The sequence below is a fragment of the Luteibacter sp. OK325 genome, from assembly GCF_003050935.1.
Taxonomy (GTDB): Bacteria; Pseudomonadota; Gammaproteobacteria; order Xanthomonadales; family Rhodanobacteraceae; genus Luteibacter.
This window is the reverse complement of record NZ_QAOX01000008.1, coordinates 1-113,765: the sequence shown is the minus strand read 5'-3', so window position 1 is coordinate 113,765 and position 113,765 is coordinate 1. Positions and strand designations below refer to the sequence as shown.

Here is a 113,765-nt window from a genome sequence, read left to right as displayed (position 1 = left end):
GTCATGGCGGGTGTCGACGATTTCAACGTGAGCCTGGACGCGATCGACCCGGCGACGTTCCAACGCCTCACCCTGCGCGACATCGCCCCGGTGTTCGACGGCATCGACGCGCTGGTCGACGCCGGGGCCAACGTCAAACTCAATGCGGTGGTCGTTCGCGGCGACAACGAGAAGGACATCGTGCCGCTGCTGGAATGGGCCATGGCCAGGAAGCTTCCCCTGCGCTACATCGAATACATGCCCCTGGATGCGCCCGGTCACTGGAAACGCGACGCCGTGGTGTCCGAGGCGGACATGCTCGCGGCGATCCGCGAGCGCCACGAGGTGGTGGGGCAGCCGCGCGGACATGATCCCGCCACACCCTATCTTGTCGACGGGCATTACCCGCTCGGCATCATCTCCACGGTGTCCAATCCTTTCTGCTCCACCTGCGACCGCCTGCGGATCACGGCGACGGGCGAACTGTTTACCTGTCTGTTCTCGCCGATCGGTACGCCGCTCGGTGCACGCATGCGCGAGGGCATCGGTGACGACGTGCTCGCCGAACAGGTGCGCCGCGCGGTCTGGCTGAAGGATGCGGGCTATGCATCGCGCCCGGGTCCCGTGGACAGGCCATTGACCATGCATGCGATGGGTGGATGAGTCCCTTCGCCGGATATCCCATGAAACAGATCGTTTTCGAACTATTCGCCAACCTCGAACGGCTGGCCGGCAGCGGCACCTGCTCCGTGCAGGCGCATGACGAGGTCGGCACGGTGGCCGAAGCGCTCGCCCTGCTGGCGCGCGAGCGCCCCGAGCTGGCCGCCTCCCTCGACCGCTGTGCCTGCGTCGCCGGCGATACCATCGTGCGGCGCGCCGATCCCGTGCCTGCGGACGGCCGTATCGCGCTTCTGCCACCCGTGGCCGGAGGTTGAGCATGGAACATGCAGTGCTTTCCCATGACACAGTGACGGTCGAGCCCCTTCTCGAGCTGAACGCCCATCCGGAATGCGGCGGCCTTGCGCTGTTCGTCGGCACGGTGCGCGACCACCACGAAGGAAGGTCGGTGCGGCACCTCACGTACACGGCACATGAGCCGCTCGCGGCGAAGATCATTCGCGAGGTGGAGGCGGCCACGCGAGAGAAATATGGCGTGCCTTACGTGCGAATCATGCATCGCCTGGGAGACCTGTCGATCGGCGATATCGCCATCGTCTGCGTGGTGCGTGCGCCGCACAGGGCAGAAGCCTTCGATGCGTGCCGCTATGCCGTGGACGCCGTGAAGCACGGTGCTCCGATCTGGAAGGAAGAGTTCTATAACGATGGCAGCAGCGCATTCGTCGAAGGATGCTGCATCCGTGACGACATGGATGACGCCACGGCACGCCCCCATCGCCATCACTCACATACGAGCCACGGATGAAAGACGTCAGCCAGAAGCCGGATTCCCTGCGCGTTGCCCGCGCGACCGCCACCTTGCACGCGCCAGCCCACTGCATCGAGTTGCTGCGCAGCGGCGATACCGAAAAGGGCGATCCGCTGAAGACGGCACGCGTCGCCGGTATCCTCGCCGCCAAACGCACGGATGAACTCATTCCGCTCTGCCATCCCTTGCCGATCCATCGCGCCGAGGTGACCTACGAGCTGGCAGACGCCTCGGTAAGAGTCATCGCGGAAGTGCAGACCATCGGCCCCACGGGCGTGGAGATGGAAGCACTGACGGCGGCCAGCCTGGCCGCGCTCACGCTCTACGACATGCTCAAGCCGTATGCCGAGCCGGACGAGTTGCATATCGAAGACTGTCGTCTCGAGCGCAAGACCGGCGGCAAGTCGCACTACAGGCGGACGCTGTCGACACCGCGCAGCGCCGCGGTCGTTGTGCTGTCCGACACGGTGGCCAGCGGGGCCAAGCAGGACACGGCGGGTACCTGGGTGCGCGATGCCCTGACCGCAGCCAACTTTGGCCCGGTCGGGTACACCGTGATCGCGGATGACGCCGCCATGCTGGGCGATCTGTTAGGAACCCTGATCGATGCCGACACCGCCATGATCATCACCGTCGGAGGCACGGGACTGGGCCCGCGCGACATCACCGTCGATACAGTCAAGCCCATGCTGGACGTCGAAATTCCGGGAATCATGGAAGCCGCGCGCGCCTTCGGGCAACAGCGCATGCCCTTCGCCATGCTCTCGCGCGGCGTGGCCGGCTACGTTCGCGACAGTTTGCTGGTCACCTTTCCGGGCAGCCGCGGTGGTGCGAGCGAATCGCTCGCCGCTACCTTGCCGGGACTTATCCATCTCCTGGAAACCGGCCGTGCGGGTGGGCATCATCCCGGCGGTTACGGCGAGGGGCACTGAATGGCCTTGCTGCCGCTACAGGAAACCTTCGGGCTCTACCGTAAGTGGGTAGGCCGACTGCCCACGCATCGCCTGCCGGTGGAACTCGCCCTCGGTTCGGTGCTGGCCGAGGCGGCCACCGCGCGCATCGCGCTGCCGCGATTCACCCAGAGTGCGGTGGATGGCTATGCCCTGCGCGCCGCCGAAGGGGAGGCGCCGCGCACGCTCATCGGCACGGCGGCGGCCGGCGAGCCGGCGGGTGTGGTCGTCGGCACAGGGCAGGCGGTACGCATCCTGACCGGAGGCGTGGTTCCCGAGGGTGCGGATGCCGTGGCACGCCAGGAAATCGTCGAACGCACGGGAACGGGCATCGTGCTCACCGAAGCGGTGCGGACCGGTGACGCCATACGTTACGAAGGCGAGGAGCTCGCCGCGGGCAGCATCATCGCGAACGCCGGCCAACGCATAACCGCGGGTCTGGTCGCGGCCTTCGCCATGGCGGGCATCGATACGGTCGAGGTGTACCGTCGTCCGCGCGTCGCCGTGCTCATTACCGGTGACGAAGTGCTTCGCGCGGGTGAGCCACTCGCGCCTGGCATGGTCTATGACGCTAACGGGCCGTTGCTTCGCGCCTGGTTTGTTGAAAACGGATACGGCGAGCCGGTCGTAGCCTACGTGCGGGACGACGAGGCTGCGCTCGAAGAAGCCCTGAGCGCCGCACTCGACAGTGCCGACATCATCGTTACCAGCGGCGGCGTGTCCGTAGGCGATCGCGACTTCGTGCCCTCCGTCGCCGATCGTCTCGGCGTGCGCAAGGTGTTCTGGAAGGTGGCGCAGAAGCCCGGCAAACCCCTGTGGTTCGGCATGCGTGAGGGCAAGGTGTTGCTGGGCATGCCGGGCAACCCGGCCGCCGTGCTGGTTTGTCTGGCCGTTCATGCGCGCGCCGTGCTCGGTCGCCTCGAGGGCGAAACGGCGGATCAGCCCAAGTGGCGCGGGGGTGTCCTCAGCGCTGCGGTCGATGCGGATGCAGAGCGTGACCGGCTGGTTCGCATGCGCCTGCACAACGAGGAAGGCGTGGTCAGGCTGGAAGCGCTGCCTCGCCAGGACTCGCACATGCTGAGCAACCTGGCATCGGCGCATGCACTGGTCTGGCTACCGTCTCGCGCGGAGGCTTTCGCCTCCGGCGAGCGTGTCTCGTGGATCCCGATCTGACCTGTTACCAGGCCTTCACGTCCGTCACGACCACGGTGTAGTCCGACATGTCCGCCGAGTAGCGGAACAGGCGGCCGAGGTCGAAGTCGACGCTCTTGCCCGGTTCGATGTTGGACGTGCCTGCCGGCCAGCCCTGCTTGCTGGCGATGACCTTGCCGGTCGAATCCTTCGCGTCGATACGGATCTGCGCGGCCGCGGCTTCGGGGCACTTGTTAACGAGGTTGCCCTTCATGCTGAAGCGCGGCTGGCCCGAGCCCTGCTGCACCTTGACGGCGAAGCCGTCGATGGTGAAATCCTTGGCGGCGCAGGCGGCGTGGGCGGACAACGGAGCGGCGAGAAACAGCGCGGCGGCGATGGCGATCTTCTTCATGGGTGTTACCTGTCATCGATAGGGAAAGGCTCGCACCTGGTGAGGGCGCGTAGACTTCGTATCGGCAGGTTCAATTCCGACTTTAGGCCGGATTTGTCCGGGAGGGTCAGATGGCGGTGGCGAACAGGTCGCCGGTGGCCTCGAGCCCACCCCCGGCCTCAGGCTCGAACCAGCGCCTGACCGGCGCGAAGCTCCGTCGGTGGGCCGCGCAGGGGCCGAGGCGGCCCAGGGCATCCAGGTGCTCGGGAACGCCGTAGCCCTTGTGCCTGGCGAAGCCATAGCCGGGATGCTCGGCATCCAGGGCATGCATGTGCCGGTCGCGGCTGACCTTGGCGAGGATCGAGGCGGCGCTGATCGCCGGCTCGGTGGCATCGCCGCCGATCACGGCACGCGCCTCGCAGGGCAGTGTGCGTGGAAGTCGGTTGCCGTCGATGAGGGCCATGTGCGGCGCCAGGGAAAGCCCCATCAGCGAGCGCGTCATCCCAATCATCGTCGCCTGGAAGATGTTGATCCGGTCGATTTCCTCGCGCTCAACGAAGATCACCGTCCAGGCCAGGGCGCGCTCGACGATGCGGCCGTAGAGCTTCTCGCGGACGTCTTCGGTCAGTTGCTTGGAGTCGTTGAGGCGGCGGATCGGCCGGGCCGGGTCGAGAATCACCGCAGCCACCACGACGGGCCCGGCGAGCGGACCGCGCCCGGCCTCATCGACGCCGGCGACGATGAGGTCGCGGGAGAGCTGGCAGGTGACATTGCGCTTGCGGGGCATGAGCGCAGCCTAGGCCGGTCGGTTGCCGGCGGGCAAGACGGAAGCGGGCATCAGCTCGGCGATGGCGTCGGCGGCGTGGTCGGCCGCGCGGCCCTCCAGGCCACCACGCAGCTCCTGGTGAAGGTATTCGAACGCAGCCACGACACCGCCACGGCGTTCACTGTCGCCGAGCAGGGCCAGGGTGGCGTCGGCCAGATGTTCCGGGGTGCAGTCGTCCTGCATGAATTCCGGCACGAGCAGGCGCCGGCCGAGGCCGCAGGCACGGGCCAGGATGTTCGGCAGGCTGTACACGTCGGTCTTGAGCATGCGCAGCACTTTGGCGATGCGATAACTGGTGGGCGAGACGCGGTAACCGACCACCATGGGCCGTTTGGCCAGCATCGCCTCGAGGGTGGCCGTGCCGGAGGCGAGCAGGACCACGTCGGCGGCGAGCATGACCTCATGGGCATGGCCGTCGGTCAGCATCGGTGGCGTCCCCGGGAAGTCCGCCAGCAGCGTCTTCAGTCGTGCATGGACGCGCTCGTTCGCGGCCGGAACCACGATGCGCAGGTTGGGCATGGCGGCTGCCACGCGCCTGGCCGCCTCGATGAAGATGGCGCCGACACGATCGATCTCGCTGGGGCGGCTGCCGGGAAGTACGGCAAGAACCGGTGCATCGTGTGGCAGGCCGAGCGCGTCGCGGGGCGCGGCCCGGTCGGACACCATCGGGAACCGGTCGGCAAGGGGATGACCGACGAAGCGCGCGTCGATACCGTGCTTTGCGTAGATGGGCGGCTCCATCGGGAACAGACAGAGCACACGGTCGGCGGACTGGCCGATCTTCTCCGCACGCTTCTCGCGCCAGGCCCAGACGGACGGGCTGACATAGTGGATCGTGCGCAGCCCTGCGGTCTTGAGCTTGCGCTCCACGCCGAGGTTGAAGTCGGGCGCGTCGATCCCGACGGTGATGTCCGGGCGCGCGGCCAATAGCTTGCCGAGCAGCCCCTTGCGCAGGCGAAGCAGGCGCGGCAGGTGTTTGACCACCTCGGCGAAGCCCATGACGGACAGTTCGCGGATGTCGTACCAGGACTCGAAACCCCGGGCCATCATGCGGGGGCCGCCGATGCCGACGAAGCGCGCGGCCGGAAAGCGCTCGCGCAGGGCGTCGATGAGGTCCGCGCCCAGCTGGTCACCGGAGTCCTCGCCGGCAATCAGGGCGATCGTCGGCGAGGCCGGGGAAGGGGGTGTCGACGGCATGGCGTCAGCGGGCCAGCGCGCGCTCGCTACGGTCGAGGAACTCGAGCATCTGGCGCACGTCCTCGCTGGTTTCCGCCTGGGCGAGCAGTTGCTCGCGTGCCTCGGCCAGCGGCAGGCCACCCATGTACAGGGTGCGGTAGGCCCGCTTGATGGCGGCGATGCGCGCGGTATCGAAGCCGCGGCGCTTCAGGCCTTCGCTATTGATCCCACGCGGACGGCCGCGCGTTTCATTGGCCATCATCACGAACGGCGGTACGTCGGAACCGACCAGGCAGCCCATGCCGATAAAGGCGTGCGCGCCGACTTTGCAGAACTGATGCACGCCGGAATAGCCCGACATGATTGTCCAGTCGCCGATGTCGGCGTGCCCGGCAAGGGCCGAGTAATTGGAGAAGACCACATGGTTGCCGACCTGGCAGTCGTGCGCGATATGCACGTAGGCAAGCAGCCAGTTGTCGTTACCGATGCGCGTGATGCCGCCACCATCGCCCGTACCACGATTGATCGTGACGAATTCGCGGATGAGGTTGCGGTCGCCGATGATGACTTCGGTGCGTTCGCCCTGCCACTTCTTGTCCTGCGGCGGACCGCCGATGGACGCGAACTGCGAGATGCGGTTGTCGCGGCCGATGGTGGTCGGCCCTTCGATCACCACGTGCGGACCGACGGTCGTGCCCTCGCCAATGACGACGTTCGCACCGATGACGCTGAACGCGCCGATGCTGACGTTGTCCGCGATGCGCGCGGTGGGATCGATCTGCGCCGTGGGATGGATCATTTATCGTTCCTCGCCGCGCACATCAGCTCGCAACACGCCACGGTCTTGCCGTCGACGAGGGCCCTGGCCTCGAACAGGCCCATGCCGCGCAGGAGGCGCTTGAGCGACACTTCCAGGCGAAGCTGGTCGCCCGGGGCGACGACGGCGGAGAAGCGGGCGTTGTCCACCTTGACCAGGTAGAACAGCGGGCTGCCGCTATGGCCTTCGATCTGGCTGGTCAGCTGGGTGAGAAGGCCGGCGGTCTGTGCCATGGCCTCGACGATCAGCACGCCAGGCATGACCGGGTGACCCGGGAAGTGGCCCTGGAAGAACGGCTCGTTGATGGTGACGTTCTTGATTGCCGCGATGCTCTTGCCCGGATCGAGTTCGATCACACGATCCACCAGCAGGAACGGGTAACGGTGCGGCAGCAGCCGCTGGATGTGCTCCACATCTACCGGGAGCTTCACGGCAGCGTTCGTATCAGTCATTGCCCTTTATCCTTTTCCAGCGCCGACAGCCGGCGCGCGTACTCGTCGAGATGTTTGAAGCGCGCCGCATTGCGCCGCCACTGGCGGTTTTCCTGCAACGGTGTTCCGGACGAATATTCGCCCGGTTCCCTGATCGACGCGGTGACCAGGCTTTTCGCCGTGATGGTAACCCGGTCGGCCAGTTCGAGGTGGCCGAGGACGCCGGCGTTGCCGCCAATCAGACAATAACGGCCGATTCTGGCGCTGCCGGCGACCGCGGAACAGCCAGCCATGGCCGTGTGAGCGCCGATATGCACGTTGTGTGCGATCTGGATCTGGTTGTCGAGGCGGACATCCTCCTCAAGCACGGTATCGTCGAGTGCACCGCGATCGATGGTGGTGTTGGCGCCGATTTCGCAGTCGTCGCCGATACGCACGCCACCCAGTTGAGGGAGCTTGACCCAGTGGTCGCGGTCGAAAGCGAGCCCGAAGCCGTCCGACCCGATGACGGCGCCGGGGTGGACCAGGACCCGCTTACCCAGGGTGACGCGGATAACCAGGGTCACCCGGCCGACCAGGCGCGAGTTGGCGCCGACCACGCAGCCCGGCCCGATGGCGCAGTGTGGGCCGAGGATCACGCCTTCCTCGATTACCGCGCCCTCGTCGATCACGCAGCACGGGCCGACGCTCGCCGTGGGATGCACGCGGGCGGAAGGCGAAACGACCGCGCTCGCATGGATGCCACGCGGTGCGGCGGCCACGCGCTCGAACAATGCGGCGATCTTCGCGTAGGCGACGTAGGGATCCTTCGCCACCAGTGCCGCACCCTTGCGCAGCGCGAGGGCCTCGGCGGCGAGCACCACGATACCGGCCTGCGACTCGGCCAGTTGCGAGGTGTACTTCGAATTGGACAGGAAGGTGAACTGTGAGGCGGTAGCGGCCGACAAGGTGCCGACGCCATCCACGACCGTCGCGGGATCGCCATGGGCTTCGAGGCTGAAACGTTCGGCCAGCTCGGCCAGGGTGTACTGCGGATTTCCGCTCACGGGGCACTCCAGGCAATCCCATAAAAAAGGGGTGGTGGGCCGGAGCCGCACCACCCCTCGATTCTAGCGGCTTGCAAGCCTTAGAGCTGGCTGCCGAAGGTGAACTGGATACGCTCGACAAATCGGCCGTCGTCGGACTGCTTACGGAACGGCACCGCGAAGTTGATGATCAGCGGACCGATCGGCGCCTGCCACTGCAGCGACAGACCCGTCGAAGCGCGCAGGTCGCTGGCATTGAATGCCGAGTAGGAGGAGTAGACGTTACCGACGTCGACGAACCAGGACACGCGGGCCGTGTTCACGTCCTTCAGGAAGGGCAGCGGCAGGAACATCTGCGCCGTGCCGAGCACCTTGAACGCGCCACCGACCGGTTGGCCGTAGCTGTAGTAGCCGCCGGTGCAATTGCCGTGGCTGTCGGGCTTGCCGCCCTGGTTCGTGCTGAGGCCGTCGCAGAGGCGGGGACCCAGGGTGTTGTCCTGGAAACCGCGGACGTCACGCACGCCGCCGGCGTAGTAGTTCTCCCAGAACGGGAACGCGACCTTGTCACCCTTCGAGTAGATCTTGGTCGGGTTGAGCGGATCGTTCGGGTTATAGGCGTAACCGTCGTTGTCGTAACTCTGGCCGTAGGTCTTGCCGTAGCCTACCTGGCCGTCGAGGTAGAGCACGAAGCCCTTGCCGATCGGCCAGTAGTGGTTGGCTTCGCCGAAGATCTTGTAGTACTGCACGGTGGAACCGGGCAGGGCGCCTTCGACCGATGCGGTCAGCTGACCGCCGCGGGTCGGGGCCCAGTAGCTGTTACGCGTGTCATGCGTAAAGCCCAGGCTCGAGGTCCACGAGTGGATCGTCTTGTTGCCGATCGCATCCTGGTACGCCACCAGCTGGCCCGGGGTGTACGTGGAGGTGTTGATCAGGTTCGAGCTGACGCCGAGGCTGGTGGACAGCGAATCGAAGTCGGAGATCGGGAACGACAGCGTCGTCTGGAACGACTTGGTGCTGTACGTGTAGTTAGCCAGGTCGGTGTCGCCGTAGTCGAGCTTGCTGTAGCCGACGTTGTAGCCGATCTGCACACCCGAATCGGTGAGGTACGGATTGGTGTAGCTCGCATTGATGCGCTTGTAATACGTGCTGGTTTCCGCGCCGATGGAGAAGCGGTCACCCGTACCGAGGAAGTTGTTCTGCGAGACCGAGGCCGACAGGATGATGCCGGAGTACTGCGAGTAACCCACGCCGAACATCAGCGAGCCGGCCGACTGTTCCTCGACCTTCGCGGTCAGGTCGACCTGGTCGACCGTGCCCGGCACGAGGGCCTTGTCGATGTCGACGGTCTTGAAGTAACCCAGGCGCTGCAGGCGGGTCTTCGAGCGGTCGATCGCACCCTGCGAGTACCAGGCGCCTTCGAGCTGGCGCATTTCACGACGCAGGACCTCGTCTTCCGTGCGGGTATTTCCCTGGAAGACCACGCGGCGCACATACACGCGCTTGCCCGGCTCGATGAAGAGCGTGAGGTCGGCGGTGCGCTTGTCCTTGTCCAGCTTCGGCACCGGCGTCACCTTGGCGAAGGCGTAACCGATATTGGCGAGGATGGCCTTGATCGCGTCGGTGCTGGCTTCGATGGCCGCACGGTTGAAGGTATCGCCCTTGTGGATGTACACCAGCTTGCGCAGGGTGTCTTCCGGCAGGATCAGTTCACCGAGAAGGTGGACATCGGAGACGGTGTAGACCTCGCCTTCCTTGACGCTCGCGTCGATGTACATCGCGCGTTTGTCCGGGCTGATCGCCACCTGCGTGGAATCGACGCCGAAGTCGGCGTAGCCGCGATTCATGTAGTAGTTGCTGAGCTTTTCCAGATCGCCGGAGAGCTTTTCGCGCGAGTACTGGTCGTCCTTGGAATACCAGGACAGCCAGTTGGACGTGTTCGATTCGAAGCCATCGCGGATGGCCTTGTCGGTGAAGGCCTTGTTGCCGACGACGTTGATCTCCTTGATCTTCGCCGCCTTGCCTTCGCGGATTTCGATGTCGATCGCCACGCGGTTACGGTCCAGCGGCGTGACGTGCGGGATGACCGACACGTTGTACTTGCCGCGGTTGTAATACTGGCGGATGAGTTCCTGCTGGACACGGTCGAGGGAGAGGCGGTCGAAGGTTTCACCTTCGGACAGGCCGATCTCCTTCAGGCCCTTGCGCAGGTCGTCTTCCTTGATGTCCTTGTTACCGCGCAGCGTGAGCTTCGCGATGGCCGGACGCTCGGTGACCTTGATCACCAGGATGTCGCCCTGGCGTTCAATTTCCACGTCGCTGAAGAATTTTGTCTGGTACAGGGCGCGAATCGCGGCCTGGGCTTTCTCGTCGGTCAAGGACTCGCCCTTCTCGATCGGCAGATAGCTCAGTACCGTGCCCTGGGCAATGCGGGTGAGACCGTCGATACGGATATCGGAGACGACGAACGGCTCAAAAGCAAGCGCATTGGCGGACAGGGAGGCGAGCAGGATCAGGGCGGCGATACGCTTCATCGTCGATTCCGTTGAGTTAAGACCAGAAGCCGGCGGACGAGGCCGGCGACCGAATAGGAGCACGCGCAGGGCTCATGCCCGACGTCGTCTGGCCATGGACGCGCGAGCGCCCAGGGCCGGGGTAATACGGATGCCTCGTCACGAGACGATCATTCGCTGGATGTCGTTGAAAAACGCCAGCCCCATCAGCGTGAACAGCAGGGCGAGCCCGACGTACTGGCCGGCGATCATGATGCGTTCGCTGACCGGGCTGCCTTTGACCAACTCGATAAGGTAATACAGCAGGTGTCCACCGTCCAAGACCGGGATGGGCAACAGGTTCAAGATACAGAGGCTCAGCGAGACCAGACCGAGGAAGTTCAGGAACCACCCCAGGCCACGGTTGGCCTGATCGTTGGCGACCTGCGCGATGCCGATGACCCCGGAGAGATTCTTGGTCGAAGCCTGCCCGGAGAGCATCTTGCCGATCAGGTTGAAGGTGGAGACGGTGCCACCCCAGGTCGCGCGCAGCGACTCGCTGAAGGCGCGCACGGGGCCATAGCGCAGCGTGGCAGTTTCCGGCGGGCGAGCGCCGATGCCGATCATCCAGCGGGTGGGCTGGCCGCGCTCGGACTTCATTCGGGCGGTGATGTCGAGGGTTTGCGTCTTGCCGTCGCGTTCGATGACCACGGCGAGCCTGGGCGAGATCACCGCCTGCTCGGGCACCAGCTTCGTGAATGTGTCGAAGTCCGCCACCGGCTTGCCATTGACGCTGACAATGCGATCGCCCGGGCGAATGCCGGCCAGGGCGGCGGGATCGCCGGGCATGACGTCGCCGACAAAGGGCGTGGTCTGTAGGGTCAGGCCAAGCTGGGTGAACTTCTTGCCGATGTCGCCTTCGGCAGAGAGGTTTTGCAGGGGCAGGACCACGTTGCGCTGACCGCCATCGGTGCCCTTGACCTGCACGGGCATCGGCTCGTTGCCGAGCAGGCCGTTGGCGAGCACGTCGAAAGCATCGCTACCGGTAGCGACCGCGTAGCCGTTCATGGCGATCAGGCGGTCACCGGGACGGATGCCCGCCTGCGCGGCGATCGTGCCCGGCGCGGCGTTGACGATGGGCGCCACGTCGGGTTTGCCGATCATGTACATCGCCCAGAACGCGGCGACGGTAAAAATGAGGTTGAACGCAGGACCCGCGGCGACGATGGCGATTCGCTTCCAGACCGACTTGCCGGTGAATTCCTGGCCGCGCTCTGAAGGATCGACTTCGCCTTCGCGGGCATCGAGCATCTTCACGTAGCCGCCCAGCGGAATGGCGGCCACCTGGTACTCGGTGCCGTCCTTTGCGACGCGCCGCCACAGCGGACGGCCAAAGCCGACCGAGAAGCGGAGTACGCGCACGCCGCAGCGGCGCGCGACCCAGTAATGGCCGAATTCGTGGAAGGTCACCAGTACGCCAAGCGTGACCAGCAGCCAGAACACGGAACCTAGGAAGGGGCTCATCGGAGAGGGAGGGTCTCGAAAAAAAGTCGTTGGGTAGAGCGAGTTTAGCAGTAAGCGCGGTGCAGAACGTCCCGCGCCGACCGCCTGGCGGCAGCGTCGCGCTCTACAAGGGTCTGGACATCGACCACGGGTTCGGCCGGCAGTTCCTCAAGAACGCGTTCGACGAGCTCCGCGATGCCCAGGAACGGCAGCGTCCCGGCAAGAAACGCATCCACGGCGATTTCGTTGGCGGCATTCAGGATCGTGGTGGCGTCGCCACCCGCCCGCAGGGCCTGGAAGGCCAGCGCGAGGCAGCGGAAGGTGTCCAGATCGGGCTTTTCGAAGTCGAGGCGGGCGTGGGCAGCCAGGTCGAGCGGGGCGACCCCGGCGTCGATACGCTCGGGCCATGCCAGGGCACAGGAGATCGCCGTGCGCATATCCGGGTTGCCGAGCTGGGCGAGCATCGATCCATCGACGTAGTCGACCATGGAGTGAACCAGGCTCTGCGGATGGACCACGACCTCGATGCGGTCGACCGGCGCGGCGAACAGGTGATGCGCCTCGATGACTTCGAGGCCCTTGTTCATCAGCGTGGCGGAGTCCACCGAGATCTTCCGGCCCATCGACCACTTCGGATGGGCGCAGGCCTCGTCCGGGGTGATCGAGCCGAGCTCGGCGCGCGTGCGGCCGCGGAACGGACCGCCGGAAGCGGTCAGCACCAGTCGACGGACACCTGCGCGGGCGAGTTCCGGGCGCCCACCCGGCAGGCACTGGAAGATCGCATTGTGTTCGGAATCGACCGGGATGAGGTCACCGCCGCCCTGGTGCAGGGCTTCGAGCAGCAGGGCGCCGCCCATGACGATGGATTCCTTGTTCGCCAACAACAGGCGCTTGCCGGCGCGCGCGGCGGCGAACGTGGAGTCCAGGCCGACCGCGCCCACGATGGCGGCAACCACGGTGTCGCAGAGCGGGCCGGCGGCTGCGGCGGTGACTGCTTCGGCGCCGGACGCCACCTCGCAACGCACGCCGGCGGCGGCGAGGCGGCGGGCGAGGTCGGCCTCCATGCCCGGGTCGGCGATGATCGCCAGGTCGGGTCGAAAGCGCTCGCACAGCGCAGCCAATGCTTCGGTGTTCCGGTTTGCGACGAGCACGCTGGCGCGGAAACGGTCCGGATGACGGGCGATGACGTCGAGCGTGCTGCCGCCGATGGAACCGGTGGCACCGAGCACGGCGACCTGTCGGATGGCCATGGCGCTACAGGCCCAGCAGCAGTTTGCCGGCCGCGAAGATGGGCAGGGCGGCGAAAACGCTGTCGAGACGATCGAGCAGGCCGCCGTGGCCCGGGAACAGGCTTCCGGAATCCTTTACGGCCGCGTGACGCTTCATCAGGCTCTCGAAGAGGTCGCCCACCACGGCAAAGCCCACGGTGATCACGCCGAGCACGGCCATGCCGACAAGCTGCGTGGTCCCGCGCACGCCGATCAGGTAGGCGCCGAACACCGTGATCGCCGAGCCGGCGACAATGGCGCCATAGACGCCGGCCCAGGTCTTCCCCGGGCTGATGCGCGGGGCCAGCTTGCGGCGACCGAAGTAGCGGCCGCTGAAATAAGCGCCGGTATCGGCAAACCACACGATGACCAGGCCGAGCAGGGTCCACCAGTGGCCGTGGTCGCTGGCATGCATCGCCATGGCGGCGGCCAGGGTCGGCACGATGACCAGGACGCCCGCGCCGAGCTTGAGCATGCGGTTCTCGGCGTTCGGCGCCGCGGCGAAGGTGAAATGGCGCAGCCAGAAGCAGCAGCCGATCCACCAGGCGACACCGGCGAGAGTCAGCGCCGTGAGCAGGCCTGGTGTCCAGACGAGAAGGAGGGCGAGCAGCATGACGGCGGCGATGGCCGCGACGATGCCACGGCCGACAGCGGTGCGGCTGCCGGCGAGCTGGCTCCATTCCCAGGCGGCGCCCACGAAAACGATGGCGATGAGCGCGGCGAAGAAGCCGGTCGGCGGCAGGAGGATCAGCGCCAGGACGACCGGGATCAGGACGGCGGCGGTGAGGATGCGTTGCTTGAGCATGAGTTTCCGGCGTTAACCCGTGGCTACCTGCTCACCGGTGCGGCCGTAACGGCGCTCGCGGCGGGCATAGTCGTCGATGGCCTCGGCCAGGCAGGCCTGGTCGACATCGGGCCACAGGGTGTCGGTGAAATAGAGCTCGGCATAGGCAAGCTGCCAGAGCAGGAAGTTGCTGACACGGTGTTCGCCGCCGGTGCGGATGAACAGGTCCAGCGGCGGTTGGTCGGCGAGGCAGGTGTAACGGTTGAGTCGGGTTTCGTCCAGATCGGCGGCGGCGAACTCGTCCCGGGCGATCGCTTCCGCGGCGAGGCGCGCGGCGTTGGCGATATCCCAGCGGCCGCCATAATTCACGGCGACGTTCATGTTCAGGGCGGCATTACCGGCCGTGCGGTCCATAGCTCCCAGCATGCGCGCACGCAATTCGGGGGCGAAGGCATCGAGGTCTCCGATGAAGCGGATACGCACACCGTTGCCGTGCAGTTCGTCCACTTCCTTGTCGATGGCCTTGAGGAACAATTCCATCAGCGCCGAGACCTCGGTCGCCGGCCGATTCCAGTTCTCACTGGAAAAGGCGAACAGCGTGAGCGATGCGATGCCCCGGCGCAGGCAGAACTCGACCGCTTCCTTGACCGCCTTCTGTCCGGCATGGTGGCCGAAGCTGCGCGGACGCAGACGCTGTTTCGCCCAGCGGCCGTTGCCGTCCATGACGATGGCCAGGTGACGGGGAACCCGAGCGTCGGGCTTCGCTGCCATGGGCGGGGCGATCCGATGGCGCCTCAGAGCGCCATCAGCTCCTTTTCCTTTTCGCTGACGACGGCATCGACTTCCTTCACGAACTTGTCCGTGAGGGCCTGGATGTCGGTGTCGGCGCGCTTCTGGTCGTCTTCGGTGATGGTCTTGTCCTTGAGCAGCTTGGCCACGTGCTGCACGGCGTCGCGACGGACGTTGCGGATGGCGATCTTGGCAGCCTCGCCTTCCTTGGACACGCTCTTGGCGAGCTCCTTGCGGCGCTCCTCGGTCGGCGGCGGGAAGTTGAGGCGGATGTCCATGCCCATGGTCGTCGGCGTGATGCCGAGGTCGGAGGCCATGATGGCCTTCTCGATCGGGCCGACCATGGCCTTGTCGAACGGCTTCACGGACAGCGAGCGCGCGTCCGGGGTGGACACGTTGGCTACCTGGGCGAGCGGCGTCGGCGTGCCGTAGTAGGGCACGACGATGTTGTCGAGGATGGAGGGATTCGCGCGGCCGGTGCGAATCGTCTTCAGGTCGTGCTTGAGGGAGTCGATGCTCTTGCCCATACGGGTCTCAGCATCTTTCTTGATGTCGTTGATCATGGGCTCGTTTCCGGTCGAACGGGTCAGCAGACGAGTATAGCAGTGCGTGCGCGTACGGCCTTGCCGCGGCGCGCCAGGGTCGCGGGCCAAGGCCCCAAGGGGTGCTCGCCCGAGGGGAGAGGCTTAGCCGGCGTCGACCAGGGTGCCCACCGGCTCGCCCTTCATGATCTTCATGAGGTTGCCCGGCTGGGTCATGTCGTAGATGCGCAGGGGCAGCTTGTTTTCGCGGCAGAGGGCAATCGCGGCGGTATCCATCACTTCGAGGCGACGCTCGATGACCTGGTTGTAGGTGAGATGGTCGTAGCGCGTGGCGGTCGGGTCGCGCTTGGGGTCGGCCGAGTAGATGCCGTCCACCTTGGTGGCCTTGAGCAACAGGTCGGCGCCGACTTCCACGGCTCGCAGGGCGGCGGCGGAGTCGGTAGTGAAGAACGGGTTGCCGATGCCGGCGGCGAACAGGGCGACGCGGCCCTTTTCGAGGTGGCGAATGGCGCGGCGGCGGATGAAGTCCTCGCAGACTTCGTTGATCTTGATGGCGCTCATGGTTCGCGCTTCGCCACCGAGCTTCTCGATGGCGTCCTGCATGGCAAGAGCGTTCATGACGGTGGCGAGCATGCCCATGTGGTCGCCGGTGACGCGATCCATCCCGGCGGCGGCGAGGCCCGCGCCACGGAAGATGTTGCCACCGCCGATGACGACGCCGATCTGCGCGCCCGCGTTGCGCACTTCGAGGATTTCCTTGGCGAGCCCACCGATCACTTTGGGATCGATGCCGTAATCCTCTGCTCCCATGAGGGCTTCACCGGAGAGCTTGAGCAGGATGCGGCGGTTCTTCAGCGGGGTGCTCATGGGGAATCTCCAGTTTGTGTGGGGCAAAACGGGCTTAGTTTAACGCGCACAGCGTTGTTACAGTCATGTGAAAACTGTCGACTGGAACATGTGGGAGCCGATTCATCGGCGAAAAGCCAACGGAGCAAAGAAGTCGCAGCCTTTGTCACTACGGTGCGCTCCAGGGGCAGGCTCGCCTTCGGCCTTGCGTTGGGCTGCTCGCTCTGCGTCGCGAGAGCCGGCGGGTGCCACCCTCGGGGCCACGACTGCGGCGTCCCGCTGGGGAGGGCCGCAAGAGCGGCCATTTGCTTATTGCCCTTCGGGCCGGGCCGGGCTTCGGCTGGGGGTTTTCGACGCGACTCCTGTCGCGCGAAAACGACCGGCCATCCATGGCCGGCCCCCTGCGGGCCTTATCCAGCCGAAGCCCTCGCCTCCGCTACCGGCCCCGAGGGTGGCACCCGCCGACTCTCCCCCAGCGTCGCCGCGGCTCGCAGTTTTTGTGGGAGCCGATTCATCGGCGAACCCTCAGGCCATCGTGTTGGCGAATGAGGCCTTATGGTGATGGGGCGGGCGGTTGAACCACCGGCGAAATGCGACACAAGGCCTCGTTCGCGTTTGCTGTGTTGAGGGTTCGCCGATGAATCGGCTCCTACAAGAGCAGCAGGGACGACCAATGGCGGGCGGTTGCTCGACCTCACGAACCTCAGGGTTGGGAAGAGCTGGCGGGTATCATCCTCGGGGCCGGTGGGTCGCCGGCCCGGCCCGCAGGGCAATAGATAAACGGCCGCTCTTGCGGCCCTCCTTCGCGGGACGCCGCAGCGTGGCCCCGAGGGTGATACCCGCCGGCTCTTGCGACGCAACGCGAGCGCACGCGAGGCCGGAGGCGAGCCCGTTCTAAGTGCCCCGGAGACGGCTTCTTCGCTCCGTTGGCTTTTCGCCGATGAATCGGCTCCTACAGGGGCATAAAAAAAGAGCCGCGATCACTCGCGGCTCTTTCGGGTACTGCCAGCTAGGAAAGGCTTACGCCAGGCCAGCCTGCTTCATGACTTCGGCGGCGAAGTCGTCGACAACCTTCTCGATGCCTTCGCCGACGGCCAGGCGCTGCACCGTGACGATTTCGGCACCGGCCTTCTTCAGGGCTTCGGCGACGGTGATGTCACCGTCCAGCACGTACGGCTGGCCGACCAGGGTCGCTTCGGCGAGGATCTTGTTGATCTTGCCGGTGACGATCTTGTCGAGGATGTCGGCCGGCTTGGCCTTTTCCTTGTCGGACATCTGGCTCAGCGCGATGTCCTTTTCCTTCTCGACGTAGTCGGCCGGAACGTCTTCAACCTTGATGAACTTGGGGTTCATCGCGGCGACGTGCATGGCGATGCCCTTGGCCAGCTCGTCCGAGCCGCCCTTGAGCGCGACGAGCACGCCGATGCGGCCGCTGTGCGAGTACGCGCCGATCGGGCCGTCGTTCTCGACCTTGGCCATGCGGCGGACTTCGAACTTCTCGCCGATGGTCAGGGTGAGCGTCTTGGCGCCTTCCTCGACCGTGACGTCGCCGAGCTTGGCGGCGTTCAGTGCGGCGATGTCGGTCACACCGGACTCGAGGGCGACGTTAGCGACGTCCTTGGTGAACTGGATGAACTGTTCGTTGCGCGAGGAGAAGTCGGTTTCGCTGTTGACTTCGACCAGAACGGCCTTGCCGGCCTTCTGCACGACGGCGATGAGGCCCTCGGCAGCGACGCGGTCGGCCTTCTTGTCGGCCTTGGCGAGGCCATTCTTGCGCAGCCATTCCATCGCCGCTTCGATGTCGCCGTTGTTTTCGACGAGTGCCTTCTTGCACTCCATCATGCCGACGCTGGAACGCTCGCGCAGTTCCTTGACGAGGCTTGCGGTGATCTCAGCCATGGTAATTCCTCAATATTTTGATAAGCGCCGCGGCGGACATGCCGCGGCGCCGGATGAAACGGAAGAGCTCGACAGGGTGGGGCGCTTACGCGCGGCCACGACCACCGTCACGGCCGCCTTCGCGACGCGGAGCACCCTTCTTGTCCGGGGCGCCACGACGATCGCCGCGCGGGGCGTTGTCCTTTGCGACCGGGTTGCCTTCTTCGTCGAGCTCGACGAACTCGTTGGCATCGCCACGAGCAGCGTTCGGCGAAGCGGCCTTGCCTTCGAGGATCGAGTCGGCAGCGGCGCGGGCGTACAGCTGGATCGCGCGGATAGCGTCGTCGTTACCCGGGATGGCGTAGTCGACAAGGGCCGGGTCGTAGTTGGTATCGACGACGGCGACGACCGGAATGCCGAGCTTGCGGGCTTCCTGGACGGCGATGTCTTCGTGACCGATGTCGATGATGAACAGGGCGTCCGGCAGACGATTCATGTCCTTGATGCCACCCAGCGAATTCTGCAGCTTGTCGCGCTCACGGCGACGGGCCAGCACTTCGTGCTTGACCAGCTTCTCGAACGAACCGTCGGTTTCGGCGGCTTCGAGTTCCTTCAGGCGGGCAACCGACTGCTTGACCGTGCGGAAGTTGGTCAGCATGCCGCCGAGCCAGCGGGCGGTGACGAACGGCTGGCCGGCGCGTGCGGCTTCTTCGGCCAGCGACTCACGGGCGGAGCGCTTGGTGCCGACGAAGAGCACGGTGCCGCCCTTCTGGGCCAGGCCCGAGAGGAAATGCATCGCGTCGGTGAAGAGCGGAAGCGTCTTCTCGAGGTTGATGATGTGGATCTTGCCGCGGGCGCCGAAGATGTACGGAGCCATCTTGGGGTTCCAGTAACGGGTCTGGTGGCCGAAATGGACGCCGGCTTCCAGCATCTCGCGCATGGTGACTTGTGCCATGGAATTACTCCTGGGCGAACCGCATCGAGCGGTTCTATGGGGGTTGGGACCTCCACGCATCCCCGGCTTCGACCCGGCCCTGTCGGGCCAGGCACCCCGAAGGCGGTGCCGATGCGTGTGTGGCGTTAAAAGCGATGCTCCCGTGGGGGCCAATGCTGGCGCCATACGGTTACAATCGCGCTTCGTATCGCCGCCGTGGCCACGTAAAAGTGGCTTCGCCGGTCAGCAAAACTCGCTAATTGTAGCCTCTGGACCCGCCTGGCCGCAAGCCGAGGGTGGATTTCCGGCAGGGGCGCCGCCACCTCGGGTGGCAGGCCCAATCCCCTGAGGGCGAAAGGAAAAGAGAGAACCATCATGGCCGTCGTACCGAAGACCCCCGAAGAGATCCAGCTGATGCGCGAGGCCGGCCGCCTGGCCGCCGAGGTGCTGGCGATGCTCGTGCCCCACGTCAAGCCCGGTGTCACCACCGAGGAGCTGGACCGTCTTGCCCACGACCATATCGTGAATGTGCAGAAGGCGATCCCCGCCAACGTGGGTTACCGGGGCTTCCCCAAGACCGTATGCACCTCGGTCAACCATGTGATCTGTCACGGTATTCCGACCGAGACCAAGGTCCTGAAGGACGGCGATATCGTCAATATCGACGTCACCGTGATCAAGGACGGCTGGCACGGCGACACCAGCCGCATGTATTTCGTCGGCACGCCCAGCGTGCTGGCCAGGCGCCTGGTCGACACCACGTTCGAGGCGATGATGCAGGGCATCCGCGCCGTGAAGCCGGGCGCCACGCTGGGCGACGTCGGCGCCGCCATCCAGAAGCACGCCGAAGCCGCTGGCTTCTCGGTGGTTCGCGAGTACTGCGGGCACGGCATCGGCAAGGTCTATCACGATGAGCCCCAGGTACTTCATTACGGTCGTAACGGCACGGGCATGGAGCTGAAGCCGGGGATGACCTTCACCATCGAGCCGATGATCAACGCCGGCAAGCCGCAAACCAAGTCGTTGCCCGATGGCTGGACGGTGGTCACCAAGGACCATTCCCTGTCGGCCCAGTGGGAGCACACCATCGCCGTGACCGACGATGGCTTCGAGATCCTGACCCCCTGGCCGGACGCCGCCTGACGCTTAAAACCACCGCAGAGGGCTCCGACGTGACGCTTCCGCCGCTTCCACGCCTGCCCGCCGTCGTACCGCGTTCGGGCGTATCGCCTGAGGCGCGCCGTTCGCTGCGCCAACTGCTGGGCGACGTCGACCGGTCGCTTACCGTGGCCTTCCGTGAAGGTGAAGACGCCTCGGCGCTCGCCCGTCGCCGATCGGAGATTGTCGACCGCATCGTCGTCCACGCCTGGGGTGCCTGTCTGGGCGATATGGCCGCCGGCGCCCTGTTCGCCGTCGGCGGCTTCGGCCGCGGCATGCTTTTTCCCGCGTCCGACGTGGATCTGCTGGCCCTGGTGGCGGAGACTTCGCCGGCCTTGCATCGTGCGCTGGAGAGCTTCTTCGGTTGCCTGTGGGATATCGGCCTGAAGCCCGGCCATGCTGTACGTACCGTGGAACAGTGTCGTGAGCTGGCCGCCAGCGACGCCAGCGTCTTCACCAGTCTGCTCGACGCGCGACGTCTGGCCGGCTGGCCGATCCTCGCCGAGAGCCTTCGCGGCATCCTCGACGACCCGGCTCTGTGGCCCCCGCGCCAGTACCTGGCCGCGCGGCTTGCCGAGCGCGATGCCCGTCATGCGCGTTATGACGACACGGCGCAGAACCTCGAGCCCAACCTCAAGGACGGCCCAGGCGGGCTGCGCACGCTGGACGCGCTGCGCTGGCTGGGTCGACGGCTGGCCGACGCCCCGGACTTCGACGACATGGTCGCGGAGGGCCTGCTCGAGCCCGTCGAGGCCGCCAAGCTGGCCCGTGCGGAGGAAACCCTTCGTCGCTACCGCTATGCCCTCCACCTGGAAGCGGGCAGGGCGGAAGAGCGCCTCCTGTTCGACTACCAGCGCGGGCTCGCCATGCGGCTGGGCTTCGAGGACGAGCACGCCAAGAATCTCGGCGTCGAACAGTTCATGCAGGGCTACTATCGCGCGGCGACGCAGATCGAACGCTCCGGCACCCAACTGGTCGAGCGTTTCGAGGAAATGCTCGATCCCGCCACCGAGGCGTTGCCGGTGGGTACGGACTATGTGCGCCACGGATCGCGCATCTCGCTGCGCAATCCGCAGCTCTTCGTTCGCCGCCCGGCCTCGCTGGTGGAGATTTTCATTGCGCGCCTCGACGAACCGGGTATCACGGGCTTTACCGCCGAGACCATGCGCCGTATCCAGCACGCCGTTTCGCTGCACGGCGAATCTCTGGCCGACGACGCGCAGGTGCTCAGTGCGTTCCTGGCGCTGCTCAGGCGTGGTGCACCGGCGGTGGAAGCCTTGTGGCGGATGAACCGCCATGGCTTGCTCGCCGCGATCCTGCCGGCGTTCGGCAAGGTGGTCGGTCGCATGCAGTACGACCTGTTCCACGTGTACACGGTGGACGAACACACGCTGCGCGTCCTGCGCAACGTGGCCCGCTTCGCCGATGCTGCCGCGCGGCGCGATTTTCCCATCGCCTGTGAAATCTGGCCGCACGTCGAAAAGCCGGAACTGCTTCTGCTGGCGGCCTTGTTCCATGACATCGCAAAGGGCCGGGGCGGAGATCATTCGAAGCTGGGTGAAGAGGACGCGCGCGCGTTCTGCGCGCGACTCGGCCTGCCCGGGGAGGAGATCGAGCTCGTCGCGTGGCTGGTGCGCCATCACCTGCTCATGAGCACGACGGCGCAGCGCCAGGACATCACCGATCCCGACGTGGTACATCGCTTCGGTGCCACGGTAGGTGACTGGGAGCACCTCGATCATCTCTACCTGCTGACGATCGCCGACATCATCGGTACCAGCCCCAAGCTGTGGAACGCCTGGAAAGACCGGCTGCTTGCCGACCTCTACACATCGACGCGATTCGCCCTGCGCAGTGACCTCACGCCGCCGGCCCATGCGGGCATACGCCTGCGCGAAACGCGTGAGCGGGCACTCGGCATGCTGGTCGCGGAGCACGTGGCCGCCGATGACATCGCCGGCGTCTGGGCGGAATTTCCGGACCTCAGCTTCCTGCGTCATCGCCCCGAACAGATCGCCTGGCAGACCGCGGCGATCCTGCGCGCCCGCGGCGCCATGCCGCTGGTGGAGGTGCATCCGTTCTCCGTGCGCGGAAGCACGGAGCTCTTCATCTACACGCCCGATCGCGACGGCCTGTTCGCCACGGTCACCGCCATGCTCGACCGCCTGCGTTTTTCCGTCGTCGAGGCCCGCATTCTTGTTTCGAGTACCGGAAAGGCGCTGGATACCTTCCTGTTGCTGGAGTCGGACTCGCAGGCGCCGGCGTCGCTGCAAAGGGCCGAGGAACTGCGCACGCGCATGCTGCGGGCGCTGGACCAGCCTGCGGGACAGGGGCCGCCGAAGCGCAGCCTGTCGCGACACCTGCGTCACTTCCAGATGGCGCCGCGCATCGAATTCCTCGATGCCGGCGAACGCACGCAGCTTGCCCTGGTATGCACCGACCGGCCCGGCCTGCTCGCCGCCGTCGCCCAGGCGCTGGCCGAAGCCGAGGTGCGCGTGCATGATGCGCGTATCGCGACGTTCGGCGAGCGTGTCGAAGATTTCTTCCAACTTACCGATCGCAGCAACGCGCCACTGTCTCCGCAACGCCGTGAGATCCTGCGCGAATGCCTGCTTCGTCATATCGGTTTCGAAAACCCCAGGAACAGCTTGAATGCAGATGCAAACGCTTGAGTCCCTCATCGACGACGCCTTCGAACGTCGTGCCGACCTCAATCAGAACGAAATCGAAGGCAGCCTCCGCGAAGCGGTCGACCAGGTGCTCAACCTGCTCGAATCCGGCGAACGCCGTGTCGCCGAACCCGACGGCGAGGGCGGCTGGACCGTCAACGCCTGGCTGAAGAAGGCGGTGTTGCTGTACTTCCGCATGAACGGCAACCGCGTCATGGATGGCGGCCCGTCCAGTGCGTTCGACAAGGTGCCGCTGCGCTTTGCCGATGGCGACGCCACGGAGTACGCCAATCTGGGCGCACGCATCGTGCCGGGCGCGCTGGTGCGCCGTGGCGCCCATATCGCGAAAGACGCGGTGCTGATGCCCAGCTACACCAACATTGGCGCCTACGTCGGCGCGGGCAGCATGGTGGACACCTGGGCGACGGTGGGCTCCTGTGCGCAGATCGGCGCTGGTGTGCACCTCAGTGGCGGTGTCGGTATCGGCGGCGTGCTGGAGCCGCTGCAGGCGAACCCGACCATCATCGAAGACAACTGCTTCATCGGCGCTCGTTCCGAAGTGGTCGAGGGTGTGGTGGTGGAGAAGGGCTCGGTGATCGGCATGGGCGTATTCCTCGGCCAGTCCACCCGCATCTACAACCGCGCCACGGGCGAGGTCAGCTACGGCCGCGTTCCGGCGGGCAGCGTTGTTGTCGCCGGCAGCCTGCCTGCGAAGGACGGAAGCCACAGCCTCTACGCTGCGATCATCGTCAAGCAGGTCGACGAGAAGACCCGCTCGAAGACCGGCATCAACGAACTCCTGCGCAGCGGCGAGTGAGCATGACCGTCACCCTCTACGGCCTTCCCACCTGCGACACCTGCAAGAAAGCGCGCAACTGGCTAACGCGTTTCGACGTGGCCCATGAGTTCATCGATTACAGGGCAGACCCGGTGCCGGCGCCGACACTGATAGTGTGGGCCGGGAAGCTCGGTGGGTGGGAGAAGCTGGTCAATAAGGCGTCGACGACGTGGCGCACGCTACTGCCGCAGCGCAAGGACCCGCGTAGCGATCCCGAGTGGACACTGCTGCTAAAGGAATACCCGGCGCTGATCAAGCGACCGGTGGTGGTCGAGGGCGACGATGTCACCGTCGGCTTCACTGACAACGCGTTCAAGAAGCGCTTCGGCAAGTAAGGCAAGCCAGTCCATGTCCTCAGTCATCGATCTCACCCGCGATCTCATCCGCCGGCGCTCAGTTACGCCGGAGGATGCCGGCTGCCTGCCGCTGATCGCGGATCGTCTTTCCGCCGTGGGTTTTCGTATCGAACACCTGCGCTTTGGCGATGTCGATAACCTCTGGGTAACCCATGGCGCCGGCGGCACGGTGCTCGCTTTCCTCGGCCACACCGATGTTGTGCCGACCGGCCCGGAAGAGCACTGGGCTTCGCCGCCGTTCGAACCGACCGAGCGCGATGGCCTGCTTTACGGCCGCGGCACCGCCGACATGAAAGGCTCGGTGGCGGCCATGGTCGTGGCATTGGAGCGTTTCGTCGTCGACCATCCGGATCATCACGGTACGGTCGGCCTGCTGCTGACCAGCGATGAGGAAGGTGTCGCGCTGCACGGTGTTCGCGAGGTGGTCGATCACTTCGGGAAGACCGGCCAGCGGATCGATGCGTGCGTGGTCGGCGAGCCGTCCGCCATGGAAAGGCTTGGCGACCTCATTCGCGTCGGACGACGTGGCTCTCTCTCGGGCACGTTGACCGTGCATGGTGTCCAGGGTCATGTGGCGTATCCGGAGAAGGCGAAGAATCCGATCCACACCTTCGCGCCGGCGTTGGCCGCGTTGGCGGCGGAACGCTGGGACGAAGGCAATGCCGATTTCCCGCCCACGTCGTTCCAGGTATCCAACATCAACTCGGGTACCGGCGCGAACAACGTCATTCCCGGCGAACTCGTCGCGCTGATCAACTTCCGCTTTTCCACCGCCAGCACGGCCGACGACCTGCGCGACCGCGCCGAGGCGATCCTTCACGCGCACGGCGTGAGTTTTTCGATGGACTGGCATCTGTCGGGACACCCCTTCCTTGCCACGCCCGGTGGACACTTGCGCGAGGTCGTCGTCGGTGTGTGCCGCGACCTTTGCGGAATCGATCCGCAGCAGAGCACCGGCGGCGGCACGTCGGACGGTCGCTTCATCGCTCCCATGGGCGCCGAGGTGATCGAGCTGGGTCCGGTGAACGCGACCATCCACAAGGTGGACGAGTGCGTGTCGATTGCCGATCTCGAGCGCTTGCCTGACCTGTACCAGGCTATCTGCGAGCGCATGCTGGGCTGATCGCCGACAGCCTTCGGTGGGTGCCCCCGATAGGTAGCCGCACGCACAACCGCGAAGCTCTCCGGGCTCGATAACGAGCTGACGTAGGGATACGACCATGAGAGCTTACGCGCGCCCCACGCTCGCGCTGCTGATTGCCGCAGCGGTCTGCCAGCCGGCGCCGGCCATGACCCAGGACGACACCAGTGTCGTCGGCGTGACGATACTGACGGTAGACGATAACGACGACCTCGTCGAAGTCGAGCTTAAGATCGAGGCGTGGCTGGACGAAGGGAGGCGCCTGGCCCTGACCGGTGCTTCGTCTGTGCTTGGTGTGCTCAAGCCTGATGACGTCTACGCATGGCCGACCGCCAACACCATCGTGCTGGACCCCGGTGCGGGAATGGGTGTCTTCGGTTTCGACGCGACGGATGCGTCCCATCGCCTGACCGTCCTGAACGGCTGGACATGGTCCGATCGTGGCGAGGTGGACGATGCGGCGCCCCGCACCGTTCGGTCTACGGAGAATTCGAGCCGCTCCCTCGACGTGAGCTTCGACCTTTCGGCGGCAACGCCATCCTCCGTTTGCCGCGCCTTCCGCCGGAAAATGACCACCACGGTGTTTGGCCAGAGGGTGCCGGGGCGCGATGAATTTCGTGTCTTTTCTCGTGAACTGCGACGATGGTGTCAGTACGGCAATCTATCGGTGCACACCGCCGCGTTACCGCAGTTCACCGTTGCGCCCTTTCGTGCCACCGACGAGCCGCGGTTGAGTCTCGTCACCGAGTGGGCTCTGCTTCGCAACAACGACCCGATCGACGCGCATGGGACGACGTTCGTTTTCTGGGCGAAGACCGTGGGAGAGGGTGGCGGCAGTGGCTTCGGGCGCCGGGACGGCACGGAAGGTTATTACGACACGGCACGGGGTGGGCTTCGACGCTTACTCGACGCGTCCATTCATAGCGGCTGGGGACCGATCGAGTACGACGGCGTCGTGTCGGCGTGGCCCATAAACTCGTCCTTCCCCCGCGCGGAGAAGACGGGACTGTTCGTTTGCGACGAGCCGGAAGGAGATGAGCTCTTCGGTTGTCCCCGGCAGCCCAGGTTGAGGACGCTCTACCCCGTCGACTCTATCGACGGTGTAGTGACGGTATCCCGGGCCGAGCGGTTCATCGTTGGTGGCAATGCACAGGCGGGCGTGTCCATCGACACGATGGGGAAGGCGACACCGAACATGAGCTTCAGCCTCAACCTGGTTCAGGCGACAACGGAGACCGCACAATCGGAAATGCATCTGGTGCAGACGCGGACCAACACCGACGCCAGATTCTACCGGGCCACCCGGTGGACACCCGATGTACCGGCCATCTACCGCTGGATCAACGCACGCGGTCATAACGGCAGCCTCGTGCAGGCGACGCCGCTGGCTGGCACGCTGAATCCTCAATACGAGATCGTCTGGGAGCTGCCGCTTCGCGGCAACGAAGGTCGGAAGCTCTCCTACAACATGATTTACGAAGCGGGATGGAACACCTGCTTCAACGGCCCCAACTGCGCGGGCCACGTGCCGCCGCCTGACAGCACGCTCCAGGCAAAGGGCCGGGTGGGGTGGAAAGATCGCCTGAGACTGGTGATTCCCTACGATTGAGAGGTTTCAGCGCCGTTTCGGAAACACCGCGATCATGCCGGCGTACGGCTTGGTCATGAAGGCCGGCGCGCCCGCGTAGCCATCATCGGGCGTGAAGGCCTGCGAAATCGTGCCGTCAAGGAAGAGGGCATCCCGGCAGCCGATTTCGTCGCGGAACAAGCGCGCGAAACTGTGGAAGTTCACGGGCGCACGGCTGACCACGAAGACCACCTCGTGCGGTGTCTTCGCACAGACGCCGCTGCGCCACTTCATGCTGTCCGAGCCGTTGTCGAACTGCGGGTTGATCTCACCGTCGATGACCAGCATGGGGCCGGACTGGGTTGCCCAGCGTGGCTTGCGGCCGGCGTCGCGAAACCTTTCACTGGTGCGGACCTCGGCACTGCCATCGTCGTAGACGGCGAACACGCCGTTGGGCAGTAGCGAGAAGTTGCCTGACCGTGGGTTGCCGTGAATGAGGTTCAGCGGGACGAGCGCCTTGCCGTTCTCGACATACAGGCCGAGCGGTTTGAATTCGCGGTCGTAGATGCCCGCGTTAGTGGCGAACGATAGCGGCCGACCCTTGCCGATGGTCCAGGTCCTGAGTGCATCGATCGTGCTGAATGGCTGGTCCGTTTCCGGGCTACGCCAGTACAGCTCAATGTCTTCGCGGCGGGTGTCGACCGTAACGGCGAAATAGGACTGGCTGTCGAACACCAGGTCGCGGCTATCGACGGCGTCTGCGGGCGCAACGCAGCCCATGGCGGTAGCCGCCAGGCCGGCTGCGATGGCGATGCGAAGGAGGAAGGGGTGGGTCATGCGGGGAAGCTGCGGGCGGGGCATTCGTCGATGTTCGCCGGGTCTCCGCGGCCACGCAAGGGGCGAAACGCCGCCTTCGCATGGGGAGGGGGTAAACTCCGGGTTTTTTCCCCCTTGTTGCCACCGCCATGCCCTATACACCCATCGTCGCCACGCTCGGCTATGTGATCTCGCCGGACGGTCAGCGCGTCCTCATGATCCACCGCAATGCCCGACAGGACGATCAGCACCTGGGCAAGTACAACGGCCTGGGCGGAAAAATGGAGCCGGGCGAGGACATCGCCGCGTGCATGCGTCGCGAGATCATGGAGGAAGCCGGCATCGAATGCCTCGAGATGCGCCTGCGTGGCACGCTGAACTGGCCCGGCTTCGGCAAGAACGGCGAGGACTGGCTGGGCTTCATCTTCATCGTCGACCGCTACTCGGGAACACCGCTGACGTCCAATCCCGAGGGCGCGCTGGAGTGGGTGCCGGTGAGCGCGCTGGACGCGTTGCCCATGTGGGAAGGCGACCGGCACTTCCTGCCGCTTGTATTCGATACCGACCCGCGACCGTTCCACGGCGTCATGCCGTACAAGGACGGGCGGATGGTCTCGTGGAGCGTGACGCGGCTTTAGCGTATCGCCGCTGAAGCGGCTCCCACATAGAACGGCTGTTGTGGGAGCCGATTCATCGGCGATTCCTTTGACGCTTGGTAGGGGCCGATTCATCGGCGATGGCCCTGGCAGGGGCCACCACGACTTCATCAGCCCGTGGTTTCGATCCGCTCAACGCGACGCAAGCCACGCGGCAGCACGCCGCCACGCGTCGCACGACTACCGCCGTACTCCACGAGGTCGGCCCACTTCAGTGTCAGCTTGCGCTGGCCCGCGTAAAGGGTGACTTCACCCTTGCCCTCGGTGACCACGGCGACGCCGACGACGCGCTCTTCGCCTGAGGCCAGCTTGGCCTTGGGAATCTCGATGAGCTTGTTGCCCTTGCCCTTCTCGAGTTCCGGTAGCTCGGCGACCGAGAACATCAGCAGATGGCCTTCGCCGGTGACCACGACGATGCGGTCACGCGACGGATCGGCGGCGATCGCTGGCGCCAGGACGCGGGCGCCGTCGCTGAGCGAGATGATCTGCTTGCCTGCTTTCTGCCGACCTGTCAGCGCCTCGAAGCGGGTGACGAAGCCGTAGCCGAAGTCGGTTGCCAGCACGATGCGGGTGTCGTTATCCGCCGTGACGACGGCATCGAAACGTGCACCGGCCGGCGGGCTGAAGCGGCCGGTGAGGGGTTCGCCGTTGCCGCGTGCGGAAGGCAGCGTGTGTGCCGGCGTAGCGTAGGCACGGCCAGTGGAATCGATGAAGGCGACCTGTTGCGTGGTGCGTGCGCGGGAGATCGCCAGCAGGCTGTCACCATCGCGATAGGAAAGGGCCTCACCGTCGATCTCGTGACCCTTGCCGGCGCGTACCCAACCCTTGTGCGACAGCACCACGGTCACCGGTTCGGAAGCGACCAGGGCGCTCTCGTCCAGGGCCTGCGCCACGCTGCGCTCGATCAGCGGCGAGCGACGCTCGTCGCCGTACTTCTCGGCATCGCTGCGCAGTTCTTCCTTGATCAGGCTCTTCAGCTTGGCGGGCGACTTCAGCAGCACGCTGATACGCGCGCGCTCTTCCTCGAGCTTGCCGGATTCTTCATTGATTTTCATTTCCTCGAGACGGGCCAGCTGGCGCAGCTTGGTCTCGAGGATGTAATCGGCCTGTTCCTCATCAAGACGGAAACGGGAGATGAGCACCGGTTTCGGCTCTTCCTCGGTACGGACAATGCGGATCACTTCGTCCAGGTTGAGGTAGGCGATGCGCAAGGCATCGAGCAGGTGAAGGCGGCGCTCAACGCGACCCAGTCGGTGATTGAGCCGGCGGGTGACGGTGTCGGTGCGGAAACGCAGCCATTCGGTGAGGACCATCTTGAGGTCCTTCACTTGCGGCCGGCCGTCCAGGCCGATCATGTTCATGTTGACGCGGAAGCTCTTCTCCAGGTCCGTGGTGGCGAAGAGGTGCTGCATCATCTCGTCCGCATCGACGCGGTTCGACCGCGGCACGAGCACCAGGCGGATCGGGTTCTCGTGGTCCGATTCGTCACGCAGGTCTTCGATCATCGGCAGCTTCTTCGCGCGCATCTGCGCGGCGATCTGCTCGAGGATCTTCGAGGGCGACACCTGGTGCGGCAGTGCGGTGATGATGATGTTGCCTTCGTCACGCTCGTAGATGGCACGGGCACGGACGGAGCCGCCACCGTTCTGGTACATGGCCAGCAGCTCACGGCGCGGCGTGATGATCTCGGCGAGCGTGGGGTAATCCGGGCCTTGCACGTGCTCGCAGAGATCGGCGATCGTCGCTTCGGGGTCGTCGAGCAGACGAATGCAGGCGCTCGCGACCTCACGCAGGTTGTGCGGCGGGATGTCGGTAGCCATGCCCACGGCGATGCCCATCGAGCCGTTCAGCAGCACGTGAGGCACACGCGACGGCAGCCAGGAGGGTTCGTCCATGGTGCCGTCGAAGTTTGGCACCCAGTCCACGGTGCCATGCTGGAGCTCGGAGAGCAGCACCTCGGCGATCGGGGTCAGGCGCGACTCCGTATAGCGCATCGCGGCGAAGCTCTTCGGGTCGTCCGGCGAACCGAAGTTGCCGTGGCCGTCGACCAGCGGGTAGCGGTACGAGAAGGGCTGGGCCATCAGCACCATGGCCTCATAGCAGGCCGAGTCGCCGTGCGGATGGAACTTGCCGATCACGTCACCGATGGTGCGCGCCGACTTCTTCGGCTTGGCGCTGGCCGAGAGGGCCAGCTCGCTCATGGCGTAGATGATTCGGCGCTGGACCGGCTTGAGCCCGTCACCCACGAAGGGCAGGGCGCGATCCAGCACCACGTACATGGAGTAGTCGAGGTACGCCCGCTCGGCGTAGTCCTTGAGCGGGATCTGTTCGTAATTGGCTTGCAGATTCATGGGCTTGGCTGTCCGGCTGGCGCGCTAAGGCGCGTCGTTAACCGGGTGATGTTGCCAGAAACCCGTCTCATAGGTGTAGACCGTAGATAAATGTGGGAGCCGGTTCAGCGGCGAAAAGCCAACGAAGCGGTGACGCCGGTCGGCATGTACCTCAGCGCAACGCCTTCCCCGCATCGACATCCTTCAAGAACCCGATCAACCCCGTAAAGTAGGTCGTCTGATCGTCATACATGGCCATGTGCCCGCCCTTCGGGCACAGCAAGAACCGGGCATTCGGCATCTTCTTCGCCATGGCTTCCATGTATTTCGGGTCCATGGTGTCGTACTGCGCACCGATCACCAGCGTGGGAACCTTGATGTTCTTCAGGTCCTTGCTGCGGTCCCAGTGCAGCAGCTTGCCACTGGCGCCCAGTTCGCTCGGGCCCTGCATGGACACGTAAATCTGTTCATTGATATGCGCGAACGCGCGCTGCACCGGCTCCGGCCACTGGTCGGCCGGCATCCGCAAGATGTGCTGCTCGTAGTGCATGGGCATGAGGATCGCCATGTAAGCCGGATCGGCCGTCTTCTTCTCCGCCTCCATGCGCTTGATCTCGGCGAGCTTCTTCTGGTCCATGGCCGGCATCAGCACGTTGGTCGCGTACTGGTTGTAGGCGGGGATGCTGTCGACCATGTTCGAAATGATCAGGCCCTTGAGGTGCTGCGGGTATTTCAGGGCGTACTCGATCGCGAGCACGCCGCCCCACGAGTGGCCGAGCAGGTAGAAGTTGTCCTTGTCCAGGTGCAATGCCTGGCGGACCTGTTCCACCTCGTCCACGAAGCGTGGAATCTCCCACAGGGATTCGTCGGTGGGTTTGTCGCTGAATGCCGAGCCCAACTGGTCGTAGTAGTAATACTCGATGCTGGCACCGGGGAAATAGCTGTCGAAGGCTTCGAAGTACTCATGCGTGGCACCCGGGCCCCCGTGTAGGAGCAGCACCTTGATGGTCGGGTTGTTGCCAACCCGCTTGGTCCAGACGCGGAACTTGCCCTTCGGGGTGTCGATCGTGATCATTTTCACGCCACCGGAGAGGATGTCGTCGTGGCCTGCATGATCGAAATAGGAGGTGGGAGCGGCTGTAGCAGTCCCCGCGGGCGCGGCGAACGCGCAAGCAGTGACGAGCATCAGTGTAACGGCGGCAATCAGACGGCGCATATCGTTGTCCCCCAAGTGATGGCGCTGACTATCGCTGGACGACGCCACGCTGGCAAGCCATCACGTGCCTTCGACGTTCCCGAAGGTTCCCCAACGAGCCGCCCCCGCGTTCACCGCAGAGCCAAGGGCCCCTTGCTTATATGATGATTTTAGGCGGGACACCCGATGCAGAAAGATATCTCCGCAGACGGACTGCGCGGCCTTGCCGCGGTAAACGTGTTGCTCTGCCATCTGTTCCTCGCCTTTCTTCCGGGCGGGTTCGCGTTCATCTATCCCGACACGACGACACCCGGCGCCATGCGCGGCATGGTCGACCACATCATCGGCTTCGCGCCGCTTTCCGTGCTGTGGAACGGCCAATTCGCGGTGTGCATCTTTTTCGTGCTCAGTGGTTACGTGCTGACCAAGGCGTACGTTGAGCGTGGCGATGCCATGATCTTCCGGCAGCGCGCATCGCGGCGGTACCTGCGGCTGTGCGTGCCGATCTTCGGCTCGGTGATGTTCGCCTGGTTCGTCATGAGCATGGGGTGGTCGCACGCCAGGGAAGCCGGCGCCCTTTCGGGGTCGCGCTGGATTGCCGACTTCTGGGGCAAACCGCCGGACTTCCTCGAAGCCTTGCGCGATGGCTTGTACGGCACCGTGCTCGGCGGATGGTCGCGTTTCAATCCCACGTTGTGGACGATGAAGATCGAGTTGCTCGGCTCGATGTTCGTGTTCGCCTATCGTTCGCTGACTCTTCCCGGGCGGGCGGGTGTGCTCAACTTCGGTGTCGCCGTCGCGCTGCTTGCCTGGTTTTTTCCGCATGACTGGCCGTACTACACGGCCTTCCTCGCCGGCAGTCACGTGGGAGAAGCACGCCTCACCAGATCGAAACCATGGCTCACGGTCGCGTTCATCGGGGTTGTTATCTGCGGCGGCTTCGATGTATCGCCGTGGTACGACTGGACACATGTCGTGCCGCTGGCCGACAACGAGCGCAAGGCCCTGTTCGACGTCATCGGTGGCGTGCTGTTGCTATATGTCGTGCGTTGCGGCCTTCTCGACGGTGTTCTGCAAAGCCGGGTCGCGCGGTTCATGGGACGCATTTCGTACGCCTTCTACCTTGTACACCTGCCGATCCTGCTGAGCTTCTCGGCATGGTTCTATGTGGTGATCACCAAGACGCTGGCGCTCGGTGCCGTCCCTGCAGCGCTACTCACGATTCCCGTGACATTCGCCGTTGTGATCGCCGCAGCCGTGATCTTCGACCGGACCTTCGACCGTTGGGGTATCGCATTGTCGCAAGCGATCTTCCCGGTTCCACGTGAGCGGCCCAGGACCGTCGCCGTGCGCAGCGTCGATGGCCTGCGGCGTCGGCTGCGTTACCGTCGCCGCCGCATCGTCGAGCGCGGCGGCGATCTCGATAAGCGCGAACTCAAAGGTTGAAGTTTGCCTCGACAGGAAAGTGGTCGGACGGATAATGGCCATCTTTCGAGGTAATCACCGTCTGCACCGACGTGGCTTCCACACCGCGATACAGAATCCAGTCGATCCGCTTCGTGGGTTTGCCGGTGAAGCCGTGGAACGTATCCTCCGGGCCTTCCCGCTTCGGTGCCGTGGACCACGCGTCCTTCAACGCGGCCGTGAGCGTGGCGTGCGCTTCGCTTTCCGGGCCGGTGTTGAAGTCGCCGGTGATGATGACGGGCACGCCGGCCGGTAGCTTGCCGATCCACGCAGCCATCTCGCGGGCACTGCGCGAACGTGCGCCCTCGTCCTGGTCGCGGTACGGGTAGTGCGTGTCGAGCAGATAAAAGCGCTTGTGGTCGGAGAGTCGCTCGAACAGCGCCCAGTTGACCATGCGCGGAAAAATGTTGCCCCACGATATGCTGGCCACCTTGTCCGGCGTGTCAGAGAGCCAGTAGTCGCCGCTCTCGACGAGCTTGAGACGGTCCTTCCGGTAGAAGATGCCCATGTGCTCGTCGGCATGGCTGCCAAAGCGATCGCGGCCGAACCAGGTGTACTCCGGAAGTCGAACGATGGTGTCGTCGCCTTGTTCCTTCGCCAGTTCCTGTGTGCCGATCACATCCGGATGGAGCTTCCGGATGGTGTCGGCGAACAAGTCCCGACGGGCCTCCCAACGGTCCGGGCCGTCCTTTCCAGTGATGGTTCGGACATTGAAGGACATTACCCTGAGTTCGTCGGCGATGGCGGGCTGGGCGATGGCTGCGGTAAGCGCTGCAAAGAGGGCGAGTCGGGACATCCGGATCATGCGCGGAGGATTCCTTATGACGGGGGAGTCTCACGAATATATCGACGTAACGAGGTCATTTCCGTTACCTGGATCCCGCCTGCGAGCGACACCATGTCGCGCCTCGAACCGGCGACGCCGGCATCCGCCGGTCCCGGCAATCGGTCAGAATGGGCCGATCTTACGCAGCAGCGGAGCGGACATGAACAATCCTGAGCCCGGTTCGCCGCGGTCTGGCGCCAACGGCCGGCGCGTTGCGCTCGTGGTGATCCTGATCGCGTTCGTCGCTTCGGCGACCACCGCCATGCTTGCATTCACCGCCTCCCATCGGGCGCGGACAGCGGATGCCACGGCACAAGCCGCGGATATCGCGGACCTGCGCGCGGTACTTGCCGAGTGGCAGGCACAGGTGACCGAAGCGCAGCGCGCCGGACATGACGAAGCACCGCAGCGCCTTGGCCTACTCAAATCGCGGGCAGCGGTTCTGACGGCGTGGAAGCCGCGGACACCCTGCGGCGAGCAAGCGCGAGAACAGCTTCACGTGGCCATGGATGCGCGGATTCGTCGCATCGATGGCGCGCTCGCCGGAAAGCCCACTGGCCTGGATCGGGTCGATGAGCAGGCGAGCCTGGATGGAGCGCTTCGACAGTGCGAAGTCGAGCCGGGTCGCGATGTGAATATCTGATCGGGGTTCCCGCCTGATCAGGCTCTCGGCGCTTCGAACTAATCGAAGAATCTTGCCAATGTTTTGGCACCGCCTTCGGCGAGCCAGACAAAGAGCCCGCAGCAGCCCGCAGTGACGGTGGCGCTCGTCGTCCCCACGCTCTTCCAGGAAGGAAGCCGCTCAAGTTGCGATTCAAAGCGAATGAGCTGACTGTCGGCTTCGCGCTGGCGGCTTTCTTGCCGGACAAACCGATCCTCGTCGCGATCAAATCGTTCCCTGGTTCGATCGAGACGTTCCTCGACGCCGGTGATGCGTGCACCGATGGCCGCTGTCTGAACCTTCAGCTCGACGATGTCTTCGCTGACCTTGTTCAGACGTATGTCCATGTTGTCCAGGCGCGTGTCCATGTTGTCCAGACGCGTGTCCATGCTGTTTAGACGCGTGTCCATGCTGTCCAGACGTTTGTCCATGCTGTCCAGACGCTTGTCCATGCTGTCCAGACGGCCGTCCATCGTCTGGAGCCTTCCATCGATGCTTCTGAGCAGGGTCTCGATAGTCACCGAGTCATCCTTCGTGATTTCTGCTTTGGGAACGTCAGCGTAGGGGGACAGATAGTCGCCTGAATTGAGAATCGTGACCGGTTTCGGGGTGTCATTCGCCGGGTTGAGGATCGTCATGAGGGCTCTCCGCAGGGGTCGATCAAGGTTGGCCCGGGGAGGGTGGGGTCGTCTGTAGCTCTCGCTCACGCCATGACGTCGGACGTTGCTGTGAAACGTCAGAATGCAAAAAGGCCCGCGTGATAGCGGGCCTTTGATTCAACAACTGCCGGTGACGACTCAGCTATTGCACTGAATCATGATGTCCCGCCTCGCCATGACGCCGCCCGCCGACTTGTACGCGTTGCTGCTGTAATTGACCTGCGCCCCCTGGACGCGGTCGATCACTTCATAAGGCCCGTGGCAAAGACCTGAGGCCTTGTTGTAGCAGTCGCCGATGTCTTGAGAGCCTGTATTACAGGTGACCACGAAGCCTTGGTCGCCGCTGGGAAGGGTGATCCGCCTGGACTCGGTGCATCCGGCCGACAGGCCGGCTACTAATACCCATAGAGCAACTCGCATTCCTGCCATTCGACCCTACCCCTGAATCCATGCGGTTGAGCACACGCGCGAGAACGCTCTGGCGCGACGAAGTACACGACGTTTTTAGCAAGTGGGGAGGTTTTTCGCAACGCTGCTTTCGCGATGGCCTGCGAGCGCTGGTAAATGGTGGCTCGGGACGGAATCGAACCGCCGACACGGGGATTTTCAATCCCCTTTATCGTCGTCCCGCAGAATACTAGATGATCTGCGGTGAAGTGAAGAACCTCATATAAACAGTTAGATAGGTTCCATTAACTTCCGTGTTCGTCCACGTGTATCATGTGAAAAACGGGCACCGAAGGGGCACCAATGTCGGGTACGAAGAAGCCAATGACGGCTCTTAGCATCAAAAACTTAAAGCCGGACGAATCCGCATCGGATCCTTCGCCGCGTGGTGCCGGGGTCCTCCAGGCAAGAAAGCTCTCCAACGGGTCCGTTGCTTTTTACTTCCGATATACCAATTCGAAAGGGGTTAGAGACAGACTCTCCGTTGGCCTCGATAGCACCCTTCAGGAAGCGCGTAAGCGGGCAGCTGTGTTGTCCAGGCGGTATCAGGATGGCGACAGGGACCTCCGAGACGCCCTGGTTGCGGAGGCACTAGAGGTGAAAAGAGAGGCGGAGGCGGCGGAGGCAAGACTGGAGAGCCAAAGGGCGAAGCTGGCCGCGACGCTCGGTGCGCTGGTGCACGCTTACTGTGATTTTCTCGAAGCCCGAAAGAAGGTCAGCGCGCCAAAGGTGCGCCAGGCGCTCTTGAAGCATGTTCGCGATGCTGCGCCGGCTCTTTGGTCGAAGCCGGCAATTGACCTGGATGTCGAAGATTTGGCCTTTCTTATCCGCCCGCTCGTACACAAGGGAAGACTGCGTGAGGCGGCGAAGATACGATCGTACCTGCAGGCCGCGTACGCGTCTGCCGTGTCTGCAAGACAGGGTATCAACGGTTCTCAGTCTCTTCGAGAACTGCAGATCTCACGGAACCCTGCGAAGGATCTTGCAACAGTTGAATCGGCGGGGACAATGCGACAAAGGGCCCTTTCCGAATCGGAGCTACGCGCTTATTGGCAAGTCATTTCAGCTATGCCAGATCCAGGCGGCGCTCTACTTCGGTTTCACCTGCTCACCGGGTGTCAGCGTATCGAGCAGTTAGCTCGCGTGGAAACGACAGACGTAGACGCTGATAGACCCTCAATGAAGATCTATGACGCTAAAGGCCGTCGAAAGGCTCCTCGTTCGCATGAGGTTCCGTTGATACCAGCGGCTATTAAGGCTATGGAAGACATGGATGTGTGCTTGGGGACGTTTGTAGCGAGCGTTGATCATGGAACCTCGGGCGCCGCCTACGCGTCATACCGTCACCGATTGAAGGAAGTCACTCGGATTCTTCTGGAAAAGGGGAAGCTTCCGGGTGGCGTATTTGCCGTCGGCGACCTTCGTCGTACGGTTGAGACAAGGTTGGCAGCGGTTGGAGTAAGCGGAGAGGTGCGTGCCCAGCTGCAGAGTCACGGGTTGGGTGGAGTGCAGGCACGCCACTATGACCGCCACGAATACTTTTCGGAAAAGCTCGGCGCGCTCGAAAAGCTTTTCAGGATCATCGTTGGATGACCTGTTTATCTACGAGTCATAGAAGAAATTCGCTTGGTTGTCGATCGTGTCGAGTGAGGCGACCTACGCTTCCTAAGAATTTACCTCGTCGTCGTCAGGGATAGTTATTAGCGCTTTCGTTGGCAGGGATGAAGCAACAATTTCTTAGGCAATAATGGGTAGTTCGTCTCATTTTCGCCCTCTACCGTAGGCCATTTGTTTTAATTTCAGGCTGTGGATAATCCGTTTTCCGCTCGACGGTGATAGGCACCACGAGCAGCTAACAGGAGTCCAGAATGAACGCTGCAACACAACCCGTACGACTATTACGCCTGCCTGAAGTCCTTCGGACGATCGGCATCTCCAGGTCTCATTTGTACAAGATGATGAGCGAAGGTGTGTTCCCTCTCTCTATTCGTTTGTCTGCACGCGTCGTCGCATGGTCTGCATGCGACGTCGACTCGTGGATCCTAAAGCGAGTCGCCAGTTCACGACAGTGAGCCGAGGTTCGTGCGTCAGCGCGCGTGTAATGCATATCCCTAGCCCGACGCCGTTCCCCTAGTCAGGCAATCGGTGCAGTGAATCTACAGCGCTCTAAATATTAGGCAGGCGTGCGCGAGGCAAGCTTCTCGCGGCACCGCGCTTGCTCAAACATACGTGTCTATCGTGACTTATGGCTTGTTCGAGCCGTCAGGTTCGAGAGACTTTGCCCAAAGAAACTGAAGAGGTAATTTTATGAAGGAGAAGACGGTTACATATAGCCGTGGACGGGTTACGTACGAAGAAGCCACTGCGATAGTCGCGCAGTACGCACCTTTTCGGTTCTTCGTTACGTTGACCTTCCGTAAGCCTACGTCGAAGCGTGAAGGCACTGCCTGCCTAAAGGCTATCGTGAAAAGGCTTCATCGCACGATATTGGGCTCCCGCTGGAGGCAGCGTGTGCGAATCGAGGGTGTGGCATCGTTGGAGACGACCGTCTACCGGCGGCAGGGGTCCAAGATAGTCCAAGGCTGTCACTTCCACCTTCTCGTAAAAGATCATCCGGTATTCGCGGAGGACGAAGTGGCTGCGCGTCGTGCGCTTAAAAAGGCCTTGATGAAGGTCACTCGCGGCATGAAGCATAGTAGCGTTACCGAACTATTTCATAAGAAGAGCGGCGTCAGGGTGGACCCTGTGAGGGATGCCGCGATCTGCGGTTACATCGTAAAGGAAGCTCGAAACGGCGACGCCTGGGACATTTCCGAGAGGCTGTTTCTCATCGAGCGTCTGCCGGAAGACTAGTTATGTACACTGTGATCGAGAAATTCTAGAAAATTTCCGCGCGAGTCCCGATGCGGCCTGGCGGTGACGCAAGTACACAGTTATGTTTGAATAGATCGAGCACCGTAGACCTACTCTGCGACTGAGTGCACTTTCACCACATCAAGCGGTCGGTCCCCGGTTCGTCCGCAGGTAGATGCTTGCTATGAAGAAATCTTACGCGAGACGGTGCGGTTGCCATGGTCGATTCGTCGTCGCCGTAGATATTCGCTGATCCATTCGGTAGGCGTTACTTCAAGGGCTTCGAGTATCTCGATCAGTTCGACTGGATCCAGTCGTCGCTCGCCTCGTTCGACTTTCGAGACAAATGTCTGAGTAACGCCGACTCGCGTGGCCAAATCGCTTTGCGCCACGCCCTCGCGCTCGCGGGTTTCGCGAACCATCTGGATGAGGAGTCGGTAGTCCTCATGATGCGTCGAGGCCATATTGATTGCCTTGCTGGAGACCAGCTAGGCAACCTATAGACCGTTTTGGTATAGTCCAAAACGGACTAGTCTAAAGTAGACTAAAAAGGGGCGCCGGCATAAGACGTTCGTCTTTCTCGCGGGCGAGGCTTACACCAATCAATGGGAAGAGTTCAATGAAAGGACGTTTTCTGCTGACGGCACTGCGTGGAGTACTAGCGGTCACTCTTGTCGCGTCATCCTGCGGCTGTTCGGGCTCTGCGCCTGAAAGTGCCACGGCATCTTGGGTCGGTTCCAGCGATGACTTTCTCGCAAGATGGAACTCAATCGTCGGCAAGCCATATCAGATTGAGAGTCTGCCGAAGGGTACTACCGTCCTGTTTACCAACGGGCGGATGACTTCTGGTGGCGATATGTTCATTGCCGACACGCGCGACCCCTCACTGTTCTTGCCTCTATGCGTTAACACCGTGCGGTCGGCACTCGGTTTGTCGAAGGATGTCGCTACAGCTGTTACGAAGGATGCGTTGTCTCGCGTGAACTCTGACCCAGGCATGCCGGGGTACGGATTGGCATCGTTCCAGGGCTACGTTGTGGCGATATCGGTGGGAACCACTCCAGTCTTCATGTCCTGCACCGTGAACCCTTCGCGTTGAGGAACAGTAGGCAAAGGTGCGGTTCTGGCGGACTTCCGTAAACGTGGAATCACTTTACAAGTTTGGCAAAGAGGCGACCGGTCAATTTCATCGTCGATCGGGGCAGCCTAAAGGGCATTCGATTGAGCGCGTCTGACAAGACCTACGAGAAGTGCCGACACGTCTATACCCTTAAGCTGGACGCTCCAGTGTCGGCTGGTTGGTTTTTTTGCGAGGGAATGCCCCGTAGGCGGCCAGGCAACGATAGGTAAGTCTAAAGAAGGGCGAGAAATGGCAGGAGCATCTGGAGCAATCATCATCCGGCAGGATGGTAAGTCTATCGACTGGACAAAGCATTGCAGCCCTTGCGGATACACCGAGCCTGGGTATCACAAGTCGCAATTGCAGCCACATACAGTGCTTCATGCAGGCACGTTTTCTTGCCCGAAGTGCAGGGCGCAGACGCCAGTGGTCATCTACGGATAGGGAGCTTTCGCAGCATTTCTCACCGTGTTGCGGAGCGTGCCCCCCTAAGCGCACCATAGCCTTACTTCATGGTGGCGCAAGCAGTCATGGCAGATTCGCCGGGCTCCGGTTACTGGACCTGTGTTCGATGCAGCCTCCCGGTGCTACACAGTACCGCCGAGGTCAACGTCGACGACTTCGGCTGCTTCTTTCTCTGTGGCCGGTGCGGTCGTCGGAACAAGCTTAAATGCGTCTCCACGCTTGGTGACGAGACAACTGCCTTCGTGCAAGTAGACGATCGTTCGCACTAATGTGTGCGTTGAGCATCTGTCGGCCGGAGAGGGGCAATGATCCTCGCTCAGCACAGTGTCGAGCGAGCTATCCGTTCACCGGTACGTCCAGCTTAACCCCGAAATGGCCACGGTCGTGGGTACCTCGATCCCAACCTCCTACGATCAGTGCCTTGCAGGAAAATATCCCAGTTGGAAACCCCAGGCGCTTGATCTCGGCCCTATATTCCCGAGCATTGGGGCGGCTGAGGTAGCCGACAGTCTTGCCTTGTATGTCAACCCTAACAGCCATCGGATCATGCGTGTTGTCGTCTTCTGGTACCAGGGTTGCTTCGCAATGGCTTCGAACACCCTCGCTCGTCCGGCCGCCTGCGATCCGCTCAATATTGCTCTGGTACGAGGCTTCCCCAACAACGTCCAGTCCATAAGAGCCGGTGGGCGTCAGTTGGCCAAGGACTGTACGGAGTGAATCCTGGGGGGGAGCGACCTCCTGCCAACTTCCCCCGTAGCGCAGTGATCCCTGCGATCAGGATAAGACCCACGAAAAGAATCAGAATGATCACAATGATGGATTCCGAAGCCTCGAATGTTGTATTGAAGCACGCAAGTTGACGATTCTCTATGCTGGTCTCAACATTCCTGACGAGCCCCTTTGGGGGGCCTTGGTTACCTGAGGTTGCAAATGGAACGTTGCTTTGTGATTCAGCCATTCGACGGCGGCGCATTCGATGCCCGATACGATGACATCTTAGATCCGGCCGTGAGGGCCGCTGGCTTAGAGCCTTACCGCGTTGATCGGGATCCTAAAGCAAGCATTCCAATCCAGGAGATCGAGACTCAGATTCGGGCCTCTAGGATTTGCTTGGCGGACATTACGCTCGACAACCCTAATATATGGTTCGAACTCGGCTTCGCGATTGCCGCCTACAAAGATGTCGTTCTGATTTGTGCTGAGCATCGCCAGGCGAAGTTTCCTTTCGACGTACAGCATCGCAATATCATCTCGTACAAAACCGGATCCCCGAGAGATTTCGAGAAGCTGGCAGACCAGATCAAGGGGCGTCTCGTCGCGCTCTTAGAGAAGGAGCAGACCCTTTATGGAGCGGCAGAGATGTCGAAGCTCCAGAAGATCGAGGGCTTGGAGCAGCACGAAGTCGTCGCTCTGGCTGCTCTGGGAGAAAATATCGATTCCACCGACGGTGCCGCATCTGGGCATAGCATTCGTCGTGACATGGAGCGCTCAGGCTTCACCAAAATGGCGGCGACCATCGCCCTCAAGTCCTTGCTCGACACTGGGTTTGTATCTGAAGAAGAGCAGCAGGACGACGAGGGTTATCATTTTGCCGCATACAAGCTGACAAATAACGGTTGGGCATGGATTCATGCGAATAAGCGTGAGTTCGTCCTGAGAAAGCCAGCGCCTCGCTCGCTTCCCGTTAAGGACGACATACCGTTCTAACCCACGTCAAAGCTATAAGCCGCTACCTCCATTCGGAGCGGCCCGCTTTGATGATCGATAGGGAAGCGTAGACACATGGACGCTCGGGGAGCCTTCATTCTCAGCATAGCGGCGTTGGTACGGCAGTCGGTCGCCTTGAATGAGGCTGCTCTTGGGGGAAACTTCGAGGAAGCACGCGTTTGCGCCGAGTCTATTCTTGCCAGGGCTCAGGCTGCTGGACATGCAGACTTGGTTGAAGTGGTCGCTGATGTGCTCAGTCGACTAGGACCAATCGGTACCAGTCCCAAGGGAGGCTACGGCGAGGGACTGCTCCGAATCGCCCACGAAATAGACGATATCGCGTTCCCATCCGGAAGTTAGATGCGTCGTTGCTTCCCATCGGGTCCGGTCGAACCTTGCGGCTGCAACTAGACATCCGCATCTGTACTACTGACGGATCAGGCGGCGGTTTGCAGTGCTCTATATATGGTTGCGACGCCGACGTTGAAGCGATCGGCGAGCTGCTGGACGGAAAAAGCCTCTTCCTCCCTTAGCATTCGTATGCGTTCACACTGGTCGGCGGTGAGGGCTCGCCTTCTGCCAAAAGAAACACCCTTCTCCTTCGCCTTAGCGATTCCGTCGGTCTGTCGTTCCGCCCGGATATCATTCTCGAACTGGGCAAAAGCTCCGAGCAAACTAAACATGAGGCGGCCTTCGGGTGACCCCGTGTCGATCGCTTGATCGAGCACTCGCAGAGCAATCCCTTTCCTTTGGAGCGTGTCTGCGATCTTGGCTAAATCGAGCACTGATCGGGCCATTCGGTCGAGGCGTGAAATTACCAAGGCATCGCCTTCCCGAAGAAACGCCAGGCACGCCTGAAGTTCGGGACGGTTGTCCGCCTGCTTACCAGAACGTTTTTCCGCGAAGATGCGCGAACAGCCGGCGGCGGCAAGCTTGTCCATTTGCACGTCCAGGCTCTGGCCAGAACTACTCACACGAGCGTACCCGACGATCTCGCTCATATCAAAACTCCTTAGATGTTCTGATAATACACTTCTGACATGAGTTTTGGTAGGTCTCTGGCGATCTACCGAAAGGTATACATTTTGCGATTCCCCGAGGGGGACGTGACGGCTATCCTACAAATGGCTCAGCCGGTGTGCATCCTGCACGCCCTGGGGACGAGCCCGCTAATTTTTGGTTGCAAATGAATCTCTCCAGCATCGAGGAGGCGCTCAAAGGCCTTGTCTCAGCGCCTTTCAACGCTCGCACTTTCGTCTTCGGCCTGCTTGAGGCGTACGACGTTCCTCGCGCGACCCTTGCCAAGCTTGGCAAGCAAGAGTGGCTCGAAAATGCATCGGTCCTCATCTGGAAAGGGAAGCTGCACTTTCTTGAGGCGCCGGTTGGCGAGGCCGAGAGGGCCTACGATGCCCTGGAACTCTCAGAGCAGGCCGAAAAGCGGCCGTGTCGGTTTATTTTGGTGACCGACGGTATCGACTTTTTTGCAAAGGACTTGAAGCAGGATCGTCCGATCCACGGGGCCTACGCGCAGCTCAACGACTCGTTCGAATTTTTCCTGCCAATGGTGGGCATCGAGCGGTTCGAAGATGAGCCAGAGAATATCGCAGACGTCAAGGCAACCGGGCGACTGTCGAAGCTCTACGACGCGATTCTCGACGCGAATCCGACCTGGTTAGATGAGAGGCATACCCATGAACTGAATGTGTTCATGACGCGTCTCCTTTTTTGCTTATTCGCTGAGAGTACGGGGATCTTCCAGAAGAAGATCTTCTCGACGACGGTTTTTACGCTCTCTGGTGATGACGGGGATGGAACGTCTGCGGTTATCGATCAAATTTTCAGGATTTTGGATATCGTCGAAAGCGATAGGGGCGATATTCCCGAATTTTTAGGGCGGTTCCCGTACGTAAATGGTCTGCTGTTTCGCGAGGTAGCCGAGGTTCCAGCGTTCTCTAAGACGGCGAAACGTCTTCTTAAAGAATGCGTCTCCCAGGACTGGGGAACGATCAATCCAGACATCTTTGGATCAATGATTCAGGCGATCGTCCATCCCGAGCTGAGGGGCGACTTGGGGATGCACTACACATCCGTTCCAAACATTCTAAAGACTCTCAAGCCTCTGTTCCTCAGCGACTTGGAGCAAGAGTTTGAATCTCGGATGGACGACGAGGAAGGGCTTCGCCAGCTGCTCAAGAGGATCTACGGTATACGAGTTCTAGATCCGGCCTGCGGGTCAGGCAACTTTCTCATCACCGCATATCGTGAGCTGAGGGAGCTGGAAACGAAGATCTTCCTTCAGTTGCAAAGCGTGGCAAAACAATGGTCGTTGTCCATGAGTGGGATTCGTCTCGACCACTTTTTTGGCATTGAGGTGACGGATTTCGCTGCGGAGACGGCAAAGCTATCCCTCTGGATTGCCGAGTACCAGATGAATCGCCGGTTCGAGGAGGTCTTCAATAAGTCTCCCGCTCCGCTTCCGTTGTCCGATTCTGGCCACATCCTGTGCAGGAATGCGTTACACACCGATTGGTCGTCCGTCTGTCCGAAAGTTTTGGCATCGGAAATCTACGTCGTCGGGAACCCGCCATATCTGGGCAGCGTGTTCCAAACGGCCGAGCAGAAGGAGGATATGAGACATGTTTTTAGCGGGCACCTCAAGACTTATAAGGATCTCGACTACGTTGCTGCGTGGTTTGTGAAGGGCGCGGAGTATGCGCAAAAAACTGGAGCAAAGCTGGCATTGGTCTCGACGAACTCCATCTGTCAGGGCGAGCAGGTCGGAATGCTGTGGCCGATTCTCTTCCGTATGAATCAAGAGATCTTCTTCGCTCATCAGTCCTTCAAATGGCAGAACAGCGCCTCTAAGAACGCAGCCGTGATGTGCGTAGTCGTGGGCCTTCGATCCAGACAAAAAGGAATCAAAACGCTCTTTCAAGGTACGACCGCCCGCACGGTGTCAAATATCGGTCCGTATCTGGTCGAGATGGATGACACAATCGTTTTCAAGCGCACGAAGGCAATTAGCGATTTGCCTCAAATGGATTACGGCAACAAGCCGACAGACGGAAGAAATCTCATCCTTGACGCTCGTCAGCGGGACGAGTTGCTGCAACAGCACCCTGAGGCGGAGAAGTTCGTACGCAAGTACATGGGGTCGAAAGAATTCATAAAGGGAATTGAACGGTGGTGTATCTGGGTCGGCGATGACGTTGTGGAGGAGGCTCGGAATATTCCGGAGCTCAATCATAGGTTCGCCAGAGTTGCTACTCTCCGTCGAGAGAGTAACGGGAAGCAGGCAAACGCAAATGCGGCCACGCCCTACCGATTTGTGTATCGGCCACATCGCCAAGGAGAGGCGATCATCGTTCCGGGTGTCGCGTCCGAACGGCGGCGTTACACCCCCATAGGCTTGCTTTCGGGCGCAACGGTGATCAGCAACCTGGCGTTCGCGATATATGATGCGAGCGACTTTGTCTTTGCATTACTCTCGTCACGCTTACATACGGTATGGCTTGCTGCTGTGGGTGGTCGGATGAAGAGCGACTATCGCTATTCCAATACCCTCGTGTACAACACTTTTCCGGTTCCTTCGCTGTCTTCCGCACAGAAAGATCTACTGGCCGAGCATTCGCTGTCGATCATCGAAGCTCGTGAGGCTCATCCTGGTAGGTCGCTGGCATGGATGTACGACCCCGCGACGATGCCGGAAAACCTTCTTGAGGCCCACGCTGCGGTCGATGCGGCCGTTGAGGAAATCTATATCGGCCGTACGTTCAAAGACGATGCGGAAAGGCTCGAACACTTGATCAAACGCTACTCGTCCGCATTCGCTCGAACCAAGCGAGCGACGGCTGTGAGGAAATCTAAGAATGGCTGACTTCGTTACGGTTCGATATGCGGCGACTGGCGCGAGCCAAGTAGTCGACGAGCAGGGCATGCGAGAGATGCAGGCTCGTGTCTATGACGCACGGAATTCGCAGTATCTGTTAGTGAAAGCACCTCCCGCATCGGGAAAGTCGCGGGCGCTCATGTTTGTCGCCCTCGATAAGCTCGAAAATCAAGGCATAAAGAAGGTTATCGTCGCTGTCCCCGAGCGATCGATCGGCTCTTCTTTTAGGTCAACGCCGCTTACGGTGGGTGGATTTTTTCGGGACTGGAACGTTGATACGAAGTGGAACCTAACCGAGGGAGCCGGTGCTGCGAACAAGGTGAAGGCCATCTCATCTTTCATGGCATCACCTGAAAGTATATTGGTATGCACCCATTCGGCGTTCCGATTTGCCTTTGACGCGCTCGGCGCCGAGGCGTTCGATAACGCGCTGATCGCAGTAGATGAGTTTCATCACGTCTCCGCCGACGATGGAAGTCGACTAGGTGAGGTTGTTCGTGAGCTCTTGGAGCGTGGGCGGGCTCATATCTTGGCCATGACCGGATCGTATTTTAGAGGGGATGCCGTCCCCGTCTTGCGTCCCGAAGACGAAGAGCGTTTCACTAAGGTTATTTATACGTACTACGAACAGCTCAATGGATATAGAGACCTGAAGAGCCTTGGGATTGGTTACCACTTCTATCGGGGCAAATACGTCGAAGCAATCAACGAGGTTCTCGATCCATCACTGAAGACAATTGTTCACATACCCCATGTACGGTCAGCGGAATCGACGACGGACAAGTACACCGAGGTGGACCGGATCTTGGATCATCTCGGTGAGGTCATCGATACCGACGCCCGGACTGGCCTCTATCACGTGAAGACGCCAGATGGTCGCGTCCTAAAGATCGCTGATCTGGTAGACGATTCGAGTGACCGAGAAGCTGTCATGCGGACTCTTCGGTCCATTCAATCTCGAGATGATGTTGACATCATCATCGCTCTGGGAATGGCAAAGGAAGGATTTGACTGGGTGTGGTGCGAGCACGCGCTGACCGTGGGTTATCGAGGGTCTTTGACAGAAGTGATTCAGATCATCGGGCGAGTCACTCGTGATGCGCCTGGGAAAAACCATGCGCAGTTCACAAACCTGATTGCCGAGCCCGACGCTTCAGAAGAGCGGGTCAGTGATGCAGTGAATAATATGTTGAAGGCAATCGCATGCTCGCTGTTGATGGAGCAAGTCTTGGCTCCAAACTTCAATTTCAGGACGCGTGACGATTCCGATGATCTCGACGGCGCTCGGCGGGCGTTGGAAATTACATACGATGCGGTTGAGGACGAGCGGGGCTTCCAGACAATCACAATCCGTGGGTTCGCCGAGCCTGGGACGGATCGTGCTCGTCAGATTCTTCAGTCCGACCTAGACGCGCTCACCGCCGCCATCTTCCAGGATGAGTCCGTGCTTCGCGCGGCGATGACGCCTCATGAATACCCACCCGAAACGGTGAACCAAGTATTCATACCCAGGGTCATCGCACGTCAGTACCCGGATTTAGATCCGGACGAGGTGGAGGCGATCCGTCAGGCGATAGTTGCACAGGGTGTCTTCAAGAGTCCGGCAGTCTCGGTTGAACAGCATCACGATACGCGTTTTGTGCGCTTTGCTGATCGACTCATAAATCTTGATGAGTTGGACATGGATCTTATTGATTCAATCAATCCCTTTCAGCGCGCTTACGAGATCATGTCGAAGGCCGTAACAGCAGATGTGCTCCGTACGATTCATGGAGCGATATCAGCTACCAAGACTGCGATGAGTGAGGAAGAGGCCGTTGCGCTCTTTCCCAGGATCAAGGAATTTCGTGCCGAAAGGGGCGCAGAGCCGAGCCTGGTCAGCCCGAACCCGCTAGAGCGTAGAATGGCTGAAGCCTTGGCGTGGCTTCGAGAGGCTAAGCGACGCCGAATGGCATCTCCCATACCTGCATCATGAAAAGAGTCAGAAAAACGCTGGATGAACTATTTCTCGAGGACGACCCGTTCGGGTTGCTCGATGTGAAACCCGTGCGCGCAGCGGCGGGTGACGATAAGTCGCGTCTTTTCGAGGCTTTCGAGGAAATTTGCCAATTCATCGATGCCCATGGCCACGTTCCGGGTGAGGGTGCCGCGTCCGGCCGTATCTCTCTTTCAGAGCGACGCTTGAAGGAGCGTCTCCGCGTCTATCGTGCTGACCAGGCGATGTTTGAGAGGCTTAGTGCAGTCGATCGACATGGATTGTTAGAGGGTATTCGCGCCCAAACGGTGCCGCAGAGTCTTGATGACCTTTTGGATGAACCGCTGTTGGATTCGCCTGAGCCGGATATCTTTGTTCGGCGGCACGCCGTCTTGCGTGGCGCCCAACCGGACAGGATTTCTGCTCGCATACCCTGCTCTGAGTTCGAGAAGTTCGCACCACTTTTCAAGCAGTGCACGGCGGATTTGATCTCTGGCGTCAGGCAGAGCAAGCGATTTGCTAACGAGCAAGAGATTGACGTTGGGCAATTCTTCATTCTTCGCGGCGTTATGGTGTACGTCGCTGAGGTGAACGAGCCGCATGTTCGGAACGGCAAGCGTAACGCTCGGTTGAGGTTGATCTTCGACAACGGTACGGAGGGGCAGAACCTTCTGAGGTCGCTCGCGACTGAGCTCTATAAAGATCCATCGGGTCGACGAATTTCATCGGCAAGCATTGGCCCTTTGTTCGAGGCCGCAGCGTCTGGCGCAATGGCACCGGATTCTCTGGGTGTCGGGCGTGTTTACGTGGCACGCAGCATGTCACCGGACCCAAAAATCGCCTCCCTCGACGGCAGGCTTTACAAAATAGGTGTTACGACGGGATCCGTCGCAGACCGAGTGCGCGGAGCGGCTTCCGACCCGACTTTTCTATTCGCGCCAGTGCGCGTGATCCGCGAGTTCGAGGTCTTGAATTTCGATCCGATTCGGTTGGAGGCGATATTGCACCGCTTCTTTTCTTCAGCTCGGCTTGCCATCGATATACCGGGTCACTTCGGAAAACCCTTTCATCCGAAAGAATGGTTCCTAATTGATCTTGCAGTGATCGATCAAGTGATTCCGCTTATCGTCAAAGGAGAGCTCTCGGGCTCTTACTACGATCCAGATACCGAGACGATAGTGAGCGCACTAGACGCAGGCGAGTGAGCTGCTTGGCCGCTGGGAAGCCTAGAACGCCGTTTGCGCGTCTCGGCGGCGTCGAAGCTCGCCTGCGTCAGTGCGCGGCCAGCGCAAGCGCCCATGGGCTCAACTGGGACCTTCAAGGACGAGGCCGGCGCGAGGAATTCTGAGCCAGAGACACCGGCGTCGTAAGCGCAGGAGAGACTGCGAAAAAAAACGGGCACGGAACGGACATCCGACACGTCAACGTCGCGATGTCGTTCGACGAGTCTTATGCAAGTACTTGAAAGGAATGGTGGCTCGGGACGGAATCGAACCGCCGACACGGGGATTTTCAATCCCCTGCTCTACCAACTGAGCTACCGAGCCACAGATGCCTGCAACGAATGTTGCGGCGAGTGGAGCCGCGTATTAAATCCGTTGCGGGCGTCGGCGTCAAGCCTCTCGTTCGGGCGGAACGTAGCCGGCGGGCTGCACGACGTCGCCGCCGAAGAAGTACTTTTCCATTTCCCCGCTGAGGAAGCCACGGGTCTTCGGGTCCAGCGGGGACAAGCGCATCTCATTGATAAGCATGGTCTGGTGGCTCAGCCACTGTGCCCACGCCTCCTTGCAAACATTCTCGTAAATGCGCTTACCAAGGTCGCCTGGCCAGGGGGCGAAGTCGAGGCCTTCGGCGTCGTGGCCGAGTTTCACGCAGTGAACCATGCGCTTCATGGGGATATCTCCGGAAGGTTGTCCAGCAGCGTGCGCACCGGGGCAGGCAAGCCGAGTGAGGCGATCTCGCCCCTGTCGCACCAGCGCCGGTCGGGGCGGTCGGCCACGGCGGTAAGTGGGGCGGCATGGTCGAACAGGATGGGGGAAACGTCCAGCCGGTAGTGACTGAAGACGTGGGTGAAGGCGGGCAGGGGATCGGCGTCGCCGACGCGTGCGATGCGGGCCGCTACCGAGCCTGCCGCGGAGGCGTCGTCCGCTTCCGGCAAGCTCCATAGCCCCGACCAGACACCTTGTGCGCCGCGCTTCTCCAGCAGGATGCGACCGCGGGCATCGCGCAGGAGCAGCATCGACAGCGCGCGCGTCGGAATCTTCTTGCCGGGCTTGGCGGTAGGAAGCACGGTGGTCAGGCCATCGCGCAGGGCGACGCAGCTCGCAGCCTGTGGGCATAGCGGACACAAGGGCTTGCTGCGCACGCAGACCGTGGCGCCGAGGTCCATGATCGCCTGCGTGAAGTCCGCCGTGCGCCTGGCCGGCGTGTGCTCGTCCGCAAACAGCCACAACTTTTTTTCCACGGCGCTTTCGCCGGGATGGCCGGCTACCCCGTGATAGCGGGTCAGGACGCGTTTGACATTGCCGTCGAGGATTGGAAAGCGCAGGCCATACGCCTGCGCGAGGATGGCGCCGGCCGTGGAACGGCCGATGCCCGGCAGTGCGAGCAAGGCATCGAGGTCGCGTGGCAATTCACCGCCATGTTGCTCGACGCACAACTGCGCGGCACCGTGCAGGAAGCGCGCCCGGCGGTAGTAACCCAGGCCCGACCACAACGCGAGCACGGTGTCTTCGTCGGCGTTGGCCAGCGCGGCTAGCGTGGGTAGTCGTTCGACGAAGCGCTGGAAGTAACCGATGACGGTAACGACCTGGGTCTGTTGCAGCATGATTTCGGACAGCCAGACGCGATACGCGTCGCGCGGGTGCTGCCAGGGTAGATCCTTGCGACCGTGATGGTCGTACCAGCGAAGAAGTTCGGTAGCGAAGACATTCATGGCAATCGAGCTGGCGTAGTGGCGGTCGAGGTCGGAGCCGGTGAGGCCGCTGCCGCTGCCCCGGACGTCGCGCGGACGCGCAAGCCCTTGATGTGCACGCTGCCGACGTCCACCTGTGTGGATTCGATGCTGCCCTGTACGGGTGGGAGCGTGGGTGAGCGCCCCGCCTGCACACCTGTCCACCAGTCGGCCAGTGCAAGCGGCGGAAGGTGGAGATCCGCATGGTCCTGCTCACCGTCGATCTTCAGCGCGATCGATAGCGGATCCTGTTGGTTGGCTGGCGTGACGCCAAGAACCACGTCATAAGGGGCGGCAGCGGCGCGCGTCACCTGCCCGGCCATCGAGGCGCCGACATCCGCGCCGCCCCGCCACGTGGCATCGCCATGCAGTTTTGCGCTGAAGTGGTCCTTGCTTGCAACATCCAGGTTGAGCTCGCCGAGCGTAAGCACGCCACGTGTGAGCGCGGGCGTGGTTGCGAGATCGAGTGCGTAGGGCGTCTCGTCCGCCGTGCTCGCGTCGATGGACAGGTTGAATCGATGGTTGCTGGCCAATCGGCCGGCGTCGATGTCGACGTTGGAGAGCAGCAGCCGGTTGCCTCGCAGCAGGGTGCTTCGCGACACGCGGAATCCGGCATCGATCTCTGGCAGGATCGCGCCTGCGGTTGAGGGCCGCTGCGGCAGCGTGTCGAGATAGGCAGATACAGCGTCGAGGTCGATGCGCGCGCTTTCTATTTCCAGTCGCGAGATGGTGGCCTCGCCACCCATGAGGGTGCGCCATGGAAGGACGAGTTTCCCGCGCGAGGCGACGATCAGCGGCGCGCCGCCGCCATCTCCGCGCAGCGTGATGCCATCCAGTTCAAGCGACGGTTTGGGCCATAGGCTGGTGCTGGCCGGATTGGCAAGGGTAAGGTCCAGCCCGGCGACACGTGCGCGCGACTGCAGCAGCGCAGTGAAACGCTCCGGCTGGAGCACGACGTACATGGCGACCAGCGCCGCGAAGATGATCGCGGCGAAGAGGCCGACGACGGCGAAGAGGCCGACGCGCAGTCGTCGGTTCATGGCCGCGACGCTTGCCATTGGACACTCACTCAGCCACCGAGACTCGCCGGCAACAGGCCGTCGACGAATGCTTCCGCATCGAAGACCCGCAGGTCGGTGGCTGTCTCGCCGAGCCCGACATAGCGGATCGGCAGTTTGAATTCGCGGGCTAGCGCGAACATCACGCCGCCCTTGGCGGTGCCGTCGAGCTTGGTCACGACCAGGCCGGTGACGCCTGCGGTATCGCGGAACTGGCGAAGCTGGCTGATCGCGTTCTGACCCGTCGTGCCGTCGATCACCATGAGCACTTCGTGTGGCGCGGCGGCATCGAGCTTCTTCATGACACGGCCAATCTTGCCCAGTTCATCCATGAGTCCGCCCTGAGTGTGGAGGCGCCCCGCGGTATCGGCGATCAGCACCTGGGTGCCACGCGAGCGAGCGGCTTGCAGTGCATCGAAGATAACGCTGGCCGAGTCCGCATCCTGCCCCTGGGAAACCACGGGCACCTTGTTACGCTCGCCCCAGGTCTTCAGCTGCTCGACGGCGGCGGCACGGAAGGTGTCGCCGGCGGCCAGCATGACGCTGCGGCCCTCGTCCGAATAGCGCCGGGCCAGCTTGCCGATGGTGGTGGTCTTGCCCACGCCGTTGATGCCGACGGTGAGGATGACGAAGGGCGTGGCCGTGGAGACATCCAATGGTTTCTCCACCGGCTTGAGCAGGGCCACAAGTTCGCGCCGCAGGGCCTTGAGCAGATCCCCCGCGTCGGCGAATTCGCGCTTGTGCATGCGCTTGCGCAGGTCTTCGACCAGGTTGCTGCTGGCCTCGACGCCGACGTCGGCGGTGATCAGGGTTGTTTCCAGTTCGTCGAGCAGGTCGTCGTCGAGCCTGGGGTGACGGACGAAGAGCGTGGTGAGGCTCTTCGCGAAGCCGCTGCCGGAAAGGCGCTCGCGCCAGCTCCGTTTCGACGGCTGCGCCGCCTCGACGATCGAGGCTTCCTCTACATCGGGCTCGACCGCGGGAGCTTCGGGCTCAGGCAGCACGGCTTCGGCGAGGGCCTCGGAGACGGCCGGGCCAGCGTCGATCGAGGCGGCATCAGCGACCTTCTCCACGCGCTCTTCGTGCGTCGAGACGTCGGGCGTCGCGGTGGGTTCGACGGGCTTCTTCTTCCAGAACTTGAGCATTGCGCCAGCGATTCAAAGACAATAGGCGAATGCTAGCACTCCCGCCCTCACTGGCCGCTGAGCGATGAGCGCGTCAGGCCGCGTCCGCATCATTGGCGGAACCCTGCGCAACTCGCGCCTGGATGTCCCTGATCTGCCCGGTCTCCGGCCCACGGCCGATCGCGTCCGCGAGACCCTGTTCAACTGGCTGCAGCCTGTCGTGGGCGGGGCGCGCTGCCTCGATCTCTACGCGGGAACCGGGGCGCTCGGGATCGAGGCATTGTCGCGTGGTGCCGCGGGGGTGACCTTCGTCGAGCGCGAGCCGCGGCTGGCCTCGGCCCTCAAGGCGAACCTGGCCAGGCTCAAGGTAGCCGGCGAGGTGATAGGCGACGACGCGTCGCGATGGCTGCGCGGTTCCGCCCGCCCGTTCGACCTCGTCCTCCTGGACCCGCCGTTCTCCCTCGATGCCTGGGTGGAAACGGCGCGGCAATTGGAGGAGGGGGGCTGGATCGCCGCTCATGGCTGGATTTACGTGGAGGCCCCCCGCAGCGCGGTCTTGGCCCTTCCCAGCAACTGGCTGGTGCACCGTCAGGGCCACGCCGGGGAGGTGTCCTACACCCTCTATCGCCGCACCCCGGCTGATCCGTTAAGCTAGCCCGCGCTTTCCTTCGACCCGCCTTCATGACTCCTCTGCCGGCCAATCCGCGACTTGCCGTTTATCCCGGCACGTTCGATCCGATCACCAACGGTCACGCCGATCTGGTGTCCCGTGCCGCGCCCCTGTTCGACCGCATCGTGGTCGCCGTGGCGGAGAGCCGGAACAAGGGTCCCGGTTTCAGTCTTGGCGAACGGATCGCACTGGCCCGCCTGGCCCTGGCCGACCTGCCCAACGTGGAAGTTCGCGGGTTCGATTGCCTGCTTGCCCACTTCGTTGCCGAGATCGGGGCGGGGGTCATCCTTCGCGGCTTGCGGGCCGTGTCGGACTTCGAATACGAGTTCCAACTGGCCAGCATGAACCGTCACCTGATTCCCCAGGCCGAGACGCTGTTCCTGACCCCGGCCGAGCAGTACAGCTTCATTTCCTCCTCGCTAGTGCGTGAAATCGGTCGCCTGGGTGGCGATATCTCCGGCTTCGTGCATCCGGCGGTGCAGCAGGCCATGCGCCAACGCTGGCGCAACTCTTGAAAACAAAGGTGATCATCATGCGTAAGTTCGTCCTCGCCGCGTCCGTGGCCCTGACCGCCGCCCTGGCCCTCTCTGCCTGCAACAAGTCGGAAGACGCCGATCAGGCTGCCACGACGCAGGAAGCCGCTGTCGCCAAGCCGACCAACCCGACCGATACCAAGGCATGGAGCCAGTACTTCGGCCAGATCGTGCGCAAGAACATGCAGGGCATGACGGCTGACCGTCCGTTCCCGTACTTCGTGCCGGCCGGCGACGACCAGGCTGGGCAGGATGGCCGCGCCCGCCAGCTCGACAACGTCCAGGGCACCGTCGCCCGCGGCGTTACCCCGGGCAACATGCTTGTGTTCGGTGGCCCGGAGTCGGCCAAGACCGCCGACCTGATGGTCGACGCCTTCAAGGGCGCGAACGCCGGTTCGTTCAAGAACGTCATCGTGCTGTTCATCGGCGACCAGGCCGACCAGCAGCGCGTCGCCGATGCGCTGGCCCCGAGCGGCGCCACGTACCGTTTCGTCGCGTACTGATCGAGCCGGTTTCCGGTAGGGAACGAAGGGCGTCGCATTTGCGGCGCCCTTTTTTTGGTTCTTCGCGGATTACCGGGGCCCGGGCGATCGGCTTTCAGGCCGGGCATTCTTTGGCACCTCGTTCCTCGCACCTCGCCCATGGCTCGCCTTCGGCCTCGCGGGGCGGCTCGGCTTCGCCGTCGCTCTCTACACTTGGGCGTCTCGCGGGGGACACCAAGGTCTCTCACGACGATACGGTTCAGTGGAAGCAGAGCCGTTGGGTGGTGCCGTCGTCGGCCCCGATCCCTGCCGGAACACCAGGCGAAGCGGAAGCGGTGGCTGGCACCCGGTTGCCGAACACCTTCCTCGCTCCTGTGCCGCCGTGCCTGCGGACGATGCTGCCGCGCGGCTTTGGCTCGACCCACGCGAGCCTCAGGGTCCGGGAGAGCCTTCGGTGCCCACCCTCGAGGCGAGTTCCGCACAAGTGGAGCGGCCGTAGGCCAGTAGGAACACGGGCCGCGCAGCGGCCTTTCCGGTACGAAACGCGGAGGACTGTCTGAGCAGCGAGGGTGGGCACAGAAGGCTCTGCGTCGCTACGCCCGTGCCTACCGCGGCGTGACCTTGTAGCAGTCAATCACAGCGTGAGTGAACCGACACCTTCGGCGTCCCCGGACTTCCAAAATGAACCTTTTTTTGATTTGTTCACGAGCCCACCCCGGAAATGCGCGAAGAGCTTTAATCCGCAGCGACCCCGACTTCGGGGTAAAATGCCGGCTATGTCCCTGATCATCCTCGACACCTGCGTCAACTGCGACGTCTGCGAACCCGTGTGCCCGAACAAGGCCATCTCGCTCGGCGAGGTGTATTACGAGATCAATCCGGACCTTTGCACCGAGTGCGTCGGTCATTTCGACGTGCCCCAATGCGTCGAGGTCTGTCCGGTCGAGTGCATTCCGAACGACCCGGATCGCGTCGAATCGCGCGAGCAGCTGATGCTCAAGTACGAGCACCTGATGGGAAAAGCCGCGTCGTAAACCCTTGCCCCGGCGTCATCGGTTAATCTCACCGATAGCGATATCTCTCTTTCGGAGCGAAACCCCATGGTCCATGCCTCGTCGTGGCGCGTGCTCGCCGCGAGCCTCTTTCTTGTTGCTGGCGCAGGCGCCGCCGCCGCCCAGAATGCACCTGCGCCGGCCAAAGGCCCCGGTCACGCCGCTATCGCCAGTGCCAACTACCTGGCCACCAACGCGGGCTTCGAAGTGCTGGGCAAGGGTGGTAATGCCTTCGATGCCGCCGTCGCGGTGTCCTCCACGCTGGCCGTCGTCGAACAACAGAGTTCCGGTATCGGCGGTGGTTTCATGGCCCTGTTGCACCGCGCTTCCGACAACCGCGACATCTTCATCGACGCGCGCGAAACCGCGCCGAAGGCTGTCGACATGAAGGTCTACGTCGGCAAGGACGGTCAGCCCAACCGCGACGTATCGACCAACGGTCCACTGTCCGCCGGCATCCCGGGTGAACCGGCTGGCCTGGTCTGGATGGCGGCGCATTACGGCAAGCTACCGCTGTCGGTCTCCCTCGCTCCGGCCATCCGCATCGCCACCGAAGGTTTCCAGCCGGATGCGCGCTTCCTCGGCACGATCGATGACCGCAAGGACGTGCTTGCACGCTATCCGGCATCGGCGGCCGTCTACCTTCCGGGCGGCAAGGTGCCCACCACCGGCTGGACGCTCAGGCAGCCGGACCTGGCGAAGACGCTGCAGCGCCTGGCGGCGAAGGGTCACGACGGTTTCTACAAGGGTGAGACCGCGAAGCTGCTTGTCGACGCATCGCGTAGCGCCGGCGGCAACTGGACGGCCGCCGATCTCGAGGCTTACCAGGCGAAGGAGCGCCAGCCGCTCAGCATCGACTACAAGGGCTATCGCATCGTCACCGCGCCGCCGCCGTCGTCGGGTGGCGTGGCTATCGCCGAAGTGCTCAACATCATGTCGGGCTTCGACCTGTCCAAGCTGGATCTTGCCCATTCGACGCATCTCACGATCGAGGCGATGCGTCGCGCGTTCCGCGATCACAACGAATACCTGGGCGATCCGGACTTCGTGAAGATGCCGCTCGACATGCTGCTCTCGGCGTATTACGCCGACGGCCTGCGCGCGACGATCTCACCGGACAAGGCCACGCCGTCCGATCTCCTGCCGACTTCGATGGCGCCCGAGCCGGGCATGCACACGACACACTTCTCGGTGATCGACGCCGACGGCAACATGGTCGCCTCGACTCTCACCGTGAACCTTGAGTTCGGCTCGGCCTTCATCGCCAAGGGCACAGGCGTGGTACTCAACGACGAGATGGACGACTTCGCCCTCGTGCCCGGCCAGCCGAATGCCTTCGGCTTGCGCGGCGCGCTGGCCAATGCGCCCGAACCCGGCAAGCGCATGCTCTCGTCCATGTCGCCCAGCTTCGTCTTTGGCGCCGATCGCACGGCGGTGATCGGCTCACCCGGCGGCTCAACCATCATCACGCAGGTGCTCGAAGGGATACTCGCCTTCATCGACGGCAAGAGTGCTTCGGAGATCACCGCGCAGAAGCGCTACCACCACCAGTACCTGCCCGACCGCGTCGATGTCGAAGCCGGCGTCTTTGACGACGCGACCGCCAAGGCACTGACGGACATGGGCCACGTGCTGAGGAATCGTTCGCCCTGGGGTTTCATGAACGTAGTGACCTGGGACCACCGTACGAACAAGCTCGACGCCGCCAGCGATCCGCGCCGTCCGTCGGGACTAGGCAAGGTGCAGTAAGGTTGTCGCCATGAAACTCTGGTCACTCATTGGCAATTCCCAGCGACTCGACGGTGGCGCGATGTTCGGCAACGCGCCGCGCGCCATGTGGTCGCGCTGGGTGACGCCGGATGCGGAGAACCGCATACCGCTCGCCTGCCGCTGTCTTCTCGTCACCGGCCTCGATGGCCGGAATGTGTTGTTCGAGACCGGCATCGGCGCCTTCTTCGATCCAGCCATGCGCGAGCGCTTCGGCGTGGTCGAGGGCCACCACGTGTTGCTGGACTCGCTGGCCGAAGCCGGACTTCGTCACGAGGATATCGACGCCGTGGTGCTGTCGCACCTGCACTTCGATCACGCCGGCGGATTGCTCGCACCCTGGGCCGAAGGGCAGCCGGCCACGCTGTTGTTCCCGAACGCTCGCTTCCTGGTCGGTGCCGGGCACTGGGCCCGTGCACGCGCCCCTCACCCACGCGACCGCGCCTCGTTCATTCCCGAACTGGTTGGCTTGCTCGAAGCGAGCGGCCGGCTCGAACTGGTCGAAGACGGGCGCCCGTCGTCTTTGGGCGACGCCGTGCGCTTCGAGTTTTCCGAAGGCCATACGCCGGGGCTCATGCTTGCCGAGGTTGGCGGCGTGGTGTTCTGTGCCGACCTCATTCCGGGTCGCCCCTGGGTGCACCTGCCGGTGACGATGGGTTACGACCGTTGGCCGGAGAAATTGATCGATGAGAAGCGGGTCTTTCTCGATGACAAGATCGCACGTGGCGTAAAGCTCTTTTTTACCCACGACCACGGTTGCGCCATGGCGTCCGTGGAAATGGACGGTAAAGGCCGTTATACGGCTGCCGATACGCATGAACGACTAAACGGCATCGAAGCGTAAGGGCGCAGGTGACGGGCAGGGGGCAGGATGAGATCCAGACACAAGATGAAAGACAGCGGCATGGCCTGGGGCGCGCGCATCGCGGGCGCCGTGTTGCTGCTCGCGGGCCTTGGCCTGATCGCCTGGAATGAGCACCGGGTCATGAATTATGGCGCGGCGATGTCGCGTCATGGCTCGCCCGTGCTCGACCTGGGTACGCAAGGCAGGCCCACGGCCGGACAGTACGGTTCGATGACGCGGGTCAACGGCGTGCCACAGATTCTCGATGCCCCGCGCGATCCGGAATTCAACATTCGCGCGGAGTCGCCGATCCTCATTCGCCACGTCGAAATGTTCCAGTGGCGTGAGATCACCGTCGCCGGCAGCACGCACTACGAACTGGACTGGGTCGATCGTCCCATCGATGCGACCAACTTCGCCAAGCCGGCGGGGCACGTGAATCCGGGGGCGTTTCCGATCCAGGGTCGTCAGTTCGAGGCGGGCGAGGTGAAACTGGGCAACTTCAAGCTGTCCACGCCGATCATCCGCGCGTTTCCCGGGCGGATCGACATCACGCCCGACGAACACACCCTGCCGGCGAACCTGGCAGCCACCTTCCAGCGCGTGGATGACAAGCTCGTAACGAGCAGCAAGCCATCGAATCCACGCCTGGGCGATCTTCGGATCAGTTGGGAAGCGGTTCCGGTGCAATCGATGACGGTGCTGGCGCGGATCGACGGCGATACGCTGGCACCGCGCGAGGCAGCCGACGGCGACCAGGGCTTCGACGTACAGGTAGGCGATCGCAGCCTGCTCGATGTGCTGCCCGCCATGCCCGAGCCGCCGCAGGCCGTGCTACTGGTTCGACTCGTCGCGTTCGTACTGGCCGCCCTGGGTGCCTTCCTGCTTGCCTGCACGAGCCGACTGCGCAGCGATGTACTGTTCGCCGTGGGCATCGGTGCCGTGGCAGTGCCTGCCGTGGCGGGGGTGATGTGGCTGGCTGGCGACGCCATGACGGCCAGCGTATGGTTGCTAGTTGCCGTGCTCGGCGCGGGCCTTGCGATCTGGCGCGTGCAGCAGCGCTCGGCATCGCATTCCGAATAGCCATTCTAAGGAGCGAGACCATGCGCATTACCGGACTCTACGCGGCCCTGCTGACCCTGCTTATCCTCGGCCTGGCGATTCGGGTGATGCTCATTCGCCGGCGCATGAGCATCGGACTGGGCGACGGCGGCGACCGAAGCGTCGCCTGCGCCATCCGTGCGCATGGCAACGCCACCGAGTACGTGCCGCTCGCGTTGATCCTGCTGCTGGTTCTCGAGCTCGACCAGACCCTGCCGCTACTGCTTCACGTGTTCGGCATCGCGCTGCTGACGGCGCGTGTCGTCCATGCGTTCGGCCTGTCGCGTGCCGCCGGAAATTCAGCGGGACGTGCGGTCGGTGCAGGTCTCACCCTGGTGGTGATCGGGCTGATGGCGCTGATGCTGATATGGCAGTACGTGGTGATCCACGTCATCGCCGCGAGCAGCTCTCTGTAGGAGCCGCTTCAGCGGCGATCCCGCGGCAGCGGGCAAGGTCATGGCAAGCACCCTATCGCCGATGAATCGGCTCCTACAACAGCAGGGGTCGAGCTTACGCTTCGACTTCGACTACCGCGGTGCCGTCGGCGAACGCGTAGACGTGGTCGGCCCAGCTGGCCGCCTCGACGTACATCGCGGCCATCGTCTGCAGGTGCTGCGTGCGCAGCGCCGAGTCGGTTTCCAACTCGCCCTGTTCCCAGTGACGGATCTGGTCGAGTAGAGGCGCGAACGGACCCGCGCCTTCGAGCAGCGCCTCGCGAATTTCGATCGCCAATGGAAGGTGTTCGAGCACGTAGGCCATGGACACATTCATCAGTGTATCGAGCAGTGAGAACAGGCCGGCCGTGAAGGCCATTTCCTGCAGCTCGGGCTTGATCGTACGGGCGAGCTTCTCGCACATGTGTGCGCGGATCAGGGCCAGGCGAAGCAGTTCCGGCGGGCGCTCATCCATGCCGGAGACGGCCATGGTGAAGATCCAGTTGCGCATGCGGTTCACGCCGAAGAACACCGCGGCCTGTTCCACCGATTTCAGCTGGCGAGGCAGGGCGAAATAGGCGGAGTTCACGCAGCCGAGCAGCTTGTAGCTGAGCACGGCATCGTCGCGGATGATCTTGCCCAGTTCGACGGGACCGTTTTCCGGATCCTGCAGGGCGCCCATGAGGCGCAGCACGCCGAGCTTGCTCGGGGCGAGGCGCGGCATGTCCACGCGCTCGGGGCGAAGCAGGTACTTGCCCTGGAAGCCGTCCACGTCCTGGTCGACATAGTCGACGAAGGTCTCGTGCGTGTCGATGCCGGTGACGATCACCTTGACGCCGAACGCGTGGACGTAGTCCATATGCGCGCGCGCCGCGACCGGGTGGCGATGATCCACCGCCACCTTGGCGAATTGCACGATGCGCAGCAGTGCATCCACGCCGGCCCGGTGTTCGGGGTCGGCGGGCAGGTTGAAGTCTTCGAGCATGAACAGGCAGCCGTGACCCTTCAGCTCGCGAAGCTTCTCCAGCAACTGCTCGTCGGTGCCGACATCCGCACTGATGCTCGCGCCCAGGCGCGCGTTGTGGCGAAGGATGTCCGCGTGCTCGAGGAGCAGCTGGGAGGACATGTGCAGGAAGGCACGATTGTCGCGAACCAGGCGCTTGAGGCTGCCGTCGGCGATCGCGCTCAGCGTGGCCTGCGTGTGCGCAAGCGCCGCGGCGTCGATATCGCTGCCGATCGGGCGGGGAAACAGAAGCTCATAGGCGAACAGCGCCTGCTTCTTATCCAGAATGGGTACGCGGACGATCGGGAGAATCCCGTCGTCATTCACCGCTGTCGGCTGGGGGGTCACTGCCATTGCTTTGTTGGTGCGCCGTCTGGGTGAGCGTGGGGAATTGTTTGAGTGGGATCAAACCTGCGCGATGGTGGCGGAACGCAGTTTTACCCGTGTCGTGCCGCCGTTCGGACCGTAGGTGGAGCCACCCGGCGAATCGCCCGCGAGCAGCGCAAGCGCCTGGCGCACGTGGCCGATCCGCTGGCCGACAATGCGGCCGTTCACTTCGTTGAGTCTGCGACACTCGACCAGGCGTTCGATCGTGTGCGTCCAGCGTGGATCGTTCAGCGTATCGACGCCGGCGGCATCGCCAAGATGGCGACGCTCCGCGTCCAGCTTCTCAATGCGGTCCAGCTGCTTGCCCTTCAACCGGCTGACCGTGTCGAGCGCATGCGTGTCAGCCTGGTCGAGCGCCATGCGCTCGTCGATCAGGGTGGCGTGCAGCGCGTCGACCTCATGGGCGAGATCGCCCATGACGGCACGAACGGCCGCGTCGAAGTCGGAGCCGAGCGAATCGGTCATGCCTTGCCGCCGATCTGGCCTTCCATCGCAAGAAACTTGCTCGCGATGGCCTGGGAATCAGGCTTGTAGGTGCCGTCGGCGAGCTTGCTGCGGATTTCATCCACACGCTTGCTGTCGATGCCATCACCGCGGCTGGCGGCGTCGAGCGCCTTGGCCGAGTCAGTGATCTTGACGCTGTCGTCGCTCGGGCGCACGGTGCTGGCGCCCTGAGTCGAGGCGGCGGAGCCTGCGGCCTGGTTCTGGGTGCGGAGCTGCACCTGGGGCTGCGGGGCCTGGATACCTGGTTTGATCGTCGTCGTCATGATGTTTCCTCGGAGCTGGTGTCCTTCAAACCCTTTATCGGCGGTCTGTCGGCGAACTTTAACTGGCCCTGGGCCGCGAAGTGTGACCGGGTTTGGATTTTGTTCATGGCAGCACGGCAACGGTCCCGGGGCCGGTAACCACGGCGTCGAGTACCTTTCCGGATGAAGCGTTGCGAACCTTCACGCGGGTGCCGGTGTCGCCGGCGCCCAATGCCACGCCACTGGCATGGATGACCACGCCCTCGACACCGGCTTCCATGCTGACCGAATCGCCGATACGGACGGCCTGGCGACCGGCGAGCATGCCGGGTGTCAGCACCGTACCGGCACTGAGTGGCCGGGCCAGGGAACGGCCGTCGATCTGACCAAGCTCGGCGACATAGCCATAGGCGAGGCTGGTCACGTCGCGCTCCTCGGCGCGCACGTCACCGGCACCGACGCCATCGCCGCGGGCGAGCGGCCGGGTAGTGACGAGCACGTTGGTAAACATCCTGACCCGAACCGGCACACGCACGGTCCAGCCGCCCGGCACCGGGCAGTGCACCACGACGCTCGCCCGTGCGCCGAGTGGCCGGTTGCCGGGAAGCGAGGATTCGAGAGCTTTGGGGCAGTCCGCCAAAAGCAGGCGGCTGTCGAGCGGAGCTGCTTCAGCGGTCATGCGTGCACCGGGAAGGATGCGGTTCTGCTGTAGCCAGGTCACCGCCGCCGTGCGCACCGAGTCCACGCTCTGCGTCGCCGCCACGCCCAGAGGCAGGGCGAGCAGGGTGGTCATGGTGAAGCCTCGGGCGAGGGCGGAAGGATTCACGCGGCGCGTTCCGCCAGCGACGCGGACAGGCCCTGGGTGATCGCGTCCAGTTCCCGGTTCAGGTCGGCCACCATGTGGCTGGCGTCGGCGTGGCGGCCTTCGCCCAACGTGATCGCGTACTGCGAGGCGAGCACCGTGAAACGTTCGCCGGCCGCACGGATACCGTCGGCCGAGCTGTCCGGACGACGCGTGCGGAACTGGTCGATACAGCGCATCAGCGGTGTGGTGTCGAGCCAGCGACGGTCGAGGCCGGCCGGGTCGCGCGAGGCGAGCTCCACGGCGTAGCGCAGGCCCTGGCTGGCTTCACGGATCATCTGGCTGAGGCTGGCAGCGTCGAGATCGCCCTCGGTTTCCAGTCGGCTCAGGCCGAGGCGATGCGCAAGGACCGCCGCTCGTGCAGCGGCGTCGGCCTGGCGGCGGGCTTCGTTGGCCACGCGGCCGAGCGTGGCCTGGGTGGCCTGGATCGCGGCGATACGGCCCTGCAGCGCGCCCATGCCTTCACGCGCCGCGTCGATATTGCCGCGCGCACCGCGTGCGGCTTCGTCGACGCGCCCCATCGAGGCCTGGATGCCGGCGATACCGGACTGGGTCTGGTCGAGGCGGCGCAGGCTGTTCTGCACGGCATCGTCGAGCTGACCGGCGAACTGGCCGACAGCCTCGGTGGTCTGGTCGATTTCGGCGGTGGCCTGGGTGGTCTTTTCAGCGAGCTGCTTCACCTCGTCGGCGACGACCGCGAAGCCTCGGCCCGCTTCACCGGCGCGTGCCGCTTCGATCGCGGCGTTCAGTGCGACCAGGTTGGTCTGGTGGGCGATGTCCTGCACCGTCGCGGTGAGCTTGCGGATCGCGGTGAAGTATTCGGAGAACTGCGCGTGGTTGCGGCTCATGCCCGACAGGGCGCTGCGCAGCAAGCGCAGCTGGCCGTCGAGGTCGCCCGCCGTGGCCTGCCCCTGGCTGCCCGAGTTGCCCATGCCGGTGGCACCGGCGTGGGCCTGGTCGAGCGCCGTCGAAATCCTGGCACTGGCTTCCGTCAAACGACCGGCGGTATCGCGGGCACCTTCGACCACCTTGCCCAGTTCCAGCAAGGTGCCGCCGAGTGCCTGGGCGTTGGTCAAGACCATGCCCTGCTGCTCGATAGCCTGGATAGTCGTCGCCGGGGCGGTGCGCGGTTCGGCGGGCTTGAGCAGCGCGCCGAGGGCGCTGGCCGCGGCCGGATACTGTGCGGAGAGGGCGCGAACGCGCGCCGCATCGCCCTGGGCGGCGGCGTGGGCGAGGAGGCGGACGTGCTGGCTCCAGAGGAGGGTCATGATTTCGCTTTCATCGGATGGTCGCCCCTCTTAATCGGTCGGGAGCCTCAGGACTTGAGTCATGCAATCGGCGTGCCATCGCCGCGCCTACAGAAACGCCCGATCCCGCCGATACGCTCCGCGACACCTTCTGTAGATGCCCCGCACGTCATGGCCCGACCGCTGCTCGACACCGTGGAAACCTTTACCCGCCTGGCGGGCCATAACCGTGTGGCCATGCTGCTGTTCCGCCTGGGCGACCGCCAGGCATTCGGCATCAACGTGTTCAAAGTACGCGAGGTGCTTCGCCGGCCGCGGCTGGAGCGCATGCCGAGCATGCATGCCCTGGTCGCGGGCAGCTTCGACTACCGCGGCAGTACCATCCCGGTGATCGACCTGGCCGCCGCCATGGGCTATCCGCCGCTGGCCAGCGTCGACAGCGCGCATCTGATCGTTACCGAGTTCAATCTGTCGGTGCAGGGTTTCCTGGTCTCCGATGTCGATCGCATCGTCCATGTGGACGGGGCCAACCTGACCGCTCCGCCGGCCGCTCTCGGCTACGGCGCCCGGGTCAACGCCGTGACCCGGCTGGACGGCGAACTGCTCGCTGTCGTGGACGTCGAGCAGGTACTGGCTTCGGTCTCGCCCCCGTTGGTACAGCTTTCCGACCGCGTGCAGCAGGCGGCACACGTGCAGCAGGGCGGCAACCGCCGCGTGCTGGTGGTCGACGATTCGGCCGTGGCCCGCACGCAGCTGGTGGACCTGTTCCGCAAGATGGACCTCGAATGCGTGATCGCCAAGGACGGGCGGGAAGGCCTTGAGCAGTTGCGCAGCATGACCACGGGGCCGGTCCAGGACCGCGTCGACCTGGTCGTTTCCGACATCGAAATGCCCTTGATGGATGGCTACGCGCTGACCCGCGCCATCCGGGAAGACCCCCAGCTGCGCCATACGAAGGTGCTCCTCCATAGCTCGCTGAGCGGCGTCTTCAACGAGGCGATGGTGGCCCGCGTCGGTGCGGACAAGTTCATCGCCAAGTTCCAGCCGGACATCCTCGCCACCGCGGTGCTCGACCTCCTGCCGACCTGATACCGGCCTGGTCGCCGGCGACGGTCATCCGTCGCCGACGCGATGCGGTAAGGCGCCGGAATTCCGGCGCCTTACCCGAAAAACCCCCATCGAACCACCGAGAACGGCGCCACGGCGCCGTTTCGCATGTCTGGTTCGGGCGTGGCACGGCTCTTGCTCAACCCCTCGGGCCAAGCTAACGAGGGGCCAAACCCATGATCGACAAACCAGATCCGCTATTAGGCAATCACGCGCAGGCCCTTGGCCTGTGGCAGCGCCGTGCGGAAGTCATTTCGTCGAACCTGGCCAATGCCGACACGCCGGGCTTTCTCGCGCGCGACCTCGATTTTCGCAAGGTGATGACTGCCGCGAGCGGCACGGGCGACGGCACTGGGTTGCAGATGACGGCGACCGAGGCGGGTCATATCGGCGGCAACCCGGCGTTCGCCGCCGCGGACGCCGACAAGCTCGCTTATCGCGTGCAGACCCAGCCCACGATGGACGGCAACACGGTCGACACCCAGGTTGAACAGGCGCAGTTCGCCGCCAACGCCATCCACTACCAGGCGTCGCTCAGCTTCATCACCTCGTCGATCCATGCCATGCGCATGGCCATTTCAGGAACCAGCTCATGAGCCTGCTCAAGATCTTCGACGTCGCCGGTTCCGGCATGGCGGCGCAGTCGGCCCGACTCAATACCACGGCCAGCAACATGGCCAACGCCGACAGCATCGCCAGCAGCGAGGCCGGTGCGTACCACGCGAAGCAGCCGCTTTTTTCGGCCGTGCAGCAGCAGGTCAACGGGCAGATGGAAAGCGGTGGCGTGCGCACGCTCGGGATTACCGAGAGCCAGGCCCCGATCCAGGCGCGGTACGAGCCCTCCAATCCGCTCGCAGACGCGAACGGCAACGTCTATTCAAGCAACGTCAACACGGTCGACGAGCTGGTCAACATGATCTCTGCGTCGCGCTCCTATCAGAACAACGTCGAAGTCATGAACAGCGCAAAGCAGCTCATGCAGAAGACGCTTGACCTCGGCAAGTAAGGAATTCTCATGGTCGACTCCGTCAGCGGTAGCGGTTCTTCAAGCACGAATACATCGACCGGCCAGCTGCAGCAGCAGACGCTGAGCCAGTCGGATTTCCTCAAGCTCATGGTCACCCAGATGACCAACCAGGATCCGACCAAGCCGATGGACTCCACCCAGATGGTGGCCCAGATGGCGCAGTTCTCACAGGTAGCGGCCACGCAGGAATTGCAGAGCTCCTTCGATACGCTGGCCTCCGGCCTCACCGGTGACCAGTTCGTGCGCGCCGCGGCGCTCGTGGGCCAGGAAGTGCTGGTGCCCTCGACCGCAGGCAAGCTCGAGGATTCCGCACTCAGCGGTGCGGTGAACGTGGGCACCTCCGGTACCTACGTCAACGTGCAGATCAAGGACACCGCGGGCAACGTCGTCCGCACGATCGACCTTGGCCAGCCGGACGCCGGCCTCGCCAAGTTCGACTGGGATGGCAAGTCCGATGACGGCACGCAGCTGCCCGACGGCGTTTACCAGATGTCCGCAACTTCCGGCGGCACGGCGATCGATACCTTCGTTCGCGGAAAGGTGGAAGGCGTCGGTGCTTCGGGTACCGATGGAACCTACGTGCAGGTGGCCGGCTTCGGCGGCGCCCTGCTCAGCCAGATCGCGCAAATCCTGTAACTCCAGCAAGGAACCTCCACCATGCCATTCGACATCGCCCTAAGCGGCATCAATGCGGCGTCTTCCGACCTGGAAGTCACCGCGAACAACATCGCCAACGTCAACACTGTCGGCTTCAAGGGCTCGCGTGCCGAGTTCTCGCAGGTCTACTCGGCGGCAGGGAACAATCTTTCCGCCCAGGTCGCCGGCAGCGGCGTGCGTCTGACCAACATCTCGCAGCAGTTCAGCGACGGTGCCGCGACCCAGACCGGCAACTCCTACGACTTCGCCATCAGCGGTGCGGGCTTCTTCACCCTGCGTGACGGCTCGGGCTACTCCTATAGCCGCGCCGGCAACTTTCACCCCGATGAGAACGGCAACGTCGTCAACGCGACGGGCCAGAACGTGCAGGTCTACCCACCGACCGCCAATGGCGGTTTCGACATCAGCAGCCTGGCCGACCTGAAGCTGACCACCGGTTCCAGCCCGGCCAAGGCGTCGGCGGCGATCGGCCTGACCGCGAACCTGGCGGCGAGCGCCACGGCGCCGACCGGTGGCGCGTTCGATCCGACCGACGACAAGACCTACAACACCCTGTCGACTTTCCAGGCCTTCGATTCCCTCGGCGCTTCGCATACGGTCAACATGTACTACGTGAAGGATGCGACCAATCCGAACACGTGGAATACCCACATGACTGTCGACGGTACCGAAATCGGTACGGCCCAGCAGATGACCTTCAGTGCGGGCGGTGCGATCGTCACCCCGGCCGGCGGCAAGCTCAACTACGGTGCCGTTTCGCCGAACCCCGGTGCCGCGCCGATCAATCTCACCGTCGACATGAGCAAGGTCACCCAGTTTGGCGACTCGTCGTCGACCACGGCGGTCTCGAACGACGGCTACGCCGCCGGCACGTTCTCCAACATCGACGTGGCCAAGGACGGTACGGTCTCGGCGAAGTATTCCAACAACGTAAGCGTGCCGCTCGGCCAGCTGGCCATCGCCACCTTCGCCAACAACCAGGGCCTGCGCCAGCTCAACGACACCAACTGGGCGGCGTCCTCGGACTCGGGCCAGGCGGTCCAGGGCGTGGCGAACTCCGGCGATGTCGGCAGCGTGCAGTCCGGCTCGCTCGAGGCATCGAACACGGCCGACCTGACGGCGCAGCTGGTCAACATGATCAAGGCGCAGCGCAACTACCAGGCCAACGCCCAGGTCATCTCGACCGATAACACGCTGACCCAGACCATCATCAACATCCGCAACTAAGCGTGACCGCCGGCGCGGCCTCCGGGCCGCGCCGGCACACCTTCGCCGTCGAACAGGGATTCCGCCATGGACCGCTCCGTATATGTCGCGATGACCGGCGCCACGCAGATCATGCGCGCGCAGGACGAAGTGGCACACAATCTGGCCAACGCCAACACCACCGGCTTCAAGTCGGAGTTGTCGGCGTTCCAGAGCCTGCCGGTCCAGGGCGACGGCATGCAGACGCGTATCAACGGCGTAGCCCAGGGCACGGGTTGGGATACGACCCCCGGCGCGCAGATGCAGACCGGCAACGATCTTGATATCTCGGTGCAGGGTGACGGCTGGATTGCAGTGCAGGGTGCCGACGGTAACGAGGGGTACACCCGTGCCGGCAACCTGCGCATCGACGCTGACGGTTTGTTGACGGACGCGCGTGGCAATGCCGTCATGGGTGGCGGCGGCCCGATCACCATTCCGCAGGCGTCCAGCGTGAAGATCGGCACCGACGGCACGATCTCCGTCGTTCCACTTGGCGAATCGCCGTCCACGATCGCCACGACCGATCGCATCAAGCTGGTGAACCCCGGTAACGACCAGCTGACCTATGGCAGCGACAGCCTCATGCACATGAAAGACGGCAGCACGCCCCAGGCGGACGCCGATGTCCGGGTGGTTTCCGGCACGATCGAATCGAGCAACGTCAACCCTTCCGACGTGCTGGTGAAGATGATTTCGCTGTCACGCGAATTCGAAATGCAGGTCCGTTCCATCAAGACCGCCGACGACAACGCCCAGTCGGCATCGAAATTGCTACAGGTGGGTTAACCACCGCCACGCGACGCAATTCCGTCGCCGGCATGTAAAGCGCCCAAGCGCAGGAGTCAACGATGTTCTCGTCCCTCTGGATCGCCAAGACCGGCCTCGATGCGCAGCAGACGCGCATGGACGTCGTCTCCAACAACCTGGCCAATACGAACACCACGGGCTTCAAGCGCGCCCGCGCCGAGTTCGAGGATCTGACGTATCAGAACCGCGGCCAGGCCGGTGCACAGACGACGGAGCAGACCCAGTCACCCACCGGCTTCATGATGGGTACCGGCGTGCGCGTGGTCGGCACGCAGAAAATGTTCGACCAGGGCGGCTCGCAGCAGACCGACAACCCGCTCGATGTACGCATCGACGGCCGCGGCTTCCTGCAGGTGACCCTGCCGGATGGCACCGTCGGCTATTCGCGTGACGGTTCGCTCAAGCGCGACCAGGACGGCCAGATCACCACCAACGACGGTTACCCGCTCGAGCCATCCATCACCATCCCGGCCAATGCCAGCACGGTGACGATCGGCAAGGACGGCACCGTGAGTGTCACCACCGCCGCCAACGCGGCCTCGCAGCAGATCGGCACGATCCAGCTCGCCGACTTCGTCAATCCCGCCGGCCTGCAGCCGCGCGGCGACAACCTTTACCTGGAGACCGCTTCCAGCGGCGCTCCGCAGACGGGCACCGCCGGTCTCAACGGCCTCGGCACCCTCGACCAGAATGCCCTCGAAGCGTCGAACGTGAACGTCGTCGAGGAAATGGTGAACATGATCGAGACCCAGCGCGCCTACGAGATGAACTCGAAGGCGATCTCGACGGCCGATCAGATGCTTCAGTTCATCTCCAACAAGACCTGAGACACGTCATGAATCGTCACTTCGCCCGCATCCTGCTCGCTGCGCTGACGTTCGCCGCCCTCACCGGCTGCGCGATCGTACCGCCGACGCCGAAGCCGATGTACACCGCCACGCTGCCGCCCGAACAGACGGCCGCGCCGCAGGCGACCGGCTCGATCTACGCCGACCAGACCTCGCTGGAACTCTTCTCCGATCCGCGTGCGCATCGCGTCGGCGACATCCTCACCATCTCGCTGGTGGAAAGCACGCAGGCCAGCAAGAAGGCGACGACGGCGACCAGCAAGAAGAACGGCAACAACATCACCGCTCCCACGATCCTCGGTCACGGGCTGAAGATCGGTGGCAACACGGCGAACAGTACGCTGGAAAGCGACAACTCATTCGCCGGCGACGGCTCCTCGAGCCAGAGCAACGCGCTGACCGGCCAGATCACGGTAACCGTGGCGCAGCGCCTGTCGAACGGCGCGCTCATCGTACGTGGCGAGAAGTGGCTCACCATCAACCAGGGCGAAGAGCTGGTGCGCATCTCCGGCATCGTCCGTGCGCAGGACATCGGCAACGACAACATCGTGCCGTCGAGCCGAGTGGCGGATGCGCGCATCGAATACGTCGGCAAGGGCACCCTGGCCGATTCGAACACGCGCGGCTGGCTGTCGCGCTTCTTCGACTCGAAGTGGATGCCGTTCTGATGAAGACCTTCGCACTCCGCTTTCGCGGCATCGTCCGCACGGCAGCGGCCGTGCTGGCTCTCGGCGCCATCGTTCCGGCGCAGGCCGACCGCATTCGCGATCTCGTCCAGGTCGGCGGCGTGCGCAGCAACCAGTTGATCGGCTACGGCCTGGTCGTCGGCCTCGACGGCAGCGGCGACCAGACCAGCCAGGCTCCCTTTACCACGCAGAGCCTGGAGAACATGCTCCAGCAGTTCGGCGTGACGGTACCGGCCAACGTACGTCCGCAGCTCAAGAATGCCGCCGCCGTGACGATTACCGCCGAGCTGCCGCCGTTCGCCAAGCCCGGCCAGCGCATCGACGTCACGGTTGCTTCGATCGGCAATGCGAAGAGCATCCGCGGTGGCGAGCTGCTCATGTCCCCCCTCAAAGGTGCCGACGGCAATATCTATGCGATCGCGCAGGGCAGCGTCGTGGTCGGTGGCGTGAGCGCGCAGGGCAAGAGCGGCTCCAGCGTGCAGGTCAATATTTCCGCCAGCGGTCGCATTCCCGGCGGCGCCAGCATCGAGCGCAGCGTGGCATCGTCCTTCGACAAGGGCGGCGACCTCATGCTCAACCTCAATACCGCCGACTTCACCACGGCCGCGCGTATTGCCGAGGCGGTCAACCGTAACTTTGGTTCGGGTACGGCCAACGCCATGGATTCCGGGTCGGTCGCCGTACGTGCGCCGATGGATCCGTCGCAGCGTGTTTCCTGGCTGTCGACCATCCAGGCCCTGGAAGTCACCCCGGGCGATGCGCCGGCGCGGATCATCGTCAATTCGCGTACCGGCACGGTGGTCATCGGCTCCGACGTCAAGGTCGGCGCGGCCGCCGTGGCACACGGTTCGATCCAGGTCACCATCAGCGAGCAGCCGCAGGTCAGTCAGCCGAACGCGTTCTCGCGCGGCCAGACTGCCGTGGTGCCGAGCAGCCAGGTGGCGGTCAGCGAAGACGGTGGCCACATGTTCAAGTTCGGTCCGGGGACCAGCCTCGACGCCATCGTGCGCGCGGTGAACCAGGTCGGCGCCTCGCCCAGCGATCTCATCTCGATCCTGCAGGCGCTGAAGGAATCCGGTGCACTGCATGCCGAGCTGGTGGTGATCTGACATGGCGAGTACGGTCGACGCACAGAAGCTTGGCACTTACTCGGACATGTCCGGGTTTGCCGGCCTGCGTGCGGCCGCGCAGCAGAACTCGAAGTCGGCCCTGCCGACCGTCGCCAAGCAGTTCGAATCGATCTTTACCCAGATGATGCTGAAGTCCATGCGTGACGCCAGTTCGGCGATGGGCGACGACATGATGGGTTCGCAGGCGGCCAACTCTTACCGCGATATGTTCGATCACCAACTTTCGGTCACGCTGTCGCAGGGCAAGGGCATCGGTATTGCCGACATGCTGATGCGCCAGCTCGGCGGTACGCCGTCCACGCTGAGTACGTCGGCGGACAACGGTCTGTTTGCCGGTGTCACCGGCGACGCCAGCACGGCTGATGCCGTGTCGTCCAAGTCCGACCAGGACAGCGGCTTGATGGATTCGCTCGAGCGCATGCTCGGCAAGGCCGGGCAGGCGGTGGGCGACGGTGCGAACGCCGTGGTCAACGCCGTGGGTAAGCTGTCCATCGCCAGTCCGGAAGATTTCGTGCAGAAGCTCGCACCGCATGCGATCGAGGCGGCGAAGAAGCTCGGCGTCTCCGTGCGTGCCTTGCTCGCCCAGGCGGCTCTTGAAACGGGCTGGGGCAAGCACATGCCGGCACAGGGCACGACAGCAAGTAACAACATGTTCGGGATCAAGGCCGGCGGAAGCTGGGACGGAAAGCGCGTCAACGTTCCCACGCTGGAGTACGAGAATGGCGTTGCCGTGCGCAGGAAGGACAGTTTCCGCGCTTACGATTCGCCGTCGGACTCGTTCAAGGATTACGCAAACATGGTCGCCAGCAGTCCGCGCTACGCGAACGCTGTCGGTCGTGGCGACGATATCGCCGGTTTCGCTCATGCACTGACCAGTGGTGGTTATGCCACCGATCCCAGCTATGCACAGAAGCTCACCGATATCGCCAACGGGCCAGTGATGAAGCAAGCGCTCGCAGCGCTGAAGCAAGTCGCCGGCGATCTGTAAGCACGGGCCCATGAAGAGTTAAACGAAGGAATAGACGATGGCCGATCTGCTCTCCACCGGTGTATCCGGACTACTTGCCTCACAAGTGGGCCTGGCCACCGTTGGTCACAACATCAGCAACGTCAACACCGCGGGCTATACGCGGCAGACGACGACATTCAATGCACGTGCGCCCCAGTTCAGCGGCGGCTATTACGTTGGCCAGGGCGCCGACGCGATCAGCGTGCAGCGGGCGTACAGCCAGTTCCTGACCCAGTCGGTATGGTCGGCTAACTCCGGGCAGAGCCGCGCGTTGCAGTACGCCAATCTCACCGCCTCGGTGAACAACGCCGTGAGTGGCTCGGCGAACCTGCAGACCGCTCTCGATGGCTTCTTCGGTTCGGTGAGCGATGTAGCCAACGCGCCGATCGATACCGCCAGCCGGCAGGCCATGATCGGCAAGGCGAACACGCTGGTCGCCACGTTCAAGTCGCTGTCCTCGCAGTTCCAGCAGCTCGACCAGCAGACCAACCAGCAGATCAGCGCCGCCGTGGACAGCATCAATTCGCTGGCCAAGAGCATCGCTGACCTGAACAGCCAGATCGGGAAAGGCTATGCCGGGGGTGCGGTACCGAACGATCTGCTGGACGCGCGTGACCAGGCGGTGGCGCAGCTGTCGCAGATCGTCGGGGTGAACGTCACCCAGAACACCGACCACATGTATACGGTTTCGGTGGGCAATGGCCAGCCGCTGGTCAGCGGTACCAATGCCACCACCTTGAGCACGGCAAACAACCAGTACGACGCCTCGCGCCTGGAAGTGGTCGGCCCCGGCGGCTCGGTGATCAGCAACCAGCTGGGCTCCGGCTCGCTCGGTGCGACCTTCGATTTCCGCACGAACGTGCTGGATCCGGCGCGCAACCAGCTCGGGCGCGCGGCCATCGCGATGACCGACGCCTTCAACAAGCAGAGTGCGCAGGGTATCGATCTGAACGGAGATGCCGGCGGCGACTTCTTCAGCATTTCCGATCCCGCCGTGTTCAACAGTACGACGAACACAGGAACGGGCTCGGTAACGGCCACCGTCGCCGACGTCTCCAAGCTCGACGCTTCCGACTACATCATGCGTTTCGATGGCACCAACTGGTCCGCGACGACGACCGCCGGTGTCAGCGTCCCGATGACCGGCGCCGGCACCGCGGCGAGTCCGTTCGTCATCGGTGGGCTGAGCGTGGTCGTCGGCGCGGGTGCAGCGGCGGGGGACAGCTTCCAGATCCAGCCGACGCGTAACGCGGCGTCGACGATGTCCGTCGCCGTGTCCGATACCAACAAGATCGCCGCCTCCGGCCCGCTTGCGGCGACCAGGGGCGCGAGCAACACCGGCAAGGGCGTGCTCGGCAACCTCACCGTTACCGACGTCACCAATCCTGCGTTCAATACACCGGCCAACATCGTCTTCACCTCGCCGACCAGCTATTCGATCAATGGCGGCGCTCCGCAGACCTATGCGGACGGCGACACCATCACGGGTCCGGGCTGGACGCTAAAGCTGACGGGCTCTCCTGCCGCTAACGATACGTTCTCGGTAAAACCGGCGGGTTCGGCCAGCGGTGACAACGGCAACGCGCTCGCCATGGCGAACGTCGCCACCAAGGGTGTGCTCGACAATGGCGTCACGACGGTGGGCAAGGCCTATAGCCAGCTGATCGCCCAGGTGGGTACGGCCGGTGCGCAGGCCAACACCGCTTTGACGGCACAGCAGAGCATCCTCGACCAGGCGACGGCGTCACAGCAGAGCCTGTCGGGCGTGAACATGGACGAAGAAGCGGCGAATCTCCTGCGCTTCCAGCAGTCGTATGCGGCCGCGGCGCAGGTGATCAATACCGCCAACACAATCTTCAATTCCCTTCTTACCGCAGTGCAGGGCTGATCATGCGTATTTCGACATCCTGGAGCGCGCAGCAATCCGTCAACACGATGCTGGATCGCCAGTACGACCTGTCGCAGACCCAGCTCGCGCTCGGCAATGGCAAGGCCATCCAGACTCCCGCGGACAATCCTGCCGCCGCCGCTCGTGCGGTCGACGTCAGCTCGGCCAGCGCCCAGAACGACCAGTACACGCGCAATATCCAGTCAGCGAACACCAAGCTTTCCGCCGAGGAGAGCACGATTTCCTCCGCCAGTGACATCCTCGATCGCATTCGTACGCTCACGCTGGAAGGCATGAACGGTACGCAGACCGATGAGTCGCGGCAGTCGATCGCCACCGAGTTGCGGCAGACGCTCGGCCAGCTCGTAGCCCTGGGCAATACGAAGGACGGGCAGGGCGAGTACCTCTTCGCCGGCAGCCGTACCTCCACCCAGCCGTTCAGTATCTCCGACCTCAGTGTCAGCTACAGCGGTGACCAGAACCAGCGCATGGTGGCGGCTGCGGCCGGCCTGCAGGTGGCGACCGGTGACAGCGGCTCGGATGTCTTCATGTCGATCCGTGGTGGCAACGGTACCTTCGTCACCTCAGCGGCAGCGACCAATACGGGTACGGCCGTGGTCGGTGCGACCTCGGTGACGGATGCGTCGCAGTGGGATGGCGGTAGCTACACGGTGAACTTCACCTCGCCCACCACCTACGAAATACATGACGCGACGAACCCCACCGGTCCGGCCCTCTCGACAGGCACGTATTCGGGCGACAGCGGCGCGATCAACTTCAAGGGCGCCCAGCTCAATATCACGGGCACGCCGGCGACGGGTGACTCGTTCGCTGTGGCGCCGTCCTCGTCGCAGGATGTGTTCTCGACGGTGGCCGGCATCATCACGGCGTTCGAAACGCCCGGCGGCGGCGCAGGCATGAACAACAAGCTCAATGCGCAGCTGCAGAACCTCGACCAGGCGCAGACGAGCTTCGTCGATACGCGCACCAAGATCGGTGCGCGCATGAATATTCTCGACCAGCAGACGCAGATCAGCGCCGATTCCTCGCTGCAGTATGCGAGCACGTTGTCGGACCTGACCGAGCTTGACGTTGCCAGTGCGGCGAGCAAGTTCTCGCAGCAACAAGCGGCGCTCGATGCCGCACAGCAGTCCTACGTAAAGATGCAGAATCTCTCGCTGTTCAATTACCTGAAGTAACGACAAGCGATGTCGGAGCCGCTTCAGATGTAGGAGCCGCTTCAGCTGTGGGAGCCGCTTCAGCGGCGATTCGTCCGGACAAGAGAGGCGGCCCAAGGTCGCCTTTTTTTTATGAGTGGTGTAGGAGCCGATTCATCGGCGAGCTCTTGCTTCGGTGGGGACTGAGGCCAGCAACCTGAAGGTCGCGGCTGCGCCGCGGGTTTATTTGCCATTCGCCGATGAATCGGCTCCCACCGAAAATAGGGCTAAACCTCGGGCTTGATGTGCCGATAAGGAACCCGACAGAGCCTGGGGCACATTTCTTCCGGACCCTGATCAAGAAAGTTGTTGACAGGCAGAAAAAGTTCTCAAGTTTCTTCCCGGCGTGCCGTAAACCTCTCTGAGGCGGAAGGCTTCCATTACGGAACCCCGCCGGACTACGCCGCACAACCTCCGGCATTTCGGTTCCGCTTACAAAGGATTATTCCCATGGCTCTGACCATCAACACCAACATCATGTCGCTGAACGCTCAGCGTAACCTGGGCACTTCGCAGACGAAGCTGGCCTCGGCTATCGAGCGTCTGTCGTCGGGTAACCGCATCAACAGCGCGAAGGACGACGCCGCCGGCCTCGCCATTTCGACCCGCATGACCACGCAGATCAACGGCCTCAACCGCGCCGTGCAGAACGCCAACGACGGCATCTCGCTGTCGCAGACGACCGAGTCGGCCCTCGACGAAGTCACGAACAATATGCAGCGCATCCGCGAGCTGGCCGTTCAGTCGACCAACGCCTCGAACTCGCCGTCTGACCGCGCCGCGCTCGACGCCGAAGTCCAGCAGCGTCTGGCGGAAGTCACCCGTATCGCCACGCAGACCAACTTCAACGGCATGAAGGTCCTGGACGGCTCCGCCCAGAACCTCAGCTTCCAGGTTGGCGCGAACGTCGGTGAAGTCATCAACGTCGGCCTGAACACCGGCATGAAGGCCAACCAGGTCGGCCAGCTGGCCACCACGTCGGTCGCCGCCACCTTCCCGACCGCAGCTGCCGGCCTTACCCTCGGCGCTGGTCAGCTGACGATCGGCGGCACGGACGTCACCGGTAACTTCACCGATGCCGCCGGCCTTGCTGCCGCCATCAACACTGTGTCGACCGGTCTCGCAACGGTCGTCGGCGGCGAAGTCAAGCTGACCAATACCACGGGTGCCGCCATTGTCGTGGGCGGTTCCAGCGCCGCCGGCCTCGGCTTGGCTGGTTCGATTGCAGCTACCACCGGTACCGCGACGTCCACGGGTGTTGCAACGGCTGTCGCCGCTCCCGCCGGCACCGCTACCACTCCGGTCACGATCGCCTCGGGCGCCCTGTCGATCCAGGTTGGCAGCGGTACGGCCTTCAACATCTCGGGCACGTTCAAGTCCACCCAGGACCTGGCCGACGCAATCAACAGCAAGTCCAGCGAAGGCATCACGGCCTATGTCAGCGCGACCGATGGCAGCCTGAAGCTCTCCTCCGCCCAGGACATCACGATCACCGCGACCGGCGCCGCCGCGACGCTTGGCTTTGCCACCGGCACCACGGCGGTTTCGGCCACCAGCACGCTCGCCGACGCCAGCGTGTCCACGGTGGACGGCGCGAACGATACGATCAACCGTATCGATGCCGCCCTGCAGTCGGTCTCCAGCCTGCGCTCCACCCTCGGCGCGGTGCAGAACCGCTTCGAGTCGACCATCTCCAACCTGCAGAACATCTCGCAGAACCTGACCTCGTCGAAGTCGGCTATCACCGACGCCGACTTCGCCCAGGAAACGGCGAACATGTCCTCGGCTCAGATCCTGCAGCAGGCCGGTGTCTCGGTCCTCGCCCAGGCCAACCAGAGCCAGCAGATCGTCACCAAGCTGCTCCAGTAATAGGCTTGGCAGGGTAATTGCTTAGTTGTCTGCGGCTGGTCCTCGCGAGGGGGCCAGCCGTCGACAAATTGGCGCCCAGGGCAGTGAGGCGTCCCCCAGGAGAGCTTCATGGCCACCAGTCCCATCACACTCGGTTCCAGCTCCATCGACGTCGCGTCCATTGTCAGCAACCTCGTTGCGAACAAACGCGCTGCGACGGACAAGGCCCTGGCCGACCAGGCCACTGCCAATACCACCCAGGTTTCCGCGATCGGCAACTTCACCTCGTCACTGACGAGCTTGCAGGCCGCGATCAAGGCGCTTACCGACGGTTCCGCGTTCACCACGCAGAAGACCTCGATCGGCGACTCCACCATCATCGGCGCAACCGCCGATGCCGACGCCCAGCCCAATACCTACAACATCGTTGTCGGCCAGCTGGCTTCCGTGCAGAAGACCACATCCTCGGGCTTCACCGACGCCACGTCCGCTGCCGGCACCGGCACGCTGACCATCTCGATCGGCGACAAGTCGATGAGCCTGAACGTCGCTTCGGGTTCGAATTCGCTGCAGAACATTCGCGATGCGATCAACAAGTCCTCGGACAACCCCGGCGTCACGGCCAGCATCATTACCGGTACCGATGGGGCGCATCTGGTCCTGACCTCCACGTCCACCGGCGCCGCCAACGCTTTCACGGTCACGACCAGTGGCGGTGACGGCAACCTGTCGAAGCTGAATTTCGATCCGACCACGGACACGGCGACGACCAAGGCGCAGGACGCGACCTTCACGATCGACGGCACCCCGGCGACCAGTACGACCAATTCGGTCGCGGGCGCCATCGACGGCGTGACCCTCAGTCTTTCGAAGATCGGCTCCAGCTCGCTCACTATCGCGAACGACCCGACGGCAGTAAGCACCGCGCTGCAGAGCCTGGTGACTTCGTACAACTCGTTCGTCTCGACATACCAGACGCTGACCAAGTACGACTCGACCAACAATCAGGTCGGCGCGCTGATCGGCGACGCCACGGTCACCTCGCTCAAAAGCCAGGTGAGCAGCCTGCTGGGATCGCAGTTCTCCGGCAACAGCTCGGGTCCGACCTCGCTCAGCAACCTCGGCGTCTCCTTCCAGGTGGACGGCACCCTCAAGTTCGACTCAACCAAGCTCACCGCGGCCCTCGCCAGCAATCCGAAGGAAACGCAGAACCTGCTCAGTAGCGCCAACGGCATCGCACCGAAGCTGGACGCCATGATCACCAGCTGGACCTCGTCCAGCGGCATCCTGACGCAGCGCACCGCCAACCTGAACCAGAAAGCGAAGGACATCGCGCAGCAGCAGAGTGACTATGAGGTCACCATCCAGGACTACACCACGCGGCTGACCACGCAATACACCGCGCTCGACACGATGATGACCAAGCTGAGCAGCACGAGCAGCTTCCTCCAGCAGCAGTTCGACTCGCTGACCGCCTCGAAGAGCTGATCGGAAACCCCAGGACTCACACATGGCACTCGGATATTCCCAGGGCGCAGGCGCCTACCAGCAGGTCCGTACCCACGGCGGCGTCGAAACCGCCGATCCGCACGGTCTGGTCACCATGCTCATGGACGGTGCGCTCGAGCGCATCCGCTTCGCACGCGGCTGCACGGTCAATGGCAACGTTGCCGGCAAGGGCGAGGCAATCTCCAAGTCCATCGAAATCGTCGGCGCCTTGCAGGGCGGCCTGAACCACAACGTGGAGACTCCGCTCATCGGCCAGCTGGACAGCCTCTACGACTACATGAGCCGTCGGCTGCTCCACGCCAACGTGCATAACGACATCAGCGCGCTGGACGAAGTCAGCGCCCTGCTGGGCCAGATCCGCGAAAGCTGGGTGGCCATTCCGGTCGAAGCGCGCCAGGTGGCCGGGACCGGCGCGTGAACGACACCGTCTGGTGCGACCTCGACCGCGTACTCGCCCTTACCGAGTCGATGCATGCGGCTGCGAGCGAAGGGCAGTGGGACGAACTGACCGCGCTGGAAGCCGAGCGCGAGCCGGTCCTGCGTAGCGGCAGCATGCGCGACACCCCGGAATCGATCGAATCGCTCAAGGCGATCATGCTCACCGACGGGCTGATCAAGGACCTGGTATCCGCCGCCCGCGACGAGACCGCCGCGGCATGGGATGCCTCCCGGCGCGTTCGTCGGGCCGTCGCCGCGTATAGTTCGTTCTGATCGACCTATCCTTTGGCAGGGGCGCCACGCATGAGTGACGAAGGCTGGCTGGAATTTTCCGAACGCGTCGCCTGGGACGCCCGCTTCCACGCCACGTGTGAGGCGGGTCCACGCCCCGATGCCGCACTCCTCGCCCTGATCAACGACCGGAACGCCAGCGTCCTGGTCGCGGTCTCCGCCCTGATGGACCGGCGTAGCGATACCAGCGAAGACGACAGCCCGCTCACCCAGGAGGTGGCCCGGCTCGACGCCAAGCTCAACGTGCTCATGGAGATCGTCAACCGGCTGCTCCTGCCGCAGTCGGGCCTGCCGCCTCGCATCGCACTTCGCTTCAACGCGTCCGGGGCGGTCCTGCCCTGGGATGGCCTGCCGCCGGTTGGCCAGACGGCACTGCTGAAGATCCACTTCGATGCCTGCCGGGCGCTGCCCCTCGAATTGCCGTGCAGCCGCCTTGCCGGTCCCACCGATGGCAAGGGGTTTCTCGGTTTCGAGGGGCTCACCGAACCGGTCCGTGACGGCATCGAGCGACTGGTTTTTCGCCAGCACCGGCGCCAGGTGGCCGAGGCGAGGGCGCATTCCCGCCCGCAAGAACCCTCGGAAGGGTGAAGTGACATTTTACGTCACGTGACGTCTGAACGTCGCGTGGCGTCCTGCGTCACATTCTGGACGCGTGTCGTCAGCCTTGACGTCACCGGGCTTCTTCACGCCGCCGCGACCTGCCGAAAAGGTTTTCTTCACCTAGACCGAGCCCGCTACAGAGCGTGAGTTCTTGCCGCGTCGCGCCGGAATTCCGACGTTGGCACGCTCCTTGATTGATACCTTGCAACGAAGCCGACGGGATTCCACCGCGAATCCCGCCCTGGCACTTCGATCACACGCAAACGTGAGGTATTTCAGGTGAAGTCTTCCAACTTTCTCGTCATCGAGTCCGACGCCACCCGCGCAGAGAACATCGTCTCGGCGCTCGCCTTCCTCGGCTACCGGCCGGTGCTGGCGAACCGCACGTCGACCCTGGATGCGAGCGAGAGCTGGCGCGGTGCCTTTGTCGGCACGGTGGAAGACGAGAGCGAGCTGGAAGGCTACCTGGCCGGCCTCGGTCGCCATGCGCGCAACCTGCCGCTGCTGGTAGCCGCCGATTCCCCGCTGGCCACCTCGCTGATCGTCGGCGACGATGCGCGCAGCCAGAACGTCGAACTGATCGACGTGCCCTTGCGCTACGAGCGCCTCTCCGAAGCCCTGCGTGCCCTGCATTCGCGCGTCGAGCCGACCCCGGCCAGCCGCCGCTTCGTCGGCCAGTCCGGTCCGATGCAGCGCGTCAACGCGCTGATCCGCCAGGTGGCCCCGTTCGATTCCAGCGTGCTCGTGCTCGGTGAGTCCGGCAGTGGCAAGGAACTGGTCGCGCGCACCATTCACGACTGCTCGCCGCGCCGCGACAAACCGTTCGTCGCGATCAATTGCGGCGCCATTCCCGCCGAGTTGCTCGAAAGCGAGCTGTTCGGCCACGAGAAGGGTGCCTTCACCGGCGCCATCAGCACCCGCAAGGGCCGTTTCGAGATGGCCGAGGGCGGCACGCTGTTCCTCGACGAAATTGGCGACATGAGCCTGCCGATGCAGGTGAAGCTGCTCCGTGTGCTGCAGGAGCGCGTTTTCGAGCGCGTCGGCGGTAACCGTGCGCAGCGCTGCGACGTGCGCATCATCGCTGCTACGCATCGCGACCTCGAAACCGCGATCGAGCGCGGCGGGTTCCGCGAGGACCTCTTCTACCGTCTGAGTGTGTTCCCCCTCGAGATGCCGTCGCTGAGCCAGCGCCTGGAAGATCTCCCGGCGTTGATCTCCGAGTTCAACCAGCGCCTGGTCCAGCGTGGCCTGTCGTCCGTGCGCTTCTCGCCCAGCGCGATGAACGCGCTGTGCCAGCACCCCTGGCCGGGCAACGTGCGCGAACTGTCGAACCTGGTCGAGCGCATGGCCATCCTCATGCCGCACGGCGATGTACGCGCCGCGGACCTGCCGGAAAAATACCGCGGCGCAGCGCCCGTGGAAGAAGTCTCTGGTGCCGCCCTGATCGCCATGATGGAAGCCGAGCCCGAGCCGGTGACCGAAACGTTCGCCTTCGGTGAGGGCGACCCCGCGGTGCTTCCGCTGGGCGGCCTGGATCTCAAGGATCACCTGGCCGGTATCGAGATCGGTCTGATCCGCCAGGCGCTGAATTCGGCCAACGGCGTAGTCGCCCATGCGGCCAAGCTGCTTCGCGTACAGCGGACCACGCTGGTCGAGAAGCTGCGCAAGTACGGTTTGTCCGAGACCGCGCAGGTGGGCTGACCGCCCGCTGCGTGGATCGCGTTCGGTTGGCATAGCTCGTGCATCGAGTGCCAGTAAGCCGATAACGCGTTGGAAAACCGTCATGACCACCATCGATGTCAACAGCCTCCTGCTCCAGATGCGCCGCATCACCGCGCAGAGCGAGATGCCCGCCATTCGTGGCGTGGGCGAGGCGGCAGGCGCCGGGAAGAGCTCGTTCGGTGACCTGCTCAAGCAATCCATCGACGGCGTGTCCAAGAGCCAGGATAAAGCCGAACAGATGGCGGCAGGTTTTGAACGCGGCGATCCGGGCATCGATCTGGCGCAGGTCATGATCCAGGGTCAAAAAGCCGACCTCTCGTTCCGCGCGATGAATGAAGTGCGCAACAAGATGGTCGATGCCTACAAAGAAATCATGAACATGTCGGTCTAAAGCGGCATGCGTCTCCGGAAAGGACTGAAGTCGAACCATGGCAGATAACGGCGTAGCCACCACGGACAAAAACGACGGCAAGCGCATGGACTCGCTGAAGTCGCTGGCACAGACGCCGGCGGCGCGGCAGCTCTTCATGCTCGCGGGTATCGCAGGCGCGGTCGCCATCGGCATCGCCGCGGTGATGTGGTCGCGTGCGCCGAACTACGGCCTGCTCTACGGTGGCCTTGAACAGAAAGACGCCGCCGCCGTGACCCAGGCGCTGCAGACGAGTAACATTCCGTACACGCTCAGCAACGACGGCAGCTCCATCTTCGTGCCTGCCGCCGACGCGGCCGGCGTCCGCCTCAAGCTTGCCGGTCAGGGCTTGCCGCAGGGCAGCGGCGCGAGCGCCGTGCCGCAGGCGGATTCTCCGTTTGGCATGAGCGACATGGCCGAACGCTCGCGCTACCAGTCCATGCTCGAGAGCGACCTCTCAAGCACCATCGCCGGCCTGCAGTCCATCCGCGCGGCGCGCGTGCATCTTGCCCTGCCCAAGCCTTCCGCCTTCGTTCGCGACAACAAGCCGGCCAGCGCCTCGGTCGTCGTTTCGCTCTATCCGGGCCGTCAGCTCGACCAGGGCCAGGTGGCCGCCATCGTGCATCTGGTGGCCGCCAGCGTGCCGGATCTCGATACGCGCCAGGTCTCGGTGATCGACCAGGGCGGCAACCTGCTCACGGTAAGCGACCCGGACAGCGCCTCGGCTATCGGCGACAGCCGGTTGCGCCTGTCCAATCGCATCGAAGCCACCTATACGCAGCGCGTCGAAGACCTGCTCACGCCGCTGGTCGGCGCCGGCAAGGTGCGCGCCCAGGTCTTCGCCGACCTCGATTTCTCGCAGACCGAGAAGGCCAGCGAAACGTTCAACCACGACAATCCCGCGCTGCGCAGCGAGCAGACCAACAGCGAAACGCGTACAGACGCCGCCAACAACGGTGGCGTGCCGGGTGCACTGAGCAACCAGCCGCCGAACACCGGCGCGAACGCCACCGCCGCCAATCCGGCTGCGGGCGCCGGTGCCAAGCCGGGGCAGGGCCAGAACGCCGCTACCCAGACGGCACAGACCCCGACGCAGCAGACGCAGAGCGCCACGCGCAACTTCGAACTCGATCGCACGGTCAGCCACGTCACCGATCCTGCCGGCAAGGTCGCGCGGCTTTCGGTCGCCGTGGTGGTCGACAACAAGCAGGTGCCGGACAAGGACGGCAAGAACAAGAGCGTGCCGTTCACGGCGGAAGAAATCGCCCGCCTGACCGAACTCACCAAGAACGCGGTCGGCTTCAGCGCCGCGCGTGGCGACAGCGTCAGCGTCATCAACGAAGCGTTCCACGGCGCGATCGCCGACGAGGAACCGCAATCGACACCGTTCTGGGAACGCCCGGGCATGCTCGATCTCATCAAGCAGGGCCTTGGCGTGATGATCGCCCTGGTGGTCGGCTTCTTCGTCCTGCGCCCCATCCTCAAGGGCCTGCTCAAGCCGGCGCCCATGAACATGAACGTGGCGCTCGCTGGCCCGATGCCGACGGTGTCGGTGATGGTCGACGATGACGACATGACCCCGGACCGTGTGAGCACCTCGCCGCAGCTGGGTTCACCCGCGCTGCTGGCTTACGAACAGAAGGTCGGTCTGGCCAAGCGCATGGCTGCCGAGAATCCCAAACAGGTTGCGCAGGTCGTGAAGAGCTGGGTGTCCGACGATGGCGCTTGAACCGAAAGATTCCCTGACCGGCGCGCAGCGCGCGGCGATCCTGCTGCTCACCCTGGGTGAGGAGGACGCCGCGTCGATCCTCAAGCACCTCGGCGCACGCGACGTGCAGGCGGTCGGCACGGCCATGGCCGCGCTGAAGAATGTTTCCAAGGAGCAGGTCGAAACCGTCCTGACCAAGTTGCAGGAAGACGTCGGCCAGCACACCTCGATCGGTGTCGGCACCGAGGAATACATCCGCCGCATCCTGGTCAACGCGCTCGGCGAGAACAAGGCCGGCGGCCTGATCGACCGCATCCTCCTGGGCCGCAGCAGCAAGGGCCTGGAATCGCTGAAATGGATGGAGAGCCGCGCCATCGCCGAGATGATCGGGCAGGAGCATCCGCAGATCATTGCGCTGGTGATGGCTCACCTCGAGGCAGACCAGGCCGCCGAAGTCATCGGTTACCTGCCTGCGCGTACACGCAGCGACGTGGTCATGCGCATCGCCACGCTGGACGGCGTGCAGCCGCACGCCCTGAACGAGCTCGACGAAATCATGGAGCGCCAGTTCTCCGGTAACTCCAACAAACTGAAGTCGGCCAGCGTCGGCGGCCTGAAGGCCGCGGCGGACATCCTCAACGCGATGGAAACCGCGCGCGAGGCCGAGCTGATGGCATCCATTCGCGGCATCGACACGGGCCTGGGCGAGCGCATCGAAGAACTCATGTTCGTCTTCGACGACCTCGCCGAGCTCGACGATCGCAGCATGCAGACGCTGCTGCGCGAAGTGCCGTCGGCACGCCTCATCACTGCCCTCAAGGGTGCGGAGACGGCCATCCGCGAGAAGATTTTCGCCAACATGTCCAAGCGCGCCGCGGACATGCTGCGCGACGATCTCGAGGTCAAGGGTCCCGTTCGCCTCTCCGAGGTGGATGCGGCACAGAAGGAAGTACTGGCCACGGCGCGTCGTCTCGCTGACGCGGGCCAGATCAATCTCGCCGGTGGCGGGGAAGAATTCGTCTGATGAGTCTTACCTCGATCCTCGCCCGGGAACGCGTCGACCAGTTCGAACGCTGGGAGCTGCCGATCGTAGGTGGGCCGGATCCGCATGTCGCCCGCCCGGAAGTCGAGGACGAAGGTCCGTTTCGGCCCACGGTGGCTGAGATCGAAGCGATCGAGCGGCAGGCGCGCGAGGAAGGCTTCAACGCAGGGCTCAATGAAGGCCGCGCCATGGCCAAGCGAGAGCTTGCCGAGCAGGTGGCGCGACTGGAGGCCCTTTTTGCCGCTGTCGAACGTCCCTTTGCCGAACTCGACCATGATGTTGCCGGTGACCTCGCCGTCCTCGCGACCGTGATCGCCGAGCGCGTCCTCGGCTATGAAATCGCCACCCAGCCGGAAAAGATTCTCGACATGGTTCGCCAGGCTGTCGATGCGTTGCCCGCTGCAACGCGTCACCTCAAGATTCACCTCAATCCCGCCGACGCCGCGCTCGTTCGCGAGCACCGCGTCGGTGTCGACCATGAAGGCACGGTCGTCGACGACGCCGCGCTGGAGCGCGGCGACGTGCGCCTGGAGAGCGAACAGTCGCGCCTGGATGCGCGTGTACGAACGCGCCTGGCCGCCGTGATCGACAGCGTGCTCGAAGGCCAGGTCGATCCCTCGTGAGCGCCGAGAACCACACCGCCGCTCGCATCGCGCACTGGCGCGAATCGCTCGCCGCCCAGCGCGCGAGCGCCGAGCGGGTGCGTCCGCTGCAGGCGGAAGGCAAGCTGCGCCGCGTGGTCGGGCTCACGCTCGAAGCCGTCGGCTGTGAGGCGCCGGTCGGCGCCCGTTGCATGGTCGCCGGTGCCGACGGCAGGCAGCTGGAAACCGAAGTGGTGGGCTTCTCGGATGGCCGCCTGCTGCTGATGCCCACGGGCGAGATGCACGGTGTGCTGCCCAATGCACGCGTGACGCCGGTGGCAGCTGTCTCCGGCGTGCCGGTGGGCGACTCCTTGCTGGGTCGTGTGATCGGTCCGGACGGCGCACCGCTGGACGGTCTCGGTCCGCTACTGGCACGCGAGCGTGCGCCGCTGCGTCGTGATCCCATCAATCCGATGATGCGCCGGCCGATCGACACGCCGCTCGACGTCGGTGTGCGCGCGATCAATTCGCTGCTCACGGTCGGGCGCGGCCAGCGCATCGGCCTGTTCGCCGGCTCCGGTGTAGGCAAGTCCACGCTGATGGGCATGATGACCCGCTTTACCGATGCGGACGTCGTCGTGGTCGGCCTGATCGGCGAACGCGGTCGCGAAGTAAAGGAATTCGTCGACCACACGCTGGGCGAGGAGGGTCGCCGTCGGGCGGTCGTCGTCGCCGCGCCGGCCGATGCGCCGCCGCTCAGCCGCCTGCGTGGTGCGCAGGTCGCCACTGCCGTGGCCGAACATTTTCGTGACCAGGGCTTGCGCGTGCTCCTGCTGATGGACTCGCTCACCCGCTATGCCCAGGCCCAGCGCGAAATCGCACTGGCCATCGGCGAACCGCCGGCGACCAAAGGCTATCCGCCGTCGGTGTTCGCGATGCTGCCAGCGCTCGTCGAGCGCGCCGGTAACGACGCCGAAGGTCGTGGCTCCATCACGGCGTTCTATACGGTGCTCACCGAGGGTGACGATTACCGTCACGACCCGATCGCCGACGCAGCCCGTGCCATCCTCGACGGGCACATCGTGCTGTCGCGCGATCTCGCCGAAGCGGGTCATTACCCGGCGATCGACATCGAAGCCTCCATCAGTCGCGTCATGCCTGCGGTGGTCAGCAAGGATCACATGCGCTCCGCGCAGCGTTTCCGCCAGGTCTATTCGGCGTATCGCCAGCAGCGCGACCTGATCGCCGTGGGTGCGTACCAGAAGGGCAGCGATCCGCGCACGGACGAGGCCATCGCGCTCTACCCGCGCCTGTCGGCCTTTCTCCAGCAGGAAACCGACGAGCCGGTGAATCTTGCCGATGCCGAATCCGGCCTCGCTGATACGACGAAGGCCAGCTGATGCCGTCGCGTGCCGACCGCCTGCAACCTGTGGTCGACCTGGCCGAAGAAAAGGCCGAGGACGCCGTGCGCGTGCTTGCCACGCAGCAACGCGCGTTGGCCGACGCCGAGCACCAGCTCGTCGAGTTGCGCAAGTACCGCAACGAATACGCCGAGATGCCGGATGGCATCGGCATCGCCGCCTTGCTCAACCGGCAGCAGTTCCTGCAGAAAATCGACATGGCCATCGTGCAGCAACTGGGTGAGGTGCAGCGCCGCGAACAGGCGCTGGATCACGCGCAGAGGCTGTGGAGCGATGCACGGGGCCGCGCGAAGGCACTGGACTCGGTCACCACGAAGTACCGCGAACAGGAACGCAAGTCGGAAGATCGCCGCGAGCAGGCGCAGGCAGACGAACGCTCGCAATACCGCCGAAATCCCCGGAGCGAGGCGTGACGCCTCCGTGCGTCCGCCGCCTCCCGAACGACCTCATCGAGTATCCCGCATGAACAACGCCACGATTGCCCTCAACGTCGCCCGCCCCGCCACGCCCACGCCTTCGCCCGCGCCGGGCGCCGCCAATGCGTCTTCGGTGACAGGTAAGGCGAACGACGACACGGCCTCGAACAAGCGCTTCGACGCGGCGATGGATGCGGCGCACGCCGATGCGCGCAAGGCCAGCGACCCATCCTCGGACAAGGGCAGCACCCCATCGACGACAACGTCCTCGACCGCGAAAGACGCGAGCACGGACAAGACGGCATCGACCCAGGCGACCGACAAGAAGCCGGACGACGACGCGACGAAGAAAGACGACTCGACCGACGGCGATACGTCGCTCGCTACCAGCGTGCTCGCCCTGATTGGCGTGCCACCGGCGGTCGGTGGCCTGGCTGCCAAGGCGCTCGCCACGGCGACAGCAACGGCCGGCAAGCTGGGTAATGCACTCGCCTCGATGACCGGTGCGGGTACGACGCCTGGTCTTGCCGCCACGGTGGATGCCACGGCTGGTACGAAGGACGGCGCCGCGGCCGGCCTGACAACCATGGACACCCTTGCGGTGGCGACTCCCGCTGCCACGGTCACCGCGTCGCCGTTCGCGGCCCTGCTCGCCGCCCAGGGCAGTGACCTGTCGGTGCCGAAGGACGACGCCCCGGCGACCGATCCGGCGAACGCCAGCCCGATGCCGCTCATGCACGCGCCGGCGATGAACGGCGTGGCCGGTCCGGCGGTGCAGGTTCAGGCGACCCAGGCGGCCACCTCGCCGCAATTCGGCCAGGAGTTGGGCGAACAGATCGCCTGGATGGGCTCGGGCGACGTCAAGTCGGCACGCATCAAGCTTCATCCGGAAGAGCTCGGCAGCATGGACGTGCATGTGACCATGGATGGCGGCAAGGTCAATGTCGCCATCCTCGCGCAGCATCCGGCGGCGGTGCACGCCGTGCAGCAGACGCTGTCGCAGCTGGACACCATGCTCGCGCATCACGGCCTGTCCCTCGGCCAGGCCGATGTCGGCCAGCGTAATCCCGGACAGAATCCCGCCGACGGCGATGCCGCGGCCGGGCAGCACAGCGGGGCCGACGACGGTACGGCGGCGACGGGCGCGGTGGCGACCTCGCGCGTGTCGCGCAGCCTGCTCGACGAGGTGGCGTAACCCGTCTCGGTGACGTGATGTCGGCGGGCGTCAAATTATCGCCTCTTCCGCCGGGGCGGTCTCTCGACGAGAACCGCGTCACAGCGCCATCTTTCCATCCGCATACCGGATGACGCGGATGGCACGTGGCTTGCAACAATACCTGCAAGCCCTACGGGCACGACCGTATTCGTATTCGCATTGCAGAGGTTCCACGCATGGCCGCAGCACCCAAAGAATCCACCGAAGGCGCCGTTCCCAAGAAGAAGGGCAAGGGCGGGCTCATCCTCGTCGCCGCGCTGGTGGTGCTTGTTGCCGGCGGCGTGGGCGGCTACGTCATGATGAAGGGCGGCCACGGCAAGGCAGGCGCCGCTGACGCGACCGAGCTCGCCAAGTCCAAGCCGGCCGTTTACCTGCAGCTCGACCCCGCCTTCGTGGTCAATTTCCAGGACGATACCGCCCTGCGTTTCCTGCAGGTGGGCGTGAACGTGATGTCGCACGATCCCGAAGCGATCGCCGCCGCCAAGGAGGCCGATCCCGAGATCCGCAATGCGCTGCTGATGCTGTTCTCCGCGCAGGACATCAAGTCGCTGTCCGACGTGAAGGGCAAGCTCAAGCTGCAGGCCGCCGCGCTGGCCGAAATCCAGCGCGTGCTCAAGGAGAAGATCGGTCGTCCCGGCGTGGACGCGGTCTACTTCACCAGCTTCATCATGCAGTGACGGGAAGCTTCAGCCATGAGTGACATCCTTACCCAGGAAGAAATCGACGCCCTCCTGGCTGGCGTGGAAGGCGGCGCGGTCGAGACCGAGATCGAGCTTCCGCCGCCCGGTGGCATCCTGGACTACGACTTCACCCAGCAGGACCGCATCGTCCGCGGCCGCCTGCCGACGCTGGAAATGGTCAACGACCGCTTCGCCCGTTACTTCCGCGCCAACCTCTTCAACGTGCTGCGCAAGTCCTGTGAAGTCTCGGTGCTTGGCGTGAAGATGACCAAGTTCAACGAGTATGTGCACTCGTTGGCGGTGCCGAGCAATCTCAACCTGATCCGGATCAAGCCGCTTCGCGGTACGGCGTTGATGGTGTTCGAGCCGCGCCTGGTCTTCACCGTCATCGACAATTTCTTCGGCGGCGACGGCCGCTATCACGCGCGGATCGAAGGCCGGGATTTCACCCCGACCGAGAACCGCGTGATCCAGATCGTGCTGCAGGAAGCCTTCACGGCCATGGCCGAGGCCTGGGCACCGGTGTTGAAGATGCAGTTCGAGTTCCTCAATTCCGAGATCAATCCGCAGTTCGCCAACATCGTCAGCCCCACGGAAACCGTGGTGGTGTCGCGCTTCCATATCGAACTCGATGGCGGTGGCGGCGAAGTGCACCTGACCCTGCCGTACTCGATGGTCGAGCCGATCCGCGAGTTGCTCGACGCCGGCGTACAGAGCGACCGCGCGGAGCGTGACGAACGCTGGATCCAGAACCTGCACGAAGAGATCCTCGACGCAGAAGTGGAGGTCACCTCGATGCTGGCCGAAGCACGGCTGACCATCGGCGACTTCCTGCACCTGCGCAAGGGCGACGTCATTCCGATCAACCTGCCGGAGTTCGCCACGATCTTCGCCGAGGACGTGCCGATCTTCCGCGGCCGCATGGCCAATTCCAACGGCAATAAGGCCATCCAGTTCGATTCGCTGATGCGCAAGCGCGGCGAGGGCAAGGCCATGCCGGTGACGACCACCGAGCCGATTCCTGAGTTGGTTTGAGGTCTGAAAAGCATCGCCGATGAATCGGCTCCCACAAAAGACCTGCCGGACCCCTGGGCCGGTGGGTCATTTGCTTTGTGTGGGAGCCGGTCATCTGCTTTGTGTGGGAGCCGCTTCAGCGGCGATGGGTGCTCGCCCCAGTCCCCCAACCTGACGTCAACTGACCGTCTCCGCGCGCAACTGCCGTCACGCGTCAGCTTTCCGACAAGCGTCAGTTTCGGGTCGGCCTGGGCTCCCCAGGTCACCCCGCCAAACACCTGAAAAAACACGAAAAATTCACCGTCTCCCGGTCGCCGAATCCATGGCACGCCGTTTGCTTCTAAGGGTACATACCCAGCAACGCGATCACCGGAACCGACATGAACGAACCCACCACGCTCGAAGAGATCGAAGGCGCCAACGAAGCCAGCCTGCACAAGTCCATGGGCCTGGGTGCCGAGGTGAACCTCGACGTCATCCTGGACGTGCCGGTCACGATGGCGATGGAAGTCGGTCGTACCAAGATCAGCATCCGCAACCTGCTCCAGCTCAACCAGGGCTCGGTGGTCGAACTGGACCGTGCCGCCGGCGAACCGCTGGATGTGTTCGTTAACGGGACCCTGGTCGCCCACGGCGAAGTGGTCGTGATCAACGAGAAGTTCGGTATCCGGCTGACCGACGTGATCAGTCCGGCCGAGCGCGTCCGCAAGCTGCGGTGATCATCATGCGCCGTACTGCCGCCGCCCTCATGGGTGGTTTCCTTTCCTGCGCCCTGATGGCGGCCCCGGTGGCTGCCCCGCTCACCACTCCGGCGGTGGATTCGGGCGCGGAACTGGTTCGCGTGCTGATCAGCCTGCTCGGCGTCATCGCGCTCATTTTTTTCGTTGGCTGGCTGAGCCGTCGCGCCCAGGGGCGCGTGCGTCCGGGCGGCCGGAAGATCCGCGTTATCGAATCGATGCCGGTCGGCATCAAGGAAAAGGTCATGCTGCTCGAAGTCGGTGGCACGCAGCTCCTGGTCGGCGCCTCGCCCACCGGTGGCCTGCGTACGCTGCATGTCCTGGCCACGCCGGTACAGGACGACACCACGCCGACGGCTTCAGTGCCGGCGATTCGTGGTTTTCGCGACGTGCTCAATCAGTGGAAGCGGCCATGATCGGGGAGGCTATCGCGGGCGTAGCCCGCTCCCACAGAGAGCGGTCCTTCACAAAGCAGTCCCACAAAGTGCGCTGCTGGTCGTTGTTTGTCTTCGTCATCCTGCTTTTCGCGCCGATGGCCGCCTTCGCTGCCGATCCGCTGTCGCCGCCGGGTATCCAGCTGCTGAACGTGCAGCCGGGCGCCAATGGCAGCCAGAACTGGTCGCTGTCAATCCAGATGCTGGCGCTGATGACGGCGCTGACGGTCCTCCCGGCGATCCTGCTGATGATGACCTCGTTCACCCGCATCGTCATCGTGCTCGGCTTTCTCCGCCAGGCGCTGGGTACCAACAGCACGCCGCCCAACCAGGTCATCCTCGGCCTGTCGCTGTTCCTCACGTTGTTCGTGATGTCGCCGGTGATCAACAAGGCCTACGACACGGGTATCAAACCGTACATGGACGGTCAGATGTCTGTGCAGGACGCCGTTCCGCTCGCCGCCGCGCCATTTCGCCACTTCATGCTCGACCAGACCCGCGAGCCGGATCTCCAGCTGTTCACCAAGCTCGCCGGTGAGCAGCCCTATGCGGACAAGGATTCGGTGCCTTACCGCGTCGCGCTGCCCGCCTTCGTGACCAGTGAGCTGAAGACCGCTTTCCAGATGGGCTTCCTGCTGTTCATTCCGTTCCTGATCATCGATCTGGTCGTGGCCAGCGTGCTGATGTCGATGGGCATGATGATGGTCTCGCCGATGATCATCTCGCTGCCGTTCAAGATCATGCTTTTCGTCCTGGTCGACGGCTGGACACTGCTGCTCGGGACCCTGGCCGGGAGCTTCTACCAATGACGCCCGAATCGGTCATCGCCTTCGGGCAGCAGGCCCTGCATATCGCGATGCTGGTTGGCGCGCCGCTGTTGCTCACCGCGCTTGCGGTGGGTCTGATCATCGGCATGGTGCAGGCGGCGACGCAGATCAACGAGCAGACCCTCAGCTTCATTCCGAAGCTCATCTCGATGGCGCTGGTGATGATCATCACCGGCCCGTGGATGCTGCGCACCCTGGTGACATTCACCCGCACGCTCATCGAAAGCCTGCCCCAGGCGGTGCGTTGATGCCGATCGACCTGAACCAGCTCGAAGGGTGGGTGGGTGCGGCGTGCTGGGCGATGGCCCGCATCTCCGGCCTGCTACTCGTCGCGCCGGTTCTGGGGGCGACCACGATTCCCGTGCGCATCAAGATGGGCCTGGCGGTGCTGTTGACCATGACCCTTGCCCCGCTGGCGCCGTTGGCGCTTCACCCACTGTCCGCGCAGGGCGTGGCGACGCTGGCCCAGCAGGTACTCATCGGCGCCGCGCTCGGTTTCATCCTCAAGATCGTGTTCGAGGCGGTGGCGTTCGGCGGCCAGTTCGTTTCGCAGGCTATGAGCCTGGGCTTCGCCGAAGTGGTGAACCCGGGTGTCGGCGGCACCACGCCGGTGCTCGGCCAGTTCTATACGATGATCGTGACCCTGCTGTTCCTGGTGATGAATGGCCATCTGCAGCTGATCAGTCTGCTTGCCGATAGCTTTCGCACCATGCCGGTGAGCGACCATGGCATCGGTGCGGAGGGCATCTGGGGCGTGCTCCAGTTCGCCAGCCACCTGTTCGCGGGTGCCGTACGCGTTGCGCTGCCGGCCCTCACCGCCGTGCTCGTGGTCAACCTCGGCTTCGGCGCGATCAGCCGTTCGGCACCGTCGATGAACCTCTTCGCGGTCGGATTTCCGATCACCATCTGCCTGGGCATCATCGCCGTGTGGCTCGCGCTGCGCGGCCTGCCCAGCGCCTGGGATTCGCTGCAGACGGACGCCTGGGAAGCCATGCGCCAGATGGTCGGGAGGTCCTCGCCGTGAGTGAGTCCGACCAGGAAGACAAAACCGAATCACCTAGTGACAAACGCCTTCGCGAAGCGCGCGAGAAGGGCGACCTGCCGCGTTCGCGCGACCTTTCCACCGCCGTGGTGGTACTCGCTGGCGTAACCACGATGATCGCCTCGCGCGAGCAGATGGCCGTGCATGCCGCGAACATCATGCACGTAGGGCTGCGTTACGGCCGGGACGATCTGTTCGCGGCCAATGGTCTGAGTCGCGCCCTGATGACCGCAGCCGGTGAAGGCCTGAAGCTACTCGGCCCGGTGTTCACCGTGACCGCGGTGGCTGCCATCGCCGCCCCTGCGCTGATGGGCGGCCTCAACTTCTCAGCCGAGGCCCTGGTACCGAAGTTCGACCGCATGGACCCGATCAAGGGCTTCGGCCGCCTGGTCTCGATGAACGGTCTGGTCGAGCTGGGCAAGTCGTTGCTGAAGCTGCTGCTTATCGGCGGTGCGCTGGTCTGGTTCCTCAATCGCACCACTCGCGAGATGTACGCGGTGGGCAGCGGCCCGGTGAAGGAGGGCATCGCCCATACCTTCGGCGTGCTCGGCCATGCGTCGCTGATCTTCGCTTGCGCGCTGGGGCTGATTGCCCTGGTCGATGCGCCCTGGCAGGCCTTCAGCTTCACCAAGAAGATGCGCATGACCAAGCAGGAGGTGAAGGACGAGCACAAGGAAAGCGACGGCAGTCCCGAGCTGAAGTCAAAGATCCGTCAGATGCAGCACCAGATGTCGCGTCGGCGAATGATGGAAGACGTTCCTACGGCGGATGTGATCGTGGTCAACCCGACTCACTTCGCCGTGGCGCTCAAGTACGACGAAGTGAAAATGGGCGCGCCGCGAGTGGTAGCAAAGGGTGTGGACGTCCTGGCCCAGCAGATTCGCGACGTGGCGGGTGGGGCGAAGGTTCCTGTCGTCGAATCGCCGCCGTTGGCACGCGCCTTGTATGCAACCACGGAAGTCGGTCGCGAGATCCCCTCGGCACTGTATGTCGCCGTGGCCCAGATCCTGGCCTATGTGTTCCGCCTGAAGCAGGCGATCGCCGTTGGCGACCTCCCGCCCGATCTGCCCGAGCAGGACATCGATCCTGAACTGCTCGGCCCCTACCGTATGGATAAGTGACGATGGCAGCTACGACCACGCTCATGGGCACGTTCCGGCAGATCGGCCGGCGGGGCATTGCCGCGCCGGTGATCATGCTGGTCATGCTCGGCATGCTCATGCTGCCGCTGCCACCGTTCATGCTGGACCTGCTGTTCACCTTCAACATCGCGCTGTCCCTGGTGATCCTGCTGGCCACCATGTACGTGATGCGCCCGCTGGAACTGGCCTCGTTCCCGACCGTGGTGCTCTTCGCGACGTTGTTGCGCCTGGCGCTGAACATCGCCTCCACGCGCGTGGTGCTGCTGCACGGCCACAACGGCCCGGGCGCGGCCGGCAAGGTGATCGAGGCCTTCGGCGAGTTCGTCATCGGTGGCAACTTCGCCGTCGGCTTCGTGGTCTTCGCCATCCTGACCATCATCAACTTCGTGGTCGTGACCAAGGGCGCCACGCGCGTCTCCGAAGTGACCGCCCGCTTCACCCTCGACGCGATGCCCGGCAAGCAGATGGCGATCGACGCCGACCTCAACGCCGGCCTGCTCACCCAGGAACAGGCGCGCGAGCGCCGCCAGGAAGTGCGCGAGGAAGCGGACTTCTACGGTTCGATGGACGGTGCTTCCAAGTTCGTCCGCGGCGACGCCACGGCCGGCATGCTCATCCTCGCGATCAATATCATCGGCGGCTTCTTCATCGGCATGCTGCAACACGGCCTGTCCGCCTCCGAAGCCGCGCGCACCTATACGCTGCTGACCATCGGCGACGGCCTGGTCGCCCAGGTGCCGGGCCTGATGCTCTCGATCGCCACGGCGGTCATCGTCACCCGTGTGTCCAAATCCCAGGAAATGAGCAAGCACGTGATGGGGCAGCTGTTCGGCCAGCCGAAGGCGCTGGGCGTGGCGGCTGCCGTGCTCGGCGCGATGGGCCTGGTCCCGGGCATGCCGAACCTGCCGTTCCTTCTGCTCGCCGCCGCTGCCGGTTTCGGCGCGTGGAAGCTGCAGCAGAACAAAGATCGCCTCGCCGACCTCGGCACGCTGGGCGGTGCAACGACGCCGGGCACCGAACTGGCGCTGGAATCGACACCCCCCGGCGAGCGGCTCGAGCTGTCGTGGGAAGACGTGGCCCAGGTCGACACGATCGGCCTGGAAGTTGGCTACCGCCTGATCCCGCTGGTCGACAAGGCGCAAGGTGGTGAGTTAATGGCGCGCATCAAGTCGGTGCGCCGCAAGCTGTCGCAGGAACTGGGTTTCCTGGTGCCGTCCGTACACATTCGCGACAACCTGGACCTCTCGCCGCACGGTTATCGCATCTCGCTGATGGGCGTGCCCATGGGCGAGGCGGAAATCCATACCGAGCGCATGCTGGCGATCGATCCGGGCCGCGTGCACGGCACCATCAATGGCATCGCCACGCGCGATCCGGCCTTCGGACTGGATGCCGTGTGGATCGAGCCCGGCCTGCGCGAGCACGCGCAGACACTGGGCTATACGGTGGTCGACCCGGCCACGGTGATCGCCACGCACCTGTCCCACATCCTGCAGAACCATGCCCACGAACTCATCGGTCACCAGGACGTGCAGCAGCTGCTCGACCGCCTGGCCCAGCAGACACCCAAGCTGGTCGAGGACCTCGTGCCCAAGCGCCTGTCGCTCGGTGCGGTGGTCAAAGTCCTGCAGAACCTGCTCGCCGAGCGAGTGCCCATCCGCAATTTCCGCGGCATCGTCGAATCACTGGCCGAGCATGCCGGCCAGAGTCAGGATCCCGGCGTCCTCGCGGCCAGCGTGCGCGTCACCCTCGGCCGACAGATCGTGCAGGAGATCGCCGGCCTCGGAACTGAGGTCCCCGTCATTACTTTGGCGCCGGAACTGGAGCAGATTCTTCTTCAGTCCCTACAGGGCGGTGGTCCCGCTGGCGCGGCCATCGAGCCGGGCCTTGCGGACCGCCTGCAGCAGAACGTGGCCGAGGCGGCACGACGTCAGGAAGCGGCCGGCGAACCGGCCGTCCTGCTGGTCTCGCCGGCACTTCGTCCGTGGCTTTCACGCTTTACCCGACATGTGGCCCAAAACCTGCATGTACTCGCCTATAACGAGGTTCCGGACAACCGCCGCGTCAAGCTGGTGACGGCTCTCGGACGATAGGACAGAGAGGATCTAACGCATGAAAATCAAACGATTCGTTGCCGCCGACATGCGCCAGGCCATGCGCCAGGTTCGTGATGAGCAGGGTCCGGACGCCGTGATCCTGTCCACGCGCCGGATGGACGACGGCATCGAAATCATCGCGGCACTTGATTACGACGAAGCGCTGGTCCGCGAAGCGGGCTTCGCCTTCGAGCCGCCGACCGCTGAAGAAACCGCCGCGAAGCATGCCGCTGCGCTGGCGCCGATCCGCGCCACGCGCGACAGCGATCGCGCCGCACGCATCGACCAGGCACGCGCCGCCACGGCCGCCGCCGTCGAGCGCGCTACCAAGACCGGCACAGGCAACGCCAATGCGCCGCAGCGCCAGTCCAGCGCCGCGCTCGCATCCAGCGTGGCCGACGTGGTTCGCGCCGCCACGGTCAACCCGAACAGCGACGCCGCCGTGAATGGCGTGCGTGCCGAGATCAACAGCCTGCGCGAGATGCTGGAAGTGCAGCTCTCCACGCTGGCCTGGAACCAGATGGACCGCGAGCAGCCCTTACGTGCCCGCGTGCTTCGCGAAATGACCCGCCTGGGCATCGACGGCGACGTGGCCCGCGCGCTGTGTGCCGAACTGCCGGCCGGGATGACCTCCGAGCAGGCGCGTTACCTGCCGCTGGGCATTCTTTCGCGCAACATCCGCACCAGCGGGCGTAACTTCGACACGGTCGGCGGCGGTATCACCGCGCTGGTCGGTACCACCGGCGTTGGCAAGACGACGACCATTGCCAAGCTTGCCGCGCGTGCCGTGCTTCGGCATGGCGCGTCCAACGTCGCCCTGATCAGCGCCGACCAGTACCGCATCGGTGCCGGCGCGCAGCTGGAACATTACGGTCGCCTGCTCGGCGTGCGTGTGTACAACGCGCATGACGCCGACAGCCTGCGCAACGTGCTGCTCCAGTTGCGCAGCAAGCACACCGTCCTGGTCGACACCGCCGGCATGGCCGGCAACGATCCCAAGCTGCAGCAGCAGTTCGACACGCTGCGCGCCACCTCGAACCTCCGCGTCTGCCTGGTGCTCGCCGCCAACGCGCAGGCACAGGCCATCGACAACGCGATCCGCTCGTACGCACCGCTGTCGCCGCAGACCGCCATCCTTACCAAGCTCGACGAGGCCCCGCTGATCGGCGGCGCCCTGTCGGCACTGATTCGCCACGCTCTGCCCCTGGACTACACCACCGACGGGCAGCGTGTACCTGAAGACATCGCCTCCGCTGATGCGCGCAAGCTGGTCTGCCTCGCAGCCCAGTTGCTCAAGCAGCGCAACGAGGAGCCCGACGACGCCATACTTGCCGATCGTTTCGGCACCGCGGCGCCGGCGCTGGCTTGATCGGGGACCCGCAGAACGTGACTACCGCAACCGCAAACTCTTTCACGGCAGTGAATTCCTTCATGACCACACACGTCGATAGCACCCAGGCCGCCGGTCTCAACTGGCTTGACGACCGTCGCCCCACGCGCAGCATCGCGATCGCGGGCGGCAAGGGCGGCGTCGGCAAGACCACCGTGGCGGTCAATCTCGGCATGGCACTGGCCATGGGCGGACGCGACGTCGTCCTGCTCGATGCCGACCTCGCCATGGCCAACATCGACGTGCTGCTCGGGCTGCAGCCGACCCGCCATCTCGGCCACATGCTCGAGGGCGAATGCCGCATCGAGGACCTGATCCTCCAGGCGCCGCATGGGCTGAAGGTGATTCCGGCCACCTCCGGCGCCCGCCGCATGGCCCAGTTGCCGAACATCGAGCATGCCGCGGTCATCCGCGCGTTCGACGAGTACCCGACCGCCCCCGAATACCTGATCGTCGACACCGCCGCCGGCATCTCGGACAGCGTGTCCATGTTCGCCGCCGCCTCCGACGAGGTCGTGGTGGTGGTCTGCGACGAGCCGGCTTCGCTCACCGATGCCTATGCCCTGATCAAGGTCATGAGCCGCGAGTTCGGCGTGAACCGCTTCCGCATCGTGGCCAATATGGTCCGCCACGCCCAGGAAGGCCGCCAGCTGTTCGAGAAACTTTCCCGGGTGGCCAACCGCTTCCTGGATGTTTCCTTGGATTTCATGGGGATGGTCCCGCACGACGAGTACCTGCGCCAGGCCATTCGCCGCCAGTCGGCGGTGGTCGACGTCTGGCCGAGTAGCCGATCTGCCGTTGGATTCAAGAATCTGGCCAGGTCGGTCGATACATGGGGTGAACCCGAACCCCGTGCTCAGGGTCGCATCGGCTTTTTTGCCGAGCGGTCCCACCTGGGGGGAGGGCTGCCACTGTGAGCGTTGCGACGGAATACCTTGAAGTCACGCGAATCCCGGCGGATCAATTAGTACGAACCCACGCGCCGCTGGTGCGCCGGATCGCCTATCACCTGATGGGCCGGCTGCCGCCAAGCGTGGATGCAAACGACCTCATGCAAGCCGGAATGATCGGCCTGCTCGAGGCCGCAAGAAATTACTCGCCGACTCGCGCGGCCAGTTTCGAGACCTATGCGGGTATCCGCATACGGGGCGCGATGCTGGACGAACTGCGCAAGACGGACTGGACCCCGCGCTCCGTCCACCGGAAGTTGCGCGAGGTGGCTGAAGTGACAAGGCAGATCGAGAACGAAACAGGTGGGGATGCCGAAGACGCCGAGGTGATGAAGCGGCTTGGTATCGACGCCATGGAATACAACCAGATTCTGGCCGACGCGGCGAGCGCTCGGTTGCTCAGCCTCACGGCGCCGGAAGGCGACGAAGGCGCGGCGATCGATGTCGCGGACCCCGACGCCGCGGGTCCGGAAGGGATCTTCGAGCAGGACGGCTTGCGCGATGCGCTGGCGCAGTCCATCGACGGCCTGCCCGAACGCGAGAAGCTGGTGATGTCGCTGTACTACGATGAAGAGCTCAACCTGAAGGAAATCGGTGCGGTGCTGGGTGTAAGCGAATCGCGGGTGTGCCAGATCCATGGCCAGGCCCTGATCCGCCTCCGCGCCCGCATGACAGGTTGGAAAGACAAGCATTGACGGCATTGCGGTGCCGTCGCCGGTAAGAACGCGCAGTCAGGCGGAGACAGAGTTTTGGACAAGAACATGAAGATCCTCGTGGTGGACGATTTTTCCACCATGCGCCGCATCGTCAGGAACCTCCTGGTCGAGCTGGGATTTACGAACACCCTCATCCAGGAGGCTGAAGACGGCAACGCGGCGCTCGTGATGCTGCGCGCCCAGTCCTTCGACCTGGTCGTGACCGACTGGAACATGCCCAACATGACGGGCATCGAACTGCTTCGCGCCATCCGCGCGGACGCTGCGCTGAAGTCGATGCCGGTGCTGATGGTGACGGCCGAGAACAATCGCGACCAGATCATCGCCGCCGCGCAGAGTGGCGTGAACGGCTACGTGGTCAAGCCGTTCACGGCGGTCACGCTGAAGGAAAAGCTCGACAAGATCTTCGAACGACTCGCCGCGGCTGCGGGCTAAGGGAATGACAATGAACACCATGCTTACCGCCGGCCACGAGGTCGTTCCCGAGCTGCGCGAGTTGCTCGACGCCGATGACAGCGCCGCTTTCGAGCAGGCACTCGACCGCCTGCTGCGCACCCGCGAACAACACCTGTTCCTGGCCCTGGGCCATCTCGCGCGCGATCTGCACGAGTCGGTTCGCCGCCTCGCCTCCGATATCTCCAGCGACGGCGTGCCGGGCAACATGAGCGATGCGCGCAAGCACCTGCGCGACGTGCTCGAAATGAGCTCGCAGGCCGCCCATCGCACCCTCGACTTCAGCGACAAGCTGCGGCCGCAGGCGCAGGCACTGGCCAAGCAGGCGGACGAAGTGTTGGTCATGGACCACGCCGATCCATCCTTCGCTCCCAATGCCACGGCGCTCGCCGTGCGCGTGGGCGATTTCGCGCAGAGCTGCGACATCGGCCTGGGTGAGATGGTCGAAGCGCAGTCCTGGCAGGATCTCTCCGGCCAGCGCGTGGCGCAGGTCGAAGCCTTCATGGCCAAGGTGGAATCGTCGCTGGTCGAGCTGGTCCGCCTCACCGGTTCGCTCGCGGGCAATCACGCACCGGCGCCGGACAAGGTCAGCCAGGACGAAGTGGATCGGTTGCTCAGCGAATTCGGGTTCTGAGCGCCGTATGAGCGTGGAGCTGGACAACGAGCTGCTCAATGTCTTCCTGATCGAAGCACGCGAACTGCTCGAGAGCCTGGGCGAACAGCTCGTGGACCTCGAAGCCTCGCCGGGAGACGCCGAGCTGCTGAACGCGGTCTTCCGCGCGTTCCATACCGTGAAGGGCGGTGCGGGCTTCCTTGGCCTCAACGCCATGGTGGAGCTGTGCCATCGCGCCGAGGACCTTCTCAACGAGGCCCGTAACGGCGCGGTGGTATTGAACCCTGGCTTCATGGATGCCTTGCTCGAGTCGCTGGACCTCCTCAACGACATGATGCGTGCGGCCGACGCGGGTGTTCCCGCCGAGCCGGCGCCGCGTTCCGTACTCGATCGCCTGCTGATTCCGGGTCGCGCCGGCTCCGCACCGCCGGTGGCCTTGTCGCCGCCGACGGCATCTGCACCCGCGGTCTCGGCGCCGTCCTCGCAGCGCGCCTACGATCCGATCGAAGACGAGTTCGAAGCCATGCTCGACGCCGCGCGCAACGATCGCGCACCGGCATCGGCCCCCTCGGGCACGATCAACGACGACGAATTCGAAGCACTCCTGGATTCCCTCTACGGCACCGGCGCCCCCGGCGCCGATGTGGGAGCCGCTTCAGCGGCGATACCGTCTGCAGCACCCCCTGTGGGAGCCGCTTCAGCGGCGATTGTGGGAGCCGCTTCAGCGGCGATCCCGGCCGCCGCGACACCCGCCGTCGCCGCCGACCCCAACGCCATCAGCGACGACGAATTCGAAGCCCTCCTCGACAGCCTCCACGGCACCGCCGCCCCCGGCACAATGTCTGCTGCTGTAGGAGCCGATTCATCGGCGATCCCACCCGCAGCGACCGCTGCTACCCCTGTGGGAGCCGCTTCAGCGGCGATCCCCGTTGCGACGACACCAACTGCAAGACCCGCAGCCCCCACAGAAAAACGCAGCGCCTCCACCGCCGACACCACCGTCCGCGTCGACACCTTCCGTCTCGACAGCCTCGTCGATGCCGCGGGCGAGCTGGTACTCGTCCGCAACCGCCTGACCAATCTCGCCCCGCGCGGCACGAACGATCCGATGGAACGCGCCATCGGTGAGCTCGAGCGCGTGGCCGAGGATCTGCAGAACGCCGTGCTACGCATGCGCATGCAGCCGGTCGGCAAGTTGTTCTCGCGCTTTCCGCGCATTATCCGCGATCTCGCGCGCCAGCTCGGCAAAGATATCGAGCTGGTCACCGAGGGCGAAGACACCGATATCGACCGCACCGTGGTCGAAGCACTCGCCGATCCGCTGGTCCACCTGCTGCGCAACGCGGTGGACCATGGCATCGAGATGCCCGACGTACGCGAACGCGCCGGCAAGTCGCGCTCGGGCACGGTCCGTCTCGCCGCTGGCCAGTTCGGTGACCGCATCGTCATCACCGTCACCGACGACGGCAAGGGCATGGATCCCGAGATCCTGCGCCGCAAGGCCGTCGAAAAGGGCCTGATGGACGAAGAGCAGGCTGCGCGTCTGGACGAGCGCGAGTGCTACGAAATCGTCTTCCGCCCCGGGTTCTCCACGGCCGCTGAAGTCTCGGACATCTCCGGCCGCGGCGTCGGCATGGACGTGGTCAAGACCAAGATCGTCGAACTCGGCGGCACGCTGTCGATCGACTCGCGCGTGGGTCATGGCAGCACGGTACGTCTCTCGGTACCGCTTACCCTGGCGATCATGCGGGTACTCATGGTGCGCGTAGGCAACCGTCTGTTGTCGTTGCCATTGTCCAATGTCACCGAAGTCTTCGAACTCGTGCCCGGCCAGATCCAGGAGCTGGACGGCCGTATCGTCGCCTCGCACCGCCAGCGCGCGCTTCCGCTTGCCGACCTCGGCAACTGGGCCGGCGCGGCGGGGAAGGGCGGTCACGTGGTGGTCGTGCAGATCGGTCACCAGACACTGGGCTGCCTGGTCGATGAAGTGCTCGGTCGCGAAGACGTCATGGCCAAACCGCTGGGTCCGTTCCTCAAGGATGTGCCGGGTGTCGCCGGCGCGACGATTACCGGCGATGGCCGCATCTCCCTCGTGCTCGACCTCGCCGGCCTTGCCGACGACGGCGGCCAGGTGCTGCCTTCACTAAGGATGGCTGTCTGACATGGATATCGTGAGCGTCGTCGGAACGATCCTGGCCTTCGTGGTCATCATCGTGGGTACCATCCTCAAGGGCTCGAGTCTCGACGCCCTGTGGAACCCGGCGGCGTTCGTCATCGTCTTCCTCGGCACGCTCGCCGCTTTGCTGGTGCAGACGCCCGGCCCGGTGCTCAAACGCGCCTGGACCATGCTGCCCTGGGTGTATCGCCCGCCGGATATCGAGTCGGAGAACCTCGTCAGCCGCATCGTCGGCTGGAGCGAGATATCCCGCCGCACGGGCCTGCTCGGTCTCGAACCGGCGATCGAACGCGAGTCCGATCCCTTCATCCGCAAGGGGCTCCAGCTGCTTGTCGATGGCACCGAACCCGACGCCATGCGTTCCGTGCTCGAGGTGGAAGTGTTCGCGCGCGAGCACACCGATATCGAGGCGGCCAAGGTCTACGAAAACGCGGGAGCCTATTCGCCGACCATGGGCATCATCGGTGCCGTCATGGGCCTGATGTCGGTCATGCAGAACCTCGCCGATCCGAGCAAGCTCGGTCATGGCATCGCCGCGGCGTTCGTCGCGACGATCTACGGCATCGGCCTGGCCAACCTGCTCGCCTTACCGATGGCATCGCGCCTGAAGGGCCTGGCCCGCCGGCGCTCGCAGATGCGCGAAATCCTCGTCGAGGGCCTGGTCTCGATTGCCCAGGGCGACAACCCGCGGCACATCGAAAGCAAGCTGCAGGGATTCCTGTCGTGAAGCGCCGCCACCACGAAGAGCACATCAACCACGAGCGCTGGGCGATTCCCTATGGGGATCTGATCACGCTGCTGTTGGCGCTGTTCGTGGTGATGTACGCCGTGTCGGCCGTGAACGAGACCAAGTTCCGCGTCATGGCGCAGTCGATCAACGAAGCCTTCAACGGCACCGGCAAGGTCATCGAGCCGATTCGCGAGGCGACGCCCGCCGCGCAGGTGCCGCTGCCGAACCAGTCGCGCGCGCCGGTCGCCGCACCGATCGCCAAGATCGACGTGCCGATTCCGCCGCGCAACCTGCCGCTGCCCGGTCACGAAGGCGCCGCACCGACGCGCCAGGAATCGGCCAGCATCAACACCGCGACAGCGGCGAACACCACGGTCGGCAAGACCGAAGACGCCAGCCTCAGCCAGATTGCCGACGAAGTGCAGCGCGCGATGAAGCCGCTGATCGACAAGAACCTGGTCAGCGTCCGTCAGACCAAGGACTGGCTCGAGATCGAAGTCCGTACGGACATCCTCTTTCCCGTCGGCGTCGCCAAACTTCAGGGCACCGCTGAAGAGGTGCTGCGCAAGCTCGCCGGCATCCTCGGCCCGTTCCCGAACGCCATGCGCATCGAGGGCTATACGGACAACACGCCCATTGCGACGGCGACCTTTCCGTCGAACTGGGAACTGTCGGCCGCGCGTGCGGCGACGGTGGCGCGCCTGCTGACAACCAGCGGTGTCGATCCGCACCGTGTGGGCATTGTCGGCTGGGGGGAGTTTCGTCCGACCACCGACAACACCTCCGACGAAGGCCGCAACCGAAACCGCCGCGTGCTCATCGTCGTGATGAGCGACAAGGCCGAGCCGGCGCGCTTCTACAGCGACGCTGACCGCCTGCCGGTCGCGAGTGCTGCCGCAGCGACGCCGCCGACGCCGGCGACGAACCCTGTAGCGGGGACTCGCTGATGCGCGTCTGGGCGATCTCGAATCAGAAGGGCGGCGTCGGCAAGACCACCACCACGGTCGCCCTCGGCAGCCTGCTCGCCGCCGCCGGCAAGCGCACGCTGCTGATCGATATGGATCCGCATGCCTCGCTCTCCGGTTACATCGGCGTGGAAGGTGGTGCACACGGCAGCGTCTACGATCTGTTCGGCATCGGTGGCAATCCACTGCCGCCGGGCACGCTGGTACACGCCACGCAATGGGATCACCTGAGTGTGCTGCCGGCGTCCGCGGCGATGATTACGCTGGACCGCCAACTTGGCACGCGTCCCGGCATGGGCCTGATTCTTTCCCAGGCGCTCGCCGAACTCGCATCCGATTTCGAACACGTGCTGCTGGATTGCCCGCCGACCCTTGGCGTGCTGATGGTGAACGCACTGGCTGCGAGCGATAGGCTTCTGGTGCCCACGCAGACCGAGGCGCTCGCCCTGGCGGGCCTCGAGCGCATGTTGCGTAGCCTCTCCATGATCGAGCGTTCGCGCGGTCGACCGCTGCCGCGGACCATCGTGCCCACGATGTTCGACGCGCGCACGCATGCGTCGCGCGCTTCGCTGGAGCAATTGCGCGAAAAGTACGGCGATGGCGTCAGTCAGGCCGTGATCCCGACCGATACACAGATTCGTGAAGCCAGCGCGGCCGGTGTGCCGCTGGCATCCTGGCCCGCCGCCCGGCGCGGTGGCCTGGCCTATCGCCAGCTGCTCGACGAGCTGTTGGCCTTGCCCGCCGCGTCCGTCACGGTCGCGGCGGCGTGATGCGCGCCATGCAGGACGCCGAGCAGATCGTCGCCGACTACCTCGCCGAGCTATTGACGCCTGCCTTGCCCGCGGCGCCACCGGACGCCGAGGTAAAGATCGTTTCGATCGACCCCTGGCGCACCGTTCCGAACGACGAGCCGGCGACGCGTGCTGACAGCCGATACCTGCTGTGCCTGGCCGCTGGCGTGCGCCTGGCCGTGCCGATGGCCGACATCACCCACATGCTGCCGATGCCGCCTTTGACGCCACCGAACACGAGCAATCCGATCTGCCTCGGGCGCTGGCGCCACCCGAGTGGCGTTGCGCGCGTGGCGGACCTTGCCGCGATTCTCTCGCCGGACATGGCTGGCGCGCAGTCGCCCACTCTTATCCTGCTCGGCGACCGGGCCTGGGCACTGGCGTGTATCGTCGACGAAGAACCGGTGGAACTCGATGCAACGGCCATTCAGTGGCGCAAGGGCGCAACCACGCGTCCCTGGCTCGCCGGTATGTCCCAAGAACCCAAGTGCGGCGTGGTCGGTACCACGGCGCTGATCGAATGGCTGGAAAAGGAGCTGGGCCCGTGACCGATATCCAACGCGACGGCCGTGGCGCCTGGCTCGGATTTTCCCTGAAAGGGCAACGCTACGCGGTGTCGCTCGCCAGCGTGCGTGAAGTGATCCGCTGCGGCGACATCACGCCCGTGCCTGGCGCGCCTGAGGATGTGCTCGGCATCGTCAACCTGCGCGGCCAGATCGTGCCCGTGCTCGACGGCCGTCGCCGCTTCGGCCTCGACGGCCGCATCGACGAGACCGAAGAAGACGCCCAGCGCGTCATCGTCTTCGACGATGCCGGCAGCATCGTCGGCATGCGCATCGACGTGATCGGCGACATGCTCGAGTTCAATCCCGCCGATGTCGCCCCGCCACCGCCCGGCCGCGCCTCACGCCGCGACGATCCCGTCAGCGGCGTCATCACCCGCGACGACGGCTTCATCGCGTTGGTAGACATTCCGCGCCTCTGTAGAGCCTGATGTAACCAGGCTTTCATGGGGGTCGGCTTTCTGTGGGAGCCGGCTATGCCGGTGATTGCCCTCCCAGATCCCGCAAAACATCGCGCTTCTGCCGCAGTCCGCTTTGCGCTACCGTGTCCCGGCACCCAAGGGAACCCACGCATGAACCCCTTCATCGGATACGTGCTGATCGCACTGGCCGTCCTCAACCTGGTCGGTCTGCTGTTGCTGTTCCGCCACCTCGGCCTGACACCGTCTTCTACCCCGGTCGTGACGCCCGTCGCGCCGGCAAAAGGGGCAGCAGCGGCTTACGAAGACATTCGTGACATCCGTGACGACCCAACGCCAGCCGTCCCACCGGACGCGCTCGCCGCCATGCTCCGTCGTCTTGAGAACCGTCTCGGCGATATAGAGGATCAGGTTCGCCGTAATCCAGCCGTCACCGTTGCTGGTGAACCGGGTGCTGCTACCGATCGGGCGCTTGCGCTCGCTCAGCGTCTTGCACGGCAGGGTGCTTCGGCTAAGGATATTTCTGAGACGTGTGGTATTTCGTTGACGGAAGCTGAGTTGTTGCAGCGGTTGCACGCGCCGCGTTGATCGTCTGCAAGCGTTATGTCGAGCTATGGTTGAAATTGGCAATCGATGCAGATTTCGGGGTGCGAACGAAGTTCGTGGAGCGGAGCGCCGTTCGGTGGTCTAGGAAGGCGTGGTCCCCTGAGGTTTCCGAGCTCGACCAATAGACACGTTGTGTGCCGAGGTGACCATTGATTGAGGCGAGGTCGTGGGGCAGAGGCTGATCGCCGAACTGCATGCGCGACTTTGTGCGCATGCAGTTCTTCCAAAGATCCGACGTGTTGGAATTCTCGACTTGCAGTTAGTTCGTGCGATCTCTACGTCGGACCTCTCTTCGAGATTGCACCCGTAGTGCCCACTGTCCGATAGGGTGCCCGCCCAATCCGAATAGCAGGCCATAGGTTAGGCACTCGACGGCGGCTTGAAAAGACGTGCGTTGGTAGTCGCCGTAACTACCGACTTCGAACACGTGAGTTGTGAGGAACATCAGCGGGGCGTACCAGAGAACTCCGACTCTTAACGTATATCCGGCAACTCCGCCCGTTGGTAGGAAATACCAACGGATCCATTGCAGCATCTTAGCCTTCGTCACCATCGTCACCATCGTCACCATCGTCACCATCGTCTCCCGCTGCCAGGTGCCGCCGAGCGTGTCTCACCGGCGATTGTCTCGAGCACATTGATTTAACTGTGCTATGACGCCCACCGAGCCTCCAAACAGTACGGCACCGACCCCGAGGCCGGGGCCGCCTGCGAATCCCATGAATCCGGGAAGCGCTCCAACGCCGAATGCCATGCCCATGGCTCTGAACGAGCAGTTGGGGCCTGGAAACAGCCCTCCCGAGACAGTCGTAATTTCGTAAGAATTCAGTTCGCGCATATTGCTCTCCTCTGATTGGTGATTCGAGATGTCATTGTTCAGATAACGGAGAAATGAGTCTGTCGGTCAGGTCTGGCTATGGCGTAAGCGCATGGCTGAGCGAGGCCGGCATCGGGGCGTATCAACGCTCCAAACAGACTTATGGGTGAATATCTTCGATGAACCTTCCACCAATCAACGTCACGCAGCGGTCGGCGGTACGAATGGTTTCAGGTCGGTGCGCGATAATGATTCGGGTCACCTTCATGTCTTTGAGCGTTGAGGCGATGCGGCTCTCCGCCGCCAAGTCGAGGTGGCTTGTTGCCTCATCAAGGACAAGCATGGCGGGTTTTCGGAAAAGCGCGCGTGCAAGAACGATTCGCTGCCTCTGTCCACCCGAGAGCGAAGAACCCATATCCCCCACAAGCGTTCGATATCCCATCGGCATCGCACAGATGTCGTCGTGTATCTCGGCACGTCTCGCAGCTTCATAGAGATCGTTCATATTCGCTACCGGGTCGAAGAAGCATATGTTGTCGGCGACAGTCCCTGAAAAGAGATGGTCGTCCTGAAGAACCACGCCGACCTTGTCCCGAAACGATGCCTTTCCTAGTCTCGCCAAGTCCACGCCGCCAACGACGATGGTGCCTTCGCAAGGGTCGATGAGCCCTAGTAGTAGGCGAAGCGTCGTGCTCTTCCCGACTCCCGAGGGGCCAATGATGGCGATGGGCTCACCGGGGCTAACGAACAGTGAAGCGTTGCGAAGGATCCAGGGTGAGTTGGTCGAGTAGCGATAGCTGACGTCACGAAATGCGATCGACGGATCATAATTCGGTCCTTGATAACATCCGTCTATATTCGCTTCCTCTGGCGAGAGCGCAATGTCCGCCACACGATCTGCCTGAATAAGAAGGAGACGGAGTTGAACAAGGTAATCAATGAGTGCGTTCGACCTGGCTGAGAACTGATCGGCGTAAGCCGAGATTGCCATCAGCATGCCGGCAGTCATCTGTCCTCGGACGACCAACGAGGCGCCTACCCAAAGGACGGCGACCCTTTGTAGTCCGGAGACAAGACTTCCGATTGCTTCGAACATGATAGCGATCCGGTTGCCCTGGAATTGATGGGCCAAGACTGTAGCGGTCTTGTTCGCGTGGATTGCCGAGCGGATGGCTGTTTTATTGTTCAGGCGAATGGCCTGTATTCCACGAATTGATTCAACAAGATCTGTCCGCTGGGCCGCCTCAGACTCAATCTGATTGATGCTGGCCTCCCGCAATCGTCGATAAATAACCGCACGCACAACGGCGTAGGCGGTAGTTGCAGATGCCACGATACCAGCCAACAGGGGGCTGTAGATGAGTAGAAATCCAAGTGTCGCCATGCCAACGACACCATCCATCGCGGCGCCTATAAGCTGGCTCGTTAGACCCTGCTGGATGGTACGCATGGCATCAACTCGTGAGACGACGTCGCCTACGTGTCTACGTTCGAAATAACTTTGCTGAAGGCGAAGGAGGCGATGGAAGACTGCGCCCGTCCAATGCATGCTGCCGTGTGCTGTCATCCATGCCACCGACCAACTACGGCACGCGGATAGAGATGAATGTAGAGCTGTGAGTAGAACGAAGCCGATACCTACCAGAGTCAGAAGATCGTAATCGCCATTAGCGAGGACCTGATCGACGATGATCTGCACTAGCTGAGGCATTAGCAGCGCTAGTACCTCGAGCGCAAGTGAGAACGCAAGAATGGATCGCAACGACGGGGCATAACCTCGTAGCATCTGGATCACAGATGACAACGAGATGTCTCGACCTCCCTTTATTTTCGCGAATGTGTCGGCCGGCGCAGCCTGAAGAGCAACGCCCGTAAAACGATGCGATACGTCAAGCAGGCGGAGGGTCATTCGACCCGCAGCCGGATCGATAATGGTTACCCGATTGCGCGACGCCTTAGTAAGAATAACGAAATGATCTAGCTTCCAGTGAAGAATGCATGGTGTTTGGAGATTTTGAAGTTCACTGAGTTCCAGCCGAAGCGGACGACACTGTAGTCCGTGCGTCTCTGCCACCGTGATTACGTCATTTAGCGTCGCTCCGCGGGATGATAGGTTCGTCTTCTCTCGAAGGTCGCGAAGGGAAATATGATGACCGTGATGACCAAGAATCATCGCCAAGCAAGCCATGCCGCATTCTGCTTGCTCGCTCTGCCTGATTACGGGCGTTTCCTTCCGGGCGCCAAATTTGCGTGGCAGCTTCCAGTTTCGAAGCGGTGTGCTTCCATCTGTAATCATTTCGCGCTTCCCTGGCTTTCCATCCGCTTGCCCAGTCCGACGAGTGGTTCGAACATCCATTCGATCAGCTTGCGACGGTCGAGCATGAGATCGGCCGTGACTCCCATACCCGCCTTCAAGGGTTCGTTGGTTCCATAGACGCTCACATTCTGGTCTGCGATCTTGGCGTCGATCCTGTAAATGGGATCGACGGCCGAAACGATCGATGCGCTGAGACTTTGCTGAGTGACTGTTGCAGATCCAGGTATACGAAATACGGTCGCCTTATGTGTGCCGAACTTTTCGTAAGGAAAGGATTGATATCGGATCGCCACGTGCGTCCCATCTCTGACGAATCCGATTATCCTGCTGTCCACGAGTAGCCTCGCGATCAACGGGCTGTCGTGGGGAGCGATGGTAGCCAAGACCTCCGCCGTTGATGTGCCGCTACCTTTGTATACGTATACGTTTGTTATTACGCCATCGATAGGAGATGTGACGAGTATTTCACGGTCCGCATCGGTCTGGATTATTGCCTGCGCGACGTTTGATAGCCTGTCTCTTGTGAGACTGGATTTCTCTTCGAGATCGTCCGATAAGAGCTTCATTCTTGAGTGGATGTTGGCTTCGGCTCGTCTGGAATCCTCGTGTAGTGATGAGGCGGATTCGAGATCGGCCATTGCTTGCAGGTTCTCCGATTCTGCATCTTTGTACTGGAGCGACGAAACGTAGCCTTTGCTCAGGAGAGGCGTAAGTCTTAGAACGATGTCTTGCTTAATCGAAGCTCTCTTGAGTGCGAGCTCCTGTTGTGTGGCAAGCCGCCTCGTCTTTGAGCGTGTTGCGCCAAGCTCTCCGATCAAAGCGCGACGCTGTTCATCGTAAGACCTCTTCGCAACTTTTAGATCATCCTCGATTCGGCTCCGGTCGGCCGAAAGCTGAACCATGCGGGCCGCCAAGTTATTACCATGCTGTTCGGTCTTCTGGTCGGTCGAAAGGGTGAATAAAGTGGTTCCCGCGCTGACGCGTGTTCCGGCGGAGACGTGCACTCTCGCTACCTTGCCGGACCTCGGCGGATACACCTGCGCGAGTCCACCCAATGGCTCCAGGATTCCCTTTACTGACACGCGGCGCGTATACGATCCAAGGCATATCCAAGCGATAAGGGCTGACACAGCAGCGAGAGCGAACGCTGCACTGACTCGTTGCCCTTTGGGGAGAGTGATCGACGTTTCAAAACCTGATAGCTTCAGATTGTCCAAGGCTTCCTGCCTATACAGATTGGTCGTCATGACATGGATAACCCTGGTGGTTTGCAGCAGCTTCAACGTCGTTCTGTCGTCGCGATCCGCGTGACTCAATCGACGTAGGCGTCGACGCTATGGCTGCGTGAAGTGATGCGCATTGAAGCAGCTTCCTGTCGTCGCTAATGTCGGCGGTTGTCGTGCCGCCATGTAAGCGAATAGGTCGCCTTGGCCCCCGTTATGGTGAATCGCGGCTTACCCCCCGGTGTCGCTTCTCCCACGACGTTCGTGCGTGTGCATGGGCCGTACATTGCAACCCCATCCGGGTAAGTGCGCTGATGGCTTCCAGTCCGAGGGCCATCCTTCCGCAGTCGACGGTGTCGGACTCATGCACCAGTTCCGCCAGTAGCTCCGTCAGGCCGTGCGCGTACTGAAGCCATTCCGTTGCTTCGTTGAGAAGGTCGTGGGCGGTCGCCTCGCTGTCAATGATCAGGTTGCATCCGGGACGAACATGATCGCCGGTTTTCGTTTCCATACCTTCCTCCTTGCGAAAAGCCTCACGTTCCCCAAGTTGCGGCACGGTGCGCACAGCGCCGCGTGCCGCGGATCATGCGGGCTCGCGGGTTCATCGGCTGTCCGTGTCCGGACGCCGAGTGACGTTGTTGACGAAGTGGTCGGCGACAGCGCGACTTACCGGCCCGTGCGGCTCAGGGCCCGACGGGAATGGGTGGAAGCGCGATGAGCGACGGTGTCGCCGCAGTTCTTCAACCGGTGCTGCGAGGGATGCAGACGTCCCTGTAACCGATGGGAATGCCGCCGGGGGGATCCGGCGGGCGAGCGAGTAATGGAATGGACGCCTCCTGCCTCGCTCAGGCGCCAGATATCGGATGCATGGGATTCTCAACCTGGAGACAGGGGCTTTCAAAGGTGGTAAACCGCGATTACGACGATGCCGCCGGAGGGTGTGCCATGACATCCATCGCTCAAACCATGATCGGTGTGGATATTGCCAAGCAGGTATTCCAGGTGCACGAAGTGAACGCTGAAACAGGCGAGGTCATTAGCAAGCAGATCAAGCGCGCGAAGTTCCTGGACTATTTCGCGAATCGGCAGCGTTGTCTGATTGGCATGGAGGCTTGCGGCGGTGCGCAGCATTGGGCACGCCGGCTGCTGGCGTTGGGACATGCTGTCAAGTTACTCCCCGCTCAGCAGGTGCGACCGTTTGCTGATGGCAACAAGAACGACGTCGCCGACGCCCGGGCGATTTGGGTCGCCATGCTTCAGCCAGGCATCCGCGCGGTAGCAGTGAAATCCGAGGCTCAGCAGGCGGTGCTGGCGCTACATCGGATGCGACAGCAACTGGTGAAGTTCCGCACTGCGCAGATGAATGGGCTACGCGGTCTGCTGGCCGAGTATGGTGAGGTGATGCCCAGAGGCCGTGCCGCGCTGACAAAGATGATTCCGCTTGTGCTCGGGCGACTCACGGATCGATTGCCGATCGTGTTGATCGAGACACTACGCGAACAGTACGCCCGCATCGGGCAGATGGAAGGTCAGATCGCCGATATCGAGCGCCGACTGCAGCTTTGGCACCGAGAGGATGAAGACTGTCAACGAATCGCGGCGATCCCTGGCGTGGGGTTGCTTACCGCCACCGCGGCGGTGGCCTCCATGGGTGATCCGCGAGCGTTTCGTTCTGGCCGGGAGTTCGCCGCCTGGCTTGGTCTGGTGCCTCGGCAGACCGGCACAGGAGGCAAAGTGAGGCTCTTAGGCATCAGTAAGCGAGGCGACACCTATTTACGGACGTTGTTGATTCATGGAGCACGTTCGGTACTGGTACATAGCCGAACTCCCTCACCATGGATCGCAGCCATCCTTCAGCGACGCTCGCTCAACGTGGCGGCGGTAGCGCTCGCCAACAAAATGGCGCGCACGGTATGGGCACTCATGGTCCATCAACGAACCTATCAATGCAGCTATGTGAGTCAGCCTGCGTAAGCTGGTCAAGATACCCTTTGTAGGCAGG

At 63.4% G+C, this 113,765-nt stretch carries 110 protein-coding genes and 1 tRNA gene (1 of these 111 running past the window's edge); 76 read left to right on the top strand and 35 right to left on the bottom strand.

Annotated elements, in window-relative coordinates; all coding sequences use genetic code 11:
- The 5 genes in view from moaA to C8J98_RS17020 are tightly spaced (at most 20 nt apart) and all read left to right on the top strand, a layout consistent with a single transcriptional unit that may run on beyond the window.
- Positions 1–642: the 3' portion of a GTP 3',8-cyclase MoaA gene (moaA, locus tag C8J98_RS17040; RefSeq protein WP_107914380.1), read on the top strand. Its footprint begins 333 nt before the window's first position; 642 of the gene's 975 nt are visible here — the last part of the coding sequence; its start codon lies beyond the left edge, outside the window; the stop codon is at positions 640–642.
- Positions 643–662: 20 nt separating this feature from the next.
- The gene (locus C8J98_RS17035; RefSeq protein ID WP_158272746.1) at positions 663–914 is read left to right on the top strand and encodes a MoaD/ThiS family protein; all 252 of its coding nucleotides are present in this window, start codon (positions 663–665) and stop codon (positions 912–914) included.
- Positions 915–916: 2 nt separating this feature from the next.
- Positions 917–1,402, top strand: coding sequence for a molybdenum cofactor biosynthesis protein MoaE (locus tag C8J98_RS17030; RefSeq protein ID WP_107914378.1), 486 nt, complete (start codon positions 917–919; stop codon positions 1,400–1,402).
- Positions 1,399–2,337, top strand: a complete 939-nt coding sequence (moaCB, locus tag C8J98_RS17025) for a bifunctional molybdenum cofactor biosynthesis protein MoaC/MoaB (RefSeq protein ID WP_107914377.1) — start codon at positions 1,399–1,401, stop codon at positions 2,335–2,337. The genes C8J98_RS17030 and moaCB overlap by 4 nt, the downstream gene beginning before the upstream one ends.
- Positions 2,338–3,528, top strand: a complete 1,191-nt coding sequence (locus C8J98_RS17020; RefSeq protein ID WP_107914376.1) for a molybdopterin molybdotransferase MoeA — start codon at positions 2,338–2,340, stop codon at positions 3,526–3,528.
- A gap of 4 nt (positions 3,529–3,532) precedes the next feature.
- Here C8J98_RS17020 and C8J98_RS17015 read toward each other — a convergent pair whose 3' ends face one another.
- The 15 genes from C8J98_RS17015 to rpsB all read right to left on the bottom strand — a co-directional run bounded on the left by C8J98_RS17015 (position 3,533) and on the right by rpsB (position 19,206).
- Positions 3,533–3,898, bottom strand: a complete 366-nt coding sequence (locus tag C8J98_RS17015) for a hypothetical protein (RefSeq protein WP_046968663.1) — start codon at positions 3,896–3,898, stop codon at positions 3,533–3,535.
- Between the two features lie 106 nt (positions 3,899–4,004).
- Positions 4,005–4,664, bottom strand: coding sequence for a ribonuclease HII (gene rnhB, locus C8J98_RS17010; RefSeq protein ID WP_107914375.1), 660 nt, complete (start codon positions 4,662–4,664; stop codon positions 4,005–4,007).
- 9 nt (positions 4,665–4,673) lie between these two features.
- The gene (gene lpxB / locus C8J98_RS17005) at positions 4,674–5,900 is read right to left on the bottom strand and encodes a lipid-A-disaccharide synthase (RefSeq protein ID WP_107914374.1); all 1,227 of its coding nucleotides are present in this window, start codon (positions 5,898–5,900) and stop codon (positions 4,674–4,676) included.
- A gap of 4 nt (positions 5,901–5,904) precedes the next feature.
- The gene (lpxA, locus tag C8J98_RS17000) at positions 5,905–6,678 is read right to left on the bottom strand and encodes an acyl-ACP--UDP-N-acetylglucosamine O-acyltransferase (RefSeq protein WP_107914373.1); all 774 of its coding nucleotides are present in this window, start codon (positions 6,676–6,678) and stop codon (positions 5,905–5,907) included.
- On the bottom strand, positions 6,675–7,148 hold the full coding sequence (gene fabZ / locus C8J98_RS16995; protein WP_107914372.1) for a 3-hydroxyacyl-ACP dehydratase FabZ: 474 nt from the start codon (positions 7,146–7,148) through the stop codon (positions 6,675–6,677). Before fabZ ends, lpxA begins: the two co-directional genes overlap by 4 nt.
- Positions 7,145–8,173: a UDP-3-O-(3-hydroxymyristoyl)glucosamine N-acyltransferase gene (gene lpxD / locus C8J98_RS16990; protein ID WP_107914371.1), complete on the bottom strand. Its 1,029-nt coding sequence runs from the start codon at positions 8,171–8,173 to the stop codon at positions 7,145–7,147. Before lpxD ends, fabZ begins: the two co-directional genes overlap by 4 nt.
- An 80-nt stretch (positions 8,174–8,253) precedes the next feature.
- Positions 8,254–10,683, bottom strand: coding sequence for an outer membrane protein assembly factor BamA (gene bamA, locus C8J98_RS16985; RefSeq protein ID WP_107914370.1), 2,430 nt, complete (start codon positions 10,681–10,683; stop codon positions 8,254–8,256).
- Between the two features lie 138 nt (positions 10,684–10,821).
- Positions 10,822–12,165 carry an RIP metalloprotease RseP gene (gene rseP, locus C8J98_RS16980; protein WP_107914369.1) on the bottom strand — a complete coding sequence of 448 codons (1,344 nt, stop codon included), beginning with the start codon at positions 12,163–12,165 and terminating at the stop codon, positions 10,822–10,824.
- 44 nt (positions 12,166–12,209) lie between these two features.
- Positions 12,210–13,388 carry a 1-deoxy-D-xylulose-5-phosphate reductoisomerase gene (locus tag C8J98_RS16975; RefSeq protein WP_107914479.1) on the bottom strand — a complete coding sequence of 393 codons (1,179 nt, stop codon included), beginning with the start codon at positions 13,386–13,388 and terminating at the stop codon, positions 12,210–12,212.
- 10 nt (positions 13,389–13,398) lie between these two features.
- The gene (locus tag C8J98_RS16970; RefSeq protein ID WP_107914368.1) at positions 13,399–14,217 is read right to left on the bottom strand and encodes a phosphatidate cytidylyltransferase; all 819 of its coding nucleotides are present in this window, start codon (positions 14,215–14,217) and stop codon (positions 13,399–13,401) included.
- A 12-nt stretch (positions 14,218–14,229) separates the two neighbouring features.
- Complete coding sequence (gene uppS, locus C8J98_RS16965) at positions 14,230–14,967, bottom strand: polyprenyl diphosphate synthase (protein WP_107914367.1); 738 nt, start codon at positions 14,965–14,967, stop codon at positions 14,230–14,232.
- A 23-nt stretch (positions 14,968–14,990) separates the two neighbouring features.
- On the bottom strand, positions 14,991–15,548 hold the full coding sequence (gene frr, locus C8J98_RS16960) for a ribosome recycling factor (protein ID WP_107914366.1): 558 nt from the start codon (positions 15,546–15,548) through the stop codon (positions 14,991–14,993).
- Positions 15,549–15,671: 123 nt separating this feature from the next.
- Entirely contained in the window at positions 15,672–16,394 is a 723-nt protein-coding gene (gene pyrH, locus C8J98_RS16955; RefSeq protein ID WP_107914365.1) for a UMP kinase, read from the bottom strand.
- Positions 16,395–17,393: 999 nt separating this feature from the next.
- Complete coding sequence (gene tsf / locus C8J98_RS16950) at positions 17,394–18,272, bottom strand: translation elongation factor Ts (RefSeq protein WP_107914364.1); 879 nt, start codon at positions 18,270–18,272, stop codon at positions 17,394–17,396.
- An 85-nt stretch (positions 18,273–18,357) separates the two neighbouring features.
- Positions 18,358–19,206: a 30S ribosomal protein S2 gene (gene rpsB / locus C8J98_RS16945; protein WP_107914363.1), complete on the bottom strand. Its 849-nt coding sequence runs from the start codon at positions 19,204–19,206 to the stop codon at positions 18,358–18,360.
- 354 nt (positions 19,207–19,560) lie between these two features.
- Here rpsB and map point away from each other — a divergent pair, with 354 nt between their 5' ends.
- From map to C8J98_RS16915, 6 genes are all read left to right on the top strand, one after another.
- Positions 19,561–20,328, top strand: coding sequence for a type I methionyl aminopeptidase (gene map, locus C8J98_RS16940; RefSeq protein ID WP_107914362.1), 768 nt, complete (start codon positions 19,561–19,563; stop codon positions 20,326–20,328).
- Between the two features lie 29 nt (positions 20,329–20,357).
- Entirely contained in the window at positions 20,358–23,015 is a 2,658-nt protein-coding gene (glnD, locus tag C8J98_RS16935; protein ID WP_233260266.1) for a [protein-PII] uridylyltransferase, read from the top strand.
- Positions 23,002–23,829, top strand: a complete 828-nt coding sequence (gene dapD / locus C8J98_RS16930; RefSeq protein WP_107914477.1) for a 2,3,4,5-tetrahydropyridine-2,6-dicarboxylate N-succinyltransferase — start codon at positions 23,002–23,004, stop codon at positions 23,827–23,829. The genes glnD and dapD overlap by 14 nt, the downstream gene beginning before the upstream one ends.
- Before the next feature lie 2 nt (positions 23,830–23,831).
- The gene (locus C8J98_RS16925) at positions 23,832–24,185 is read left to right on the top strand and encodes a Spx/MgsR family RNA polymerase-binding regulatory protein (RefSeq protein WP_107914361.1); all 354 of its coding nucleotides are present in this window, start codon (positions 23,832–23,834) and stop codon (positions 24,183–24,185) included.
- A gap of 13 nt (positions 24,186–24,198) precedes the next feature.
- A complete protein-coding gene (gene dapE, locus C8J98_RS16920) occupies positions 24,199–25,329 on the top strand; it encodes a succinyl-diaminopimelate desuccinylase (RefSeq protein ID WP_107914360.1) in 1,131 nt (376 codons plus the stop codon).
- Between the two features lie 97 nt (positions 25,330–25,426).
- The gene (locus tag C8J98_RS16915; protein WP_107914359.1) at positions 25,427–26,956 is read left to right on the top strand and encodes a hypothetical protein; all 1,530 of its coding nucleotides are present in this window, start codon (positions 25,427–25,429) and stop codon (positions 26,954–26,956) included.
- 6 nt (positions 26,957–26,962) lie between these two features.
- Here the strand turns inward: C8J98_RS16915 and C8J98_RS16910 are convergent, their stop codons facing one another.
- Positions 26,963–27,694, bottom strand: coding sequence for a phosphodiester glycosidase family protein (locus tag C8J98_RS16910; protein WP_107914476.1), 732 nt, complete (start codon positions 27,692–27,694; stop codon positions 26,963–26,965).
- A 185-nt stretch (positions 27,695–27,879) separates the two neighbouring features.
- Between C8J98_RS16910 and C8J98_RS16905 the strand changes: the two genes are divergently transcribed.
- The gene (locus tag C8J98_RS16905) at positions 27,880–28,368 is read left to right on the top strand and encodes an 8-oxo-dGTP diphosphatase (protein WP_107914358.1); all 489 of its coding nucleotides are present in this window, start codon (positions 27,880–27,882) and stop codon (positions 28,366–28,368) included.
- A 128-nt stretch (positions 28,369–28,496) separates the two neighbouring features.
- Here C8J98_RS16905 and parC read toward each other — a convergent pair whose 3' ends face one another.
- Positions 28,497–30,737 (bottom strand): DNA topoisomerase IV subunit A, encoded by a 2,241-nt coding sequence (gene parC / locus C8J98_RS16900; RefSeq protein ID WP_107914357.1) that lies wholly within the window; start codon positions 30,735–30,737, stop codon positions 28,497–28,499.
- A gap of 151 nt (positions 30,738–30,888) precedes the next feature.
- Positions 30,889–31,932, bottom strand: a complete 1,044-nt coding sequence (locus C8J98_RS16895) for a proline iminopeptidase-family hydrolase (protein WP_107914356.1) — start codon at positions 31,930–31,932, stop codon at positions 30,889–30,891.
- Positions 31,933–32,097: 165 nt separating this feature from the next.
- Here C8J98_RS16895 and C8J98_RS16890 point away from each other — a divergent pair, with 165 nt between their 5' ends.
- A complete protein-coding gene (locus C8J98_RS16890) occupies positions 32,098–33,357 on the top strand; it encodes an acyltransferase (RefSeq protein WP_107914355.1) in 1,260 nt (419 codons plus the stop codon).
- Here the strand turns inward: C8J98_RS16890 and C8J98_RS16885 are convergent.
- Positions 33,347–34,180, bottom strand: a complete 834-nt coding sequence (locus tag C8J98_RS16885) for an endonuclease/exonuclease/phosphatase family protein (protein ID WP_233260265.1) — start codon at positions 34,178–34,180, stop codon at positions 33,347–33,349. The genes C8J98_RS16890 and C8J98_RS16885 overlap by 11 nt on opposite strands.
- A gap of 181 nt (positions 34,181–34,361) precedes the next feature.
- On the opposite strand from C8J98_RS16885, the gene C8J98_RS16880 reads away from it, so the two are divergent.
- Positions 34,362–34,844 (top strand): hypothetical protein, encoded by a 483-nt coding sequence (locus C8J98_RS16880; RefSeq protein WP_107914354.1) that lies wholly within the window; start codon positions 34,362–34,364, stop codon positions 34,842–34,844.
- A 38-nt stretch (positions 34,845–34,882) separates the two neighbouring features.
- Here C8J98_RS16880 and C8J98_RS16875 read toward each other — a convergent pair whose 3' ends face one another.
- Entirely contained in the window at positions 34,883–35,500 is a 618-nt protein-coding gene (locus C8J98_RS16875; RefSeq protein WP_107914353.1) for a hypothetical protein, read from the bottom strand.
- Between the two features lie 771 nt (positions 35,501–36,271).
- On the opposite strand from C8J98_RS16875, the gene C8J98_RS16865 reads away from it, so the two are divergent.
- The 3 genes from C8J98_RS16865 to C8J98_RS16855 all read left to right on the top strand — a co-directional run bounded on the left by C8J98_RS16865 (position 36,272) and on the right by C8J98_RS16855 (position 38,821).
- A complete protein-coding gene (locus C8J98_RS16865) occupies positions 36,272–37,561 on the top strand; it encodes an integrase family protein (RefSeq protein WP_158272745.1) in 1,290 nt (429 codons plus the stop codon).
- Positions 37,562–37,836: 275 nt separating this feature from the next.
- Positions 37,837–38,040, top strand: coding sequence for an AlpA family phage regulatory protein (locus tag C8J98_RS16860; protein WP_107914350.1), 204 nt, complete (start codon positions 37,837–37,839; stop codon positions 38,038–38,040).
- 235 nt (positions 38,041–38,275) lie between these two features.
- The gene (locus C8J98_RS16855; RefSeq protein WP_107914349.1) at positions 38,276–38,821 is read left to right on the top strand and encodes a hypothetical protein; all 546 of its coding nucleotides are present in this window, start codon (positions 38,276–38,278) and stop codon (positions 38,819–38,821) included.
- Positions 38,822–39,003: 182 nt separating this feature from the next.
- Here the strand turns inward: C8J98_RS16855 and C8J98_RS16850 are convergent, their stop codons facing one another.
- Positions 39,004–39,285 (bottom strand): helix-turn-helix transcriptional regulator, encoded by a 282-nt coding sequence (locus C8J98_RS16850; protein WP_107914348.1) that lies wholly within the window; start codon positions 39,283–39,285, stop codon positions 39,004–39,006.
- A 2,051-nt stretch (positions 39,286–41,336) separates the two neighbouring features.
- Between C8J98_RS16850 and C8J98_RS16840 the strand changes: the two genes are divergently transcribed.
- Positions 41,337–42,113 carry a hypothetical protein gene (locus C8J98_RS16840; protein ID WP_107914474.1) on the top strand — a complete coding sequence of 259 codons (777 nt, stop codon included), beginning with the start codon at positions 41,337–41,339 and terminating at the stop codon, positions 42,111–42,113.
- 437 nt (positions 42,114–42,550) lie between these two features.
- Here C8J98_RS16840 and C8J98_RS16830 read toward each other — a convergent pair whose 3' ends face one another.
- The gene (locus C8J98_RS16830) at positions 42,551–43,114 is read right to left on the bottom strand and encodes a recombinase family protein (RefSeq protein ID WP_107914345.1); all 564 of its coding nucleotides are present in this window, start codon (positions 43,112–43,114) and stop codon (positions 42,551–42,553) included.
- Between the two features lie 185 nt (positions 43,115–43,299).
- Between C8J98_RS16830 and C8J98_RS16825 the strand changes: the two genes are divergently transcribed.
- Genes C8J98_RS16825 through C8J98_RS16815 form a run of 3 tightly spaced genes read left to right on the top strand, consistent with a single transcriptional unit; the run spans position 43,300 to position 49,182 of the window.
- Positions 43,300–45,990, top strand: coding sequence for a DNA methyltransferase (locus C8J98_RS16825; protein WP_107914344.1), 2,691 nt, complete (start codon positions 43,300–43,302; stop codon positions 45,988–45,990).
- Positions 45,983–47,977: a DEAD/DEAH box helicase gene (locus C8J98_RS16820; protein WP_107914343.1), complete on the top strand. Its 1,995-nt coding sequence runs from the start codon at positions 45,983–45,985 to the stop codon at positions 47,975–47,977. The genes C8J98_RS16825 and C8J98_RS16820 overlap by 8 nt, the downstream gene beginning before the upstream one ends.
- Positions 47,974–49,182, top strand: coding sequence for a GIY-YIG nuclease family protein (locus C8J98_RS16815; RefSeq protein WP_107914342.1), 1,209 nt, complete (start codon positions 47,974–47,976; stop codon positions 49,180–49,182). The genes C8J98_RS16820 and C8J98_RS16815 overlap by 4 nt, the downstream gene beginning before the upstream one ends.
- Before the next feature lie 266 nt (positions 49,183–49,448).
- Here C8J98_RS16815 and C8J98_RS16810 read toward each other — a convergent pair.
- The 5 genes from C8J98_RS16810 to ftsY form a co-directional block, all read right to left on the bottom strand.
- Positions 49,449–49,524 (bottom strand) — tRNA-Phe (locus tag C8J98_RS16810).
- A gap of 66 nt (positions 49,525–49,590) precedes the next feature.
- Positions 49,591–49,869: an oxidative damage protection protein gene (locus C8J98_RS16805; RefSeq protein WP_107914341.1), complete on the bottom strand. Its 279-nt coding sequence runs from the start codon at positions 49,867–49,869 to the stop codon at positions 49,591–49,593.
- Positions 49,866–50,912, bottom strand: coding sequence for an A/G-specific adenine glycosylase (mutY, locus tag C8J98_RS16800; protein WP_107914340.1), 1,047 nt, complete (start codon positions 50,910–50,912; stop codon positions 49,866–49,868). The genes C8J98_RS16805 and mutY overlap by 4 nt, the downstream gene beginning before the upstream one ends.
- Positions 50,909–51,970, bottom strand: a complete 1,062-nt coding sequence (locus C8J98_RS16795; RefSeq protein WP_146171661.1) for a membrane assembly protein AsmA — start codon at positions 51,968–51,970, stop codon at positions 50,909–50,911. Before C8J98_RS16795 ends, mutY begins: the two co-directional genes overlap by 4 nt.
- 29 nt (positions 51,971–51,999) lie before the next feature.
- On the bottom strand, positions 52,000–53,130 hold the full coding sequence (ftsY, locus tag C8J98_RS16790; RefSeq protein ID WP_107914338.1) for a signal recognition particle-docking protein FtsY: 1,131 nt from the start codon (positions 53,128–53,130) through the stop codon (positions 52,000–52,002).
- A 64-nt stretch (positions 53,131–53,194) separates the two neighbouring features.
- On the opposite strand from ftsY, the gene rsmD reads away from it, so the two are divergent.
- The 8 genes from rsmD to C8J98_RS16750 all read left to right on the top strand — a co-directional run bounded on the left by rsmD (position 53,195) and on the right by C8J98_RS16750 (position 59,974).
- Positions 53,195–53,764 carry a 16S rRNA (guanine(966)-N(2))-methyltransferase RsmD gene (gene rsmD / locus C8J98_RS16785; RefSeq protein WP_107914337.1) on the top strand — a complete coding sequence of 190 codons (570 nt, stop codon included), beginning with the start codon at positions 53,195–53,197 and terminating at the stop codon, positions 53,762–53,764.
- Between the two features lie 26 nt (positions 53,765–53,790).
- The gene (gene coaD, locus C8J98_RS16780) at positions 53,791–54,294 is read left to right on the top strand and encodes a pantetheine-phosphate adenylyltransferase (protein ID WP_063571678.1); all 504 of its coding nucleotides are present in this window, start codon (positions 53,791–53,793) and stop codon (positions 54,292–54,294) included.
- A gap of 17 nt (positions 54,295–54,311) precedes the next feature.
- Positions 54,312–54,815: a hypothetical protein gene (locus C8J98_RS16775; RefSeq protein ID WP_107914473.1), complete on the top strand. Its 504-nt coding sequence runs from the start codon at positions 54,312–54,314 to the stop codon at positions 54,813–54,815.
- 755 nt (positions 54,816–55,570) lie between these two features.
- Positions 55,571–55,828 carry a YfhL family 4Fe-4S dicluster ferredoxin gene (locus C8J98_RS16770; protein ID WP_107914336.1) on the top strand — a complete coding sequence of 86 codons (258 nt, stop codon included), beginning with the start codon at positions 55,571–55,573 and terminating at the stop codon, positions 55,826–55,828.
- Positions 55,829–55,894: 66 nt separating this feature from the next.
- Entirely contained in the window at positions 55,895–57,595 is a 1,701-nt protein-coding gene (gene ggt, locus C8J98_RS16765) for a gamma-glutamyltransferase (RefSeq protein WP_107914335.1), read from the top strand.
- Between the two features lie 10 nt (positions 57,596–57,605).
- The gene (locus C8J98_RS16760; RefSeq protein ID WP_107914334.1) at positions 57,606–58,457 is read left to right on the top strand and encodes an MBL fold metallo-hydrolase; all 852 of its coding nucleotides are present in this window, start codon (positions 57,606–57,608) and stop codon (positions 58,455–58,457) included.
- A 27-nt stretch (positions 58,458–58,484) separates the two neighbouring features.
- Positions 58,485–59,540: a TMEM43 family protein gene (locus C8J98_RS16755; RefSeq protein WP_233260264.1), complete on the top strand. Its 1,056-nt coding sequence runs from the start codon at positions 58,485–58,487 to the stop codon at positions 59,538–59,540.
- Positions 59,541–59,560: 20 nt separating this feature from the next.
- Positions 59,561–59,974, top strand: a complete 414-nt coding sequence (locus C8J98_RS16750) for an MAPEG family protein (RefSeq protein ID WP_158272744.1) — start codon at positions 59,561–59,563, stop codon at positions 59,972–59,974.
- A gap of 94 nt (positions 59,975–60,068) precedes the next feature.
- Here the strand turns inward: C8J98_RS16750 and C8J98_RS16745 are convergent, their stop codons facing one another.
- The 5 genes from C8J98_RS16745 to C8J98_RS22205 all read right to left on the bottom strand — a co-directional run bounded on the left by C8J98_RS16745 (position 60,069) and on the right by C8J98_RS22205 (position 64,258).
- The gene (locus C8J98_RS16745; RefSeq protein WP_107914331.1) at positions 60,069–61,349 is read right to left on the bottom strand and encodes an HDOD domain-containing protein; all 1,281 of its coding nucleotides are present in this window, start codon (positions 61,347–61,349) and stop codon (positions 60,069–60,071) included.
- Positions 61,350–61,400: 51 nt separating this feature from the next.
- The gene (locus C8J98_RS16740) at positions 61,401–61,847 is read right to left on the bottom strand and encodes a flagellar protein FlgN (protein ID WP_107914330.1); all 447 of its coding nucleotides are present in this window, start codon (positions 61,845–61,847) and stop codon (positions 61,401–61,403) included.
- The gene (gene flgM, locus C8J98_RS16735; protein WP_107914329.1) at positions 61,844–62,149 is read right to left on the bottom strand and encodes a flagellar biosynthesis anti-sigma factor FlgM; all 306 of its coding nucleotides are present in this window, start codon (positions 62,147–62,149) and stop codon (positions 61,844–61,846) included. Before flgM ends, C8J98_RS16740 begins: the two co-directional genes overlap by 4 nt.
- 103 nt (positions 62,150–62,252) lie before the next feature.
- Positions 62,253–62,954, bottom strand: coding sequence for a flagellar basal body P-ring formation chaperone FlgA (flgA, locus tag C8J98_RS16730; protein ID WP_107914328.1), 702 nt, complete (start codon positions 62,952–62,954; stop codon positions 62,253–62,255).
- On the bottom strand, positions 62,951–64,258 hold the full coding sequence (locus tag C8J98_RS22205; protein WP_107914327.1) for a methyl-accepting chemotaxis protein: 1,308 nt from the start codon (positions 64,256–64,258) through the stop codon (positions 62,951–62,953). Before C8J98_RS22205 ends, flgA begins: the two co-directional genes overlap by 4 nt.
- Positions 64,259–64,408: 150 nt before the next feature.
- On the opposite strand from C8J98_RS22205, the gene C8J98_RS16720 reads away from it, so the two are divergent.
- From C8J98_RS16720 to C8J98_RS16495, 46 genes are all read left to right on the top strand, one after another.
- Entirely contained in the window at positions 64,409–65,326 is a 918-nt protein-coding gene (locus C8J98_RS16720; protein WP_107914326.1) for a chemotaxis protein, read from the top strand.
- A gap of 194 nt (positions 65,327–65,520) precedes the next feature.
- Positions 65,521–65,940, top strand: a complete 420-nt coding sequence (gene flgB, locus C8J98_RS16715) for a flagellar basal body rod protein FlgB (RefSeq protein WP_107914325.1) — start codon at positions 65,521–65,523, stop codon at positions 65,938–65,940.
- Positions 65,937–66,350, top strand: coding sequence for a flagellar basal body rod protein FlgC (gene flgC / locus C8J98_RS16710; protein ID WP_107914324.1), 414 nt, complete (start codon positions 65,937–65,939; stop codon positions 66,348–66,350). Before flgB ends, flgC begins: the two co-directional genes overlap by 4 nt.
- 9 nt (positions 66,351–66,359) lie before the next feature.
- Positions 66,360–67,007 carry a flagellar hook capping FlgD N-terminal domain-containing protein gene (locus C8J98_RS16705; protein ID WP_107914323.1) on the top strand — a complete coding sequence of 216 codons (648 nt, stop codon included), beginning with the start codon at positions 66,360–66,362 and terminating at the stop codon, positions 67,005–67,007.
- Between the two features lie 21 nt (positions 67,008–67,028).
- Positions 67,029–68,255: a flagellar hook protein FlgE gene (gene flgE / locus C8J98_RS16700; protein WP_107914322.1), complete on the top strand. Its 1,227-nt coding sequence runs from the start codon at positions 67,029–67,031 to the stop codon at positions 68,253–68,255.
- 66 nt (positions 68,256–68,321) lie between these two features.
- Positions 68,322–69,062 carry a flagellar basal-body rod protein FlgF gene (gene flgF / locus C8J98_RS16695; protein ID WP_107914321.1) on the top strand — a complete coding sequence of 247 codons (741 nt, stop codon included), beginning with the start codon at positions 68,322–68,324 and terminating at the stop codon, positions 69,060–69,062.
- 62 nt (positions 69,063–69,124) lie between these two features.
- Complete coding sequence (gene flgG, locus C8J98_RS16690) at positions 69,125–69,910, top strand: flagellar basal-body rod protein FlgG (protein WP_107914320.1); 786 nt, start codon at positions 69,125–69,127, stop codon at positions 69,908–69,910.
- Positions 69,911–69,918: 8 nt separating this feature from the next.
- Entirely contained in the window at positions 69,919–70,599 is a 681-nt protein-coding gene (flgH, locus tag C8J98_RS16685) for a flagellar basal body L-ring protein FlgH (RefSeq protein WP_107914319.1), read from the top strand.
- Positions 70,599–71,726: a flagellar basal body P-ring protein FlgI gene (locus tag C8J98_RS16680; RefSeq protein ID WP_107914318.1), complete on the top strand. Its 1,128-nt coding sequence runs from the start codon at positions 70,599–70,601 to the stop codon at positions 71,724–71,726. Before flgH ends, C8J98_RS16680 begins: the two co-directional genes overlap by 1 nt.
- Position 71,727: 1 nt before the next feature.
- Positions 71,728–72,735 (top strand): flagellar assembly peptidoglycan hydrolase FlgJ, encoded by a 1,008-nt coding sequence (gene flgJ, locus C8J98_RS16675; protein ID WP_107914317.1) that lies wholly within the window; start codon positions 71,728–71,730, stop codon positions 72,733–72,735.
- 37 nt (positions 72,736–72,772) lie between these two features.
- A complete protein-coding gene (gene flgK / locus C8J98_RS16670; RefSeq protein WP_107914316.1) occupies positions 72,773–74,644 on the top strand; it encodes a flagellar hook-associated protein FlgK in 1,872 nt (623 codons plus the stop codon).
- Positions 74,645–74,646: 2 nt separating this feature from the next.
- Positions 74,647–75,843, top strand: a complete 1,197-nt coding sequence (gene flgL / locus C8J98_RS16665) for a flagellar hook-associated protein FlgL (protein ID WP_107914315.1) — start codon at positions 74,647–74,649, stop codon at positions 75,841–75,843.
- A 468-nt stretch (positions 75,844–76,311) separates the two neighbouring features.
- Positions 76,312–77,730 carry a flagellin gene (locus C8J98_RS16660; protein WP_107914314.1) on the top strand — a complete coding sequence of 473 codons (1,419 nt, stop codon included), beginning with the start codon at positions 76,312–76,314 and terminating at the stop codon, positions 77,728–77,730.
- A 108-nt stretch (positions 77,731–77,838) separates the two neighbouring features.
- Positions 77,839–79,197, top strand: a complete 1,359-nt coding sequence (gene fliD / locus C8J98_RS16655; RefSeq protein ID WP_107914313.1) for a flagellar filament capping protein FliD — start codon at positions 77,839–77,841, stop codon at positions 79,195–79,197.
- A 22-nt stretch (positions 79,198–79,219) separates the two neighbouring features.
- Complete coding sequence (fliS, locus tag C8J98_RS16650) at positions 79,220–79,636, top strand: flagellar export chaperone FliS (protein WP_107914312.1); 417 nt, start codon at positions 79,220–79,222, stop codon at positions 79,634–79,636.
- Positions 79,633–79,929 (top strand): flagellar protein FliT, encoded by a 297-nt coding sequence (locus C8J98_RS16645; RefSeq protein ID WP_107914311.1) that lies wholly within the window; start codon positions 79,633–79,635, stop codon positions 79,927–79,929. Before fliS ends, C8J98_RS16645 begins: the two co-directional genes overlap by 4 nt.
- 30 nt (positions 79,930–79,959) lie before the next feature.
- A complete protein-coding gene (locus C8J98_RS16640) occupies positions 79,960–80,535 on the top strand; it encodes a PilZ domain-containing protein (RefSeq protein WP_107914310.1) in 576 nt (191 codons plus the stop codon).
- A 291-nt stretch (positions 80,536–80,826) separates the two neighbouring features.
- On the top strand, positions 80,827–82,248 hold the full coding sequence (locus tag C8J98_RS16635) for a sigma-54 dependent transcriptional regulator (protein ID WP_107914309.1): 1,422 nt from the start codon (positions 80,827–80,829) through the stop codon (positions 82,246–82,248).
- 82 nt (positions 82,249–82,330) lie between these two features.
- A complete protein-coding gene (fliE, locus tag C8J98_RS16630; RefSeq protein WP_107914308.1) occupies positions 82,331–82,660 on the top strand; it encodes a flagellar hook-basal body complex protein FliE in 330 nt (109 codons plus the stop codon).
- Positions 82,661–82,697: 37 nt separating this feature from the next.
- Positions 82,698–84,407, top strand: a complete 1,710-nt coding sequence (gene fliF / locus C8J98_RS16625; RefSeq protein WP_107914307.1) for a flagellar basal-body MS-ring/collar protein FliF — start codon at positions 82,698–82,700, stop codon at positions 84,405–84,407.
- Entirely contained in the window at positions 84,397–85,410 is a 1,014-nt protein-coding gene (fliG, locus tag C8J98_RS16620; protein WP_107914306.1) for a flagellar motor switch protein FliG, read from the top strand. Before fliF ends, fliG begins: the two co-directional genes overlap by 11 nt.
- Positions 85,410–86,051 (top strand): flagellar assembly protein FliH, encoded by a 642-nt coding sequence (locus C8J98_RS16615; RefSeq protein ID WP_107914305.1) that lies wholly within the window; start codon positions 85,410–85,412, stop codon positions 86,049–86,051. The genes fliG and C8J98_RS16615 overlap by 1 nt, the downstream gene beginning before the upstream one ends.
- The gene (fliI, locus tag C8J98_RS16610) at positions 86,048–87,409 is read left to right on the top strand and encodes a flagellar protein export ATPase FliI (protein WP_107914304.1); all 1,362 of its coding nucleotides are present in this window, start codon (positions 86,048–86,050) and stop codon (positions 87,407–87,409) included. Before C8J98_RS16615 ends, fliI begins: the two co-directional genes overlap by 4 nt.
- Positions 87,409–87,843: a flagellar export protein FliJ gene (gene fliJ, locus C8J98_RS16605; protein ID WP_107914303.1), complete on the top strand. Its 435-nt coding sequence runs from the start codon at positions 87,409–87,411 to the stop codon at positions 87,841–87,843. The genes fliI and fliJ overlap by 1 nt, the downstream gene beginning before the upstream one ends.
- Positions 87,844–87,892: 49 nt before the next feature.
- A complete protein-coding gene (locus tag C8J98_RS16600) occupies positions 87,893–89,041 on the top strand; it encodes a flagellar hook-length control protein FliK (RefSeq protein ID WP_107914302.1) in 1,149 nt (382 codons plus the stop codon).
- A gap of 197 nt (positions 89,042–89,238) precedes the next feature.
- Positions 89,239–89,739 (top strand): flagellar basal body-associated FliL family protein, encoded by a 501-nt coding sequence (locus tag C8J98_RS16595; protein ID WP_107914301.1) that lies wholly within the window; start codon positions 89,239–89,241, stop codon positions 89,737–89,739.
- A 15-nt stretch (positions 89,740–89,754) separates the two neighbouring features.
- Positions 89,755–90,777 carry a flagellar motor switch protein FliM gene (gene fliM, locus C8J98_RS16590; protein WP_107914300.1) on the top strand — a complete coding sequence of 341 codons (1,023 nt, stop codon included), beginning with the start codon at positions 89,755–89,757 and terminating at the stop codon, positions 90,775–90,777.
- A gap of 422 nt (positions 90,778–91,199) precedes the next feature.
- Positions 91,200–91,475 (top strand): flagellar motor switch protein FliN, encoded by a 276-nt coding sequence (fliN, locus tag C8J98_RS16585; protein WP_197478325.1) that lies wholly within the window; start codon positions 91,200–91,202, stop codon positions 91,473–91,475.
- A 5-nt stretch (positions 91,476–91,480) separates the two neighbouring features.
- Entirely contained in the window at positions 91,481–91,909 is a 429-nt protein-coding gene (gene fliO, locus C8J98_RS16580; RefSeq protein ID WP_233260263.1) for a flagellar biosynthetic protein FliO, read from the top strand.
- A gap of 116 nt (positions 91,910–92,025) precedes the next feature.
- Positions 92,026–92,736 carry a flagellar type III secretion system pore protein FliP gene (fliP, locus tag C8J98_RS16575; RefSeq protein WP_107914471.1) on the top strand — a complete coding sequence of 237 codons (711 nt, stop codon included), beginning with the start codon at positions 92,026–92,028 and terminating at the stop codon, positions 92,734–92,736.
- Complete coding sequence (fliQ, locus tag C8J98_RS16570) at positions 92,733–93,002, top strand: flagellar biosynthesis protein FliQ (protein ID WP_063572301.1); 270 nt, start codon at positions 92,733–92,735, stop codon at positions 93,000–93,002. Before fliP ends, fliQ begins: the two co-directional genes overlap by 4 nt.
- Positions 93,002–93,778, top strand: a complete 777-nt coding sequence (gene fliR / locus C8J98_RS16565) for a flagellar biosynthetic protein FliR (protein ID WP_233260262.1) — start codon at positions 93,002–93,004, stop codon at positions 93,776–93,778. The genes fliQ and fliR overlap by 1 nt, the downstream gene beginning before the upstream one ends.
- Positions 93,775–94,917, top strand: coding sequence for a flagellar biosynthesis protein FlhB (gene flhB / locus C8J98_RS16560; RefSeq protein WP_107914298.1), 1,143 nt, complete (start codon positions 93,775–93,777; stop codon positions 94,915–94,917). The genes fliR and flhB overlap by 4 nt, the downstream gene beginning before the upstream one ends.
- 2 nt (positions 94,918–94,919) lie before the next feature.
- The gene (flhA, locus tag C8J98_RS16555) at positions 94,920–97,031 is read left to right on the top strand and encodes a flagellar biosynthesis protein FlhA (RefSeq protein WP_107914297.1); all 2,112 of its coding nucleotides are present in this window, start codon (positions 94,920–94,922) and stop codon (positions 97,029–97,031) included.
- A gap of 19 nt (positions 97,032–97,050) precedes the next feature.
- Positions 97,051–98,403, top strand: a complete 1,353-nt coding sequence (flhF, locus tag C8J98_RS16550; protein WP_233260261.1) for a flagellar biosynthesis protein FlhF — start codon at positions 97,051–97,053, stop codon at positions 98,401–98,403.
- Between the two features lie 62 nt (positions 98,404–98,465).
- The gene (locus C8J98_RS16545; RefSeq protein ID WP_063573201.1) at positions 98,466–99,341 is read left to right on the top strand and encodes a MinD/ParA family protein; all 876 of its coding nucleotides are present in this window, start codon (positions 98,466–98,468) and stop codon (positions 99,339–99,341) included.
- Positions 99,338–100,069 (top strand): RNA polymerase sigma factor FliA, encoded by a 732-nt coding sequence (locus C8J98_RS16540; RefSeq protein ID WP_046968439.1) that lies wholly within the window; start codon positions 99,338–99,340, stop codon positions 100,067–100,069. Before C8J98_RS16545 ends, C8J98_RS16540 begins: the two co-directional genes overlap by 4 nt.
- 54 nt (positions 100,070–100,123) lie before the next feature.
- Positions 100,124–100,525 (top strand): chemotaxis response regulator CheY, encoded by a 402-nt coding sequence (gene cheY / locus C8J98_RS16535; protein WP_107914296.1) that lies wholly within the window; start codon positions 100,124–100,126, stop codon positions 100,523–100,525.
- A 10-nt stretch (positions 100,526–100,535) separates the two neighbouring features.
- Positions 100,536–101,177, top strand: a complete 642-nt coding sequence (locus C8J98_RS16530; RefSeq protein WP_107914295.1) for a protein phosphatase CheZ — start codon at positions 100,536–100,538, stop codon at positions 101,175–101,177.
- A gap of 7 nt (positions 101,178–101,184) precedes the next feature.
- On the top strand, positions 101,185–103,317 hold the full coding sequence (locus C8J98_RS16525; protein WP_107914294.1) for a chemotaxis protein CheA: 2,133 nt from the start codon (positions 101,185–101,187) through the stop codon (positions 103,315–103,317).
- Between the two features lies 1 nt (position 103,318).
- Positions 103,319–104,059, top strand: a complete 741-nt coding sequence (locus tag C8J98_RS16520; protein ID WP_107914293.1) for a flagellar motor protein — start codon at positions 103,319–103,321, stop codon at positions 104,057–104,059.
- Positions 104,056–105,009, top strand: coding sequence for a flagellar motor protein MotD (gene motD / locus C8J98_RS16515; protein WP_107914292.1), 954 nt, complete (start codon positions 104,056–104,058; stop codon positions 105,007–105,009). The genes C8J98_RS16520 and motD overlap by 4 nt, the downstream gene beginning before the upstream one ends.
- Complete coding sequence (locus C8J98_RS16510) at positions 105,009–105,797, top strand: ParA family protein (protein WP_107914291.1); 789 nt, start codon at positions 105,009–105,011, stop codon at positions 105,795–105,797. Before motD ends, C8J98_RS16510 begins: the two co-directional genes overlap by 1 nt.
- Complete coding sequence (locus tag C8J98_RS16505) at positions 105,797–106,366, top strand: chemotaxis protein CheW (RefSeq protein ID WP_107914290.1); 570 nt, start codon at positions 105,797–105,799, stop codon at positions 106,364–106,366. Before C8J98_RS16510 ends, C8J98_RS16505 begins: the two co-directional genes overlap by 1 nt.
- On the top strand, positions 106,363–106,812 hold the full coding sequence (locus C8J98_RS16500) for a chemotaxis protein CheW (RefSeq protein WP_233260260.1): 450 nt from the start codon (positions 106,363–106,365) through the stop codon (positions 106,810–106,812). The genes C8J98_RS16505 and C8J98_RS16500 overlap by 4 nt, the downstream gene beginning before the upstream one ends.
- Before the next feature lie 141 nt (positions 106,813–106,953).
- On the top strand, positions 106,954–107,388 hold the full coding sequence (locus C8J98_RS16495) for a DUF2802 domain-containing protein (RefSeq protein WP_158272743.1): 435 nt from the start codon (positions 106,954–106,956) through the stop codon (positions 107,386–107,388).
- 995 nt (positions 107,389–108,383) lie between these two features.
- Here C8J98_RS16495 and C8J98_RS16485 read toward each other — a convergent pair.
- From C8J98_RS16485 to C8J98_RS16475, 3 genes are all read right to left on the bottom strand, one after another.
- The gene (locus C8J98_RS16485; protein ID WP_158272742.1) at positions 108,384–110,519 is read right to left on the bottom strand and encodes a peptidase domain-containing ABC transporter; all 2,136 of its coding nucleotides are present in this window, start codon (positions 110,517–110,519) and stop codon (positions 108,384–108,386) included.
- On the bottom strand, positions 110,516–111,787 hold the full coding sequence (locus C8J98_RS16480) for an HlyD family efflux transporter periplasmic adaptor subunit (RefSeq protein ID WP_146171660.1): 1,272 nt from the start codon (positions 111,785–111,787) through the stop codon (positions 110,516–110,518). Before C8J98_RS16480 ends, C8J98_RS16485 begins: the two co-directional genes overlap by 4 nt.
- A gap of 190 nt (positions 111,788–111,977) precedes the next feature.
- Positions 111,978–112,274 carry a hypothetical protein gene (locus C8J98_RS16475; RefSeq protein ID WP_107914284.1) on the bottom strand — a complete coding sequence of 99 codons (297 nt, stop codon included), beginning with the start codon at positions 112,272–112,274 and terminating at the stop codon, positions 111,978–111,980.
- Positions 112,275–112,708: 434 nt separating this feature from the next.
- Here C8J98_RS16475 and C8J98_RS16470 point away from each other — a divergent pair, with 434 nt between their 5' ends.
- Positions 112,709–113,737 carry an IS110 family transposase gene (locus C8J98_RS16470; RefSeq protein WP_107914283.1) on the top strand — a complete coding sequence of 343 codons (1,029 nt, stop codon included), beginning with the start codon at positions 112,709–112,711 and terminating at the stop codon, positions 113,735–113,737.
- Positions 113,738–113,765: the final 28 nt, after the last annotated feature.

Excerpts from the sequence above, each read along its gene's own strand:
- C8J98_RS17035 (WP_158272746.1), top strand. The coding sequence starts at position 663 with ATGAAACAGATCGTTTTCGAACTATTCGCCAACCTCGAACGGCTGGCC.
- C8J98_RS17030 (WP_107914378.1), top strand. The coding sequence starts at position 917 with ATGGAACATGCAGTGCTTTCCCATGACACAGTGACGGTCGAGCCCCTT.
- moaCB (WP_107914377.1), top strand. The coding sequence starts at position 1,399 with ATGAAAGACGTCAGCCAGAAGCCGGATTCCCTGCGCGTTGCCCGCGCG.
- C8J98_RS17020 (WP_107914376.1), top strand. The coding sequence starts at position 2,338 with ATGGCCTTGCTGCCGCTACAGGAAACCTTCGGGCTCTACCGTAAGTGG.
- C8J98_RS17015 (WP_046968663.1), bottom strand. The coding sequence starts at position 3,898 with ATGAAGAAGATCGCCATCGCCGCCGCGCTGTTTCTCGCCGCTCCGTTG.
- rnhB (WP_107914375.1), bottom strand. The coding sequence starts at position 4,664 with ATGCCCCGCAAGCGCAATGTCACCTGCCAGCTCTCCCGCGACCTCATC.
- lpxB (WP_107914374.1), bottom strand. The coding sequence starts at position 5,900 with ATGCCGTCGACACCCCCTTCCCCGGCCTCGCCGACGATCGCCCTGATT.
- lpxA (WP_107914373.1), bottom strand. The coding sequence starts at position 6,678 with ATGATCCATCCCACGGCGCAGATCGATCCCACCGCGCGCATCGCGGAC.
- fabZ (WP_107914372.1), bottom strand. The coding sequence starts at position 7,148 with ATGACTGATACGAACGCTGCCGTGAAGCTCCCGGTAGATGTGGAGCAC.
- bamA (WP_107914370.1), bottom strand. The coding sequence starts at position 10,683 with ATGAAGCGTATCGCCGCCCTGATCCTGCTCGCCTCCCTGTCCGCCAAT.
- rseP (WP_107914369.1), bottom strand. The coding sequence starts at position 12,165 with ATGAGCCCCTTCCTAGGTTCCGTGTTCTGGCTGCTGGTCACGCTTGGC.
- C8J98_RS16970 (WP_107914368.1), bottom strand. The coding sequence starts at position 14,217 with ATGCTCAAGCAACGCATCCTCACCGCCGCCGTCCTGATCCCGGTCGTC.
- uppS (WP_107914367.1), bottom strand. The coding sequence starts at position 14,967 with ATGGCAGCGAAGCCCGACGCTCGGGTTCCCCGTCACCTGGCCATCGTC.
- frr (WP_107914366.1), bottom strand. The coding sequence starts at position 15,548 with ATGATCAACGACATCAAGAAAGATGCTGAGACCCGTATGGGCAAGAGC.
- pyrH (WP_107914365.1), bottom strand. The coding sequence starts at position 16,394 with ATGAGCACCCCGCTGAAGAACCGCCGCATCCTGCTCAAGCTCTCCGGT.
- tsf (WP_107914364.1), bottom strand. The coding sequence starts at position 18,272 with ATGGCTGAGATCACCGCAAGCCTCGTCAAGGAACTGCGCGAGCGTTCC.
- rpsB (WP_107914363.1), bottom strand. The coding sequence starts at position 19,206 with ATGGCACAAGTCACCATGCGCGAGATGCTGGAAGCCGGCGTCCATTTC.
- map (WP_107914362.1), top strand. The coding sequence starts at position 19,561 with ATGGCCGTCGTACCGAAGACCCCCGAAGAGATCCAGCTGATGCGCGAG.
- dapD (WP_107914477.1), top strand. The coding sequence starts at position 23,002 with ATGCAAACGCTTGAGTCCCTCATCGACGACGCCTTCGAACGTCGTGCC.
- C8J98_RS16925 (WP_107914361.1), top strand. The coding sequence starts at position 23,832 with ATGACCGTCACCCTCTACGGCCTTCCCACCTGCGACACCTGCAAGAAA.
- dapE (WP_107914360.1), top strand. The coding sequence starts at position 24,199 with ATGTCCTCAGTCATCGATCTCACCCGCGATCTCATCCGCCGGCGCTCA.
- C8J98_RS16915 (WP_107914359.1), top strand. The coding sequence starts at position 25,427 with ATGAGAGCTTACGCGCGCCCCACGCTCGCGCTGCTGATTGCCGCAGCG.
- C8J98_RS16910 (WP_107914476.1), bottom strand. The coding sequence starts at position 27,694 with ATGGGCTGCGTTGCGCCCGCAGACGCCGTCGATAGCCGCGACCTGGTG.
- C8J98_RS16905 (WP_107914358.1), top strand. The coding sequence starts at position 27,880 with ATGCCCTATACACCCATCGTCGCCACGCTCGGCTATGTGATCTCGCCG.
- parC (WP_107914357.1), bottom strand. The coding sequence starts at position 30,737 with ATGAATCTGCAAGCCAATTACGAACAGATCCCGCTCAAGGACTACGCC.
- C8J98_RS16895 (WP_107914356.1), bottom strand. The coding sequence starts at position 31,932 with ATGCGCCGTCTGATTGCCGCCGTTACACTGATGCTCGTCACTGCTTGC.
- C8J98_RS16890 (WP_107914355.1), top strand. The coding sequence starts at position 32,098 with ATGCAGAAAGATATCTCCGCAGACGGACTGCGCGGCCTTGCCGCGGTA.
- C8J98_RS16885 (WP_233260265.1), bottom strand. The coding sequence starts at position 34,180 with ATGATCCGGATGTCCCGACTCGCCCTCTTTGCAGCGCTTACCGCAGCC.
- C8J98_RS16880 (WP_107914354.1), top strand. The coding sequence starts at position 34,362 with ATGAACAATCCTGAGCCCGGTTCGCCGCGGTCTGGCGCCAACGGCCGG.
- C8J98_RS16875 (WP_107914353.1), bottom strand. The coding sequence starts at position 35,500 with ATGACGATCCTCAACCCGGCGAATGACACCCCGAAACCGGTCACGATT.
- C8J98_RS16865 (WP_158272745.1), top strand. The coding sequence starts at position 36,272 with ATGTCGGGTACGAAGAAGCCAATGACGGCTCTTAGCATCAAAAACTTA.
- C8J98_RS16860 (WP_107914350.1), top strand. The coding sequence starts at position 37,837 with ATGAACGCTGCAACACAACCCGTACGACTATTACGCCTGCCTGAAGTC.
- C8J98_RS16855 (WP_107914349.1), top strand. The coding sequence starts at position 38,276 with ATGAAGGAGAAGACGGTTACATATAGCCGTGGACGGGTTACGTACGAA.
- C8J98_RS16850 (WP_107914348.1), bottom strand. The coding sequence starts at position 39,285 with ATGGCCTCGACGCATCATGAGGACTACCGACTCCTCATCCAGATGGTT.
- C8J98_RS16840 (WP_107914474.1), top strand. The coding sequence starts at position 41,337 with ATGGAACGTTGCTTTGTGATTCAGCCATTCGACGGCGGCGCATTCGAT.
- C8J98_RS16830 (WP_107914345.1), bottom strand. The coding sequence starts at position 43,114 with ATGAGCGAGATCGTCGGGTACGCTCGTGTGAGTAGTTCTGGCCAGAGC.
- C8J98_RS16825 (WP_107914344.1), top strand. The coding sequence starts at position 43,300 with ATGAATCTCTCCAGCATCGAGGAGGCGCTCAAAGGCCTTGTCTCAGCG.
- C8J98_RS16820 (WP_107914343.1), top strand. The coding sequence starts at position 45,983 with ATGGCTGACTTCGTTACGGTTCGATATGCGGCGACTGGCGCGAGCCAA.
- C8J98_RS16815 (WP_107914342.1), top strand. The coding sequence starts at position 47,974 with ATGAAAAGAGTCAGAAAAACGCTGGATGAACTATTTCTCGAGGACGAC.
- C8J98_RS16805 (WP_107914341.1), bottom strand. The coding sequence starts at position 49,869 with ATGAAGCGCATGGTTCACTGCGTGAAACTCGGCCACGACGCCGAAGGC.
- mutY (WP_107914340.1), bottom strand. The coding sequence starts at position 50,912 with ATGAATGTCTTCGCTACCGAACTTCTTCGCTGGTACGACCATCACGGT.
- C8J98_RS16795 (WP_146171661.1), bottom strand. The coding sequence starts at position 51,970 with ATGAACCGACGACTGCGCGTCGGCCTCTTCGCCGTCGTCGGCCTCTTC.
- ftsY (WP_107914338.1), bottom strand. The coding sequence starts at position 53,130 with ATGCTCAAGTTCTGGAAGAAGAAGCCCGTCGAACCCACCGCGACGCCC.
- rsmD (WP_107914337.1), top strand. The coding sequence starts at position 53,195 with ATGAGCGCGTCAGGCCGCGTCCGCATCATTGGCGGAACCCTGCGCAAC.
- coaD (WP_063571678.1), top strand. The coding sequence starts at position 53,791 with ATGACTCCTCTGCCGGCCAATCCGCGACTTGCCGTTTATCCCGGCACG.
- C8J98_RS16775 (WP_107914473.1), top strand. The coding sequence starts at position 54,312 with ATGCGTAAGTTCGTCCTCGCCGCGTCCGTGGCCCTGACCGCCGCCCTG.
- C8J98_RS16770 (WP_107914336.1), top strand. The coding sequence starts at position 55,571 with ATGTCCCTGATCATCCTCGACACCTGCGTCAACTGCGACGTCTGCGAA.
- ggt (WP_107914335.1), top strand. The coding sequence starts at position 55,895 with ATGGTCCATGCCTCGTCGTGGCGCGTGCTCGCCGCGAGCCTCTTTCTT.
- C8J98_RS16760 (WP_107914334.1), top strand. The coding sequence starts at position 57,606 with ATGAAACTCTGGTCACTCATTGGCAATTCCCAGCGACTCGACGGTGGC.
- C8J98_RS16755 (WP_233260264.1), top strand. The coding sequence starts at position 58,485 with ATGAGATCCAGACACAAGATGAAAGACAGCGGCATGGCCTGGGGCGCG.
- C8J98_RS16750 (WP_158272744.1), top strand. The coding sequence starts at position 59,561 with ATGCGCATTACCGGACTCTACGCGGCCCTGCTGACCCTGCTTATCCTC.
- C8J98_RS16745 (WP_107914331.1), bottom strand. The coding sequence starts at position 61,349 with ATGGCAGTGACCCCCCAGCCGACAGCGGTGAATGACGACGGGATTCTC.
- C8J98_RS16740 (WP_107914330.1), bottom strand. The coding sequence starts at position 61,847 with ATGACCGATTCGCTCGGCTCCGACTTCGACGCGGCCGTTCGTGCCGTC.
- flgM (WP_107914329.1), bottom strand. The coding sequence starts at position 62,149 with ATGACGACGACGATCAAACCAGGTATCCAGGCCCCGCAGCCCCAGGTG.
- C8J98_RS22205 (WP_107914327.1), bottom strand. The coding sequence starts at position 64,258 with ATGACCCTCCTCTGGAGCCAGCACGTCCGCCTCCTCGCCCACGCCGCC.
- C8J98_RS16720 (WP_107914326.1), top strand. The coding sequence starts at position 64,409 with ATGGCCCGACCGCTGCTCGACACCGTGGAAACCTTTACCCGCCTGGCG.
- flgB (WP_107914325.1), top strand. The coding sequence starts at position 65,521 with ATGATCGACAAACCAGATCCGCTATTAGGCAATCACGCGCAGGCCCTT.
- flgC (WP_107914324.1), top strand. The coding sequence starts at position 65,937 with ATGAGCCTGCTCAAGATCTTCGACGTCGCCGGTTCCGGCATGGCGGCG.
- C8J98_RS16705 (WP_107914323.1), top strand. The coding sequence starts at position 66,360 with ATGGTCGACTCCGTCAGCGGTAGCGGTTCTTCAAGCACGAATACATCG.
- flgE (WP_107914322.1), top strand. The coding sequence starts at position 67,029 with ATGCCATTCGACATCGCCCTAAGCGGCATCAATGCGGCGTCTTCCGAC.
- flgF (WP_107914321.1), top strand. The coding sequence starts at position 68,322 with ATGGACCGCTCCGTATATGTCGCGATGACCGGCGCCACGCAGATCATG.
- flgG (WP_107914320.1), top strand. The coding sequence starts at position 69,125 with ATGTTCTCGTCCCTCTGGATCGCCAAGACCGGCCTCGATGCGCAGCAG.
- flgH (WP_107914319.1), top strand. The coding sequence starts at position 69,919 with ATGAATCGTCACTTCGCCCGCATCCTGCTCGCTGCGCTGACGTTCGCC.
- C8J98_RS16680 (WP_107914318.1), top strand. The coding sequence starts at position 70,599 with ATGAAGACCTTCGCACTCCGCTTTCGCGGCATCGTCCGCACGGCAGCG.
- flgJ (WP_107914317.1), top strand. The coding sequence starts at position 71,728 with ATGGCGAGTACGGTCGACGCACAGAAGCTTGGCACTTACTCGGACATG.
- flgK (WP_107914316.1), top strand. The coding sequence starts at position 72,773 with ATGGCCGATCTGCTCTCCACCGGTGTATCCGGACTACTTGCCTCACAA.
- flgL (WP_107914315.1), top strand. The coding sequence starts at position 74,647 with ATGCGTATTTCGACATCCTGGAGCGCGCAGCAATCCGTCAACACGATG.
- C8J98_RS16660 (WP_107914314.1), top strand. The coding sequence starts at position 76,312 with ATGGCTCTGACCATCAACACCAACATCATGTCGCTGAACGCTCAGCGT.
- fliD (WP_107914313.1), top strand. The coding sequence starts at position 77,839 with ATGGCCACCAGTCCCATCACACTCGGTTCCAGCTCCATCGACGTCGCG.
- fliS (WP_107914312.1), top strand. The coding sequence starts at position 79,220 with ATGGCACTCGGATATTCCCAGGGCGCAGGCGCCTACCAGCAGGTCCGT.
- C8J98_RS16640 (WP_107914310.1), top strand. The coding sequence starts at position 79,960 with ATGAGTGACGAAGGCTGGCTGGAATTTTCCGAACGCGTCGCCTGGGAC.
- fliE (WP_107914308.1), top strand. The coding sequence starts at position 82,331 with ATGACCACCATCGATGTCAACAGCCTCCTGCTCCAGATGCGCCGCATC.
- fliF (WP_107914307.1), top strand. The coding sequence starts at position 82,698 with ATGGCAGATAACGGCGTAGCCACCACGGACAAAAACGACGGCAAGCGC.
- fliG (WP_107914306.1), top strand. The coding sequence starts at position 84,397 with ATGGCGCTTGAACCGAAAGATTCCCTGACCGGCGCGCAGCGCGCGGCG.
- C8J98_RS16615 (WP_107914305.1), top strand. The coding sequence starts at position 85,410 with ATGAGTCTTACCTCGATCCTCGCCCGGGAACGCGTCGACCAGTTCGAA.
- fliJ (WP_107914303.1), top strand. The coding sequence starts at position 87,409 with ATGCCGTCGCGTGCCGACCGCCTGCAACCTGTGGTCGACCTGGCCGAA.
- C8J98_RS16600 (WP_107914302.1), top strand. The coding sequence starts at position 87,893 with ATGAACAACGCCACGATTGCCCTCAACGTCGCCCGCCCCGCCACGCCC.
- C8J98_RS16595 (WP_107914301.1), top strand. The coding sequence starts at position 89,239 with ATGGCCGCAGCACCCAAAGAATCCACCGAAGGCGCCGTTCCCAAGAAG.
- fliM (WP_107914300.1), top strand. The coding sequence starts at position 89,755 with ATGAGTGACATCCTTACCCAGGAAGAAATCGACGCCCTCCTGGCTGGC.
- fliN (WP_197478325.1), top strand. The coding sequence starts at position 91,200 with ATGGGCCTGGGTGCCGAGGTGAACCTCGACGTCATCCTGGACGTGCCG.
- fliO (WP_233260263.1), top strand. The coding sequence starts at position 91,481 with ATGCGCCGTACTGCCGCCGCCCTCATGGGTGGTTTCCTTTCCTGCGCC.
- fliP (WP_107914471.1), top strand. The coding sequence starts at position 92,026 with ATGGCCGCCTTCGCTGCCGATCCGCTGTCGCCGCCGGGTATCCAGCTG.
- fliQ (WP_063572301.1), top strand. The coding sequence starts at position 92,733 with ATGACGCCCGAATCGGTCATCGCCTTCGGGCAGCAGGCCCTGCATATC.
- fliR (WP_233260262.1), top strand. The coding sequence starts at position 93,002 with ATGCCGATCGACCTGAACCAGCTCGAAGGGTGGGTGGGTGCGGCGTGC.
- flhA (WP_107914297.1), top strand. The coding sequence starts at position 94,920 with ATGGCAGCTACGACCACGCTCATGGGCACGTTCCGGCAGATCGGCCGG.
- flhF (WP_233260261.1), top strand. The coding sequence starts at position 97,051 with ATGAAAATCAAACGATTCGTTGCCGCCGACATGCGCCAGGCCATGCGC.
- C8J98_RS16545 (WP_063573201.1), top strand. The coding sequence starts at position 98,466 with ATGACCACACACGTCGATAGCACCCAGGCCGCCGGTCTCAACTGGCTT.
- C8J98_RS16530 (WP_107914295.1), top strand. The coding sequence starts at position 100,536 with ATGAACACCATGCTTACCGCCGGCCACGAGGTCGTTCCCGAGCTGCGC.
- C8J98_RS16525 (WP_107914294.1), top strand. The coding sequence starts at position 101,185 with ATGAGCGTGGAGCTGGACAACGAGCTGCTCAATGTCTTCCTGATCGAA.
- C8J98_RS16520 (WP_107914293.1), top strand. The coding sequence starts at position 103,319 with ATGGATATCGTGAGCGTCGTCGGAACGATCCTGGCCTTCGTGGTCATC.
- C8J98_RS16510 (WP_107914291.1), top strand. The coding sequence starts at position 105,009 with ATGCGCGTCTGGGCGATCTCGAATCAGAAGGGCGGCGTCGGCAAGACC.
- C8J98_RS16505 (WP_107914290.1), top strand. The coding sequence starts at position 105,797 with ATGCGCGCCATGCAGGACGCCGAGCAGATCGTCGCCGACTACCTCGCC.
- C8J98_RS16495 (WP_158272743.1), top strand. The coding sequence starts at position 106,954 with ATGAACCCCTTCATCGGATACGTGCTGATCGCACTGGCCGTCCTCAAC.
- C8J98_RS16485 (WP_158272742.1), bottom strand. The coding sequence starts at position 110,519 with ATGATTACAGATGGAAGCACACCGCTTCGAAACTGGAAGCTGCCACGC.
- C8J98_RS16480 (WP_146171660.1), bottom strand. The coding sequence starts at position 111,787 with ATGACGACCAATCTGTATAGGCAGGAAGCCTTGGACAATCTGAAGCTA.
- C8J98_RS16475 (WP_107914284.1), bottom strand. The coding sequence starts at position 112,274 with ATGGAAACGAAAACCGGCGATCATGTTCGTCCCGGATGCAACCTGATC.
- C8J98_RS16470 (WP_107914283.1), top strand. The coding sequence starts at position 112,709 with ATGACATCCATCGCTCAAACCATGATCGGTGTGGATATTGCCAAGCAG.